The sequence below is a fragment of the Acinetobacter sp. AOR43_HL genome (assembly GCF_027854635.1).
GTDB classification, from domain to species: domain Bacteria; phylum Pseudomonadota; class Gammaproteobacteria; order Pseudomonadales; family Moraxellaceae; genus Acinetobacter; species Acinetobacter pittii.
Map to the genome: position 1 here is coordinate 57,672 of NZ_JAKTHX010000027.1, position 115,343 is coordinate 173,014.

Sequence of the window (115,343 nt, forward strand, 5' to 3'; positions counted from 1 at the left end):
ATATTGTTTTGTCGACCAACACGAGAAAACATCACTGGTACAATATTAGAACAACCTAATCCTAATAGTGCATAACCTAATACAACCACTTGCCACACTGGTGCCGTTACAATAACAGCCATACCAATAGCAGCTCCAATTGCACTATAAGTCACAATATTTTTTTCACCCCATTGCTTAAGCAAGATATGACCTGCAAAACGACCAGTCGTCATGCTAAGCGCAAAGAAAGTGTAAGCTAAACCAGCAAAAGCAGGATTAAGTTGATATTTACTTGTTAAATAAATACCACCCCAATCCATCGCAGCACCTTCTGATAAAAAGGCGATAAAACACATCATACCAATAAGCAGAATAATGCCATCAGGACGATAAAGTTTTTTCGGTGCTTGAGTTGTATCTTCATGTGGCTTTTCATCCTGTTCAAAAGACGTTAAACAAGAAGGAATAGCAACACCCCCAATAACAAGCAAAATCATAACGACTGATAAAGTACTCATTAGAGGTGAAAGCCCCACTGCCAATAATGCAGTCACAAGCATAGCGCCTGTTAAGCCACCAAGACTGCACATTCCATGGAAGCTAGACATAAGAGCTCGCACACTATGTTTTTCAACAACTACTGCTTGTAAATTGATAGCTACTCCAAGACATCCTGCTGCCGATCCAAAAATAAACAATGCTACAGCCATCGTCACAATGCTGCTCCACATCGTAAGGCTAGGCAATAAAACCATTAACAACATCAATGCCAAAGCAATTAACGGACGACATCCCCAGCGCTTTACTAAAGCACCAGTCGCAGGCATAGCAATCATTGAACCAATACCCATACACAGCAAAAGTAAACCAAAATCGGCATGATTTAGGTTTAAACGCTGCTGTGCAAAAGGAATAAGAGGTGCCCAAGCTGCAGTCGCAAAACCTAAGCTAAAAAAGCTTAGTCGTGTTGCAAGACGCTGTGTGCTTAGGAGAGTAGCTGTATCTAAAACAGCAGGTTTGGTAAATAACATATTTCGCGAACTCACCATAAAATCATTGGCGATCCATACCAACCGATTTTCCATAGAAAAACCCTTGCCTCATTAAATTTCTAGGCAAGGGTTTTGTTGGCGAAATTATAAACAATTTCATAAAAAAAACAGGGGGTGTGATACAATTTTTCTGACTTTTTTGTAACTGCCAAAGCCTTGTATAGTAAGGCTTTGAATATGTTCAATTTGACAAAATCAACATCTAAGTTAAGACTTCATCTTATTAAAATGAGCCAATAAAAAAACCCAGCCTTAGCTGGGTTTTTTATTAAATTTGAGATTGAATATAGTTTTGTAAGCCAATCAACTCAATTAAACGTAATTGCTTTTCTAACCAGTATGTATGGTCTTCTTCAGTATCTGATAATTGTTGACGCAACATATCACGGCTAATGTAATCGCCCTTCTCTTCGCAAAGTTTGATACCTGTCGCTAACTTTTCACGAACATGATATTCAAGCGCCAAATCAGCTTTTAAACAAGATACAACGTCTGTACCAACATTGATATCTTCACGGTGCATGTTTGGTTTAGCACCTAAAAACAATACACGGCGAATGATCGCATCAGCATGAGAAGCTTCTTCTTGCATCTCATGATCAATACGTTCATAAATTTTATTTAAACCCCAATCTTCATACATACGAGAATGGATTAGATATTGATCACGGGCAGCCAATTCTCCGCCAATGAGCATATTTAAATAGTCTATGACTTCTGGATTGCCACGCATAATAAATCTCCTATCGTATGAGAACTATTATGGGCAATCTTAAAAGTGATTGCAAAACAAAAAATGGTTAAGTTTATGATTTTTATCAAATTAAAATGAGAAACATACGCATTTGCAGTTTAAGTTATTTAAATTTCCTCTGCAAAAAGAAACGCTTGTCCAATTTATAAGTCCAGACAAGCGTTAAAATATGGCTCAAACCATCAATTTATAAATTTGTAACTAAAATCAATGGTTCTTATTTCGGTAGATCTATTCGCTTAAAGTCTGCCCGTAGCTTGCCATAAGTGATAAGAAATCAGTCTCATTCATAACAGCAATACCTAGTTTTGCTGCTTTTTCTAATTTCGAACCAGCCTTCTCACCCGCAACAACACATTTGGTTTTACTCGATACACTACCGCTTACACGCGCACCTAATGCTTGTAGCATTTGAGTCGCCTGATCACGGGTCATTTGCTCTAAAGTGCCTGTTAACACCCAGCTTTCGCCATTTAATGGCTGGCGTGTTGGTGCAGTCGGTGCATCCCAATGAATTCCTGCTGCAATTAAGCGATCAAGCACTTCAATGTTGTGCGGTGCCAAGAAAAAGTCAGCAATCCACTCGGCAGTAATATCACCAACATCTGGTGTTTTCTTTAAAGCTTCAACATCAGCAGCTTTAAGCGCTTCCAAAGTTTGGAAAGTATTGGCTAACATTCTAGCTGTTGTTTCACCTACCCCCCGAATTCCTAAAGCATAAATAAAACGCGCAAGCGTTGTCTTCTTACTGGCTTCAATGGCATCAATCAGATTTTGTACCGATTTCTCGCCCATTTTTTCAATCCCGAGTAAAGTTTCTCGGTGTTCGTGCAAATGATAAATATCGGCAACATCTTTGAGCAAATCGAGGTGTAATAATGACTCTACCCAACGATCGCCTAGACCTTCAATATCTAGAGCTTTACGTGATACGAAGTGACGAATCGCTTCAATACGCTGTGCAGCACAATACAGTCCACCAGAACAACGTGCTAAAGCTTCCCCTTCTGGCATTACCACTGGTGAGGCACAAACAGGACAGTTTTCAGGTAAATGTACAACTTCAGCATCAACAGGACGGAACTCTGGCCAAACTTTTTCTACTTTAGGAATAACATCGCCTGTACGATAAACACTCACCGTGTCACCAACACGTACATCTAGGCGATGGATCTCACCAATGTTGTGTAAAGTTACATTGGAAACTGTAACTCCTCCCACAAATACAGGGTTTAAACGCGCTACAGGAGTCAAAGTACCTGTACGCCCTACTTGCCAGTCAATCTGATCAACTGTAGTTAATGCAGCTTGTGCAGGGAATTTATAAGCAGTTGCCCAACGTGGTTCACGACTTAAAAAACCAAGTTGTTGTTGTTGCTTTAAGTCATCAACCTTTACAACCATCCCATCAATTTCAACTTGTAGATCTGAACGTTCTTGCTGAATTTGCTCATAACGTTGCTGTACTTCTTGAATTGAATTACACAGATATTGACGTTCAGCAATTTCAAATCCAAGTTTTGTGAGCCATTGCAGACTGTCATGCATGGTAGTTAAGCCATGATTAGGTTCACATTGAGCGATGCCGTAAGCATAAAATGCTAAAGGTCGAGCCGCAGCAATATTAGGATCGAGCTGTCTTAAACTACCAGCTGCGGCATTACGCGGGTTGGCAAATGTTTTATCGCCTTTGGCTTCCTGTTCAGCATTGAGTTTTTCAAAACCAGACTTTGGCATAAGTACTTCACCACGAACTTCCAGCAAACGTGGAATTTCAAAGTGATCTGAATGTAACACTTTAGGCAAATTACGAATCGTTTTAACGTTCTGCGTAATGTCCTCCCCGGTTTCTCCGTCACCACGTGTAACGCCACGTATTAACACACCATTTTCATACCAAAGAGAAATCGCAAGACCATCAAGTTTTAGTTCGACTTCGTATTGTACTTTTTGATTAGGCAAACGCTCTTCAACACGGCGTGCAAATGCGAATAAGTCTTCCTGATTAAAAACATTCCCCAAAGAAAGCATCGGAACTACATGAGTCACACTTTGAAATTTAGAGAGTGCTTGTCCACCTACTTTTGTAGTCGGTGAATCTGATTGAACAAGATCAGGATATTGCTCTTCTAAAGCTTTTAACTGGTGAAATAAATGATCATATTCACTGTCCGAGATTGTCGGCTGATCCATGACATAGTAGGCATGGTTATGCTTTGCAATCAGTTGAATAAGCTGACGCATCTGTTCGATCACGGAAGTTGTTGCCATTATGTTATTCACCATAAAAAAGGGTGGAAATTTCTCCACCCTGAGCTGCGACTAGATATGTTGCAATTATCGCAACGAACGTAAAAAATTAAAACTAGGCGGTCGCCTGTGCCGGACGATAATCAATCACATGATGACGCCAGTGCTCTTTTAACTGTGGCGTAAATTCAAGATTATTCTCATCGTAAACTTTGCCATCAATTTCACGAGCGATTAAACCTGCAATACTCGCCATCATGTCAAAACCAGTCACGGCTTTACTGTTTGGAAGCGCAAGGAAAAATGCTAACCCTTGAACTTGTTCAGTAGATAGAGTTTCAAGATCAAAACCAGCTGGTCCATTGTCTGTCATACGCAATACAGAGAACATGAGTACACTCGGCTCATCGGTATTTTCATAACGATGGAAGCAAGACATTTCACCGTAGCGTAAACCATATTTCAACAGCACTTTAAGCGCTTTATCGCCAGACAATGCACGACGAGGGTTTGGATACACATTTAGCGCAATAATCTGTTCAGCCATCGCTAATGCACTTTCGTCATCATAACGTTGCTGTTCATGTAAATGCACATCCAGAATATTACTCTCGCCTTCAAACTCAGCAATTTCGGCAGTTTCAATATTCGGGTTTAAACTCAACTCAGGCTCAGTTTTTTCGCTTTCAGCTTCCAGATTTTCTTTTGCTAAAGCTTCAGCTTCCGGTTTAACAGAAACTGTATCAACCAACTCAACTGAACCATCTTTATGAATGGTAGAGCTTGGTACTGTTTCTTCAGATTTAATTTCTTTTACAGAAGCGTTTTCAACAACTGCTTGAGTTTGTTCAGTTTGAATTGCTTTAACGGGTTCTACGGTCTCAATTTCTGACTGTTTTGTTTCAGGTACTTGTGACGGCGCAGCTTCGCTTAAAGTCGGTTCTACTCGCTCTGCACTAGTCACCGCTACAGATTCAGCTTCAGTTTTCTCAAGCTGATCTCTCACGTGCCTAGGTATAACCGGTTGATTACTATCAGGATTAATATGCAAATCACTGTCTAATGAGGGTTCAGCATGGTTTGGCTTTTTTAAAATCATTTTTAAGCCAATTAGCATAATTATAATGGCAACAACGATGCCAATAATCGTATTGATTTCCATTCTATGACTCCGAAACTAACCCGTATTCTTTTGCCTGTTCTAAATCGACAGTGACTAATTTTGATGTACCCGGTTCAGGCATGGTCACACCCAACAAATCAGTTGCCATGGTCATCGCCAGCTTATTATGTGTAATGTAAATGAATTGTACATGTTCAGAAAGTTCTTTTACCAAATTACAATATCTCTGAACATTCGCATCATCAAGTGGTGCGTCCACTTCATCTAGTACACAAAACGGTGCCGGATTTAATCTAAAAATCGCAAATACTAATGCTAACGCTGTTAAAGCCTTTTCTCCACCGGAAAGTAATGCTAGAGAACTATTTTTCTTACCCGGTGGCCTTGCCATCAGTTTAACACCAGATTGCCAGTCATCTTCAAGACTTAAACTCGCCTCACCACCATTAAAAACCTTTGGAAACAGGTTTTGCAACTCCTGATTGATCTGATCAAAAGTTGTCATAAACAGCTTACGGGTTTCTTGGTCAATGCTTTTCATCGCATCTTTTAATTGAGTTACCGTATTTTCCAAATCTTGAATCTGGTGACTCAGCTCATCAAAACGCTGAGAAACTTCTTCAAACTCTTGTGAAGCGGCAAGGTTAACCGCTCCAATTTTTTCAAACTGTTTCTGTACTTTTTCCAGTTTTTGCTGGTGCTCGGCTAAATCTATTTGTAAGCCTTTTTGAAACTCGGCATTTAGCTCTTTAAGCTGCTCTTGATAATGCTCACGATCTGACTTGGCTGCTTGCCATGCCAACCGTTTCGCTTCAAGTTGTTCTCTGAGCTGCTCATCTTTTTGTTGATATTGATGACGCTGATCGGTCAAAGTCTGCTGTTTTTCCTGCACACTATTGAGTTCAAGCTGCCATTCATTCCAGTTCTTTTGCAACTTTTCAGTTTGAGCAAATTGTTGCTGAAACTCTGACTCAAGATTTGGTAGCTCTAATTGAATAGGGTCAACAAATTTTTTCGCTTGCTCCATTTGAGCTGCAATTTGCTGATATTGGCTTTGCAAGAATGAGATATCTTTTTCAAGCAACTCAATCTGTTGAGTTGTCTGCGTGCTATTACGGCGTAAAATTTCACGTTCTTGTTGCTGATGTTGCAGGGCTTGTTGCTGCTCGTCTAGCTGTTCTGTTAATTCTTCTACCCTAAATTGCAAAGTTTTATAGTCAGGTAAAATGGTTTCAAGCTTGATTGCTAATGCATGCAAATCGATCTCAAGATCATCTTTTTGCATTGCATCTTCTTCAAGCTGCATGTCTAACTGACCAAGTTGATCTTTTAATTGCTGTTTTTGCAGTAAGAATGCTTGTGTTGCGGTTTGTTGCTTGGCAATTTGCACATCAAGCTGTTGCAAGTCTTTTTGTTTTTGTTTAATGACTTGTTGTTTTTGCTGCACACCTGACTGTAATTGCACTAACTCATCTTTTTGCTGAACTACAATTTGATCTAGTGTTTGTAATTGAGGTTGTTGCTTTTCAAGAGCTTGTTCAATTTCATCTAGACGAATACGGTGGCTCAGTATACCTTGTGCACTTTGACTTTCGTCATCATACATAAGGGCAATCACCCAATCCTGCCCGACATGATAGCCATCTAAAGTCAAAACAGACTGGCCATGTTGCAACTGCTTTTGCTCATTTAAAGCTTGAGTCAAATCTTGTGCAATCGCTACATTTGAAAAGATTGATAGCTGTGGCGATGCAATCCACTCATTCAAACAAACCAAGTTTCCTTTAAATTTACTTGTTTGCTCTGAAGGTTTTAACTGGCGGGCAACTCCTTCTTGAAAGACTTGTTCGGTCTCAAGAATATGAGCTTGTAACCATTTTGCTAAAAACTTCTCAACAATCTGCGCATGTGGTTTACCTTGCTCTGTTAACTCTAGAGCCTGCATTAAACGTAGCGTATCTTGGTTTTGCTTTGGACTTTGTTTAGCAACAAGCTGGCTTAAGTTTTTCTGCTCTGATAATAAAACTTGGATTTCTGTTTTCAGAGTTTGCTGCTGATTTTTACTTGACTGATGTTGCTGTTGAGATTGCTCTAAATGCAGTAATTGCTGCTCAATTTCAGTTTCAAGCATCGAAATTTCACTACGCAGCTGTTGTTGCAGTTGGTCAAGCTCGCCCTGCTCATCTTCATGAACATGCGATTGAATTTGGTTTGCTTGATGTTGCAGCGTTTCTTTTTGCTGCTCAATGCGCTGAACATTTTTACCCAACTGTTCAATTTGAGCTGACATCTGCATTTTTTGCTGCTGTTGTTTTTCAACCTGAGCTTTTATTTGTTCAAACTGTTGTTGTGCTTGTTTTTGCTGAGATTGTAAATCAGCAAAGTTTTGTTCAGCCTCCGTCGCTGTATGCTCAACTCCAGTTAAAGCTTCTGTTTGTTCTTCTAGCTGATTATTCAGTGTTTCAAGTTGCAATTCAGAAAGCTGTAAACGTTCTTTAGTTTGGAATTTTTGCTGCTCTAACTGAACGAGAGTCGTACTATTTTGCTGATATAGACTCTGTTTTTGTTCAAGAGTCATTTTAAGTTCAGATAGTTTCTTTTCAGCTTGTTGCCATTCTTGTTGTAGCGGTGAAGATTGCTGAATAAGTCGCTGAAACAAAGCACTGGTTGCTTCTAAATCATGTTCAATCGTGCTTAACTCTGAGCGAACCAATTTAAAGGTTTCACCCAATTCATTCATTTGAACGGTATATTCTTCTTGTAGACGTACACTTTTCTCTGCCTGAAAAGACAAAATTTCAATTTTGAGCGTACGGATCTGGCTTTCTAAAGTTTTATATTGAACCGCTGCTTCCGACTGACGCTTAAGCGTTTTAAGCTGCGATTTTAACTCTAGTGCAATATCGTCTAAGCGTGAAAGGTTTTGCTCTGTATGTTCAAGATGCTGCAAAGTTTCACGACGACGAGCCTGATAACGAGAAACACCCGCGGCTTCCTCAATGAACACACGCATTTCTTCAGGCTTGGCATCAACCAAGCGGTTAATCATGCCTTGCTCAATGACCGCATAAGAGCGTGGTCCTAAGCCTGTTCCCAAGAAAATATCGGTAATATCACGGCGGCGACAACGTGTACCATTTAAGAAATATTCTGACTTACCCTCACGCGTGACCTTACGGCGAACAGCTAACTCATTATAAGCATTATACGATCCGCCCAACTTTCCATAAGTATTATCAAAACGTAGCTCAACACTGGCCACACCAACGGGCTTACGTTTGGAAGTCCCCGTAAAAATAACATCTTGCATGCTACCACCACGGAGCTGACGAGCGTTTGACTCACCCATCACCCAGCGGATCGCATCAATTACATTGGATTTGCCACAACCATTTGGACCAACCACTGCTGTGCGGTTAGCCTTAAAATTTAAGGTTGTACTATCTGCAAAAGATTTAAAGCCGGAAAGTTTTAAACTGCTTAAACGCATAATGCCCTAACTAGCGGCGTGAGCGTCTTGCCCAAGCCAATTCAATCTGTTTCATTCGTGTCAGCGATTCCAACACAAGGTTACGTAAGTGTCGACAAAAATCTTCCATAAATAAAGCGGCTTGTTGTGATTTTCGGATTAAAATTGCATCAGTCACGAGTTTAAATAATGCAAATGCTTCTTGTAGTTCCCGCTTAGAGGTATTTAAGGTCAAAAAATAACTACGACGTAATGAAGGTAATAACTCTTTATAAAATTTCATTAGATAAGGATTCCCCACCATATCTTGCTGTTCAGCTAAATATTGGAAGACTCCATCATAAAATTTTTCGATATCACCTGCTTTGACATGCTCAAGAAGTTGCTCTAATAGCAACTGTAATTGATCTGCTTCATGCGCACGCCATGTTTCACTCATGCGTTGTACAATATGCCCCAATAACATCATATTTGTATCAAACAACGCTTTAACTTGTTGTGCAGACATTTCTGAAACAATTGCCCCACGGCGTGGAAAAATCTCAATTAAATGAGTACGCTCTAATAATAACAATGCTTCACGAACTGATCCTCGGCTAACGTCAAGTTCTTTGGCAATACGTAGTTCTTGAATACGTTCGCCTTCTACTAGCTCGCCACTAATGATCTGTTCGCTAATATATTTGACAATTTGCTCAGAAAGACTTTCTGTGTCTTCGAGATTCATAAATCACCCGCTACTTTTTATATGCATTAATCCATGCTTTTCTTTCGCATCCTTGTTTTTAACTGATCCCATCGATTAAAAACTATGTCATTGTCTGACAATTTTATTGCATTTTAAGCCAACTCATTTAAAAACAACACCAAAATCAGATGAATAAAAGCTTGGAGCGCTCTTATATTCTATGAATAAAAAAAGCTCGAATTCCTAAAAATTCAAGCTTTTACACCACTGTCTTATAAATTTAAGATTTTAGTCTCTAGTGCATAATGCCTTTATAAATAAAATAACTGCCTACCACCACTAACAAACAGGCAAAGCATTTTTTCAACATTTGTGGTGACAATGCATGAGCAACTTTTGCGCCAAACTTCGCCGTGACAAAACTCATGACACTAATGCCAATAAACGCATAGATATGTACGTAACCAATCGTGTTAGGCACTGAGATTTGTTCTTTTGCACCAAACCATATAAAGCCAATCGCTCCAGCAACCGCAATTGGCAAACCGCAAGCGGCAGAAGTCGCGACTGCTTTTTGCATGACCACGCCATGACGGTTTAAATATGGAACGGTTAAACTTCCTCCCCCAATTCCAAAAATTGCAGAGGCAATACCAATGCCTCCACCCGCCATGAATTGCATAGGGGTTGAAGGGAGCTGACGCGTTGGATCAACAACTACATGTGCTCCTTTAAACATCCTATAGGCCATCACAACCGCAAAAATACCAATAAGAAGTTGCAAATGCTGGCCAGACATCAGGTCGGCAATACCCGCCCCTAAAAATGAGCCCAACACCAGTCCAGGCGCTAAATTACGAAAAACAGGCCAAAGTACTGCACCCTTTTTATGATGAGCTGAAACAGAACTAAAAGACGTTACGATAATAGTTGCAAGCGATGTTCCGACTGCAATATGCATGATTACCGCTGGGTCATAGTGCAATTGGGTAAAAACGACATAGAGGATTGGTACAATAATTAGTCCACCGCCTACCCCAAACAATCCGGCAGTAAAACCAGCAATTGCGCCAATGAGTAAATATATGATTAACTCCATAAATGTTTTACCACTCTGCTCATATTCAACATGGATTTAGAGACTCGCCAACTACAACAACTTTTAAGCGCAAAAAACCAGCTTCCAGAAGTGGTTTTATTAAAAGCAACCACAACTTCGACCAATGATGATATTCGTGAAATTGCCCAAAAAGGCATTACAACGGGCTTGGTTTGCAGTGCTCAACAAACTCAAGGGCGAGGTCAACATCAACGGCAATGGATTTCACCTGAAGGAAACATTTATTTAAGCACATTGGTGCAAACTCGAACACCCTTAGATGGTCGCTTAGCACTTGAAGTTGCTCTGAATATTTTGCAAATCCCCCAGTTACAAGCTCTTAATCTGCAAGTGAAATGGCCAAATGATTTGTATAGTACGCATGGAAAATGGGGTGGAATTTTGGTCGAACCGCTTTCCCAGCATCAAGCTATCGTGGGCGTAGGCATTAATTTAAAAACACCACCAGTGACTGATAGTGACCAACCGATTACGTCTCTAGAGGATTTAGGTCTAGAGCAAATGGGTCGTCTTGAGTTAATTTCAGAACTTTATATTGCGATTCAAAATGCTGCTCGCTGGTTTGATCATGGCTGCTACAATTTAGCAGGACGTTTTAACCACCACGCTGCATGGCTTAATCAGTTGGTGCAGTTCGAACATAGTCAGGGGCTGGTTCATGGTCGTTTTGTTGGAATATCCAACGAAGGCGCAGTAATTCTTGAAACTCCTGAACCTCAGCAGTTTTATCAAGGTCGCTTAAGACCGCAAGTGAATCAATAAACAGGTGTTCTTCCATGAAAAGTTTATGGCTTGATATCGGGAACACCCGTTTAAAGTATTGGATTACTGAAAATCAGCAAATTATTGAACATGCAGCTGAGCTACATTTACAGTCCCCTGCCGATTTATTATTGGGTTTAATTCAACACTTTAAACATCAAGGTCTGCATCGCATTGGGATTTCCTCAGTACTCGATACTGAAAACAACCAACGTATTCAGCAGATTTTAAAATGGCTTGAAATTCCTGTTATTTTTGCCAAAGTGCATGCTGAATATGCTGAGTTAAAGTGCGGCTATGAAGTTCCGAGTCAGCTCGGGATCGACCGTTGGCTACAAGTACTCGCTGTAGCTCAAGCAGATGAAAACTATTGCATTATTGGTTGCGGAACAGCGCTCACAATTGACCTAACTCAAGGTAAACAGCATTTAGGAGGTTACATCCTGCCTAATTTGTATTTGCAGCGAGATGCTCTTATTCAAAATACCAAGGGTATTAAAATTCCAGACTCAGCTTTTGATAACCTAAATCCGGGCAATAACACTGTAGATGCAGTACATCACGGTATTTTATTAGGCCTCATTAGTACCATTGAAAATATTATGCAGCAATCTCCTAAAAAGCTACTGCTGACTGGTGGTGATGCAACACTATTTGCCAAGTTCTTACAAAAATATGAGCCTGTGGTAGAAACCGATCTTTTACTCAAAGGATTACAGCAATATATTGCCCATTATCCTAAAGACTAAAATACACAACAAAATAAAAGGCGCTATATGCGCCTTTTATTTTATGGATTTATTTCTTTTGGTCATTATTACCAAAGAGTGGGCCCATTCCGCCACCGCCGCCGCCAAATTGCTTTTGCATATTGCCTAATGAACGCATCATTTTGCTCATACCAGATGGATTCGCAAATTTCTTCATCATTTTAGCCATTTGCGCTTGTTGCTTAATGAGTTTGTTCACTTCAGCAACATCCATACCACAACCTGCCGCAATACGTTTTTTACGACTTGGGTTCATTAAGTCCGGATTACGGCGCTCTTTAACAGTCATTGACTGGATAATCGCTTCCATCTTCTTGACTTGTTTTTCAGGGTTCGCTTGCTCAATCGCTTGCTGAATTCCTGCACCGCTCATGCCGGGCAACTTGTCTAAGAAGCCCATCATGCCGCCCATTTTTTTCATTTGCTCAAATTGCATCAGCATATCTTCAAAATTGAAGCTACCGCCTTTTTGCAATTTTTTCGCCATTTTTTCGGCTTTTTCTTTGTCGATTTTACGTTCAACTTCTTCGACTAAAGAAAGTACGTCACCCATGCCTAAAATACGTTGAGCAACACGATCCGGATGGAATGGTTCTAAGGCATCAAGCTTCTCGCCCATACCCAAGAACTTGATTGGCTTACCAGTAATGGCACGCACAGAAAGCGCTGCACCACCACGTGCATCACCATCAGTTTTAGTAAGAATCACACCAGTAAGTGCTAAAGCATCATTAAATGCTTTTGCTGTATTTGCAGCATCCTGACCTGTCATGGCATCAACCACAAACAAAGTTTCAGTCGGCTTAACTGCTGCATGTAATTCTTTAATTTCGTCCATCATGTCTGCATCGACATGTAGACGGCCTGCCGTATCGACAATCAATACATCAGCAAACTGGATTTTTGCCTGTTCAATTGCACGATTAACAATATCAATTGGCTTTTCAGAAGGATCTGAAGGAATAAAGCCTGCACCAACTTCATTTGAAACAGTTTCTAACTGTTTAATTGCTGCCGGACGGTAAACGTCGGCAGAAACAGTCATTACTTTTTTCTTTTGACGTTCTTTTAAGAAACGTGCCAGCTTGGCAGCAGTTGTGGTTTTACCTGCACCTTGTAAACCAGCAAGTAATACTACAACAGGAGGTTTCGCACTTAAATCAAGTGTTTCATTCGCCTCACCCATCATCTTGGTGAGTTCGTCATAGACAATTTTTACAAATGCCTGGCCTGGTGATAACTGAGTCATCACTTCTTGGCCCAATGCCTCTTCCTTAACTTTCGCGATAAATTCACGAGTTACAGGTAACGCGACATCGGCTTCAAGAAGTGCCATACGTACTTCACGTAAGGTATCTTTAATATTGTCTTCGGTCAGCTGCCCTGAGCCAGTAACATTTCTTAAACTCTGTGTGAGTCGTTCTGTTAAGGTATCAAACATTGCAAAATCCGCTTAAAATGGCTAGTTGCAAAAAAATCTTTCTCGAAATAGAAAATTTATGCATAGAATGCTATAGGATACTTTAGTTCGCAGCGAATTTATATCTTATATAGATGAATTAATCCTGAAAAAGGTTTGACATGATTAGCCTCCCCTTGGTTTATACAATTTTGGCACTCATCGCATATACCACTTCTTTCTGGTATCTGTTTATTCGTTTAATGTCAAAACGTGAACCAAACTCATGGTTATTTGCTTTTGTTACTATCTTGGCATTAGTACTGCACGGCACAGTTTTATGCGATGCCATGCTTACACCAGCAGGAATTAACTACGATGTATTTAACCTGATGTCTTTTACATCAGGGCTTATGTTATTGTTAAGCTTAATTTTTAGTACTTTTCGCCCTATTCTGCCATTAAATTTGTTAGGCATTCCTGTCGCAGCTATTGGTCTTATTTTAGGGTTTGCCTTTAGTCGACCAGATCAATTTATTGAACAGCATTCGTTAGGACTTGATACTCATATCATTCTTTCGCTTTCTGCCTATGCAGTTTTACTGATGGCAACCATACATGCGATCTTGATGTGGTTCCAAAATCGTGAACTCAAAAAGAAACAAAAAAAACGTTTCTGGGTCAACTTACTCCCGCCAATTCAAGCGATGGAATCTTTATTATTTGACCTAATCATTACAGGTTTCATTTTATTAACGATTGCGCTTACATTTGGTTTTTTAACAATTGATAGCTTCTTTGCTCAGCATCTCGCTCATAAAACCGTATTTAGTATTATTTCTTGGTTTATCTATGGCTCATTACTGATCGGCCATTACAAACTTGGCTGGAGAGGCCAAAAAGCAATTCGTTTTACCTTAATGGGTTTTGTACTTTTAGCGATTGGATTTATCGGCAGTAAATTTGTACTTGAGATGATTTTAGGGCGCTAGAGAAATTATAATTTAATCGATACTAGACAGCGTTATGCATATCCCGTATAACGCTGTTTTCGTTTTACTCAGGTGACACAGACTGTGAAACTCATACTCGCTCCAATGGAAGGTTTAACTGACCCGATCATGCGGGATACACTCACATCTGTTGGTGATTTCGACTGGTGTGTGACCGAATTTATTCGCGTTACAGACAGTATTTTGCCAGACCACATCTATTATAGTTTTTGTCCTGAACTAAAAAATGATGGTAAAACAGCAGCCGGTACCCCTATTCATGTTCAGTTCCTAGGTAATAATCCAGATATGCTGGCAGCAAATGCAGCAAAAGTTGTTGAATTGGGTGCACCTGCAATCGACCTTAATTTCGGTTGTCCTGCAAAAACCGTTAATCGACATCGTGGTGGTTCAGTCCTTCTTGATGAACCAGACATGGTACATCTGCTGATTAAAGCAGTGAGAGATGCTGTACCTGCTCATATTCCTGTTTCAGCAAAAATGCGTTTAGGTTACCTCGATGAAAACCATACAATGGAAAATGCCCACGCTGTCGAAGATGCAGGTGCAAGCTGGTTAACTGTACACGCTCGAACTAAAGCAGATGGCTATACACCACCAGCTTATTGGGAAAAAATTCTACCTATTAAAGAAGCTTTAAAAATTAATGTCATTGCTAACGGTGAAATCTGGACCAATGCTGATGCTAGAGCCTGTCAACAACAATCTGGCTGTGAAGACTTAATGATTGGCCGTGGTGCGGTAACGACTCCAGATTTAACCCAATGCATTCGCCAAAATATGGATGAAGCTTTATTTAGTTGGGAACAACTCGTTGACTTACAAATTCGCTTTTTAAACGGTCAAGCAAAAACAGAAATTGGGATGGTTGGTCGTTATAAACAGTGGTTAGGCATGATGACCAAAGCCTATCCTCAAGCGAAAGAATTATGGGACCAAGTGAAACGTATTAAAGCTTTAGATGAAATTGTTCAACAATTAGAACACACCAGATCAGATACTATTTAACTCGGCATAACCTTTTAAAAAAGAGGACAATTGTTTTCACAACTGCCCTCTTTCGTATTTCAGGTTAAGCTATTATTCTTTTTTAAAAGCCGCTTACTTTCATTTTAAAGTCAGTTACAGAAACGCCAGTGACACCAAAACTCCCCATAGAACCATTAGGTAAATTATTAAACGTTGTTGTATTTTGAGTACCCATATTCCCTAAAGTGACATTATTAAGTGAAGCATCAAATTTACTAGATGCGCCTGTATTCCCAAAAGTTAATCCAGTTGGATCAACACCTGCATAAAAACCATCTAACACAAAACCAGTTGAGGTATTTGTTCCTGCAAACTTAAACCCAAATGTAGCACCCGTATTATCGGACACTAAAGTAATTGGACAACCCGTAGCAGCAGAACAAATAGATTGAATTGCCCCACCAAATTTAACCATAACGGACTGGGCAGCATGACCCAGTTGAATGTTTAAACGGGGTTTATTGGTTTGTACAAAGTTAATATCTAGATTTCCAGTAGAACGAATGATTTCTTTTACACCTGTATTTACTGTCGTTCCCGAACTAAAAATTGATTTTGGTGCATAACTTGTTAATGCATAATCGGATGGGCTAGATAAAGATGTACTTGGGGCTAAATAAACTGAAAAAGGTAGAAGTCGAATTCCGTTTACATCATTCCCCATAGATATAGCTAAATTTAAAAAAGGATTTCCACCCCCAGCATCGGTATCCATTGCAATATTAAAAGAAGGATTACCCGATACAGCGGCTTTAATAAACTCTATACCAGGAACTGGATTAGTAGAGTTTCCAGCAATGACAAAACCAGCCTTACTGTTATAAGAAGTTGAAGCAATACCGTTAGTATCAATGAGTGCGACTTGGTTAAATTTAACTTTATCGGCCTGAATTCCTAAAGTTAAGCCATTTTGGCCCGTCGCTGCTGCAAGGCTTTGATCATCCAAAGGTTGCATTGCAAATACACTTGAACTACTGGCAAGTAGCAGCCAGAACCCTATATTTTTATTCTTCATGTCGCTCTAATCCTTAAGAGACAAACGCTTATTATTTGTTCAGACTATCAGAATAATATTCAAGTACAAAGCAATTATCTCTATAACCCGACGAATGCAAATCCAATCACACTAAAATAAAATTTATATAAAAAAGTGACGATAATCGTCACTTTTATTTATTAGTTAAAGGCCCCATTTCTAGGCACAATACTAAAGCTACTATTTAAACGTCCACCCGTAATTGCAAGCTCACCTAAACGTGCTCCCGCTCCTGTTGAAGGCGGATAGAAATTAATATCTTTAACACGTAACGCGCCGTCAATACTCTTATCAGGGTTGAAATAAACCGCTGTATTTACCCCAACTTTACCTAAACCACTTGTTGTATCTTTACCCACAACCAAAGCGGTATTAAACGCTAGCTTTCCTGTAATATTGTCAAAACCAATTGCAGAACCATCAATCGGATCACTAATTTGAACCGTATTTCCAGTTGCTGTCGCAGGCACTGTGAAATCGCCGAGTACAGTTAAGGCACTACCATCTGCAATTGAACTATTTGGCACAATTGATAAGTTAAGATCGCCACCTAAACGGAGTTTTAGACCAAATAAGACATCATTATTTTTGGCAAAATTATCTATAGGTGAAGTACATGAACCCGTCGCTGGACAAGTTTTATATTTAGCCCCTGGTAAATAACCAGCTGCAATTTCTGTTGATAAAGCAAGTAGCATCTCTTTTAAACTAATATTAAGACTGCCATTTTCTAAACCAATACTTCCATTGCCTTTGAGGAACATATCGATATTACGTAAGCCCATGTAATAATCAGTAGGACTACCTCCATTATTAGCATTTGGAGAACCATCAATTAATAAAATTGAGGTTGTTTTAGTTCCAGTCGCATCACGTCCCGTAGTTCCAGCAGCAATACCAAAACCTAAACGCGAAGTCGTTCCAGATGCAGCTACAGCATTTCGAATAGGCTTACCATTTGCATCTTTTGTATAGTAATAAGCGCTATTTGCCGGTGCATCTAAACCATATACAGCAGCGTTAGCATTTAAATTATAAAAAGGTAAGGCTAAGCCCCACTGGTTATTTGCACCATTGTCTGCAAACTGATTGGCAGCAGCAACATTTGCACTTGTCGTAAAACGACCGCGTCTTGAAAATGCTTGAAACTCTGCTCCACGCATCGCAAGAATTAAGCTAAACGGATTAGTGACCGTATCACGGTGAATGTTATGTTGATAATCAGCAGTTGTTGTTAAAGTACCTGCCCCTAAACGAATTGCATTTAAAGTTGCGTTGTTTGGCATTAATAACGTTTTTGTATCAGCAAGATTTAAATAAATATTTCCGCTGTCAAAATAACCACGCGTAGCGGAGTTAAGGCCAGTTAAATTACCAAATTCGAAACCATAAGCATTCAGACCTGCTCCACCAATTTCCAAAGTGGTTGCTTTGCCATCTGAGCCCAACATTGAGTCATTGTCTTTAGTGAATTCACCTTTCATACGAAAGGCAATCCCAGAATTACCTAAAATACTATTACTTGAGCCCGTACCCGCTGCGGTATTTGCTGTACCTAATATTGTTGTATCTGACGTACCATCCATACCACGGACTTGTAAATAACTATTTACCATACGTCCACTAGCACCTAAACGAATCAAACCTTTCGCATTTTGGGGACTATTGGTTGCATCTAAAGCATAAGGGTTAGTTTTATCGACATTCGAACTGAGCATCACCTCAATATTTAGGCCTGAATTAGTTACTTTTCCACTACTATCTACATATGTTCCTGCTGTTAGACCAGAAGCTGAATCTGCTACACGGTTAAAATCAACATAGCCATAAGTACTATTTGGAGTTTGTCCTACACTAGCAACGTTAGTTCCAGTATTCGTCTGTAAAACTACGCCACGAGTTGGGTCAATCAACATGGCCCCTTTACCAACAAAATTAAAGTTAAAATTTCTTAAAATTAATTGATTTAGCTGACTACGAGCATCTAATTGCCCTAGATAAATATTGGCATTATTAATACCAAGCGTCATGCTTGACTGACTATTTGCATTAAATAGACCATCTTGGGTTGTAAGTGCCAAATTTAGAGGGGAAGTCGTTTGAATAGCCAGCTGGCCCATTGTTGGTGAACAAGTAGCAGAGGTATTACATACTTTAACGCTATTTACGGTAATAAGTGATGGACTGCTTTGCATAGAAAAGTCGAGTCCAGTTTTACCCGTAGTTGGGTTACTCCCTACATCTAAACGGTAATTTGTACTTAAAGGCTGACTAGATGCATTACTTTTTTGAACTTTTATCCCGCTCGCTTGAGCTCTTAAGACCTGATCTGCACTACTAGGTGTACCTGCATGGTCATCCCAGTAAGCATTATCAATATTGATTTCATTAAACGTCGTTTGAATCGAAATCCCATCTTGCCCATTAACAGCACTCAAGTCAGCATCAGTTAAAGCTTCTAACGCAAAAACATGTCCGCTCACTAACAACATGCTGGTTGTTAATGCGTTTAAAATAAACTTTGAGCTGTGATTTTCTTTATTTTTTTTCATCACTTCAGTTCCTTTGAAATCTACATTAACCCTTAACAACGAGGATGGCTGCCATCACAGCTAAAGACCATGACTTTTCCTTGGATAGCCAAATTCCCATTCATCATCAAGCCCATAAAACCAGTTTCACGTCCATGGTCATACGCCGATGGTGTTGCAGTAGCAACTTGCTGGTTTGCACTATTAGCAGTAGCCGCATAAGTTGGCTTTTTGAAATATGCATAATCATACATATTTGCACTCGACCCTTGCGCTGTTGTTGAGCTGGTAAAGTTATCTTGCTCAATTGATAAAGCATTAAAACCAAAGTTACGAATTAAAATTGGCTGTGCCGCACTAAAACTAAGCTGAATAGCAGGCTTAATCATTTCAGTATTATTTTTATCCAAATACTTTAAATCAGCGCCATCCAAACCCATCTTTTGAATATTTAAAGTACCTTGTACGCCTTTAAATACGAGCCAAAGTTTATTACCACTATCACTATTTTCGGCCCAACCACTTGGTTTACTCGCATCTGCTTGTACAAAACGCTTATTAATTGCCAAGCCAAGATGGCAAAACTCTACGTTCTCACAGACACCACCACTACCATTGTCAAATACACCGTTAGCTGTTTGGTTTAAATTGAGCATTAAAGATAAATCAGCACCAGCTTGACCATTAATCGCCTGTAATGCTTCATTATCTAAAGTTTGTAGCTCTGCATGAGTCACTGTTGCACAAAGAGCAAGGAGTAAAGCAGTTATTTTTTTCATCGCGTTACCCACCTCTTATAGACCTTTAGTTGTCAGTTTCAAGTGTTGGATTAAAACACCATCAATGACAGCAGACCCCAGGTTATTTATTGGGCTAGAATTTATAACAGGTGTGGGCGCCTGATTTAATGTTGGAAAAGTTGTACCTGTCATTCCATTATTAGCGCCAATTAAATTATTTACTTCATTATTTGCTGCAGTTAACCAAACAGCTGATGAGTTTGCCCAAACACGGTTTGCAATTGAACCATACATAGGTGTAGTTCCAGAAGTGCTACTACAACCAATAGTTGGAGAACATGTAGCATCAGCAGGCTTTGTTGTTGGAGCTAAAATTGCCCAAGGTGTTGAGCCATTATTATATTCCCACTGATATAAATATCCTGTTGTACCAGCACCACAAATAAATAGAGTACAACTATAAGACTGAACCCACGTCTGAGTATTTACTCCACGTTGTTTATAATGTACTTCAGTCATCTGATTTGAATAAGTTGTTCGTGAAACCGTACCTGAATTTAACTTACCAAACGAAATACCTACTGCTCCTTCATCGGTTGAAGCTCTTAGAGTTTTTCCGCCATCCTCACTAAAGGCAGTACCAATGGTAATACTACTGTGTGTTGCATTATAGCCTTGATAATTTTTACCACCTAAAGTTAGTTGGTTACCACATTGATAAACGTTACAAGTTGAGCCTTTATAAGAGGTATCCACACCGCTATAGTCAGTATAAATTTGTTTATAAATTTCTGGTTTATTCGCAATACGGGCAATTTCTAAACTAAAGTTTTTACCATCAGAACCTAAAATCAAAGGCTGGTACAAAGTACCTAATACAAGATTTATATTTGGGTTATAAAGGTAAACTCCCTCGTTAGCATCAAAAGTGGGTGCTACGCCACCATTAATTGCAGGTGTGATAAGGTTTCCACTATCGCTCGTTTCACGTGTACTCAAACGTAAAACTCCAGCATTCGATAAACCTGAAGCATCCCACGTTTTTGTGGCAGTTTTACTATCTGTACGTGTACGTTTTTCTACATAATAGCGGCATCCCGCTGAGGTACCAAAACTTCCTGTTCCTCCATTATTACAATCACCTGTTGTGCTTGTACTTAATGTTGAATTAGCACCTGCATGAATAAGAGTCCACGGAGTAGTAGTAGATCCCTCAGTTAGAGAACTTGTAGTAATAGCCTTAACATCCTTGCTGTCTCCGCTATTCAAACGTATAACTCCGGCAACCCCCAAAGTATTATTATAAAAAGGGCTCATTCCACCAGCAGATGTTGCTCCGCCTAATGTTTGGAAAAGCTGTAAACGGCTGCCATTTAAGCTAAAGTTATTCCACACTCCTTGTAAACGAAGACGGTTTGCACGAGTTGCATCAGTACTTGTACCAATTAAACCATTTGAGTCGCCATAATTAAATTGATCTGCTGCTCCATTTATTTTATTCGGATTTCGAACAAAGATATCGGACCATAGACCTAGTTTCAACTTATAAGCATCTATACCAGCCGTATCTTTTGTTCCAATCTCATATAAAGGTGCTTCCAAAGCTAGATAGGTTAATTGACAATTAGGATCAGTCGCACCTGTACAATTATTTGCACTAAAATTCGGTACTGAATTTTCAGTTGCAACTTTAAATATCCAAGGGTTAACAGCTGTACCCCAGCTTGATATTGCTGCTGCCTCAGTAGAAGCTATACGTGTATTAGTATTATTATCAGATTTGGATAAAGCAAGGCCATAAAGATAAATATCAGCTTTACCCACTGCACGGTCACCTGAATCAACCGAACCGTTTTTATTGGTGTCTGCCGAAGTCATACTTAATGGACCTACGGGTACATAATTGATATAACCCGTATCTTTAGTGCGGTCATTTAAAATTTGGTTTGTAGTTTCATTCGCTCCAGCTCCACGAAATACCATATAAGTATTCTGTGGCAAGATAGCAATACCTTCACCAGTGGTTTCACTTAAACCTGCATCAGAAAGTTCTTCAAGAGCAAAACTTGGCTGACTTATACAAAAGCCAATTAAACTTGCCAGAACGGTTTTTTGAAACCTTACCGTATAATTAAGTGTAGTCATCTTGACCTTCCTGTTTATACGATGCCGCGCACCATATTTATTTTTCTTTAACAATCCTTGATGCTAGGTGAATTTTTCCTTTTCTCCCTAGACTAGAAGGCAAATCCAAATAGATATTGCCAACCCTTCCACATTTCCATTATGCGCAATATTTGCACGAATGCAAAAAAAAGAGCTTAAAAACTTACTTTTCCGATGAATGTAAAATTTAAAACTATGCATTCATACTTAGCAGAATTTTAAACTTCCGTAGCAGTTTGGAGCAAAAGACTGATTAGCTAATTGTAAATTCTGTAATTCTAGTACTGCTGGTCTCGCGTTTGATAAATCCCTTGTCCCAACATTAAAATCACCACCAATACAATTTACAGCCAAGAAACCACAGTTTAATGGATTCTGGGTTAATTCTTTACTCACTTCAGTAAGTGCATCTCTAATAGTATCTGTTTTAATAACGACGCTATTAGTCGGGTCAATTCGACCAATATCTATTGGATTTGATAACTCTAGCCACCAACCACGCATTGCTGTTGATACTGTTCCAGGCCAACGTATATCTTGTCCCTGCATCGATAATGATAATGGACTACCACTCAAATCAATTTTATGGATATAACCTAAATTTTCTAACAACGGTACTGTTACAGGTAAATTATTAATGGTCCCACGAAGATTACCATTTAACGTAATTCCCCCAAGGATATCAACATCAGCTGCCAGTGTACCCGACAAATCAATACCATTGACTATAGCAGAGGCTAATAAATTTACACTGCTCATCCGGTGTCCGGATACAATTGATTGTGGTAATGATAACTGTGCTTTTTGGGTAGGGGACAGTGTTATATCATAAGACTTAGTCTGGAAATCAAGATTAAATCCTGCTCCTAATGCAATTTCACCTCTAGCTTTACCTGTAATTGCTTGGTTAACACCACAACCCGAAGGAGATGGATATACGCCACAAGCAGGACTACCTGTTTGCGTGATGCGTGCAGCCTCAACAGTCGCCGCACCTACTTGGGGTGCTACTACCATATAACCACTTAAACTATTAATACCATTTGGTGTAGCTGAGTTTTCTGTGCCAATAGTTAAAAGCCCTTCAACTGCTTCAGCACTCAAGCGAATACCAGCTACTTCACGAGTTGATGCACTATTTGGGTTCTTTATTGCCAATTCGAAAAAAGGATTTGTCAGTTTAGCATCGCTTGCTACCCGGCCCTCGCGTGTATCTGCTACACCACTTAAACTAACATTATCAAAATCAATATCACAGCCGCCTGCACCATTTATCCCACCACAACCTAACTGAAGTTTACGAATATTGGCATTAATTTCTAACTCGGCCTCTAAACCTAATTTATAAAATCCTACATTACTACTGCTATCACGCAATTTTTCCAGATTTGCCGAATCATTAGGTGCAATATAAGACATACTCATCAGGGCTTGGCCCCGAGTTGCTGATAGTTCCGAATCAGACATAGGCACCAGTGTAGAAGCAGCGTAAGCTGAAGAAAAACATAAGCTTCCGAGTGTCAAAAGTGCTACTCGAAGAGACGTAAACTGTCGCATGGCCGACCTCCGTATCCGTGGGGGCATAATCCTGTTTAATTTCTTTTTATTTGGCTTATCTACATTTGATCATGTATTTAACTAAACATTATCAAAGAGAGCCTATATCTACTCTATTTGCTTTTAAATTCTGTGATACAGAGCAAAAAACAAATCAATCATTGATCATTTTATATCATTTTTTACAAAAGAAAACTGTCGTTTATCATAATTCCGATAAACGCTTCTCATAAAAATTTTATGTATAAAATTGGGCCACCTCAGTGACCCATCATTATTAAAACTATTATTCAGCTAAGAAAATTATGTTTTAGGAAGTGTAACACCTGTTTGACCTTGGTATTTACCACCACGGTCTTTATAAGAGGTTTCACATACTTCATCACTTTCAAAGAATAGCATTTGTGCTACGCCTTCCCCTGCATAAATACGTGCAGGTAAATTTGTTGTATTTGAAAATTCTAAAGTAACGTGACCTTCCCATTCAGGTTCTAATGGAGTCACATTTACAATAATACCGCAACGAGCGTAGGTCGATTTACCTAAGCACACTGTTAACACATTGCGAGGAATACGGAAATATTCAATTGTACGCGCTAGGGCAAATGAGTTTGGCGGAATAATACAAACATCAGACTCAATATCGATAAAACTTTTGTCATCAAAATTCTTTGGATCGACAATTGCAGAATGTACGTTTGTAAAAACCTTGAATTCACGGGCACAGCGTACATCATAACCATAGCTAGAGACCCCGTAAGAAATCAACTTTTCACCATTTTCATCAAAACGGACTTGATTCTCTGCATAAGGTTCAATCATGCCGTGTTTTTCGCTCATCTCGCGAATCCAACGATCAGACTTAATGGCCATGTATTTTCTATCCAAAAGGTAAATTCATTGATTTCGACGTACTTTAACTTAAAAAACCAATTATGAAAACAACACAGAGCTACTCAAATAAATAAGAATAGCTCAGCAGTACGTTTAAAGGTTCAGTAAAGCAGAATAACTAATTGGAATTGAAAAGCTGACCAATACAAGTGAAGCGGTTTTTTGCAAGTTAGTTTGATTTAACCAACCCACTTTCTTAGAAGCTAAAACCGATCCCAAGAAAATCCAGAACAATGCAATTGGGGTAATAAGCGCTAAATAAGCCATCATATGAATTAAATAAATATGAAAATTACTCCATGCAGCTACCGGGAAAATTGCTGAGGCAAAGAGTAAGGCTTTTGGGTTTAATAAAGTGGCGCAGAATAACTCACGAGCACGAATCGTTGGCTGATTTAATTCAACTTCTTGATTTGCCGTATGCCATAACTTGATGGCTAAGAAAATAATATAGCAAGCGCTCAATAGCTTTAGAATAGGCGGCAGCATTGGTAGTGTGCTAGACACTTTTCCAATCAGCATTCCCCATGCAGAAATAGAGATTACATAACCCAAAACTTCTGCTGGAATAAGTTTTACTGACTTCCTTAAACCCACTTGTACTCCTGAAGAAGCGAGCAGAGTATTGGTTGGGCCTGGAGTAAGTAAAATTGTGGCTACTAAGCCAATAAAAAGCCATGAAATCATTGAATGACCTCACAATATAGTCATCTCAGATTAATAGATATCCTGTCACAAGGCAAAAGGTAATTGTAAGACAAAGTATTTCAAGTTATTTTCAAAATAAAAATAAAGTATATAAAAACAAATATTTATAAAATTACCACATAAATTCGAGAAGAAAACTTTACGGTCAGTTGTTATACTTTTCAAATAGATTCTGAGTTAAGTAACATAACTATTTTTATTTTAAGTCTATTTTTCCATCAAAAGTCTTTATAATAAAAAATATATATCACTGGTAAGTTTAAATTTTAAGCTTTTAATAAGTTTCAATTCATATATTGTTTCTGATTTTTTATATAGAGCATCGCGCTTTACTACCCTTAATGATTATGGCAAAGCATTTTTTTCAATCTTGGCTTCCCTCCCCCGAGAAAGTTTCAAATATGAAATTTCTAAGGATTTTTGGTAAAAAAACCCTTAATCCTGTGCTTTGGTATGTCAATCGAAAATCAATTACCCGAGCTGTTTTTGTCGGAACTTTTTTTGGTTTACTGCCTATTCCTTTTCACAGCGTATTTATTGTGATGGCTGTATTACTATTCGAAGTAAATTTACCAATTAGCTTGATGCTCGCTTGGTTAAGTAACCCGCTTACATTAGTTCCTATTCTATATATTGGTTTTTGGTTCGGTGCCCACATTTTTCATGTGCATATGATTAACAAAGAAATGTTGCTGGGTGTATTGCATCAGATTTCTCGTTGGATTACTCATTTCGGCCATGGCCACATTGATTTTAGCCTCGCGAAAATCTTGATGACTGGACTTGTTGTAGAAGCTTTTGTATTTGCTGTTATTTTATATATATGCACAGAAATTTTCTGGCGCTGGATGGTTGTTAAAAACTGGAAAAGTAGACATCGTCAAAAGAAGCAAGAAGAGGTTTTATAAAATTTTCACTCTTCTTGCATAAGTTTAAATCATTATTTCGGCAATTTTGATTTCATATATTCTTCAGCCACATTAAGTACATACTCTTGGCAAGCCTCTCCTGTACCAGGGTCATAAGCTCCATTATTGGTAATATTATTAGATAAGATTCGAATGCCTAGGAAAGGAACGTTAAATTGACTTGCGATTTGCGCAACAGATGCTGCTTCCATTTCTTCAACAGAAGTACCATAACGTTGATGGAAAAATTGAATACGATCTAGCTCATTATTCCAGACATCTGCTGAACCAATTGTTCCTTCAACCACATCACCTTTATCATAACGGACTTTGTGGGCCGCCATTAATAATTCTCTGTCACCTTCAAATTTGCGTATCGCAATCGGCTCTGGGTCAGATTCATCTGTTGGCAAAACGTCAAAAGCCTCAACCCATGTGAGTGAGTTTGAACCACCACCCACTGGCTGTTTAGGAGTTCTAAATGCACCAATATTGGTTGTATATTTTCCTAAAACAATATCGTAAACATGCAAATCAGGATCATGTCCACCTGAAGTTCCCTGATTAATGATCGCAATCGGTTTATAACGCTCAATCGCTAGAGCAGTTGCTGCAGCAGAGTTACTCATACCCATGCGAGTTTTAGAAATAATCATTGGATAACCGTTATAGGTTCCTTTCCAGAAAGTCCATCCGCCTAATGTTTCAACAGTCACATTCTGTAATTTTGAAGCCATTTTTTCCGATTCTACTGGCAAAGCCCCTTGAATAATGATCGGCTGTAACTTCTGTTTTTGTTCCTGAACTGTTGGGGTTTGTGAAGCAGATGAGTTGTCATCGTTACATCCAACAAAAAATAAAGCGCTACATAAACTGATTACGCCCAAACTATACTTAAATTGCATTTTTTAACCTTTCTTTTTAAAAAGTGTAAGGTAGCAATCTACATGCCAATTTCAAGTTCAGCTTTGTTATTAGGATTCAGTAATTTAATTTTTTATTTTAATCAGATGATAAAAAACCCGACTTAAAGCCGGGTTTTAATAAATTAGAAAATACGCTTATCATCACGTGTGCGTTGAGGGATTTTTTCAATCTGCTGCCAGACTGCTTTAGCAATCTCAATATAACTATCAGCCGCATCATCCATTGCCACAACGCTCGGTTTACCCTGATCAGCATGTTCACGTATTTGAGCATTTAGAGGCAAACGGCCTAGCAATGGAATATGGTATTGCTCGGAAAGCTTATCACCACCACCGATACCAAAAATTTGCTCTTCGTGACCACAGTTTGAGCAAATATGAGTCGACATGTTTTCGACAACACCTAATACGGGAATACCCACTTTATTAAATAACTCAATTCCTTTGGTCGCATCAAGCAAGGCAACATTTTGTGGAGTAGTCACAATGATTGAGCCTGTAACCGGAATACGCTGTGCAAGCGTAAGCTGAATGTCACCAGTACCTGGTGGCATATCAATCATGAGTACATCTAAATCAGGCCAAAGCGTTTGATTAAACAATTGCATTAGAGCGCCTGTTGCCTTTGGTCCACGCCATGCAACAGGTGTATTGTTATCACCAGTTAAATGTCCAATAGAAAGCACAGCCATACCATAAGCATCTAAAGGTACAAAATTTTCACTTTCAATAAGTGGAGTTTTGCCAGCGTTTCCTAGCATTGTGGGAATACTTGGGCCATAGATGTCAGCATCTAATACCCCAACCTTAAGACCCATTTTTTGCAAGGCAAGCGCCAAATTGACCGTAGTTGTCGATTTACCAACGCCGCCCTTTCCAGATGAAACTAAAATAACATTCTTAATGCGAGGGTGAAGTGGAACATCTCTTTGTTGCGGAGCGGCTTTTTGAATCGGTGGATTATTTGGATCTGTTTCTGATTTAGGTGAGGCATCAAGCACAGGAGGTAAATTTGAACTTTCTTGTGTAGGGCGCTTTTGTTGAACCACGTGTAAATTAAGTTCTTCAATACCGCACTTTTCTAATGCACCAGCTAAATCATCATGGATTTGCTGCAAATGCTCTTTTTCATCAGGAAATGTATTAATCGTAAGTTGTAATACACGACCCTGAACTTGAAGCTGACTAATGCGCTCCTTTAAAGCATCTTTTGAATGCGGTAATAAATAATTTTGGAGTACGGTTTGGATTTCATCTTCTTTCACCTCTTGTGCGGGTGAAAAAACGGACTTTAATGAAGAAAGCCAAGACATATTGTTTACTCCAAAAACAGATCATTACAGCTTAATGGAGATAGTGTAACAGTATTGCTCCACACTCGCTCACCTTGGGATGAATAATTACTCACTTCAGATCTCATCTTTTAGGTAAGGAGTGCAGATTTTAGTTTAAATCAGCTTATTCAGCAGAATCATGATTCTTTTATTTATTGAGTTTATCGGTTGCAGTTTTCTTCAACTCATCAAGTTTTGCTGTTGCTTGCGTTTTCAACTCATCAAATTTTGTAGCAGCCTCTTCCTTTAATTCCGCAGCTTTGGCTTTAGCATCGTCAAGTTTATGAGCTGCTTCTGTACGCAAGTGATCAAACTTGTCTTGTAGACTATGCTGAGCATCCTCAAATTTACCTTTTAAATCAGTTGCTTTTTCTTCAAGAGCCTCTTTACCAGAAGCTTGTTTCTCTTTTACATTTTCCTTTAAATCGTCCAAAGCTTTTTCGCCTTGTACTTTCGCATCAGCTGCTTTTGCCTTTAATTGGTCTACCTTATCTTCAACTGCTTCTTTACCAGCAGCTTGCTTCTCTTTTACATTTTCCTTTAAATCGTCCAAAGCTTTTTCACCTTGTACTTTTGCATCAGCCGCTTTTGCCTTTAATTCATCTAATTTATTTTCTGTAGTCATCGTTGTTATCCTCATAGTTAATTAAAAAATTACCTGAATAAGTTATTAGTTATACATCGTTATGGCTTATTTTCTGACCGTAACTGCAATTTGAAACAAAGACAATACAGGAAGATTCAAATATTTTTTGATTTGTTTATCTGTTCTAAAGAGAAACCATGCCTGACCAAAATCCATTTTAATAGAAATCGCTTATGCCAAGCTGGAGATTATTAATCTTTGCTTATCTCCCTGCATCAGTTAAAATCTTCCACCTTATAAATACGAATGAGAGAATGAAATCCGTGCGTAAAATTTTAGTCACTAATGCCCTCCCTTATGCTAATGGTCCAATTCATATGGGTCATTTACTCGGTTACATCCAGGCAGATATCTGGGTTCGTGCCATGCGAGCAATGGGTCATGATGTGACTTATGTATGTGCGGATGATGCTCACGGTACAGCAATTATGCTACGTGCCGAAGCAAATGGTATTAGCCCAGAAGAGCAAATTGCGAATGTTCAAAAAGAACACATCCGTGATTTTGACGGTTTTGGGGTACATTTCGATCATTACGATTCAACGCATAGCGATGCAAACAAAGCACGTTCAACAGATATCTATATTAAAAACCGTGAAGCTGGAAATATTGCAGTTCGTCCTGTAACTCAGTTATTTGACCCAGAAAAAGGGATGTTCTTGTCTGACCGTTTCATTAAAGGTACATGCCCCAAATGTAAATCAGAAGATCAATACGGCGACTCATGTGAAGTGTGCGGTACAACTTACAATGCAACTGAGCTACTTGACCCGCGTTCGACTTTAAGTGGTGCAACACCAGTTGAAAAATCATCAGATCACTATTTTTTCAAGCTTCCAAACTTCTCTGAATATTTACAAAAATGGACGCGTGATGAAGGTCGTTTACCTCTTTCAATTGCGAACAAGTTAGATGAATGGTTTGAAGCTGGTTTAGCAGACTGGGATATTTCTCGTGATGCACCATATTTTGGCTTTGAAATTCCAGACGCACCAAATAAATATTTCTACGTATGGGTAGATGCCCCAATTGGTTATATGTCTAGTTTTGAAAACTACATCAAAATTAAACGCCCAGATTTAAACTTTGATGATTTCTGGAAAAAAGACAGCCAAAACGATGTTTATCATTTTATTGGAAAAGACATTGTTTATTTCCATGCTTTATTCTGGCCTGCAATGCTTGAAGGTGCAAACTATCGCACTCCAACTGGTCTTTTTGTAAATGGTTTCTTGACTGTAAATGGACAAAAAATGTCTAAGTCACGTGGTACTTTCATTAAGGCCGAGACGTATTTACAGCATTTAAACCCAGAATATTTACGTTATTACTTTGCATCTAAGCTTTCAGATAAAGTTGAAGACTCTGACTTAAATCTTGATGACTTTGTTCAAAAAGTAAATTCAGACTTAGTCGGTAAAGTCGTTAATATTGCTAGCCGTTGTGCGAAATTCATCAACAGCAACTTTAACAATACGTTATCTGCTCAATGTGCAGAAACTGATTTAGTACAAAGTTTTATTCATGCTGGCGATTCAATCGCTGCTGCATATGAAGCACGTGAATTCTCTACGGCGATCCGTGAAATTATGGCGCTAGCTGACCGTGCAAACCAATATATTGATGAGAAAAAGCCTTGGGCACTTGCTAAACAAGAAGGTCAAGAGCAACAAGTTCTTGACGTCTGCTCTGTGGGTATCAACTTATTCCGTCAACTTGCAGTGTACTTGGCTCCAGTTCTTCCAACTTTGGCCAAGCAAGTTCAAGATTTCTTAAAACTTGAAAGTTTCGATTTCGAGTCACGTAAACAAGTTCTTGTAAGTCATGAGATTGCGCAGTTCCAACCGCTTATGCAGCGTGTTGATCCAAAAGCTGTTGCAGCTATGGTTGATGCTTCTAAAGAGTCTTTAGGTGCTCCTGCTCCAGAAGCAACTAAAGCAACGGCGAAAAAGGACAAAGCTGCCGAGAAAAAAGCAATGCCTGCTCCAGCAGTGGGTGAAGCTGAAATTATCGGTATCGAAGACTTCTTAAAAGTTGACTTGCGTATTGCTCAGGTCATTGAAGCAGGTACAGTTGAAGGCTCAGATAAATTACTTCAACTGACGTTAGACGTTGGTGAGGCTGAACCACGTAACGTATTTAGTGGTATTCGTAGCCAATACGCACCAGAAGACCTAAAAGGTAAATTGGTTGTTATGGTTGCTAACCTTGCACCACGAAAAATGCGTTTTGGTATTTCAAACGGCATGGTACTTGCTGCCGGAAATGGTGAAGGTATTTTCATTATTTCTCCAGACAGCGGTGCGAAACCTGGCGATAAAGTTTCTTAATCTGCTTTTAAAAAAGCTCCCTAAATTGGGAGCTTTTTTATTTTTAAGGGGTTTGAATAGGTTTAAACGGGGCTTACTAAATTAGGACCACGGCCACCCTTCGCAAGGGTTATTAAATAAAACGTGTATATTTCCCAACTCTTCATTTGTTAAATAGCCATTCTTATTTTCATCTAAATAATGAAATAGCTCTGTCTGTTTGTTTTCACCTTGAAAACGCTTATCACTCGGCCAGTTATAAGGATAAAAGTCTTCAACCCGTTGAAATTCTTTTTGGCTATACATGCCATCATGATTTAAATCATATTTTTCCTGAAAAAGCTCCCAATCTAAAGAAGTAGGCTCACATGCACTTACCATATTCAAAACACAGTAAGTTGCACATCCAGCAAGTAACCTAATAGTTAGATTGCTCATGATTATTCACTTGTATATCGGAAATTTTATAATCCTTTTCATGAACCGGAGTACCCACAATACTCATGGTCCGCTCATTTGCTGGCTGTTGCTTGCTCATTGTTCTCATCTCACATCCTGTAGTTAAGATGAGAAAAACTACAGAAATGCTCACCATTAGTTTTTTCATAACGTGATCCTCATTTCTTTTTGTTTTATTTATTAAGTTACCACTTTTAAAGTGTTTAAGTGCTAAAAAAGATATTTCAATTTGTATATATTTTACGCAAAAATTAAGCCAGACTATAAATAGCTGGCTTTGGATTTTGTAGATATTTTAATTAAAGAATAATCATTTGAAGAAAATTAATTTTAAACCCAATAAAGTCACAATACTTCCAGCAACTCGATCCACCCCTGTTTTTGCTTTCAGATACATTTTTCGAGGCTTCTCTGAAGATAACAGCATCGCAACACATGAATACCAACCCGCATCAATCATAAAACAAATCACTGGTAATGCGACGTAGTAATAATTTGGAATTTCTTTTGGCAGTAAAGCCGTAAATACGCTGGCCAATACAACTGCGATTTTTGGATTACTTAACTGGGTAATTAAGCCATATCGATATGCCTGCTTATAGGTCATTTTCGATTTGCCATCGTTTTCCATCGCAATTGGTTCTTTAGCATGTTTAATAATTTTAAAAGCCAGCCAAAGCAAATATAGCCCACCACCAATTTTTAAAATTAGATAAGCAGAAGGCACCGCCAATAAAACTGCTTGCAATCCCATAACTGCTAATAGACCAAAAAGCGCTGCGCCTGTCCCCGTCCCTAAAGCGGTAAACAACCCATGTTTACGTGATTTAGAAATTGAATTTTGTGCAACATAAATAAAGCTTGGCCCAGGACTTATTGCTCCAAGCATCAATGCCATCGCAATTGAAAAAAGAGGAATAAGGGACTCAAACATTGTATTGACCTAGCATCATGCAATTGCGCGGTATTCTAACAGCTTTTTGTGACACATATAAAAATGGCCAAGATATAAATGATGAAAATTGAATTTTCATGTTTTTACAATTTAAATCTTCACAACGGACAAAAATGTCCGTTAAATATATAACCTTTAGAACTCCCCAAACCGATGACATGAGTAAACGTCAAAAAATTGCTGCCCATAATCGGGATGAATTACTCAATGCAGCCGAAGAATGTTTTCGTATTCATGGTATTAATGTTCCCTTACAAGTTGTGATTGACCACGCTGGGGTCGGCAGAGCGACGTTCTACCGTAACTTTTGTGATCGAAAAGCTTTAATTAGTGCACTTTTAGAACGTGCGATTACACAGCTAGAGCAAAAAGCAGCTCATTTTCAACAATTCGAAGATGGTTTATTTCGTTTAATTGAAGGACATATTGGGCAACTTCCCAAACTCGCAATTTTGCAAGATTTTTGGAGAGTGATTGATCGACAAGATCCAATTATGTTAAAAATTTATGAACGGCGAAATAATGCACTTAACCCACTGATTGAAAATGCGATAGAACAAAAATTGTGCCGAGCTGATCTGACCGCCGATGACTATGCAATGGTCACAGCAATGTTGGGTTCTTCATTTCAAGGACATGAGCCAGAAGAACAGACTCGCTTAGCAAAACGAGCAATTGAATTACTATTTCATGGTATTCAAATACAAAAAATTCGAGGGATAGAATGAGTAAAACGCCTCGTTACTTAGAAACACCACCCGACTGGACACCAGAAGAGCAACCGACTTTACCTGGTTCACCAGCAGCTATTGCACACTCTGTACCTAAGCGGTTTATTTACTTTTTTATTGGTTTATTTATCGCCCTTTCGGCAAGCTTAAGTAATGGTTTTATTACGGCAAATTTACCTTTAATCCAAGGTGAGTATGGACTAACTCCTTCCGAAGCGGCTTGGTTGCCTGCTGCTTATGTCATGGCAAATGTCAGTTCAAACCTGATTTTATTTAAAGCCCGGCAACAGTATGGCCTGAGAATATTTTCTGAAATAGGACTCGTGATTTTTATTGCAGTTCTGGTATTACATATTTTTGTGCATACTTATGAAATGGCCCTATTTGCGCGGGTTGTAGCTGGTTTAGCTGGTGCGCCATTAAGCTCACTAGGTATGTATTACACCATGCAAGCTTTTAAAAAAGCAGACATGGCAAAAGGTATATATATTGCCTTTGGTTTTCAGCAACTTGGCGTACCATTAGCTTGGATTATTTCTCCATTTCTTGTAAATACAGACAGTTGGTCTGTTCTATATACGTTTGAGCTCGGCTTAGCACTTTGTTGTTTAGCCATGGTCGTTTCATTGAAGCTACCACGTAGCTTAAGAATTTATGTTTTTGAGAAGCAGGATTTCTTTACATTTGCTTTATTGGCTCCAGGTTTTGCCTGCTTGTGTATTGTGCTCACGCAAGGTCCAATTTTATGGTGGTTTAACAGTGAATGGCTTGCTTACGTCTTAATTGCAGGTTTTAGCTTAGTTATTCTTGGTTTGCTCTATGAGCACTATCGTGCCAATCCATTAATTATGACACGCTGGTTAGGTGCCGCTTCGACCCTACGCTTCATTTTTGGTGCCTTTGCCATTCGACTTTTAATGTCAGAACAAAGCTACGCAGCTGTTAATTTCTTAAAAACTATGGGAATGGGTCCTGACCAATTTGTTCCACTCTATGTGGTCATATTGGTAGGGATTTTAAGCGGAACACTTTTTAGTGCACTGACTTTTTCACGCGAACGGATTATCTTCCACTTACTTTTTGCAGAATTTTTAATTTTAGTTGCGTGTGGATTAGATTATCACTTAACCAGTGATGTCCGACCTGTGAACTTCTTTGCAAGTCAGTTTTTAGTAGGCTTTGCAGGTGGTTTATTTATTGGGCCATTGCTCCTGATCGGCTTTGCGCAAACATTGGCTAAAGGCCCTTCGTATGTGGTGACTTTTATTGTGCTGTTCTCTGCTACCCAAACCTTCGGTGGTCTTGTTGGGTCTTCTTTCTTCTCGACCTATCAACAACATCGTACGCAAAACTATCAGGCAGAGATTATTAAAGATTTAGAACAAGCAGATCCTCTAGTTGCTCAAAGGCTCTCGACCTATCAACGCAGTGCATCAGTTACGACTACTGACCCAGCATTACAAACAGCCCAATCCATGCGCTCACTTAATCAAGTGGTCACTCGTGAAGCGCAAGTGCGTGCCTACAATGATGTAATTGCATTAAACGGTATTTTTGCGATCGCCCTACTCTTGTGGGGTGGATTTAATATTGCACGTAGTAAATATCTACAACGTAGAGGAATTAGCCGTCCTTAATGGCTTCTTTATTGATGAAATAGAAATTGAGATTGATATATGTCAGATGATCAAAACAAACCGGAACAAGCTCCACCTCAAGCAGCTCCCGCTCCATCTAACGAACCGGCACCTGCGAGCAAACTAATTCCAACAAAACGCTCAACTTTATTATGGATGCTAGTTGTGCTCATTGTTGGTATTTTAGTGATTTTGTGGGCATGGAGAATCGGACCCTTCGCAACGAGCGTTCAGCAAACTGACAATAGTTATGTTAAAGGTAAAACAACGATTTTATCGTCGCAAATTAATGGCTATGTTAAAGATGTATTAGTTAAGGACTTTGACCACGTTAAAAAGGGTCAAGTATTAATGCATATTGATGCAACTACTTATGATCAAAAAGTAACGCAAGCGGCTTCTGGAGTTGAACAAGCTAAAAATACTTTAGCCAATCAGACACAGTCTATTGCTCAAAAACAAGCTGATATTGTGGCTGCACAGGCTAAAGTTGAACAAGTTAAAGCTCAATATGAACTTTCTTTAGCACAGCTTAGACGATATCAACAGTTAGGAAATAGTGGAGCAGCTTCTAAATCTGAGCAAGATAAAGCCGCAGCAGATGCTGAAAATAACCTTGCAGCACTGAAGCAGGCAGAGGCCAATGTTTTAGTTGCCAAAGAAGCGCTTAAAACAGCGCAAGTGGCAGAAGCTGGATTAGAAGCACAAGTTTCCAGTGCTAAAGCACAACTAGACCAAGCACAAACTACTAAAGACTATAGCGTTATTGTTGCTCCAATGGATGGTCAACTTGGTGAGGTGAACCCTCGTGTTGGGCAATATGTAGCAGCAGGGTCACAATTACTCTACCTCATCCCACAACAAACTTGGGTGATTGCCAACTTTAAAGAAACCCAAATTGCCAATATGCGAATTGGGCAAAAAGCATGGTTCACAGTCGATGCCATGAAACATAAAAAATTTACAGGACATGTTGAACAGATTTCACCTGCTGCGGGTTCCGAGTTCAGTGTATTAAAGCCTGACAATGCAACAGGAAACTTTACCAAAGTGGTTCAAAGAATTGCCGTACGCATTACCATTGATCCAAATCAAGAAGGAATGGAGCATTTACGCCCTGGCATGTCAGTGATTACTTCTGTCGATACAAGTTCGTAAACAGCTTTTTAAAGCTCTATTTAAAAAGCTACAATGTGATCAATCATTATTTTTCTCAATTTCTAATGTTTGATCACATTGCCCAACCTATTTCCTATCAGCATATTGAACTCCCCTCTTTAGTTCATCTCTACATTAAGCGATTAGATTTAGTTCATCCTCAAATTTCGGGCAATAAATTTTTCAAACTAAAATACAATTTGCTTGCTGCAAAACAACAAGGTTTATCGAGCATTTTGACTTTTGGTGGCGCTTATTCCAACCATATTGCCGCGACTGCCTATGCCGCTCATCTTTTTGGCTTAAGAAGTATTGGAATTATTCGTGGTGAAGAGTTAGCTGACAAACCTCTGAATCCAACCTTAACAAAAGCTCAAAATTTAGGAATGCATCTACATTTTGTCTCACGCAATGAATATCGCTTACGAGAAGATGCAAACTATCTTCAACAATTACGTCATCAATTTCCTGAAACTTTCATTATTCCTGAAGGCGGCACCAATGAATTGGCAGTTCAAGGTTGTCAGGAAATTATCAGTCAAAGCGATTTGCAAAACTATGATGTGATTTGCTGTGCAGTAGGAACTGGCGGAACGATTTCGGGTCTTATTGAAAGGAGTTCAGCCGATCAAAAAGTCTTAGGATTTTCGGCTTTAAAAGGTGACTTTTTACAACAAGAAATTCGGCAGTGGACCAAAAAACAGAACTGGTCTGTGACAGATGCATACTGCTGTGGCGGGTATGCAAAAACTTCACCCGAATTATTGGTATTTATAGAAAGTTTTGAAGAGCAGCATGCGGTACCACTTGAACCCATCTATACAGGAAAGATGATGTTTGGTCTGTTTGATCTTATAAAGAATAATTACTTTGCTGAGGGAACTCGCATTCTGGCAATTCATTCTGGTGGTTTACAGGCAGATATAAGAAATAAATCACATCAATAACTTATTAGCTTTTAGTGCACATTACTCTGCATAGCAGTAAATGTCTTTAGCATGACTAAGGCTCGGCATGATAATATATGCCCCTTTTAAATTTTCACGATTAATCGAGAATCTCTTATGTCTAACAGTCATGTTGATGTCATTGTCTTAGGTGCAGGTGCTTCTGGACTCATGTTGGCTGCACATGCTGCTAAACGAGGGCGCTCGGTTTTAATTTTAGAAAAAGCCAATAAAATTGGTAAAAAGATTTTAATGTCGGGCGGTGGTAAGTGTAACTTTACCAACCTGTATGTAGAGCCTGACAACTATATTTCTTATAATTCGCACTTCGTTATTTCTGCCCTATCACGCTATAGCAACTGGGACTTTATCGGTTTGGTATGTGATTATAAAATTGCTTATGAAGAACGAAAACACGGGCAATTATTCACGCTAAACGGCGCTAAAGAAATTTTAGAGATGCTAGTGAGTGAATGTGATAAAACCAATAACGTTGATATCCAAACTCAATGTGAAGCTGTACAGATTGATCCATTAGAAAAAGGCGGTTTTACTGTACACACAAACCAAGGCCGATTTAGCTGTGAGTCATTAGTGGTTGCTACAGGTGGTTTATCCATTCCAACTTTGGGTGGTTCTGGGTTTGGCTATGAACTGGCACAAAAATTTGGACATACGGTTTTCCCAACTCGCGCAGGTTTAGTCCCATTTACTTTTTCAGATCATATTAAAGAAGTCACTACACGCCTAAGTGGTAATGCTTTAGATGTGACTCTAAGTAACTCGAAGAATAGCTTTACTGAAGCATTATTGTTTACGCATCGTGGTTTGAGTGGTCCAAGTTCTTTACAGCTTTCAAACTATTGGAATACTGGTGAAAGTTTTAAAATTGACTTTTTCCCAAGCCAAGATTTAGCAAATTATTTAAAAGACAAAAAGAAAGCCCAACCTAAAGTTTTATTGCGTACTCTTCTGAATGAATTTACGGCAAAAAGTATTGTACAAGAGTTACAACAACTTATATGGGCAGAGCAGAGCGAGACAGCAATTGGTAATATCAGTGATGCACAGCTAGATCATATTGCCGAGCAACTACATGGTTTTGCTGTGAAACCATCAGGCACAGAAGGCTATCGTACTGCCGAAGTTACTTTAGGTGGAGTTGATACAAGTGAAGTATCTTCCAAAACAATGGAAAGTAAAAAGCAGAAAGGACTGTTTTTTATTGGGGAAGTCCTTGATGTGACTGGCCATTTAGGAGGTTATAACTTCCAATGGGCTTGGTCTTCCGCTTATGCAGCAGCACAATACGTTTAACTGATGAATAAGCTAATTTGAGACTTTTGAATCATTTGATGATTTTTCAGAATTACGTGTATGAGTTGTTGCCTGTTTTGATGAATTAGATTTATTAAACACAAATTTATAAGCACTTGCTAAAAAACCTACCGTAATTCCCGCAATGACAATCGGTGCTAAAAAACGACCTGGTTTCTTCATCGTATTTTCCTCACTTATTTGTTTTTATAACGTCTAAAAAGAACGACCACTCAATATAGAGTGGTCGAACTTATCACAAAAATCAAAGATTTTTTGTACGGTTTATCTGAAAATTAGTTTTACTTACTAAATTTCGTCATTTTCTCCAGTAGATCCAAACGGTTTATTTACTGGTGGTTCTGCTGGATTTACTTGTGCAGAATCAGCAGGTTTTGCATCAGATGAAACCGTTGATGGTGAAGTTGTAGTTGTTGGTGCAACTGTAGATGTTGACGAACTCGTAGTTGCAGATGAGCTACCAGCAGATGGGCTGCTCGTTGTGGTATTAGACGGTGGTTGATAAAGCGGATTCGGTTCATTCGCTTCTTTTTTAGCTTTATCTAGCAAATCGCTCAACAGTCTTTCTGCTGGTTGGCGACCACCTAAACCAAATGCAAGAGCGAAAGCAACTGCAACTGCGCCTAGAGTCAAACCAAATGCAAGATTAACGATTGAATCTGCAATACCCATCGCTCTTAAACCAAGCGCAAGTACAAGACCAATAATTAATACACGAACTAAACTACCTAACCAACGCGAGCTATTATATTCGCCGCGTTGAACCACGTTCGCCACAACATTGGCAAGCCAGAAACCAATAACCAAGATTACAGCGCCCAATAGAATGTTTGCACCGAAATGGATAAACATTGCAATTAGACCACTAATTTGATCGAAACCAAGACGATCCGCAGCTTCAGAAACCGCAAATAGCATAGTAAAGAATACAATTAACCAGCCAACTGCATTAGAAACTTTAGTTTGACCTAAAAAGCGTTGTACATCTAACTTTGCAGGAATCTCATCAACACCTGTACCTGCAATTAATTCAGCGACTAAGCGACCAACAAAACGAGAAACAATATAAGCAACCAGTAGAATTAAACCAGCAGCAATAATGTTTGGAATCGCCTGCAAGATTTCATTAAGCATTGCTGTTGCTGGCTGAGAAATTGTCTCAATCCCTAAAGCTTCAAACGCTACAATCAATGTTGTAATAATGATGATTGCGAAAACAAATGACCCTAAGAATTTGCCTACGTTAGAGCTTTTGAAAAGACCAATTTTTTCAGCTTGAGCCTGAACACCTAAGCTATTCACTAAACCTTCAACAATACCGCGTACAATTTTTGCCAAGATATAACCAACAAAAACGATAACACCAGCAATAAAGATATTTGGTAAGAATGCTACAGCATCATTTACCATATTTTGAACTGGAATCAGTAAGCCTGTTAATCCTAATATTGAAAGAACAATCGGAAGGAAAAGTAACAATACAAGCCAGTAAAGAATTTCACCAATATTCTGGCTAATTCCACCTACACCCACTTCACTGCTTAACTTATCGTCAAGTTGAGTTCGGGATAAAACATTGGTCACCCCCGCTCGCACCAGTCGAGCAACGATCCAACCAATAAAACCCACCACAACAGCAGCAATAATATTTGGAATATAGACGAGTACCTGATTAACCATATTGCTGAACGGGCCACTTACTCCACTAATGTTAAGTACATTGAGAGCTGCGACAACAGCTAAGATTAAAATAAACCAGAATACGACTTTTGAAATAAGACCTTCTATGTTTGGAGCACGCCCAGTTGCTGAAGATAATTTTGCATTGGTATTTACTTTTTGCAGAAGTTTTTTTACACCTGCCGCAACTAATAAGGCGATTATCCAGCCGACCAGTAAGATGACGATTGCAGCTAAAATAGGATGAAACTGATCCCAGTAATACATCGCATCAAACTGAGCGCCGCGAGGCCCATCAAAAAATTCATTCATATTGTTATGTCCTCAATTGTTATGTTCTTTTCAGTGCCATCAATTATGAAAAACACTTTTCGTTGTTAAAAATGACGATAAATGCGGTCTATCTCACCTTATGTTTTGAATATTTTCTAATCAACACACTTCTACATAAATACAACAAATTGATGCAAAAGGTTGCAAAAAAAGCCTTCAGGTCACATCCCAAAGGCTTTCTATAAAGATATACTGGTTAGCTTATTAACCTTTATAAATATTCAAATCTGAAGTGCTCTTAATGACATGTGGTGTGACCTCATGTTGAAAAGCGGCTTCTTCTTTAGGTGTTTTGCTGTGATCAGCAACCATGTAGACGATGAGTGCAATAAGAAAAAGCCCAACAATAATTAAAATGTAAACTGGCAATCTTCTTTTTTTCGCAGTTTCTTCAGGACTCGTCACATGAGGTGGTTTTGAAAAATCATGCATCTTCTTTCCCCTCTTCTTTTATCATTAACTTTATAATCATCATAGCAATTTGGTTTGTTGCATTGTGTGAAAAAGCATTATGCTAAGGTGTCTGTGTTTGCAAAACTCTACTATTAAAATAATAAAAACAGTATAAAATTTAGGCAAAAATATTTAGCCATTAAAAAATAATGACAAGTTATGCTCGAGCTTCTTTGAGGTTCTATTTGTAATACAATATGTTTTAGCGCTTACTTTTTATAAAATAGGCTATAATAAGCCCCCTTGTTTTAAAGCTGCTCTATTTTATGATGTATCGTCAGCAAAACGTAACACTTGATCTCGACACTGACGTCACACATCAATGTTATATACATCAGACGAGAGACGAACATCTCATTGGTATTATTGAATTTAATAAACCAAGTTATGAACTCAAATGGGGTGATTTAGAGTATTTTCGTCGCCGTACTGAAGAATTTTCGGTCATGCCATTTCCTGACTGCATTAATGCCATGATTGTTGATATTCGTAATATCAATATTTTTCTAGACAATGATGTTCCAATCTTGCCTTGGCGCTTACTAGAAGAAGACTGTCCTGTTCGCTTAGTCGTTCCACAAGATCGTTTGGAACATTATGCAGGTCTTTTTGAGCCAACTTGGCTTTCAACCGATGTAGATAGCGCAATTTCAGAAATTCGCGAATTTATGGATATGTTTGTCCACTAATAAACATATCCATAAAATTAATTATAAAGTTGTTTTCACCGCAATTTATTACCAGTAATTTTCTACCGCAATATTTCCCTCACCTCGACGGTTCATCGTCAAACCACGGCGTTTTAAAGCCTCTTTCGTGTCATCTACCATTTGCGGATTTCCGCAAAGCATGACGTGGCTTGTGGCAGGATTCAGCTCTATACCAGCAGATTTTTCTAATTCACCATTTTCAATCAGAATCGGCAAACGATCATGCAATAGCGCAGATGGATCTCGAGTAATAATCGAAATAAATTTAAATCCGTTATGTCCTTCCCCAAAAGTTTGAGCAATCTCTTTAATACGATCAACGTAAGCTAACTCAGCTCCGGTACGGACACTGTAGACCAAATTAATTTTTTGATATTTAGACCATGTATCGAAGTCTTGTAGCATAGATAAAAATGGAGCTAAACCCGTACCTGTTGCTAATAACCATAAATCATGCGGTAAAGGTTGTTGATAGCGAGCTAAAGTCAAATAACCATAAGGTATTTTTTCTAAATAAAGCTCATCTCCTACCTTTAAATGTTGAAGATTTGACGTAAATGCACCGTCTGGTACCACAATCGAAAAAAACTCAAGCGTTTCATCAAATGGTGATGAGACTACCGAATAAGCACGAACAACGAGTTCCTCTCCAACTTTTAGCCCAATACGTGCGAATTGCCCAGCTGTAAATTTAAAATGTGCAGGGCGAGTCATGGTGAAACTAAAAAGAGTTGGAGTCCAGCGGTGTACAGATAAAACTTTTTCTACGCTAAATTTTTCAATTGACATGATTTCAACGTGGCATGAAATAGTGCGCTCATGTTAGCATGACAGCCGAAATAATGAATACTTTTAAACGTTAAGGCTTTTTAAACATGCGCATGACATTACGCCAGTTGGCTGTTTTTGTAGCAGTCGCTCAAGAAGGAACTGTCACCAAAGCGAGTGATGCGGTCAGACTGACGCAAAGTGCAGCAAGTATGGCTTTAGCCGATTTAGAGGATGGCCTTGGTGCTCCTCTATTTGATCGTTTAGGTAAACGATTACAGCTTAATGATTTAGGTCGTTTTTTATTGCCTCAAGCATTAGAAATATTAGGTCGCTGTGAAGCTTTTGAGCAAGCTGCAAAAGGTGAATTGCAAAGCATTGATTTACGTATTGGGGCCACTTTAACGATTAGTGATTACCTCATGCCAGATTTAATGGCAAACTTTTTACAGCATCATCCTAAAGCACATTTGCAATTACAAGTGGGCAATACACGCCAAATGATTGAAGCAGTCAATCAATTCCAACTTGATTTAGCTTTAATTGAAGGCTCATGTCACTTACCTCAACTCCAATGTATTCATTGGCGTGATGATGAGCTTGCAGTTTGCTGTGCCCCAAATCACCCGTTAGCACGTTTAAATAGACCTCTAACAGCGCATGATTTTCTTCAAGTCGAATGGATTTTACGTGAAGAAGGTTCAGGAACGCGTGAAGTATTTGATAATGCGATATTGCAAGATCTGCCAGACGCGAATATTCGCTTAACTCTAGGTCACAATGAAGCAATTTTAAAAATCGTTGCTGGTGGTTTAGGTATGTCATGTATTTCTAAACTTGCCATTGAACCTTTAATTGAAAAGGGACAATTAGTAATTTTAGATACACCATTCTGGCAGCTTACCCGTCCGCTTTATATGCTGGTACATCGTCAAAAATATCAGGGTCCAGGTCTCAAAGCATTCTTACAATTCTGTGAAGATCAGGTTTAAAACCTGATCTTTTCGTTGATTAGCGTCGAAAATTTGATAGCAATTCGCTTGTGATCGCTTTATTGTGATCTGCAATTTTATTTTTCTTGGTTTTCGCAGGATTCGGGTCAACACGCTCAATTTTGATCGCTTTAAATTTGCCCTGATTATCTGCGGCAAGAAATCTCACTTTTTCATTTCTTTTCGGTTCGCCCTCCGATGCAGGGAAATCAGAAATATGAAAGAAAATATCTCCTTCAGTAGTTTCAATAAAACCAAACCCTTTATCAGGGTTATATTGTTTTACCCATCCAGTATAAAACTCTTGCTTCATGATCTTTCCCCTACTTTTCTAATCCAGTCGTTGCAGTAAATAAAAAAGAGACTCACGATTCCGTTTTTAAAATTATACGGTTGAATGAAGTCTCTTTTTAATGCTATTTCAAAAAATTAATCTTTTTGTACACTACCAAAAATTTTATCGCCAGCATCACCCAAGCCAGGAACAATATAACCTTGTTCATTTAAGCCATTATCAATAGATGCCGTATAAATTTGCACATCCGGATGAGCTGCTTCAACTTTAGCAACGCCTTCAGGTGCAGCAACCAACACCATAACACGGATATCTTTACAACCACTTGCCTTTAACACATCAATAGCAGCAACTAACGAATTACCCGTTGCTAGCATTGGGTCAATAATCATCGCAAGACGATTAGCCACATCCGGAACTAATTTTTTGTAATACGTGCGAACTTCTAATGTTTCTTCATTACGCTCAAGACCTAAAACACTCACTTTTGCGCTTGGAATTAGATTAAGTACGCCATCCAACATACCAATTCCGGCACGTAAAATCGGTACAATCGTTATTTTTTTACCAGCAATACGCTGAGTAGTAACAGTTCCAGCCCATCCATCAATTTCACAATCCACAACTGGTAAATCTTTTGTTGCTTCATAAGTCAATAACATAGTCACTTCCTGAGCAAGCTCACGGAAATTTTTAGTACTGATGTCAGCACGGCGTAACAAGCCTAATTTATGACGAATAAGTGGGTGACGAATTTCTTGAATGGCCACAGATGTTACCTAAAAATATAAAAACGTATTTATTATAATCTTTTTTTAACGCTCAATAAAAAAAAGCCTCCAGATTTGGAGGCTTTTTTGTACACCAGAATTACTGTTGTGAAAGCATGAAATGTAATGGAGATAAAATTTCTGCTTTTAGTGCCAAATTAATCATTGGATCTGGGTAGACACCCAAAATAATAACTAATGCAGCAGCAGCCAATACCATTAAACCACCCACTTTTTGTCCCCAATGAGCATCTGCATCAATACGAGGAGTTTCTGGTGGTGTCATATACATTACAACCATCACACGTAAGTAATAGTACAAACCGATACCACTACCCACAATAATCATTGCAGCTAAGAACCAGTGTTGAGTTGTTACAGCAGCCATTACCACCAAGAACTTACCAATGAAGCCTGCTGTTAATGGAATACCAGCCAAAGACAACATCATGACTGTTAAAGTTGCTGTAAGTACTGGACGACGCCAGAATAAACCACGGTAGTCTGCAAGGCTTTGTGCTTCATCTACGTTGTTATATGGGCTAGACATTAACGCTACTGCACCAAAGGCACCAATAGTTGTTAATACATAAGACACCACATATACAGTTACGCTACCCAAGCTCGCATAAGTCATGCTAATTAAAGCAATTAACAAATAACCAAAGTGAGCAATAGATGAATAACCAAGAATACGTTTTAAGTTAACTTGACGAACAGCGAGTAAGTTACCAACTAAAATCGACAATACAGCAATGATCGTCAAAATAGTTACTAACGAGTTCACCATCATTGCGCCTGAAGCAAGCATATAGCGCACGAACAAACCAATTGTTGCAACTTTAGCAGCAGTCGCTAAGAAAGTTGCCATTGGCGCTGGTGCACCTGCATATACATCCGGTGTCCATTTATGGAACGGCGCAAGCGATAATTTAAATGCAACAGCAAAGATAATAAGTGCTAAACCTAATAACACCATTGGCTGTTTGATTGCTTCAAATAATGCTTGTACAGAATCATAGAATGAAAGCGAACCTGTATATGCATAGATATATGCCATACCCATCAACAACATTGCCGAAGCTGTCGCTGAAAGTACAAGGTATTTAATACCCGCTTCAAGTGAGTTACTACGTTGATAAGTATAAGCAAGTAAGCCATATACAGGAATCGACATTAACTCAAGGCTAATGAAGAACGATGCATAGTGAGAGCTTGCAACCATCAACATTGCACCTGCTACTGAAGCAAGTAACAAAAGATATAACTCTTCGCGGTTGTCTTTATACGTTTCAATGTAAGCATGAGACAAAGTACAACATGCCAATGCCGCAATCAAAATCATAAATTGATAGAACATGGTAAATGGATCAACCATAAACATGCCCATCACATTTGCCGGTACAAACTTACCGCCAAATACTGCAAATAAAATATAAAGTGCAGCAAGGTTTAAACCAACAACAGAAGCTGTTGCGATTAAATTATGATTACGCTTAATTGAAATTAACAGCATGACGACGATTGTTGTCAAAGCAACAATCATCACCGGAGCTAAAGGCATAAGCGTAGAGAATGATACTGTGAAGTTCATGATTATTGGATCTCCACATGGTCAAGTTGAGTAGCTGTTTGCTGAACAGTTTCAACGACTTCTTGTACTGGCACATAACTATTGACCAACCACTGCATGCTTGAATGAGATACATCCAAGAATGTTTGTGGGTAGATACCAAGCCAAACGAGACCAATCGCACAAATCATCAAAATACCAACTTCACGAGCAGATAAGTCTTTCAATGGACTAGTGTAATGTTGCTTTTGTTCAGGATTTGGTTCACCAAATAAAGCACGGTGAATCAAGATCAAGCCATATAAACCTGCAAATACAAGGCTGATAGAAGCAAGAATCGTAAAGACAGGATATTTATTAAATGAACCCATCAAAATCAGGAATTCACCAATAAAGTTACCTAAACCTGGTACACCTACAAGAGCAGCAACGAAGAACATCAAGAAAAATGGCAAGTACTGAAGCTGGCCACGAAGACCACCCATTAAACGTAAATCACGTGTATGTAAACGTTCATAGATTTGACCAGACATAATGAACAATGCAGCTGATGACAAACCATGTGCCAACATCATGATCATTAGACCTTGGAAGGTCAAAATATTACCTGCATAGATTGCAAGTAAGATAAAGCCCATGTGTGAAATCGACGTATACGCAAGTAAACGTTTCATGTCAGTTTGCTGGTAAGCACACCATGCGCCGTAGAAAATACCAATCAAACCGAAAATAATCGCAATGTCTGCAAACTGTGCAGAAGCTGTCGGGAAGAATGGAATAACAAAACGAAGCAAGCCATACGCAGCTGTTTTAATCAAGATACCCGCTAAGTCTACAGAACCTGCTGTAGGAGCTTGAGCATGCGCATCTGGCAACCAACCGTGTAATGGGAATACTGGTAACTTCACCGCAAAACCAATGAAGAAACAGATCATGAAACCGTACGCTAAGCCTGCAGGTAAATGGTTAGCTACAGCTAATAAATAGTTGTAATCAAAACCGATCATGCCCGTCATCATGTAGCCATAAACTACAAGACCTAAGATACCGATTAACATCACCAGACCAGCAATCTGCGTGTAAAGGAAGAACTTAGTAGCAGCGTAAACACGTGAACGACCGTTTGAACCTTTATGACCCCATAACGCAATCAAGAAGTAGATTGGTACAAGCATCATCTCCCAGAAGAAGAAGAACAAGAACAAGTCAATCGCTAAGAATACACCGATAACGCCACCTAAACTCCATAATAGGTTTAAGTGGAAGAAACCAACGTTCTTTTGAATCTCGCCCCATGAACAACCAACAGCAAGTACACCAAGTAACGCTGTTAATAACACCATGAGTAAAGATAAGCCATCCACAGCTAAGTGAATGCCAATACCGAGTGATTGAATCCACGGTAAATAGAACTCAGCAGACCAAGTTGGGATTTTAGAACCCAACTCGTAGCTATAAGTTCCACTTTGCCAAAGCGCAAGACCTAAGCCCAAAGTAATGAGCATACCAATTAAGGCAATCCAGCGTGGCAAAGTTTTGTCGAGCTTATCGACTAACCAACAAATAAAACCGGCAATGAACGGAACAAGGATCAGCGCGGGTAAAATTAAATTGTTTTCCATTTTATTTCCCCACTACCTGAATAACGATCAAGATCATCAATAACACCACTACACCGAGTGACATACTTGATGCGTATTCACGCAATGAACCTGTTTGACGTGAGCTTGTAAAACTGTTTCCGCCTTTCACGAGCGCAGGAAGAACTAACCACAAACCGTCAATCGGATCACGGCCAAAGATTTTGGCGAAGAATAAATAAGGTTTAACAAAAACGATGTCATACAATGCATCAAAACCAAAAGCGGTACGGCAAATATGTGCCAAACCTGAACCCAAACTTGTTTGAGCAAATGATTTCACTGCACCATAAGCAAATGTAAATAATGCTATACCAACAACTAGACCAACTAGTGCAATACCTACTGCTAAGTGCTCTGCCCCATGCATGCCTTCCACAAATTGTTCAGCGACATGGAATTCAGGGATTTTTGCAGTATTCAGAATACCTGCTACTGGTGCTTTTAATACCGCACCAACAAAAGTAGACAATACAGCTAAAATACCCAATGGAGCCCAGTAAGTTGCACCTTTAATTTCATGGTAAGGCGTGTTTTCTTGACCAAAGAATACAACCCAGATTAAACGGAATGTATAGATTGAAGTCAGGAATGCACCCGCTACACCCACCCAATATAAGGTGTGATATAAAGCAACTGATTGACCTTGTACCCAAACTTCACCAAGAATCGCATCTTTAGAGAAGAAGCCAATAGTTAAGAATGGAATAGCTGCTAATGCACCGCCACCAATCGCGAAACAAGCAAACAGGAATTTGTTACGTCTGAACAAACCACCCATTTTGAAAATGTTTTGCTCGTGATGGTAAGCCAGAATAACCGCACCAGAAGACAAGAATAATAATGCCTTAAAGAATGCGTGAGCCAACATGTGGAACAAACCAGCTTGATAAGCTTCAGCACCTACAGCCATAAACATATAGCCAAGCTGACTCATTGTTGAGTAAGCCAAGATACGTTTGATGTCCGTTTGTACAAGTGCAGCAAAACCTGCAACTAACAACGTTACCGCGCCAGTTACTGAAATGAATTGCATCACTTCAGGAGCAAGTTCAAATACGCTGAATAGACGACAGCATAAGTACACACCAGCCGTTACCATTGTTGCAGCGTGGATTAATGCAGAAACAGGTGTTGGACCTGCCATCGCATCTGCCAACCATGTTTGCAATGGAATTTGAGCAGACTTACCAGCAGCACCCAAGAACAACATTAATGCAGTCCAGATGGTAAGTGACGAACTCTTCGTCATTACTTCTGCTGCGTGTTCAACGATGTACTGAGTATTCAGCGTACCAAATTGTTGGTAAAGCAAGAATAAAGCAATAAGCAAGAATACGTCACCAACGCGGGTCACTGTAAACGCTTTGATCGCAGCCCAACCATTTGCAGGGTTTGCATAATAGAAACCGATCAGCAAGTAAGAGCAAAGACCTACACCTTCCCAACCCAAGAATAACAACGCCAAGTTGTCACCCAATACAAGCACAAACATGCTTGCAACAAACAGGTTGAAATAAGAGAAGAAACGCGCATAACCCTCTTCACCACGCATGTACCATGATGCAAAGATGTGGATTAAGAAACCAACACCCGTGATCATACCCATCATGAGTAAAGATAAGCCATCTAAATGTAAGCTAATGCCCGGCGCAAAACCGCCAACATTGAACCATGCCCACAAGTTTTGAACAAAAACTTGCTGACCACTCGTGGTAAATGCCACTCCAGCAATGAGTGCAAATAATGCAGATAAACCTACAGAACCTACACCAATAACTGCTGCAACATTTTCAGAGAGTTTGTCTCGTCCTGCCGCCAATAAAATAAAACCGATTAGCGGAAATAATACTGTTAGATATAAATAACTCATCCGCGCATCTCACTAGCAGCATCCACATCCAAATGATGGAAGCGATGATAGAACTGAAGGACAATCGCAAGACCGATACATGCCTCTGCTGCTGCAAGGGTCAAAATCAAGATGAACATCACTTGCCCATCTGGTTGTGCCCATACGCTACCCGCAAGAACAAATGCCAATGCTGCAGCATTCATCATGATTTCAAGGCTCATTAACATAAATAATAGGTTGCGTCGCACCATTACACCGTAAAAACCGAGTGCAAAAAGGATGGTTGCAACAATCAAACCATGTTCTAAAGGAATCTGGCCCATTATTCTTTTTCCTCTTCTGCACCTGGTTCACGTTTACCTAAGTGGTATGCTGCAACAAGGGCTGCTAGCAATAACATCGCGGCAACTTCAACCAATAATAAATAGTGAGTAAAGAGTGCTTGACCAACTACTTTTGGTCCAATCACTTGTGCCCCAAGCGGTGCTGAAATAGTGGTGTATTCACCACCAAGCATCCAAACTAAAAGCAAGCCGAGTAAGAAACTCATGAGTGCTGGATATGCCCAAGCATCTGAAGAAAGCCATTTGCGTTCTTGTTCAACGGTGTGTTGACCTAAGTTAAGCATCATCACCACGAAGACAAACAGAACCATAATTGCTCCGGCATAAACGATGATTTCAAGAGCACCTGCAAAAGGCGCCCCCACGATCATGAAAATACCAGCAACAGCAAGCAATGAAACAATTAGACTAAGTAGAGCGTGTACAGGGTTCGTGTTAGTCACTACACGAACCGTAGAAACGATGGCCACGAGTGCCATCAAATAAAACGGCCACATCATGGTAATAGACTCCGTACATCGATTGGTGCACTTTCTTTTTGTGCTTGACCTTTCTCTTTACCGTTAATTGCCATACCCGTTACACGGTAGAAGTTGTAATCTGGGTATTTGCCCGGACCTGAAATGAGTAAGTTTTCTTTCTCATAAACAAGGTCTTGACGTACATATTCGCCTAACTCGAAGTCTGGTGTGAGCTGAATCGCAGTTGTTGGACAAGCTTCTTCACACATACCGCAGAAAATACAACGTGAGAAGTTAATACGGAAAAACTCCGGGTACCAACGACCATCTTCTGTTTCTGCTTTTTGTAGTGAGATACAGCCAACCGGACATGCAACCGCACATAGGTTACATGCTACGCAACGCTCTTCCCCATCAGGGTCACGCGTTAATACGATACGACCACGAAAGCGTGGCGGCACAATCTGTTCAGCCGGAACTTCTGGATATAAAATCGTGTCACGTTTACGCGTTGCATGGCTAAACACCATGAGTAACGTACGTACAATTGATCCGAATCCAGCTAGAAATTTATACATTTTGTACTCCCTGCTGTCCTAGGCCTGATTCATCAGAATCACAGCACCAGTCACTAACAAGTTGACCAACGCCAATGGCAAACAAATTTTCCAACCAAAGTTCATGACTTGGTCATAACGTGGACGCATTAAAGAACCACGTGCCAATACAAACATCATTACAAAGAATGCTGTTTTAATCACAAACCAGAATACTGGTGGAACAAATGGAATTTCTAAATTGAATGGCGCTAACCAGCCACCAAAGAATAAAGTCACGATCAATGCAGAGATCAGTACTACGTTGACATATTCAGCAACGAAGAACATACCCCATTTCATACCGCCATATTCAACATGGTAACCTTCTGCCAATTCTTGTTCTGCTTCTGGTTGGTCAAATGGATGACGGTGAGTTACCGCAACACCAGCAACTACGAAAATCAAGAAACCTAAGAATTGCGGAATGACAAACCAAACATCACGTTGTGCTTCAACAATTTCACGAAGGTTAAATGAGCCTGCAATTGCAACCACACCCATCAATGAAATACCCAAGAACACTTCATAAGAAATAGTTTGAGCGGCTGAACGTAAACCACCAAGCAACGAGTATTTGTTATTTGAAGCCCAACCACCAAACAATACTGCATAGACTGCAATACCAGCCATCGCCATGAAGAACAACAAACCGATACTCATGTCGGCAACACCCAGTGAAGGACTCACTGGGATTACCATGAACGAAAGAACCGCTGTTGCCATTGCAACAGCTGGTGCTAAACGGAATGTAAGTTTGTCAGCAAATTTTGGTGTCCAGTCTTCTTTGAACATGATCTTGAGCATGTCGGCAACGATCTGGAACATACCACCAGGACCAACACGGTTTGGGCCATAACGGTCTTGCCACCAAGCAAGTAAACGACGCTCAATAAAAGACATCAACGCCGCAACTAAAACCACAACAAGCAAAATCACAACTGCTTGAACGACAGCGTAAGCAATCGGCCAGTTCTCAGCCCAAAGTGGCGTTTGACGTATAATTTCTTGATTCATGAATTACACTCCTAAAGCCACTGAAACAGGCTCAGCTAGTGACACCATTGGTGCTAAGCCAACTGGGTAACCAATATAACCTGTAGGTAAATATTCAATTACTTGTACAGGCAAGCTTACAGTCGTTTCGCCTGCTTTTACTGTAATGCGTTGACCTTCTTGAAGGTTTAAACGAGTTGCATCTTGTTCGCCCACTGCAAACACAGCTTCAGGAATACGAGTTTCCATTGCAGGTGTTTTAATCGTGAATTCACCAGAACCAAAAATATGATGCATTGGTACTAAGCGGAAACTTTCAGGGTTTGCAACTACTGGCACTGGAGCAACGTAGCTGCGTGCAGGACGTTTTGCCAAGCGATCGAATAAACGAACCCCAGAATCACCACCTTTTAAGTGACCACCGACTTCATCCTGGTATTTGTTCCAAGATTGTGGAGAGTTCCAACCCGGAGCCCATGCAAATGGTACTAATGATGATGCTTTTTGCGGACCAACATAACCTTCCATTGAGAATGTTAATGCTGAATCTGGATCGGTAGGCTGTTTAGGCTCATGAACCGATAAAGGCGCACGCATTGCTGTACGACCTGAATAACGACGTGGTTCACGCGCGATTTTCAAGCCATGTACACGATAACCTGCATCAGGCGCAACATCTTGGATAGCTTCAAGTACTGGTACATTTTTCACGATGCTTTCAATTACATCGTCAAGCAATGTCCAATCTACAGCCTTACCTTTAATGCCAGTTTCAATGGCATGTAACCAACGCCATGATTCTTTAATTGCATATTCAGGTTTGTAGTAGCTTGGATCGTAAACTTGATAGAAACGCTGTGCACGACCTTCTTGGCTTACAACAGTACCATCACCCTCTGCAAAGCTTGCTGCCGAAAGAACGATATCAGCCTGTTTCACAGTTTCAGTTTCACTGTGATCAAGCACGATTACTGTTTCAGCTTTATCTAATGCAGCTTGTACTTGTGCAGCTGGTAAGCGACGGAACAAGTCATTTTCAACAATAACAAGTGTGTCGTAGTCTTGAGCAAATGCTTGTTCAAGGCTTAAACCACCAAACAATGCCAAGCCCATAGAGTTCACTTCAGGAACTACAAGACTTAAACCAGCTTTAGAACCTAGGTTCTGAGTCAACTGTGCTGCAGCTTCCATAATAGAAGCATCTTGCAAGCTTGTACCCGCAATAATTAATGGTTTGTTTGCTGCTTTTAGAGTGTCAGCAATGGTTTGAGCAAATGCTTTTGCATCTTCATCTAAACCACTGACAACTTCACCATTCACTGCCGCAGCAACTGCAAAGCCTAAACGTGCGATGTCATTTGGAGAAGCAACCACTTCACCAGTTGCAACGTCAGCAAGACGAGTTTGAGTTGCAGCTAAAATGTAAACCGGAGATTTTGCTTCTTGGCCAATACGTTGTACAGGCTCAGCTAACCAATCTGGTGTACGTGTTTTTGCAGCCATTTCACGCGCTTTGTTTTTCGCAGCTTGGCGAACAGACAATGCCATGCGAGGTGCAGTTTGAGTTAGGTCTTCACCTAAGATCAGAACAGCATCATAGCTTTCAATTTCACGCATATTCGGGTTGTAGATACCCTCGGTTTGCATGATAGATGCAGCAAGTTCAACAAGCTTTTGCTCTTTTTGTGCAATACCAGTTGAGTAATTTGCCTGACCTACAAGCTCACGTAATGCGTAGTTCGATTCCAAGCTTGCGCGAGGAGAACCAATACCCAAAACTTTTTTGCCTTGAAGCTTAGCAATCGCTTGATCGAGAGCTTGATCGACAGAAACAGTTGCAACAGTTTCACCATTACGGAACTGAGGCTGACGTGGACGGTCTGCACGGTTCACATAACCTGTGCCAAAACGACCTTTGTCACAAAGGAAGTACTGGTTAACCGAACCATTAAAACGGTTTTCTACGCGACGGATTTCACCATAACGTTCACCCGGAGAAATGTTACAGCCAGAAGAACAGCCTTGACACACGCTTGGTGCATACTGCATGTCCCACTTACGGTTATAACGCTCTGAATGAGTCTTATCAGTAAATACACCTGTTGGACATACTTCAGTCAAGTTACCAGAGAATTCAGACTCTAAAGTACCTGATTCTGGACGACCAAAGTAAACACGAGATGCATTGGCATATACGCCAAAATCTGTACCGCCCGCATAGTCTTTGTAGTAACGAACACAACGGTAACAAGCAATACAGCGGTTCATTTCATGCGCAATGAATGAGCCGAGTTCTTGGTTGTAATGCGTACGTTTTGTAAAACGGTAGCGTCGACGATCATGACCCGTCATTACAGTCATATCTTGTAAATGACAGTGACCACCCTCTTCACAAACTGGACAGTCGTGCGGGTGATTCGTCATCAAAAATTCAACAATAGACGCACGGAAATCCGTTGCTTCTTTGTCTTCAATTGAGATATAGGTATTGTCAGATGCTGGTGTCATGCAAGACATGACCAAACGACCACGCGTATCTTCTGGATTCGCATATTGCGTAACAGCACATTGACGGCAAGAACCAACCGAACCTAAGGATGGATGCCAACAAAAATATGGGATGTCGATGCCCAGACTCAAACATGCTTGTAGCAAGTTTTCCGAGCCGTTGACTTCATACGATTTTCCATCGACATGAATTGTAGCCATAGTCGAATTCCTTAAGCTTGTTCTACGTTGCTGGTTTGCACGACAGGACGATTCGTCACTTTCGCTTCAAACTCACCACGGAAATGTTTGAGTGCGCCCATAAGCGGCTCCATCGCACCTGGTGCGTGGGCACAGAAAGTTTTACCAATCCATAATTTACGAGTTAGTTCTTGTAAATGGTCGATATCTTCTTTCTTACCTTCGCCTGCTTCAAGTGCTTTAAGCGCTTTAACAGCCCATGGCAAACCATCACGACATGGTGTACAGAAACCACATGATTCACGCGCAAAGAACTCTTCTAAGTTACGAGTGAGCGATACCATGCATTGGGTTTCATCTACCACCATTAACAAACATGTTCCCAAACGAGAACCTGCTTTCATAATCGTGTCTGCATCCATTGGTAAATCAATGGTATCTGCTGGTAAAAAGTCAGTTGAAGCACCACCTGGTAACCATGCTTTGAGCTTTAAGCCCTCACGCATACCACCTGCATGATCTTCAATTACTTCACGTGCAGTTGTACCAAACGGTAATTCCCAAAGACCGGGGAATTTAACTTTACCCGATGCACCATAAATTTTAGTGCCTGGATCTTTTGATTTACCAGCTGATAAACCGATATACCACTCTGGTCCACGAAGCATGATTGCTGGCAAGTTGTTATAAGTTTCAACGTTGTTCACAATCGTCGGACGGCCCCATGCTCCTGCAACTTGCGGGAACGGTGGCTTAGTACGTGGGTTAGCACGACGGCCTTCAAGCGAGTTAATTAATGCAGTTTCTTCACCACAGATATAACGCCCTGCACCCGTATGTACATGCAGATCAAAATTCCAGCCAGAACCTAAGATGTTTTCGCCTAAATAACCTTTAGCACGAATCTGTTCTAATGCTTCATTTAGATATTGAGCTGCCTCGATGTATTCACCGCGGATAAAGATATAACCTTGAGTTGCTTCTAAGGTATAACCCGCAATTAACATCCCTTCGATCAATTGATGTGGAAGTTTTTCCATCAACAAACGGTCTTTAAAAGTACCCGGTTCCATTTCGTCGGCATTACAGATCAAGTAACGTGGACCACCATCATTTGGTGCCATCAATGACCATTTAATACCCGCTGGGAAACCCGCACCACCACGACCTTTTACAGTTGCAGCTTTAATGACGTCTAACACTTCAGCAGGTTTCATGCCTAATGCTTTTTTAAAGCCAGCATAACCTTCAAGTGCTTCGTAATCATCAGCACTACGTACCGCTTCTTGTTTGCTTAAACGCCAAGTGAGCGGATGAGTTTCTGGATTACCGTCGCCATAAATTGGTTTTGGTTCAGTATTCATACATACTTCTCCAATAACTGTTTAATTGATGTCACTTCTACTAAACCATGAGTATCTTCATCAATCATTAAAGTTGGGCCTTTGTCGCAGTTACCTAGGCAGCAAATTGGAAGCAATGTAAAACGACCATCTGGTGTCGTTTGACCATACTGAATTCCTAATTCACGCTGGAATGCTTCAGCAAGAGTTTCTGCACCCATTAAGAAGCAAGCAATTGAGTCGCAAAGTAAAATTACGTGACGACCTACCGGATGGCGATAGATACGGTTGTAAAATGTTGCAACGCCTTCCAAATCAGCAACACTCATCGACAACAACTGTGCGATGGCATTCATTTGAGCGTCATCTACCCAACCATTACGGCGCTGTACACACTTCAATGCATCTAAAGAGGCTGCACGAGGGTATGGATAGTGACCAATGTGATGTTCGATTTCGTGAATTTCTTCCGCAGTCAAAATCCCTTCGACATTCACACGTGGTTTTTTATCAGTCAAAATCATCATTATGTGTTACCTCTTAGCGATCCACGTCAGCCATAACCACGTCAATGGTCGCCAGATAAATGATTAAGTCAGACACTAAACTTCCGTTAATCACTGAAGGCATTTGCTGTAAGTGAGTAAACGTCGGTGTACGAATACGAGTACGATAACTCATGGTCGCTTTATCTGAAGTCAAGTAGTAAGTACTTGCACCTTTAACCACTTCAGTCATAAATGATGACTCGCCCGCTGGCATGACAGGACCCCATGAAACGCTCAAGAAGTGCGTAATCAAGGTTTCAATATCTTGTAATGTCTTATCTTTCGGTGGTGGAACAGCCAATGGATGATCCGCTTTGTATGGACCAGAAGGCATGTTATCCAAGCACTGTTGAATAATTTTTAGCGACTCGGTAATTTCACGGAAGTGAACAAGCACACGTGCATAAGCATCGCCTTCATACTCAACCGGCACATCAAAATCGAAGTTTTCATAGCCGCTGTATGGACGATATTTACGAACGTCAAAATCGATACCTGTTGCACGTAAACCAGTACCAGTTACACCCCATGCGAGTGCAGATTTGGCATCGTATTGTGCAACATTACGCGTACGACCAATAAACACAGAGTTTTTCAATGCAGCTGTGTAGTATTCGTTTAAGCGTTTAGGCATCCACTCTAGCAATTCTTTAACAAGCTTTTGCCAGTTGTTTGGAAGATCGTGTGCTGTACCACCAATACGGAACCATGCTGGATGCATACGGTAACCCGTGATTGCTTCGACAATGTCGTAAACTTTTTGACGGTCTGCGAACATATAGAATACTGGTGTCATACCACCGGCATCCTGAATTGCCGTACCACAGAATAATAAGTGGTTATTAATACGGAACAATTCGTTCAACATGACACGAATCACTTGCGCACGTTCAGGAACTTTAATACCTGCCATTTGCTCAACAGCCATCACATACGGCATGTTTTGAGCACAACCACCTAAGTAGTCAACACGGTCAGTATAGGGAATGAAAGAATGCCATGTTTGACGTTCAGCCATCTTTTCCACACCACGGTGGTGATAACCGATATCAGGTACACAGTCCTTCACTTCTTCGCCATCTAACTGCAATACAACACGGAACGCACCATGTGCAGATGGATGGTTAGGACCCAAGTTCAAGAACATGAAGTCTTCATCAGCGTTACCACGCTTAAGGCCCCAGTCTTCTGGTACAAAACGTAAGTGCTCTTGTTCAAAGTCTTGTTTCGCTTTGTCTTGCATGTACGGCGTATATTCTGTCGCACGTGCTGAATATTCTTTACGAAGCGGATGACCTTCCCAATAGGTTGGCAACAAAATACGACGGAGCATTGGATGCCCTTCAAAATTGATACCGAACATATCGTAAGCTTCACGTTCATACCAGTTGGCATTTGGCCAGATATTTGTCGCTGTCGGAATGTTTAGATCATTTTCGTTCAAGGCAACCTTGATACGAATGTCACTATTACGCTCAAGCGATAATAAATGATAGAACACAGTGAAGTCAGATGCTGGTAAACCATCACGATGAACACGTAAACGTTCATCCATCGCAGATAAGTCAAACAGCATTACATACGGACGTTCCACTTTACGCAGGAACATAAGGACTTCTTGCACGCGTGCGCGCTCGACCCAGACTGTTGGAAACTCTTCAAAAGTCGCCTGCACGTAAAAGTTCTCACCAAATTTGGTTTTGAGCTCTTCTACGATTGCAAATGCTGGGCGTGAATCAACTGCTGTTGACTCTGGCATAGCAATGTCAGTTTCAGCCATTGGCTTGGCTTCCTATTTAATACAAATTCTGTCAATTTTCTCGATGAACATATCAGTTAGATATGTCAAAACACCGTCAAAAAATTATTTAATCTCATCCATAGAGCGTAAGTTTTTAACGGCAATACGCTCAGCATTCTTACGGTCACGTTCTGGCATCATCTTTGGCTTATATACTGGCTGAAGATCATCACCGATCACGGCAGAAAGCGGGCGTCGCTCTAATTGAATCTGGTCTTGTAAAAGCATTAAAGCTTGAATTAATGCTTCAGGACGAGGCGGACAACCTGGGACGTACACGTCAACAGGAATAATTTTGTCTACACCTTGTACTACTGAATAGATGTCGTACATACCTCCAGAGTTTGCACAAGCACCCATCGAAATGACCCATTTAGGCTCTAACATCTGTTCATACAGACGCTGAATAACTGGTGCCATTTTTACGAAACAGGTACCTGCAACAATCATCAAGTCAGCCTGACGAGGTGAAGCACGGATAACCTCTGCACCGAAACGTGACAAGTCATGCACACCTGTTAAGGTCGTTGCATATTCGACGTAACAACATGAGGTACCAAAGTTAAATGGCCACAAAGAGTTTTTACGTCCCCAGTTTACTGCTGTATGCAAGACATCCTCTAAACGAGTCATGAATACGTTTTTATTCACTTCCTCTTCAAGCGGATCCGTCACAATTTGACGTTCTTGCAATGGGTATTGATCAGCATCCGGATTCGCGCGGGTCAGAGTATATTTCATCCCGACTTACTCCTTTTCAGATGACAATGCAGGTGTAGTTTTTGACTTAACACGACCTGATGATTGAGCTGGGATCTGGCCTGTAGGGTCAGTTACGAGCTCTTCAATAGAATTAAAGCGTGTAATTTCAGCAATGTTCATTGTTGGTGAACCGATTTTAACCGCCTCACCTGCTGATTTACGGCGATCTGCTGGTGACCAACTTAAAGCACCTACAGAGAAGGCATAAACAAGCGCAATCAATAAATCAACGACAAAGATCACTACAGTGGTATATCCCAACCACCCAACTTCACGCACAGAAGTAGACCATGCATAGAGGTAAAGTGCCTCTAAGTCGAAGACAACAAAGAAAATTGCAACTAAATAGAACTTTGCAGACAGGCGAATGCGAGCGCCACCAGCACTCACGACACCTGATTCAAACTGCTCTTGCTTAGCACGTCCCCACGATTTTCCCCCGAGGAGTAAGGGAACTGTGAGCATAAAGACGCAAAGAAATGTAACGCCGATCACGAAGGCGATAATCGCCCAGTCGTATGGAGTAATGGCACTCATGCGGGGATAACTCCTGGCAGGCCTATTATTTAACAAAGAATGTATGTATTGGCCTTCAAATACACCAAACACAAAATTAATCCCGCCAATTGTACCTGATTTCTAATTTCCCATGCTAGTTGAAGCGTCTTAGTCTTTCGGATGATTTTCTAGACAAAACTATTCATCTATGTGTTGTAAGGGGGGTTTCACCGCACATAATCGGTTTATTTAATTGTTTCTTTATTTATGATGATTTTTTTCATTTTTTAATTTTAGAATATTTACACAGTTGAAGCGCTTATTAACTTTTTATAACTTACTTTTTTATAATATTAGTTTGTTTTTTATTGTATTCAGCTTCTCCTCTGAATTATGATGAATGTTTAATCATGCATAATATTTTATTACTCTTGGATAAGAGTATTTATCATTAAGGGCAGCTGATGCCATACTCACTTCGTGAATTTTCATTTCTCTCCTTTTTAAAATTTTTTCTCCTATTTAGCTTCATTATTGCGACATGTTGTTTCATTGGCATCGCATCTCGCCCTTTAAGTTTTCTTGCATTCTTTTGGCCTGCCAATTCGGTTTTGCTCGGGTTGCTTATTCGTTTCCCAATCACACGCCGACCAAGCACATTTTTAGGTGCCTATATAGGATATGTGATTGCTGACTTATTTCAGGGCACTCCATTTGCTCTCACACTTGTTTTAACAACATCAAACTTTCTTTATGTTGTTACTACGTTTGCGCTCTATATGTTTTTTAATCAACATATTAAGGCGGCCTATCGCGGTTATTCCTACCTTTTTTTATTTGGATTATGCGCTATAGGTAGCGTAGTAGGTGCATTGTTTGCAGCAACTTTCGTGCCTATGTTTAATACCAAATTTATGATTGGTGGCTTGTTGGATGAGTTTGGTTACTGGTTTACTTCAGAACTGCAAAATGCCTTGCTTCTTTTACCTATCATATTGAACATCCCTCAATATAGTCAGGTTAAGCATTACTTTTCAAGAAATCGTGGCCTACAACCAACCGACCTTTTACCTTTTGGCGCTGTGCTTATTTCGATTGCTGCTAGCTATTATGACTCTGGCCCAGGTTCACTCCTCTACCCGATTGCTGCACTGATCTGGTGTGCTATTCGCTACAAACCTATTGTTGTTGCACTCATTACCAGCTTTACCAGTGCTTATATTATTTATCATGTCTCTGGACATTACCTTTTGCTCTATCCAAACGAATATTTCAGCAATACGATCTCAATCCGAATTGGGTTAATTATGATGACGATTGCCCCACTTACGGTTTCTAGTATTAGTGTTTTGCATTCAGAGTTAATTCAAAAGCTTCAACATGCCATTGCACATGATGAGCTAACTTCAAGTCTGACTCGACGCCAGTTTTTACAGTCGGTCAGATTACTTCAAGAAAAAGTACAAAAAGAAAATAAGACCTCAGCTTTTTTCATGCTTGATGTCGACCACTTTAAGCAAGTTAACGACAACTATGGTCATCAAATCGGTGATCGGGCGCTACAAACTTGTGTCACCACGATTCAAAATATTTTACATCCTCATGATTTATTAGGTCGCTTTGGAGGTGAAGAGTTTGCCATTTTTATTGCAGATACCACCAAGGAAAGTGCATTTGAACTGGCTGAACAAATTCGAATTAAAATTAGTCAGCAACCGATTTATATTTATGGAAAATTACCAATTTTTATACAGGTGAGTATTGGGATAAGCTTATATTCCCCATCGTCCCATCGAGCTATTGAAAGTTTATTTAAAGAAGCAGATGACGCTTTATATCAAGCAAAACGCCAAGGACGTAATCGAGTGTTTATATCTTTATAACTTTTTCATTTCATCATCTAGTGTAATGAATTTTATACAATAACCTGTGTTTTGCCATGTATGCTAATAACAGATAATAAGGAGAAAAATGCATGACTCTAGAATATACGCATAAACCAAACTACTACTTGTTTGCACAATTACTGGTGCGACATATAGAAAGCTATATTCACAAACATCCAGATGCCAACAATGCAATTTTTGACTTGCGGGATGTCTATGAAATATTTAGACAGGATTTTGCGTCAACGACAACAAACCTAGAAGGTATTTTGCATATTGCAGATGAATATAAAATAGAAACACTTAATGGAGATCAACCTCTTATTCAAAAATACCAGATTGATGCAAAAAACAATTCGTTACTGATCGATTTTAATTCCGATGCGTTAACCAGCTTAAGAAGCGGAAAACCTATTTTGGAACCAGATGCAACCCAACTATAAGTAGATTAATAAAAAAGCACCTTATGAAGGTGCTTTTTTATTGGCTTTTAAAGGAGGCTGTTTAAAGCGTTTTGCTGGCCATGTCATAATAAAACGAGCGCCACCCAAGGTTGGGCTTTCATCCACTTTAATTTCACCACCAAACCAATAGGCAATACGACTTACGATAGACAACCCTAAACCATAACCACCCGACGCACGCGTACGGCTATCGTCTAGACGGGCAAAAGCTTCAAATACTCTTTTACGGTCTTGTTCAGGAATACCTGCGCCATCATCTTCAACACAAACAAAGGCCATGCCATCACTGTGGATACCACCGGTAATCCGAACTTTATTATCACAATAACGAACTGCATTACCCACCAAGTTTTGAACAACACGATGTAAATAACGGCGCTCAGCATCTACTTTTACATAAAGTGGAGGAGCAACAAGTTCAATTTCTTTTTGCGTTTTTAAAGCTTCGGTTTCAACTGCAACCTGATCTAACACATCAAATAAAGTAATTTCATCAAAATCTAGTGAAGGTGTACCCTGCTCTAGTTTTGCATAAGTCATGATTTCATCAATTAAAGTATTGAGTGCTTCAATATCTTTATCAATCATGTCGACCTGATGCATACGATGGTTGTAGTCATCTTCTTCCGCCAACATCTCTGTACCAAAGCGAATACGGGCAACAGGCGTTCTAAGCTCATGAGATACCGCTCTCATTAACTCACGCTGAGCCTCGATTAAGCGCTGAATATGATCAGACATGTTGTTATAACTTGATGCCAAGTTTGCCATTTCGTCACTTCCTTCAATAGGAACACGCAATGACAAATCACCAGACTTCATACGGTTTAATGCATAACGTACTTGGCGAATTTTACGCTCTAGCGGCAAGATCAACCCATAAACACCTAGACTCAGCAAAAATAAGCTAAATAAAGTAATCCCTGCTGAAAGCTGCAAAGGCATCCAGTTAAACATCGGAACCGGTCCAAGCACGAGAACCCGTGTAGGCTGATTCGGAATTGGAGAGACGATTGAAATGGTTGTACCGCGGACTGTCGCACTGTCTTTGTACAACATAACGCTTTGGTCTTGGCGTAAACGACCAATTTGTTCGGAGTCCAGATTGATATCTTGAATATTGTAGATATTAATTGGGTAAGAGAAATGCTTTTGAATCTTGGCAAGATATTCTTGTTCTTGCCCCGGATAAAACATTAGATAATCAAGTACAAAAATAGGGAGAGCCTTCATTTGGCGCTCAGTAATTTTGTCGACTTTTATAGATAAAAAATGCTGAGGGTCGTCACGCAAGCCAATAATGATATACGCAATACTATTACTGGCATCGTAACGGACAACAGACTTTTGAGCTTCGATTCGTTTTTTCTCGGTACGAGATAACTCAACCTTGCTTGCATCAGTATAGTAAATTGGAAGTTCCAATAAATCTGACGCATCTGAAACCCAGTCTATTTTCTGTTGTTTCCCCGGTTGTCGAGCGACTCCCTCACTAATGACATAAGAAATACCATCAGTTAAAGATTCTCGGTATTCTTGTGCCCGTTGATAATTGATAATTTGTACAAGCAAATAACCAAAGACAGCCACCAAAACAACAAGAATTACCAGTCCCGCATATATTCGCAGGAATATACTGTGTTTAAACACTCGACCAACCTTATAGGAAGTTTATTCAGATCTTATAACCCATTGGTTTCTTTAACGAACAAGTAACCTTTACTACGTACTGTTTTAATACGTTTTGGATTTTCAGGATCATCACCAATTTTTGGACGAATACGTGAAATACGGACGTCGATTGAACGGTCCTGACCATCGTATTCGATACCACGTAAACGTTCGAAGATATCTTCACGCGATAAGATACGACCAGCATTTGATGCAAGCAACCATAATAGGTCATATTCTGCGCTAGTGAAGTCAACAAGTTCACCATTTAGCGTTACAGAACGACCGCCATTATCAATTACAAGGTCATCGAACTCGATACGTTGAGCAACTTCATCTTCTACAGTTTTATCTGTGCGACGTAATAGTGCACGGATACGCGCTAAAAGAACACGTGGTTGAACTGGTTTAGCAACATAATCATCTGCGCCCATTTCCAAACCAAGCACTTGATCCATGTCTTCTGTACGTGCAGTCAACATCAGAATCGGTTGATGGTAATGTGGACGAACTTCACGGCAAACTGTTAAGCCATCGGCACCCGGCAACATGACATCCAAAACTACTAGATCTGGTTGTTCACTAATAATACGACGAATTGCACGGTTACCATCAGTTTCTACACCAACTTCCAAACCGTTGCGAATTAAATATTCTTGAGTTAATCGCGCTAAGCGCTCGTCATCTTCAACGATCAGAATCTTTGGTAACTTTTCTTCTTGGCTCATATCATTGCCCCTATAAATCTCGTTTCATGCATCTTAAAAATCTTGCAGATACATTCGTTTATCATTTGCAATATACACACGTTTACATTGTAAACAAGTAGGCGTTCACCAAACTGATACATGACCATCGTATTTTGTTGCATTTTATTAGCCTTTGAATTTTCACGTGTTTTTAAGATTTATTTATTGTTATTAAATTTCATATTCTATTCATATTTCCAATGTATGAATATTAAACAAATTATTTCTCTGTTTAGTTTAAATTTATTTAAGTGTTTGTTTTTTGAGTTATCCACAAAGTTATCTATAAGCGTTTCTTAACAGCTTTGCTATGCTATCTCCCATCAAATCATACAGATAAAAAATTACTAAAAAGTCAAGATTGATCTGCTATGAAAAATCCCGTATCTTGTGTTGAAAATAAACTTTAACTACTAAGTCTTGTGTTTATCCCTCAAATATCGTGGCATTTTTTTTGCTCGGTTCAAACGGTCTATGAACATAACAAAAGTGACAATGGAGCTATGCTGGCATGAGCGTAATTACTTCGACTCCCGGTCAAATTCAGGTGATTAAGCGCACTGGAGATGTTGCTGCATTTGATGCAGAGAAAATTTCAGTTGCGATTGGTAAAGCTTTTCTTGCTGTGGAAGGTCAACAGAGTTCGGATTCTAGCCGTATTCATGACCGTATTACCCAGTTGACGGAAATGGTCTTAAATACTTTTACTCGCCGTTTACCATCGGGCGGTACGATCCATATTGAAGAAATTCAAGATCAAGTAGAACTTGCTTTAATGCGTACTGGGGAACAAAAGGTTGCCCGCGCTTATGTGATTTACCGTGAACAACGTGCTAGCGCTCGTCAGCAAACGAACTCAAACCACCACCCTACTTTACAAGTTACCGACAAAAACGGTCAGCTTCAGCCACTTGATTTAAGTGCATTGCAAGCAACTGTTTCTAAGGCAGCTGAAGGTTTGGAAGGTATTGACGTTCAAGCCATTGTCGATGAAACCGTTAAAAACTTATATAACGGCGTAAAAGAAAGTGATATTGCCACAACAATGATGATGGCAACACGTACCCGTATTGAACAAGAACCTAACTACACTTACGTGACTGCACGTTTGCTTTGTAACGAATTAGTGAGCACTGGTTTAACGTTCTTAGGCTTATCAACAGATACACCAGAAAACAATGCACTTGAAGCATTCTTGAAAAAAGGTGTTGAGCTTGATTTGCTTTCACCTGACTTGCTTGACTTCGACTTAGAAAAATTATCAGCAGCAATTCAGCCAGAACGTTCTAATCAGTTCACCTACTTAGGTTTACAGACTTTATTTGACCGTTACTTCATTCACTCAAACGGCATTCGCTTCGAATTACCACAATTATTCTTCATGCGTGTGTCGATGGGTCTTGCACTCAATGAGCAAGATAAAGAAGAGCGTGCAATTGAGTTCTATAACTTATTGTCTAGCTTCGACTACATGGCTTCTACGCCTACCCTGTTTAACTCAGGTACATTACGTCCACAGCTTTCAAGTTGTTATTTAACAACAATTGGCGATGACCTTTATGACATTTATGGCGCGATGCGTGACAACGCAATGCTTTCTAAATGGGCTGGTGGTTTAGGTAATGACTGGACACCTGTACGTGCCTTGAACTCTTATATTAAAGGTACTAACGGTAAGTCTCAGGGTGTTGTTCCATTCTTGAAAGTTGCGAACGATACAGCTGTTGCAGTAAACCAAGGTGGTAAGCGTAAAGGTGCTGTGTGTGCATACCTAGAAACTTGGCACTTAGATATCGAAGAGTTCTTAGAGCTTCGTAAAAACACAGGTGATGACCGTCGCCGTACTCACGACATGAACACTGCGAACTGGGTTCCAGACTTGTTTATGCAACGTGTATTTGAAGATGGTGAATGGACATTATTTACCCCTTCTGAAACTCCAGACTTGCACGACTTAACTGGTGCTGAATTTGCTGAGCGTTATGCTTACTATGAGTCTGTAGCGAAAGAAACTAACATGCTACACAAGAAAGTACGTGCTAAAGACTTATGGCGCAAAATGCTTTCTATGTTGTTTGAAACTGGTCATCCGTGGATCACATTCAAAGATGTATGTAACTTACGTTCACCACAACAACATGTTGGCGTAGTTCACTCATCTAACCTATGTACTGAAATTACCTTGAACACAAATCAAGACGAAATTGCAGTATGTAACTTAGGTTCGATCAACCTTGTACAACACGTTCAAGGTGGTGTATTAGACCGTGAAAAGTTAGCTCGCACTATTAAAACAGCAGTACGTATGCTCGATAACGTTATCGACATTAACTACTACGCTGTACCACAAGCGAAAAACTCTAACTTGAAACACCGCCCTGTGGGTATGGGTATCATGGGCTTCCAAGATGCGCTATACGAAATGGGTATTGCTTACGGTTCAGACGCTGCTGTTGATTTTGCCGATGAATCAATGGAAGTAATTAGCTACTACGCGATTGAAACTTCAAGCAACTTGGCTGTTGAACGTGGTGCTTACTCAACATTCAAAGGTTCATTGTGGGATCAAGGCATCCTTCCAATCGACTCTTTAGAAATTGTTGCGAAGTCTCGTCCAGAGCGCATGTTCGAAGTTGACCGTACTCAACGTTTAGACTGGGACACTTTACGTGCCAAAGTTCAAAAAGACGGTATGCGTAACTCAAACGTGATGGCGATTGCTCCAACTGCTACCATCTCTAACATTTGTGGTGTTTCTCAATCTATTGAGCCAACATTCCAAAACTTATATGTGAAATCTAACTTGTCTGGTGAGTTCACTGTTATTAACCCATACCTTGTTCGTGCATTAAAAGAACGCGGTCTTTGGGACACAGTAATGGTTAACGACCTTAAACACTTTGAAGGTTCAGTACAAAAAATTGCTCGTATTCCTGAAGAATTAAAAGCAATCTTTGCTACTGCGTTTGAAGTGGATACACGTTGGATCGTTGATGCTGCATCACGCCGTCAAAAATGGATTGATCAAGCTCAGTCGCTTAACCTTTACATCTCTGGTGCAAATGGTAAGAAACTTGACATCACTTACAAGATGGCATGGTTACGTGGTCTTAAGACGACTTATTACCTCCGAGCTTTAGGTGCAACTTCTGCTGAAAAATCTACAATCAACACAGGTGCTTTAAACGCAGTTAAACCTGCGACTGTTGAAGCCGCGGCGGTTGCTGCCCCTGTTGTAGAAGCGAAGAAACCAGAAGCAGCAGTTGAAGAAGAAGGCTTTACTCAAGCAGCTCCTGTACCAATGGCTTGTTCAATCGACAACCCTGATTGTGAAGCTTGTCAGTAATTAGCTTATAAAGGTCTCTATATCAGATAACGGCTACATTTGTAGCCCACTGATAATTCTTTAAACATGGGCTACATGTAGCATAAATATCTAACAAGGTAATTATGTTTAAGAAAAAAGATTCCTTTAGCAAAAAGCTAAAGCTGACACCTAAAGAAAAAAACACACTAAACCGTCGTATGAGTCAAATAGAGGTAATTCTGCTTTATTGGGTTCAAATTGAAAGGAAATGTGTAATTCTTTATAGATATTTTATTTATTTGGGAGCGCTAATACTCCCAAGTAAACAAACCAAGCAAAAATTTTATAAAATTGCTTTAGGATTGATTAAACAGTTTGTTTTTTACATTTTCCTACCTAGCATTTGTAAAATCGTTAGCGATATATTGGCAACGGCTTATTCAAATAACCTTATGTTTTAATAAAATTATTTGAGTAGATAAAGGAAAGACTATGTATCATTTGACCGAAAATTATAAATTAGGACTCATGGTTTTAGTCTTTTCATTTATCTTTTTTTATCTACCGATGATGTACGCTTTTTTAGCGATTCGTAAACAACAACGTAATCAAAATAAGTAAGTTTTCAAAAAGAATTACTTATTTTGATGATGTAGAAATACATAATCAAATCTAAATTTGAAGATTGTAGATATTTAGAGCAATTTAAAATTTAGAAGGTTTTAAGAAAAATGTTGGGGATACTGCAATATCCCCCACATGATTCTCAGATAACCAAGAACTTGGTTGACTGATAGCTTTCTTGGTAGAAAGTAAAACGAATATTCGTTCACTTTGGGCTATGAGTCAACTGTTAATTTTCATCTATTAACTAACACTTTGTTTTAAGGAGCATTAAAAATGCGATTAGAAAAAAGTAACGTCTTGACCCAATTTGAAGGAATATTTTATGCCGTTATGGTGTTTAAGCTACGATTTAAAAAATAAGACTCGCTCACATTATTCCAAGATATATCAATCACTTAGGAATTATGATTGCGAGAGATTACAACAATCGATTTGGTTACTTCGCACTACGAAATCGATTGATGAAATTACAAATGATTTTAGGCATTGTGTTGATCAGAGTGACCGTCTTGCGGTTTTTCCAATCGACCAAAATTTGTTAAACATTTTAAAGGAGTAAATACCCCTACCATTCATTAGTGATAATAAATGGTTTTGAAATAAAGAGGAGACTATAATCTTCTCTTTATTTCAGGGGTTCATTACTTACTAAGTAGGAGAATCCCATGTCCATTTTAAGTTGGGACGATTTTGAAGATGATTCGCAAAAACCGACTACACCTGAACACAAGTCTGCGCCCGTCCAATCGGAAAAAGCGTCAGATTCGCAGAATGTATCTACTGCGCAGCCATCATCGCCGAGCGTGGCAGCTCCACAATCCGCTGGAACCCATTCCGTGCGACCAACAGTTGCCTCCGATACAGTGGCTAGAGCCGCTCAAGCCTTAGAACATTTAGACGTTGCCCCTGGCCTTGAAGAGCTAGAAATGGGTGCCCAACGTGTTCAAGTTGACGACAAAGCCATGATTAACTGTCGTGCAGACTTGAACCAACTTGTACCATTTAAATATGAATGGGCTTGGCAAAAATATCTTGACGGGTGTGCAAACCACTGGATGCCTCAAGAAGTTAACATGAACCATGACATCGCGCTTTGGAAGTCTGAAAATGGCTTGACCGAAGATGAGCGTACTATTGTTATGCGTTCTTTAGGTTTCTTCTCGACTGCGGACTCTTTGGTTGCAAACAACTTGGTATTGGCGATTTACCGTCACATTACTAACCCTGAATGCCGTCAGTACATCTTGCGTCAAGCGTTTGAAGAAGCAATTCACACTCACGCTTACCAATACTGTATCGAATCTTTGGGTATGGACGAAGGCGAAGTCTTCAACATGTACCGTGAAGTTCCATCTGTTGCACGTAAAGCAGCTTGGGGCTTGAAATATACTCAATCTTTAACTGATCCTAATTTCCACACAGGCACACCTGAAAACGACCAACGCTTACTTCGTAACTTGATCGCATTCTACTGTGTACTTGAAGGGATCTTCTTCTACTGTGGCTTTACTCAAATTTTGAGTATGGGTCGTCGTAACAAGATGAACGGTGTTGCTGAGCAGTTCCAATACATCTTGCGTGATGAATCTATGCACTTGAACTTTGGTATCGACATGATTAACCAAATCAAGATTGAGAACCCTCACCTTTGGACTGCTGAGTTCCAACAAGAAGTGGTTCAAATGATTGTTGAAGGTACGATGCTTGAAATCGAATATGCACGTGACACAATGCCACGCGGTGTATTGGGTATGAACGCAAGCATGATGGAAGAATACTTGAAATTCATCTGTAACCGCCGTTTATCGCAGTTAGGTTTACCAGAGCAATTTGCTGGTGTAACTAACCCATTTGCGTGGATGTCTGAGATGATGGACTTACGTAAAGAGAAGAACTTCTTCGAAACTCGCGTAACTGACTACCAAACTGGTGGTGCGTTAAGCTGGTAAGTTTAAGTATCTACTAAATAAAAAACCGCTATCTATAGCGGTTTTTTATTACTCAAAATGTCATAATTTCTTAAATATAATCAATCTTTACCCGAGTACAAAACTGAGCCAACTAAAACCGCTTGTCCTGCAATGCTAACGTGTAATATTGAATCTGTTTTCTCAACTGTCACTAAAACCCGCCCCGGTTTTTCTATTGCGAGACCTTGATATCCCCAATAAGTTACTTTCTGGTCACAGTCGATTAAATCGTGTTGAACAAGGTACGCTCCTGCTGGACCATTTGCATTACCCGTTACAGGATCTTCATTAATACCGATTGCAGGTGCGAACATTCGACCATACGTAATAGGTTCTTGTTTACTACCTTCCAAGACAAATGGAAAAAAACCATTGCAACCTATTTCAGCACTAATAGCTTTCAATTTTTCATTGTTCGAAGTCAATCCATCAAGCTTACTTCTGCTCCGCATTGGCACCATCACCTTGGAATGGCCCGTCGTGACAACTTGTATGGGTAAGTTAGCAAAGTCACTCTCGCTCACACCCAGTGCGCTTGCAAGTTCACTCCGTTGATTCGCATTAAAAGGTGATAAAAACTCTACGCGACCTTGGGTCATCTTCACCAATAACGCTTCTGGATTTCCAAATATTGAAACGGGTAAATGACCAGCTCCTGTTTTTGCGATTAAGGGATAGTCTGATTGGTGGCCTGTAGTTGCACGTAAAAAATGAGTGGCGATTGTGGCATGTCCACAGATCGGGACTTCATTTGTAGGGGTAAAATATCGAACATGTATGTCATGGCTTTGATCTTTAGGTAACAAAACAAAGGCAGTTTCTGAATACCCTGCAAATGCAGCAATATCTTGCATCTCTTGAGTTGAAAGATGGTCAGCATCTAGCACAACCCCTGCTCGATTTCCTGTATTTGGTCTGGTGGTAAATGCATCAACCACATAAATGGTCGTCATGGCAGAACTCCTCTGTTGTTAATATTGTGATCTCAGAAATAGCTCCCGCCATAACCAGAAAATCTTATTTAATTGCAGCAAAACATGTCATAGCTCTAAAAGGTTTATAGTCGTCTCATATCATTAGTTTTTGAGTCTTTGTAGTAGTTGTTTAAATTGTATAAATCTAAACATCGGGGATACTATAGTTTTTATTGCAAACGCATTTTCTAAATATGGAAAAGTATGAACTGGGACGATACTAAAATTTTGTTAGCTATTGGGCGAACTGGCGGGTTGAGCCGCAGTGCAAAATTACTTGGTATTAGTGTTTCTACCGTACATCGCAGAGCTGCTGAACTGGAGAAAAGTCTCAATGCGACTCTTTTTTCCCGAGACAGTGATGGCTATACACTTACCCACGTTGGAAAACACTTTTTTGCTTTGGCTGAAAAAGCTGAAGAGCATTTAATAGCAATGGAACGGTACAACGATCAAGGGCAGCAATCATTGTTCCGCATTGCTTTACCTGAGTTAATTGGGCAGCAGTTACTTCAATCAAAGCTAACGACATTACAACTGAAGCATCCAGATTTACAATTAGAGATCTCAACGAGTGTCGTTCCTGTTGATTTTTCCCGACGGGAAGCTGACATTATTCTTCGACTTGTTCGACCAGAAAGCGGGCGTTACATTATTCGACGCCTTGGCCAACTGGAGTATGGGCTTTATGGTAGTAAGGATTATCTTGCCAGTTTGACAGAGCATGCTGAAACGGCTGATGATTTACTGAATCATCGTATAATTGGTTGGGACCGAAGCCTTCAATATACTTTCTTAGCACAATGGATGTGTGAACTCACCCAAGATGCAACCCCTGCTTTATCTTTTGATAACATGCACTCGCAACTACGAGCAGTCATTGAAGGACAAGGAATTACAGCCCTGCCTTGTTTTGTTGCACAGGCTTCTGGTTTAGTACCCATACTACCTGAGCAAACTTTAAAACAAGATGTGTGGTTAATGCGTCATTTAGATACTAAGGATAGTGACTATTCAACGTTGATTAGCGAAACAATTGAAAAAGAACTACAAGAATATCTGTTGTGATAAGAATTAGCTTTTATTCTAATTTTGAATTTAAAAAAGAAATTTTAAGTTAAACCGAGTTATGTCTCACTCAAGTTGTACAGAGTGATTTTTAGTTAAAATGATTGGCGAGAACTATCAAATCTGCTCATAAAAAAGCCGATTTGTGTCAAAATCGGAATTTTGCTTTTTTTGTAGTAGATAAAAATTCTTAACACTCTGATTTTAAAAATCTTTTTAAATATGGTTTCAGATAACGCCCATTATTTTAAATAGATAGATGCTTTGATATCTTTAAATCATAGGATAATCTATTGATGCCCTAATAAAAAAGCTTAATAAATGACCGCATATAATGACTTTAGTGTTGATTATTTCAGTGATACTAGATATGAAAAGATTACAATAGAGATCTCATATAAAAACCAAATACTTTGTCAATTGAATAAAGATAAGGGGAATGACAATATCGAAATTCAGTTTTTTCATGAGTGGAGAATATTACCAGATCAGGTAATATTCAAATTTCCATTAGAAGAATTCATCAGTCTACTAAATGAATTGAAGCAAGACCTAATTTCTGCTTAATTTACCCATACTTTTAAAAATTAAATATATTTTTGAAACACACTTCAGATTGAACGGTAGTTAAGTTTTCCTAAAATTAACATAGTACAGCTTATGCGAAATGTAATTTTTTATCTAATATAAATCATAATCTTACTGTTTAACAAAAAGTCCAATTCATAATATTTGGGCTTTTTTACCTCGTGAAAAGCGGGCTGAGTTTAGTACACAAAAGCTTGAACCGATTTTTGAAAAGTACTCTACTGTAAAAATTCGCTGGTATGACGTTGAAGCGTTTAGTACTAAAGCCAGTGATATTGCTGTGTTTGAGACTACATCTCTGCAAGATTATTATTTTGTGATTGATGCGATTCGAGACTCTGAATTTTGTACTGTGCCCTACTTTGAGTTTGTAGAGATTATTCCTGCAATTGAAGATGGGTATGTGGAGTATGAAGAAAGTTTCCTGTAAACGGGTATAACTTTTTATCAAACCAGTGATGCTTTAAGCCAGTAATTTTATGGCTATGCCTAAGGTAATAGCCATCGTAAAATTTAGTAGCTTTATTTAAAATTTTTTATATCTATTTAATATAGCTGTTATTTTTAAAAACTTGTTGAAAGCTTAAAGGAATATTTTGTGTATTAGGAATATGCCCAAAGAAATGCTCATCTTTCGTTTGAAAAAAGATATCAAAGCTTTGACTCATATATGGATCGACCTTACTTTGTTTTTGATAAATTGGTGTAAGCCTATTGATATAATAATTGATCCAATCAACTTGATTTGAAAAATAAGAATAATCTTTAAGGTCAAAATATAGGTTATTCAAATTATCTGCAATCAAGTCTACATTAGGATGAAACAACCAAATAATAATCTCCATGGGAGAAACTTTTTGCAGCGTATGCTGAGAATTTTTATCAAATCTTTCAATTTTATATAATTGCGCACCTTCTTGACTATAACTAGAGCAAAGTAGTTTTCCATTATGAACCTGATCAAGGTTTTGACCTAACTCTAAGGTTCGTATTCTCTTAGAAATATCTAAACATTCAGGTAAAGTTCTTAATTTAGATTTTGCTATATTTTTAAATATATCAACAGATTGCTGAACTACTCTTGATTCGCCCGTACCAGTAATAATACCTTGCTCCCAAGCATATAACTTCGAGTAATGTGTAGTAGAAAGTTCAACATCTAAGGTTTCATTTACAGTTACTCTTTTATTATCAGCTGCAACGATAATGCTATCGTTTAATTGAATAGCTAAGATGAAAGTCATATTTTACGTAAAATAACGAGACATTTGATATACATTTATTTTAGGCTATATCTATACAAAGTTCTGAATATTTTTTTTATAAAAATTGAGGTTATTGATGGCTGGTGGTTCTCAAATTATTATTAATAAAGATGGTATTACCCTGATTACACCAGGAAAATTTGAGCCGAAAGCTGGGCAACACCTTTTTAAAAGCGGGGAAAAAGCTAATTATTCTTTACCCGAAATCCCTAACGTTCAATCTCCTTTTAGTAATAAATTAGATGTTTATAATCTATTTCCAGATACATCAAATATTAAATATTCTGTTTTACATTCAAATGGACAAGTAAAAACTGGCTTCCTTGACCAGTATGGTAGGACTGGACGCATCAGATCTCAGGAACAGGAAAAAGTTAAAGTTCTGATTGGTGGCGATGAATGGCACTATTATATTAGCCGTTTTGGTGGAACTATTGAGGATAATACTTATATTAAATTCCTAGATTTTGTAGGAGATCCTATACCAAATTTAGAGTTTAATTTAAGTAATGATAATAATAAAATTCTTATGGAGTGTAGAACAAATAATGATGGTGAGGCCGTATTTGTATGTCCTAAAGATGATTTTCCAATCCTATCCGTTAAAAGTTTAATTACTAATGAATTTAAACCAATACTAAGAATAGAAAATAACTTAGTAAGAGAGATAATTTTAGTAAGCCCTAAAATCTTAAAAGAAATCGATTTATTACAAGAAACAGATGAGAAAGGCGATTATTTAAGAAGTAACTATCATAAATAATTGAATATTCAAAAGTATTGTGAGTGATAAAGATGGCAAATGAACAGAAAGATTTACAACAGAAAGTAAACCAGAATGGTAGGCCTGTTTCAGTTTTTACTAGAGAACATCTCGAAACTGCTGGTAATGTAGCTGCTAAAACTTCAGATGTATTAGGGTATTTAAAAGATGGAACCTCCGTTGTAGATAATTACAATTTTAGATGGGGTCTTATCCACTCAAAAAATACGCCTTTGTTTAGTAAAGAAAGATTGGAAAAAGCTAAGGAATTTCGATTTTATAAAGAAAATCCCCAGACAGGACGAATTTTTAAGGGTAATCAGCATACAAAAGTATTCGATACTAAAAAATTCGGTACCAAGATTGATAAATTAGGATCAAAAGCAGGTAACTTTGGAGACGGAGTAGAGTTAACTTTAGCTATTGTCGATAGAAACCCTGAAGCCCTTGCAACAAAATCTTCTACATTAGTGTTATCTAAAGCTGGAGAAAAGACAGGTGAAGTAGCTGGGCTTGCTGCTGCTGGAAAATGCGCAAAAGTAGCAATAAAACGATTAGATCCTAGAAAAGCTACAGTTGTTGGTCTCACCTGTGCTGGTGCAGCAATAGGTTTAAAATATGGACTAAAAGAATCTGGAGATTATTTAGGAGAAAAGGTTGGAAAAACAAATACTGCCATCCAGACAGCTCAAGGTGTTCTTGATGCAATAGATATGGTAGATGAACTTGAAACAAAAGCAGCAGAAAAAGAAAAGCAAGAGGCGATCAAAAGAGATCCAATGCTAGAATGGCATATAGTTGGAGCAGATTAATTTAAAAGAGTTATATTATGAATTTAAAGTATTTAATGATTTCTAGCCTCATAAGTGTATTTTTATTAGGTAGTGCAGGCTGCTCAGAACCTATTCCCCAACAAAATAAAACTCAAAGTGAAGCAAGCCAATTATATGAACAAGGCGGTAAATATTTCTTAGGTAAAGATGCTCCTAAAGACTATCAAAAAGCTTTTTCTTATTTCCAAATGGCAGCTGAAAAAGGCTTACCTATTGCACAAAATGATTTAGCAGGAATGTATTCCAAAGGAATAGGCACTCCGAAAAATGAAGAAAAAGCTTACTATTGGTATGAGAAAGCTGCTAAAAACAACTTTCCAGAAGCTCAATATAATTTGGGTTTGATGTACGATAATGGCTATTATGTAAATAAAGATAGATCAAAAGCTTTAGAATTTTATAAATTATCTTCTGATCAAGGATATGCTAAAGCTCAATATAATTTAGCAAATGCTTATCTTTCAGGGAATGGAATAAAAAAAGATATTAATTTAGCACTAGAATTATATAAGAAAGCTGCAGATCAAAATCTTTCTGAAGCTCAATATAATTTAGCAAATATTTATTCTGATGGTACTCTTGTTAAACAAGATAATGAAAAAGCTTTAGAGCTATATACAAAAGTAGCAGAAAAAGGCGTACCTGAAGCTCAAAATAATCTAGCCTATATGTATGCTAATGTTTTCTCGGATTATGAAAAAGCTAAATTTTGGTTCCAAAAAGCTGCCGACAATGGATATGAGCCAGCAAAAGAAGCATTAGAACACTTCCAATAGTTCTAAGTAATTTACTTCTTAGAAGTCACAATCAGATATATAATTAAACCAATTAAAACTAAAATTATTAACTGGATTTCTAACATAAGGTTTATCATCCAAGAATTTCTAAATGATAAACCTTTTTTGGTTATTAATATTTTCGATTTCTTTGCGTCTAGTGAAATAAAAACTTTTATTTCATTATTTTTCTTTATCTCATTAAATATAGATATGTTTTGCTCTTTCATCTCATCACAATTTTCAGAGATAAACAGTCTATATACAACCAAAAAATCTTCTTTTTCTGATGTATAAGTAGTATTTCGATATGTATATTGATACTTTATATTTCCACGAGCATTCCTATCCATTCCTCGTCGCCATGGTTTACTTGAACAGTAAACTTTATAATCTAAAATTTTATAATCTTTTACTTCAATCCAATCAGGATAAAATAATTTAAAAACTTTTGATTGCAGGTTAAAAGATGAAGTTAAAATTAATAGAATAAGAAAAACAGCTACTAAGGATAAAATAATTTTTATAAATAATTTCATTATTAATATATCCTAAACTAAATAACCACTCTCAAATTAATATATAAAATAATATATAAATATATTTCATACACCCTTAGCGGTTAAATATTAGCATGAAAATAAAATTTTATTGAATAACCTTAAGTATAGTCACCGTATACTATTTTATTATTACCCCTCCCCCAAAACCTTTCCAACACCACATCCCGTTCATCCAAACGATTAGAGCTTAAAACCTGTAGCATCAAGCCATCAATTAAGTTTAAAACCATGTTGGCATCGGGTTTGAGTTTGTTAGTTTCCAGACTAAAGACTAGATCAAAAATTTCTTTCAGTAGCCATTTACGGTATTCAACTGCCATGCGATAAGCCCGTGGATAAAGCAGTTTTAATTCAAAAATGGCTTTAAACAAAAGATGGTAAAGGCTATTCACATCGACATGTAAACGGACAATTTCTTTAAGTTTATCGGCTGCGGTTGGGTAGCGGTGTGAATAGACAATTGCCAGAACTTCTTCTTTGAGTCGGCTTTTTTGAAAGATTAGACACATCTCAACAAGGCGTTCTTTTGAGTGAAAGTAGTTATAAAACGTGGCTTTTTGAATTTTGGATTTTTTGATAATCAGGTCTACGCCTGCACTATGAAATCCATGCGTGGTAAAGAGTTGGATGGCGGTTTGAATAACCTGTAATTTTTTGGAAGATCTTTCTAAAGTTGGCATAGTTTTACCGTTATAAATTCTTGTTGTTTCTAAATGAGATAAAAAGCCTGTGCCCTTTCTGGGAGAAAAAAAGGCACAGCAAAGCCGTAAGACGGTGCTTGGCACATCTCAAGTTTTGTATTTGCTAAGTTTTAAGTAAAAATGACTTAAAGCCTGAAAACCTAATGGCGTTCAAGCTGCTGTAATTTTTTAAGCTGTGTTGTTATAGCTTTTGACAATGAATGCCAAGAAATGATGGATGTACATAGCCAACTCCTGATTTTGGGAGTTCTGCCAAAGCATTCATTTGGAATTATGGTGGCAGAACGAAAGAGGGTTGACAGACTGGTTTTGAGAACCCAGCACGCACAAAGGCGTCCCCCTTCCGTCCTACCGCAACAAAAGAGGGACGAGCGGGTTTACATCAAAAAAACGAGTTTTTTCAATGTTCTCAAAAAGCAGCCTGTCAAAGCCGGCTGGCAATGTGGCCAGCACGCAAAGCATAATCTGAGAGTTTAGAGGTGTCAATGTAGCTTTTATGACAAGTATTTAAATTTCTTATTGTTTTTCATTAGATTAACTTAATTATTATTTTAGATATTATATTTAATTGAATTTTATAAATTTCAAATAATGGTGGTGGGATGAAAGAAAGTTGACAGACTGGCCTCAAGTACCCCAGCACGCACAAAGCGTCATTCTTCCATTCCACCATAATAAAGGAGTTCTATCTAATCACTCTCAAATAATGGTAGTAGGACGAAAGAGAGTTGACAGACTGGACAAGACGAAACCAGTACACACAAGGTGTCTCCCTCTCGTTCTACCATAACAGTAAGCAAGCGAGAATAATTCGGGAGACTAGTTGTGTCAATATCAAAAACCACATAAGTTATTAAATTTATTATAATTTTTAGATTTATTAAATTATTATTTTAAATTTTATAAAAAGTAGGTTTAAACAATCTCTGTCTGCCCCACTTGGTGATAAGCACGGTTAAAATAAACCAGACTTTGGTCATGTTGGCTTTGTTTAATCGCCACAATCGGACATATAAAAATCGTGTGTGTGCCGACTTGTTGAATTTGCTCAATCTCACAATCGAAACTCACCAAAGCATCATCTAACACAGGCGAACCTGTTTCTAACTCAATCCATGCGCCATGTTTAAAGCGCTCTTCTGGTGTGAGTTTAGATGAAAATGCTTTTGAAATATGTTCGTGATGCGCGCCTAACACATTCACAGTTAAGATTTTGTTATCTAGGAAATGTGCATGTGAACTCGCAGATTGGTTCATACACACCAATAATGTCGGAGGTGTGTCAGTCACACTACAAACAGCAGAGGCAGTAAATCCAAAACGGCCAGACATGCCTGCCGTAGTCACAACACTAACTGCACTTGTGAGTAAAGACATTGCATTTCTAAAGTCTGTTGCTTGAACCATGACATTATTCCTAAATTGAACCGTACCTTGTCCTGTGTGTTTGCTATACCGCCCAACTCCATCAGGAAGGTACTTTATCGACATGCGATCTAATTAGAGCGACATGTAGTAAGTAAAATGAGGGTTACTTGTTTGATTATCAACTGCCATCAAAAAAGTAACCCTTTATACCACTTATTGGTAAATATTAAGCAGTAAGATCATAACCCGTCAGTTCTCGGCGAACGATTTCTGCACCTGCACTTAAAGCATTTAACTTGCCACGTGCCACTTCACGAGAAAGAGGCGCCATGCCGCAGTTTGTGCAAGGGTAAAGCTTGTCAGAGTCTACAAACTGAAGCGCTTTACGTAGTGTGTTAGCCACTTCTTCTGGTGTTTCAATCTGGTTAGATGCAACATCAATTGCACCAACCATGACTTTTTTACCACGAATGAGTTCGAGTAAATCGATAGGCACATGTGAGTTGTGACATTCTAACGAGATGATATCAATGTTAGACGTTTGAAGTTTCGGGAAAGCTTCTTCGTACTGGCGCCATTCAGAACCGAGTGTCTTTTTCCAGTCAGTGTTGGCTTTAATGCCGTAACCGTAGCAAATGTGCACCGCAGTTTCACATTTTAGACCTTCAATTGCACGCTCTAAAGTCGCGATGCCCCAGTCATTTACTTCGTCAAAGAATACGTTAAATGCAGGTTCGTCAAACTGAATAATATCTACACCAGCAGCTTCTAGCTCACGCGCTTCTTGGTTCAAGATTTTGGCAAATTCCCAAGCCAGTTTTTCACGGCTCTTGTAGTGACCATCGTAAAGCGTATCAATCATGGTCATTGGGCCAGGTAATGCCCATTTAATTGGTTGATTGGTTTGCTGACGTAAAAACTTCGCATCTTCAACAAACACAGGCTTTTGACGAGACACCGCACCTACCACAGATGGCACGCTTGCATCGTAACGGTCACGAATACGAACTGTTTCGCGCTTCTCAAAATCTACGCCATTTAAGTGTTCAATAAACGTAGTCACAAAGTGTTGGCGGGTTTGTTCGCCATCGCTCACAATGTCGATGCCAGCAAGTTGTTGTTCGTGCAACGCCAAACGTAACGCGTCTTTTTTACCTTCAACTAAGCCTTCGTTTTCAAGTTTCCAAGGTGACCAAAGCTTTTCAGGTTCTGCAAGCCAAGACGGTTTTGGTAAGCTGCCAGCAGTTGAAGTTGGTAATAATTTTTTCATGATCAATGACCCGTATGTTGATTAATTAGGAGCGTAATTAGCAGACCACTGCTCAAGAATCGCTTGGTATGGTTTGATAAATTGCTCTTCAACAAACTTCCCCTGCTCAATAGCCAAACGGCTACGTTCTTCACGGTCATACACAATTCGAGTAACTGAATAATCTTCGTGTTTCAAGCTTGGTTGATAAGATTTTCCAGCCACTGAATTTGCGTTGTAAATTTCAGGACGGTAAATCTTTTGGAATGTTTCCATCGTGCTGATGGTACTAATCAACTCAAGGTTGGTGTAATCACTCAACAAATCGCCTGTAAAATAGAACGCTAACGGCGCAACGCTATTTGGCGGCATGAAGTAGCGAACTTTTAAGCCCATTTTTTGGAAATATTCATCAGTTAATGAATAGTCTTCTTGCTTGTATTCAACACCTAAAACAGGATGTTCGTTTTCAGTACGGTGGTATTCTTTAGTCGTCGAAACGCTTAAGCAAATCACAGGCGCCTTTTTAAAGTTGGCTTTATAAGTCTCAGAGTTAATAAAGCTCTTAAACAAGTTACCGTGCAATTCACCAAACTTTTCTGGCGTGCTAAAAGTCGACTTGTTTTTGTTGTGGTCTAACAACAGCACACTAAAGTCATAGTCACGTACATAAGACGAGAAGTTGTTGCCTACAATACCTTCGATGCGCTCACTGGTTTTCTTATCAACAATATTGGTTTTCAATATTTCGATGAGAGGAAGTCCGCTGGTACGGTTTTCGGCATCAATGTTCATTTCAACTGAAATGATTTCGAGTTCAACGCCATAGCGGTCACCTTTAGGGTTGTCCCAATGAGCTAAGGCATTGAAACGATTGTCGATCATCTGCAATGTATTGCGCAAATTCTCTTCGCGGCTCATCCCTCTTGCCAAGTTAGCAAAGTTGGTTGTAATACGTGTATTGTCTGCTGGACGATAGTTCTCATCGAAACAAATACTCTTAATCGTAAATGTAAATTCTTTACTCATTGTGATCAGTACCCTAATTTCTGAGATAAAACCTAAATAAAAACTTTTTGCTCTTTTTAAACTTTCCAGACTTGTCAGATTTGTGCCTTATGGTCTTATCAAAGTGAATTACTGGAGCGCTTCAGAGCATGAATAGATTTATACCGTAATCACAACATGAATAAAAATGATTTAGTCTCATTACAAACTGAGTGATATTCATGTTTAGAGTTTAATAAATAAGTATGAAGTTAAATTTTTTTCATCTTTGGGACTTTTAGACAACAGAAATTCAATATACGGCGCTCACGTTGCACCGCCTGAAATTTTAAAATTTAAGATTATTTTCAAATACTTAATAGTAAAAATTCAAGTTAAAAAGAATCAACCTAAAGTAATGTGTGCTGACTCTCATTCATCTCTGCTTTTAGCCATTCTAAAAATATGGTTTTACGTGAATCTTCCTCAAAAGCACTATGAGAAAGTAAAAAATAGGCTGAATTATCTTGCACAACAGGTGAAATTTTTTTCAGTAAGTTCCACTCAAGCTCTTTTTCAATCATATAAATTGAGATGACCGTTGCGCCGAGTCCAGCCAAACAACCTTCTAAACATAGATAAAAATGTTCGAGTTCAACTTTAGCGTAGTCTTTTAAACTCTGCTTTAACTCAGCAATGCGAGTGATATTTTTGAAAAAATTCGGTCTAGAGGTCGAAATGAGTACGTCGGTTGTTTCCGATGGCTTGGTTGCTTGAACTAAAGCGATATATTCATCGGCAATCTTTTCGCTATAGATATGCTCTCCCCAATCAAAGTCATTTCTGCGAATCGCGATATCAATATTATCTTTTTCAAAATCGACCACGCCGCCTGCTGTGAGTAGCACAACTTCAAAATCATGCCCGAGCTTTTTAAATTTTGAGAGCCGCGGAATGAGCCATTTCATGGAAAGAGTCGGTTCACACGACAAAACCAGTTGCTTGTTATGAGTTTTAGGCTGGCTGAGTTTTATTAAACATTCATCGAGTTGACCAAAAACCTGATGGCAACAACTCAGTAAGATTTCACCCTGCTCAGTCATCACAAGTGTTTTATTTTTTCGGTCGAATAAAGTCGTATTTAAAGCTTCTTCTAAATTATAAATCTGTTTACTAACCGCACTTTGCGTCACAAATAATTTCTTTGCAGCTAAAGTCACACTGCCATACTTCGCCACAAAATAGAAAAATTTTAATGAATTCAGCGATATTCTTTCGATCATTCCAAAAACTCATAAATGTGTAGTCGTTTTTATCGATTTTTATTTTTAGGTTTCTGTTCAAAATAAAAATCATCTTTATTAAATCCTATTTTAGATGATGAAAAATATATTAGATATCGATATCTATCTTCATAAATGTAAAACCCCTATCTTTCTCACCAAAAGAATAGCAGCTCTCAATAAAACAGTTCTCCTCTCAAATGCATTCCAAAAAGTACAGATTAATCCTCTCGTTTTCAGCGAGAGTGCAAGATAATGGCAGAGTTCATTGCGGTTATTCTAATCACGATTTTGGCGGTGGTTAGCCCCGGCGCTGACTTCGCGATTGTGACTAAAAATAGTTATCTGTACGGCAGAAAAATAGGTGTGTTCACTTCACTCGGAATATCGCTTGGCGTGTTGGTGCATGTGACCTATACGCTAGTCGCCGTTGCCTTTGTGATGACTTATACGCCACAAATTTTGAATATTGTTAAGTATATTGGCGCGCTTTATCTGATCTATATTGGCTATAAAACTTTTACTCAAAAACCAGTTTTAGACACTGCTGCTTTAAACTCGATAGGTACTTTGCAAGCCATAAAGTACGGCTTTTTTACCAATGCCCTCAACCCTAAAACTACGTTATTTGTAATTAGCACCTATACGCAAATTGTGAGCTTAACCACACCTAAAACCATTCTTTTGACTTATGGCTTTTTTATGTCATTTGCCCATTTCGTATGGTTTTCACTGGTTGCTGTGCTGTTTTCATCCATGCTACTGAGACAAAAAATGTTAGCCAAGCAAGTCCAGATTAATAAGGTGATTGGTTCAATCTTATGTGTCTTAGGTGTGATTCTGCTTTTTACTAAGTTTCAGTAGAGCCGTTTAATTTTTAATAATCTTTAAGGTGAATTTATAATTAATGGACTGAGTGCTTTGTACAGAACTCAGTCCATTTGAGCGAGATAAAAAGCTATGTTTTAACTTTTTGACTCTGATAAATCATTTAGGTTCCAACGATTTGCTCTTTTAAAGGTTCCGACATCGTTAAACCGCACCCCCATATCACGCATGACTTTATGGGCAACTGGTGCCGTCATTTGGCGAATGTAGAATGGTTCTTTCACCACAAAATGATGGATGGCATGCGTTGAACCGAAGTTAAAGCAAAACAATTGGAACGGCATCATCCACCACGGCGTTAATACTTGAGTTTGTTGAATGACATTACCCAGTTCGACATCGCCGTAGTAATGCATATTGCTTGTCACAAAATGCAAGCAAAAGGTACGCAGCACATTCGGTGCAATCCAAACAACGGTCAAAATATTAACTACATGCATGATATTTAAAGTGGTAGCTGACCAAGCAATCGGTGCATCTGCCAAGCTTGCAGCTAAATCAACTGCGTGAAAACCTAAGAAGATATACCACAGCGACCAGTGAATAATCCCTAGCGGAAAATAAGCCATAAATGCACGTTTAAAAATTACTTTTCTAACCGTCCAATTATTTGCTGAAATAATACGGAATAAGACCGCCAAGCCGTTATCACCAATCGCGATGAGTCGACGTATGCTCCACTGCTCTCCGTTGGTTAAAGCTCTTTCTTCTAAATCAACTTCGGTGCCTGAGTTTTTATGATGGTTAAAATGCAGCTCACGACGTTTCCACGGGTTAATTGTACTTGGTCGAGCTAACCAGACTAAGCCCATCATTAAATGATGTGCCCATGGTTTCTTTCTAAAATACATCCAGTGAATCAGGTCATGCTCTAACTCATGAGTGAGCGATGCAAAAAAAGCAATAATCGGAATTGCAAACCAAGCTGAAAGTTGATGATTTATATAGAGCACGGCAGTCGCTATCATGCCGACCAAAGATATAAATAGAATCATCGCCCCAATAGCATTTTGATGGTTCAAAATAGGATGGCGTTTGCGTAAAGCCACGCCTTCTGCTGTTACTACTTTTTTAATATGTTCCGTTTTTTCGCTATCGGTCATTCCGGCAGGATTTTTATAAATATAGGTCATCCGTTATTCCTCAGTTTTTCATGCCCCTACTTTATTTAGATCGCCCTAAGTGTGCTTAGCTCGAAACGCCAATCTATTGGCTATGGATGCCAAAATAAAAAGATTCAAAATAAACAAAAGATTTTTTAGTTTTGAATCTTTTATACTGTTCAGAGGAATATGAATCACAAGTTATAGGACATAACATGCCACAGACAGCAACGGCACTGGCTAGCTGGGTAAAAGCGATTCAAAAGGCGCTTGAAAAAGCCGGTGTTGATAGTCAACCTTTATTAGAACAAGCAGGTTTAGATATTCAGGCTCTGAGTAATCCTGATGCACGATATTCATTAAAACAAACAGCAAATTTATGGAAATTAGCAGTTCAGAAAACTCAAGATTCATGTTTTGGCCTTAAAGTTGCCAGCCAAGTCAATCAAAATACTTTTCATGTGTTAGGACATTCACTGATTACCAGCACCACCCTAAAAGAGATGTTTCTAAGAATTATTCGTTATTTTCGTGTGGTTACAGATATTCCAGAGCTAGAGTTTTATGGGCAAGGAAATAATCATTATTTCGTTATTCATGTTCCCGACGAAGTTCAGCCCGAATCAATAGATGCATTTATTTCCGTTTTTATTCGCTCGAGTCGTGCTTTACAAGGATCTGTTTTTTCGCCCTTACGGATTGAACTAAGACGTTCAGAGCCAGAAGATCTAGAAACATTCCAGAGTATTTTAAAAGCTCCGATCGTTTTTAATGCACCCAAAGATATGATTGTGTTTGATACGGCAACCATAGAACAACCACTAGAAGGTGCAAATCCAACCCTCACCCAAGAATATGATGAAATTATTAATCGTTATCTGGCACGGCTCGATAAAGAAAATATATTGGCACGAGTGAAAGTAAAATTAATTGAAAAATTATCTACAGGTGATTTTCAACAACAAGACGTTGCAAAAAGTCTGGGCTTAAGCATACGGAGTCTGCAACGCAAACTTTCTGCCGAAAACACCTCTTATAGTGAGTTACTTGATCAGACTCGGCATGAACTCGCCTTATCGTATATTAAAAACTCAAACCATAATATTACTGAGATTGCTTATATTCTTGGCTTTACCGATGTAAGTAGTTTTACCCGTGCGTTTCGCCGCTGGACCGATTTATCACCTATCCATTATCGAGAAAAATATCTGGCTTGCTCTTAACTTTTGAAAACTTAGATAAAAAAGATGCATGTAAGTGCATCTTTTTTTTATGAGTAATTTATTTTTTAGTAAGTAGTTCTAGCATCGAAACTGTAGTGACTTTAGCACCCACTGGCAAAGCTTTTAAGTCAACAATGTAGTTTGGACTATGTGGAATATAAGGCACAGGTTTGCCTTGTTTGACTGCATTTGCAAACACAACAGGGTCTGCCACACCAATAAACATAAAGTTAAAAGGAATGTCTTTTTGGTCGCCTAACAAATGATGAACATCTTCTGACCCCATAACCGCAGGATACTCAGTTAGAACATGTTTATCTCCCAATAGTGCTTTTAAAGGCCCATTTAAACGTGCTGAAAATTCTTTATTGTTAATTACAGGTGTGCTTGAACCTTTAAAAGTAAAGGTCGGCATTTGGTCTTTACCCATCCCCTGCATTTGAGACGCGCCTTCACTCATAGACTTAATGTTATTTAACATGGTTTCACGCACTTTTGGATCAAACCAGCGCAAGTTCATTTTGACCAAAGCAGTAGAAGGAATCACGTTATTCGAGTTTCCAGCCTGAATTGAACCTATCGATAATACTGCCGCTTGCTGCGGATCAACTGCGTTACCCATAATGGTTTGATATTGATTTACTGCATTGGCCGCCATGCTAATTGGGTTTTTGGTGAGCATTGGTAGTGAACCATGCCCACCCACACCTTTAAATAAAACATCAAGCTGATCGGTTCCCGCCATACGTGGCCCCGGTGCATTGATGACCACGCCCACAGGTGCAGGTGTGGTATGCACTGCAAAGAAATAATCAGGTTTTGGCAAGTTATATTTTGTCCATAAGCCATCGGTCACCATAGCTTTTGCACCTGTGATCGGTTCTTCGGCAGGTTGCGCGACTAAAATAATCGTTCCGCTCCATTCCTTTTTTAAAGCGACTAAGGTTTTTGCCATGCTGAGCATCCATGTCACATGTGCATCATGACCGCACATGTGTGCTACAGGTGTTTCAGTTCCATCATCAAGTTTTACACGCACTTTACTCGCGTATGGTAAACCAGTCGCTTCTTCAACAGTGTTGGCATCCATATCGGCACGGTACATGACTGTTGGCCCTTCACCATTTTTTAAAATGCCGACCACGCCTGTTTTGGCTATTCCCGTTTTAACATCAAAACCTAGTGACTTAAGCTCTTTGGCAACAATGGCAGAGGTACGCGTTTCCATAAACCCAAGTTCAGGATGTTCATGAATGTCTTTATAGACCTTATTTAACCACTCTGTTTGCCTATCAATAATGGTTAACGCTTTTTGCGAAACCGCCGGCAAAGTTGTTGGACTTGCTTCCGCATAAAGGAGAGTTCCATAACCTGCAATGAAAGTCGATAATCCTAAAAATAGGCAGTTTTTAAAAAATTTGTTCATTATGTATGAAGCTCCGTTTTAATAATCTTTGCAGTTAATTAATAATTATTTTGTTTTTAGCTACATCTTTCTTTTCTAATTGATTTAATAAGGTACCAAATAAAGTGGCCATTATGTACATCAATATTGAATACACAGCTGCTGGCATTGCTGCATCCGAACTTGACATCACAGTTAAAGCAATCGTTAAAGCCAAGGTACTGTTATGAATGCCAATTTCAAATGCACATGCTTTGGCTTGAAAGCTGTTAATGCCAAATAAACGTGGCAACCAATATCCAATTGCAAGACTACAAACACAGAAAAGTAAGGTTGCTCCGCCAACGAGTCCAATGTAATCGAGAAGTTTTTGATAATCTTTAGCAATCGCGAGTGCAATAATAAAAAGTAAAAATACAATGGCAAACACACGAACGGGTTTATTTAACTTTTCTGCAAATTTTGGTGAGAAATGTCTAATCAACATTCCAATGATGACTGGAAATAAAATAATAACAAATACTTGAATTATTTTAGAAAACTGCAATCCAACGTGTTGTTCACTTGCCACAAAATGTAGTAATGCGAAGTTCACAATCAAGGGTAGTGTAAAAGCAGCGAGCACTGAATTTATCGCCGTTAAAGTAATATTAAGGGCAATATCGCCCTTATATAAATAGCTAAATAAATTTGCAGTGGCCCCGCCTGGTGAAGCTGCAAGTAACATTAGCCCAACAGCAATCATTGGTGGTAAAGCAAAGACCTTACAAATCATGAAAGCAATAGCTACTAAAATAATGAGCTGACAAAACAAAGCAATAAATACGGCTTTGGGATGCTGGCGAACACGTTTAAAATCCTTGAGGGTCAATTCCAACCCCATACCTGCCATAATAATCGCCAAGGCTATGGGTAAGAATACGGTAATTACCAATGAATCCATTCTCTATTTCCTCTTTTAATTTTTGTATTGTTTAGAATTTATATCCAATTTTTAAGCCATAGCTGACTGAGTGGTTATCCTTAAACTCACCTACATAATAGTCACTACCCGCCTGTGCGCCAAGCTGAGCTTTTGCATCGCCTAACCAGTAATACTTCACGCCACCAGAAATAAAGTATTGCGATGTCGGGCTATATTGAGCACCCACGCCCAAGTTGTAATATCCCTTGCTTGGGCCACCCGTTGACACTTTATCACCTGCTCCCGAGTCCCATCCAACCGACACAGAGCCTAACCATTTAGGTGAAAAGCGTTGTCCAACCCCTAAATTTAAAGACCATTGGTCATCATAATAACGAACCAAATTAAAACCTTCCGCACGGCTTGGCGTTGATAGTACGCCAACAACTTTTGAGATCTCACCAAAGCGATAAGGTTGCAAAGCAAGATCACTCCAATTTACCCAGCGTAAACTAACAAACAGTAACGTTCCCTGACGAAGTCCGGTCTGGAACTCTAAATTCACTGAATCAGGAGATTTAAATTTTGTTGTACCTGTATCTTCTTGTTCTGGCAAATTGGCAATAATCTGATTTAAGTAAGCTTTCTTTTGTGGAGTCATCTGACCAATAGAAATCATGTAGTCTAGATGCTGATTAACTAAATCACGACCTTGTTGAGTGCTTAACATATCAATGAGTGGGGCATTTTCAGTCGCGTTTAGTTTGTGAGTAATGGCTGAACGGTAGGTTAATGAGACTTTCACAGCTTTTTCCGGAATCTGGTAGGCAAGCCCTGCTAACCATCCCAAGTCACCTACAGTTTTGGTGTGAAAGTCATAGCCGTTGTAAAGACTAAATACATTACCCCTTAATTCAACCTGACTTTTAAAGGTTTGATAGACTGGCCCCGCATAAAGATTCCAGTTTTTTGTGGGTTGATACCCCAAAATAAAGCTTAAATTTTGTATATCAAATTCTGATTTTGCATTTCCTGTAGGAGCCTGACCAGAAGTAGCATTGGCAAGTCCTGCTGTTGTAATACTGGGTAACATAACCGTGTCTTTTGGCGTTGCGACAAAGCCATTTAGGCCTGAATATTCTGTGTCGGCACCAAATGGTTGATCATACAGCAAGCCAAATGAATACTGCGGTGCCAACTGTAATTTTAAAGCCGCAGTCGGCCGATAATCTGTATTGGCAATATCGAAAATTGACTGATGTGAAGGGTTTGTGCCCGACTCTACACCACTTAAATCGGTATCTGTGATTCCTAAACTTGCTTCAAAATAGTTACCCGGTTGTAAAAATGCCGCTACAGACTGCCCTGTTTTATCAAATGCAGCCGCATGTAAGGTGCTTGTGCAAATTGAAGTTATTCCTAAGATCAATATTTTTTTATTCACAACAAAACTCATGGATCCATCCTGGATATTTTTTATTTTGATTCCTCACTTTATGTAGATTTGAATGCTTCTGCTTAGCTCCAAACGCCAATGATTTGACCGTAGATGCCATATTGGAAAGTTATGGTTTGTATAACGGTAAGCACAACAAAGTTTTTATATTAAAAAAGCTCTTACTTTTTAGATTTAAAAAACCATTGCAAACTGTATTGATAAAAAAAGCGTGTAGTGAGAATTACGAAAATTAATCTTGAGAGTTGAAAGGAAACGACGATCGGTACTGCGAGTCCGAGAGCTTTAGCCATCAGTGACATTTCTGCAATACCTCCGGGTGAAAGGCCTAAAATCAAGATTTGTTTTTCTGTATGACTTAAATTAACCAGTAATAAAGCAACGCTTATTGATAGCACTAAAGCTAGTAAATTGAATATCAGTGTGATTCCAATAAATTTTTTATTTTTCCTTAAAAAGCTAAATGGAAACTTGCTACCTAATGACCAACCAATACAGACTTGACCAAAGGCAGTAAACCATTCAGGCAATTTCATCTGAAGTATTCCACAAAATGACAATAACCCAATAATGGCAAGTGGCCCCAAAATCCAAGCATTCAAAAGATTAAAGAATTGAAAAACCTTACCCACAAACAGAGCTAGACAAAACAGTAAGATGACCTGAAAAAAGTTAAATTGATCCGACACTGGTATCTTTAAACCAGTCCATTCGACATGAAAATAAAGCTCCATAAAAATTGGAACCAGCACAACCAAAATCACAATTCTTAGGCTATGAGCGGCAACGACTTTATCGACTTGAGCTTGGTAGCGCTCTGCAATATTCACCATTTCACTGGCACTACCAATGGCCGAAGAAAACCATGCAGTAGCCCAATCCAAAGTATTAACTCGATATTGCAATCCAGCCAGCAATGTACCCAACACAAGTGACCATGCCAAACCTATGAGGATAAAGCCCCAATATGCTGCCACTGCCTGTACCAAAGCTGGTGAAAAGTATAGGCCTAAAGCCATACCAATAATGACCTGCCCTATGCGTCGCCACTGGGGATCACAGGCAAGTGAATGACCAACACTACCGAACAATAAGGCCGTCAATAAAGGTCCAAGCAACCAAGGCAAGGGAATATGCAAATATTTGGCAATTAAAGCTCCGACCAGAGCAATTGCTAATCCTTTGAGATTTGAGCTTATTTTTTCCATAATTCAGAGCAATAATAGCCAACCAATGCTGACTACTATTGCTGTCCTATTAAGCTTGCTGTTTTTTGATAAACAAGTATTTACGAACGATTGGCAAGATCAATAATAATCCTGACATGATCCAAAGTCCTATACTAATGTTACTGCTCCATAAGACATCAAGTTCCCCTTGAGAAATTGAAAGTGCACGGCGCAGATTCGATTCCATTAATTCGCCAAGTACAAAACCAAGAATCAGTGGAGCTAAGGGAAAATCAAATTTTCTGAGAATATATCCACATACACCTAAGCCCATACATAACAGCAAGTCAAAGATATTGCTATGAATAGCATACACACCAACAAAACTCACACTTGCGATGATCGGAATCAGAATGTAATTAGGAATACTCAGCATGCGGGCAAAGAAGCCTACCAATGGCAAGTTTAATACCAACAGAATGATATTACCTACCATAAGCGATGCAATCAGCGACCACACCAATACAGGTTGTTGAACAAATAACTGCGGACCTGGTGCAATATTGTACATAAGCAACGCGCCCATCATGACCGCAGTCGTCCCCGAGCCCGGCACACCGAGTGTCAACATAGGTACAAATGAACCACAAGCGGCTGCGTTATTCGCACTTTCTGGTGCAGCAAGCCCACGTAAGTCACCTTTACCAAACTTGCTACTATCTTTTGCCATTTTTCGTTCAGTGGTATAGGCCATCGCACTTGCAACGGTTGCACCTGCTCCTGGAAGAATACCCAAGAAGAAACCAATCACTGAACTGCGGATAATAGCAACCAACGAGAAAAAGAACTCTTTAAGATTAAAAAGAGAACGCTTTCCTTGTTTTAAGGCAACTTGACCAATTGTCGTACGTTCGAGCATTAATAGGATTTCGCTTACACTAAATAGGCCAATAACCAAAGTAGTAAAAGCAATACCGTCACTTAAACCCACACTGTTAAAGGTAAAGCGATATACACCTGTAATTGCATCCATTCCCACAGTTGAAAGTGCTAGGCCCATGAGTGCCATAATTAAGGTTTTAAAAGGCTGCGTACTGACCAGACCAGTTAAACAAACAATTGCAAAGACCATCAAAGCAAAATATTCAGCAGGACCAAATGCAATTGCCCATTTCGCCAATATAGGTGCAAACAATACAATCCCAATAAAGGCAACAGTACTTCCAACAAAGGAACTGACCGATGACAAAGACAATGCAATTCCTGCCTTACCTTGCTGTGCCAATGGATAACCATCTAACGTGGTCATAATGGCTCCAGCATCTCCGGGTACGTTTAACAGAATCGCTGAAATACGTCCGCCATATTCACACCCCAAATACACTGCTGCCAATAAAATCAAGGCGCTATCTACAGGTAAACCTAAAGCGTAAGCAAACGGCAATAAAATTGCCACACCATTAATTGGACCTAAACCCGGTAATAAGCCAACAATCGTTCCAATAAATGCGCCAATCAAAGCAATTAAAAGATTCTGTGGTTGTAAAGCAACCTCAAACCCCATCATTAAAAAACTTAATACATCCATATCGGGTCATCCTTAACCAAAAAATCCAAGTGGTAATGGCACATCCAAGAAACGGTCAAACATATAGTAGGTACTCATGCTAAGTACCAAACCTGTCACCAAAACCGGTATGGTTTTGCCATGGAAAAGTTTGCCCACTGCAATGGTCATTAATAGGGTTGCAACAATAAAGCCGAGCCATTCAAAAACTAATGCATATAGCGTTAAAGCCACCGCACATAACGCTAACTTAACGACTAGATGTTTTGTCCATCCCAATTCCACGGGTTCAAACATAATGGCCGGTCGAATAGTGAGATACGCTGCACTCGCTGTAATTAAGCCCATTAATAAAATAGGAAAAGCTTTAGGACCCACTGGATCGTAGGAAATTGGGGCTTCAAAATTGCTCGCATAAATCAACAAAAATAACCCACAAACCGTAATAATGGCGGTAAGAATCCGTTCAGATTTCATCATCTATCCTCAGAAAAAAACTGAGCTGAAAAATAGCTTCTCAACCCAGTCGATTTGTTATTGTGATAATTTATATTCTTGCGATAACTGCCGCATTTCCGCGGTCTGTTTATAAACATAAGCTTTGAGTTCTTCACCTGTCAGCTGAAATGGGAGTAGATCCTGATTTTCACGGACTGCGTCAAATTTCTGGTTAGCCATCATTTTATCGAAGGCATTTTTCCACCAACCATAAGCTTCATCACTGACCTTTGGCCCCATATAGAAACCACGGATCACCGGCCACTCAATGTCATAGCCTTGCTCTTTTGCAGTAGGTAATTTTGAGAACTTCCCATCTAAACGCTTGTTAGCAAAAACTGCCAATACCCGAATATCACCAGACTCTAGGTATGAACTCACTTCACTAATATTGCCGACCCCAACTTGAATATGCTGCCCAAGTAATGAAGTCAGCACTTCCCCACCGCCTTCAAGTGCAACAAATCTTAAATCGGCAGGACTAATACCTGCTTTTTTTGCCAACATTGCTGTTTGCATCCAGTCTTGACCACCCACACTTCCGGCACCACCAAAGCTAAGTGCTTTTGGGTTTTCTCGGAGTGCTTTCATCAAGTCATCAAGGTTTTTCAATGGTGAGTCTTTATGTACCGAAACCAAACCATAATCGACGGCGACCCCAGACAACCATTTCACATCTTTTTCAGTGAAGTGTCCGAATTTTCCTTGTGCTAAGTTCAAGAGTGAACCAGTGGAAAATGCAACCACGGCATTATTATTCGCAGGATCACTGTTTACAATTTTGTTATAGGCTACGGCACCTACCCCACCCGGCATATAGGTTACACGTATTGGATCTTTGAGCTGGTCTGTTTGTTTAAAGCCAGATTGGATTAATTTACAGGTCATATCAAACCCACCACCCGGCTTGGCTGGTGCTATACATTCTGGGCGTTTTGGCTGCCCCGCCTCTTTAGAAGCATTTCCTGAACCACACCCAGCTATTGTCACACTGACGCATGTTAATGCGAGTAAAGTTAAATTTTTCATGTTACATACATCCTTATAACGTTTTGCTCTATTCATATTTTGATTTTTACCAATCTCCATAATCGACCTCCTTGGCACGATCATGCTTATTGGTTTTTAGTTTTGGTCTTATGTTTTGAAATGCGCTTTTTCACAGCGAATTTCAGTAATGCAGCGTTACTATAAAAATTACGAATCAATCGACTGAAAGAAATAGCTAAGTAGAGGGAAAGTTAGGACAATCACCAGATCTATAATGAGAATTAAAACCTTTGCAGAAATATCTAAAAATGCTTCGGTTAAAGAATACTGATGAATAACAATAAGATAGTAAAAACGTAATCTATTGAGTTGTCTTTTGCATATCCATGCTATGGGTAACGTTAATATTCAAATAAATAAAACTGTTTACCCAATCTTCCCTTCTGATCAAATGAGCTAAATACTCATATATTTTTCCAATAGTTATTTAATCAGTTACTCTTCTTCATAATTTGAAAATCCATCATATTTTTTAATGCATCATGCATTTAATGTGCTCCTTTTTTCATTTGAAAAGATTAAAGCACAGATCAAGAAAACATCGTGATACCAATAAATTAAAGGGGGCATTAGTAAAATTAAATAGGTTAAAACTCTAAGAAAAGAGCATGGGAGAGACTGAAAATTTAAGGGTAAATTTATCGTAATAATAAATAAAAGTTAGAGGAGAAATTTTAATATTAAAGTTGAAAAAGATCGTTTTTATTGTTTTTAGAATATCAAATTAAAGATCTTTTTTATGGATTGCTGTTAATATTAAAGCACATGATAGATTTCCCAATCCTTCATATCTGTACAAATTAAATCAAGGATGATGAGCGAACACATTTATTATGGAAATCAAACAAATAAAGTATTTTTTGACTGTGGTTGAAGCAGGTAGTATTGGTAAAGCCGCCCAAAAACTTGATGTGGGTGCTTCTGCTATTAGCCAGCAAATTAGTAAATTAGAACAAGAGCTAAGCATTCGCCTATTACAGCGTAATGCCTTTGGTGTAACCCCTACTCCAGCAGGTCTCGCCTTTTTAAAACATTCTCAACTTATTTTACGTCAAGTGAACTTCGCGGTAGATGCTGCTCATTCTGCACGACTGTCTGGACATGTCAGCCTTGGCTTTCCACCGACCATTACTGCTTTGATTGGCATCCCTTTAATGAAACTAATGTCTGAACGTTACCCAGATATTCGTTTAGAAATTGTGGAAACGCTATCGGGTAATCTAATTCAGTCTATTAACTCGCGTCAGCTCGATATCGCCATTATTTTTACCAATGAAATTGATAAACAGTGGTCGATTCAACCCTTGGTACGCGAGCAAATGTATTTAATGGCACGAAAGGAAGTTCTAGAAGAATATGGTCTTGCCGATTGCATCAAAAGTGGTGTGATTCAGTCTCAACAAATTGGAGACCTTCCTTTAGTATTACCACGCCAGCGCCATAGTTTAAGAAAGTTGCTTGAGCACAAGATTGGTCAGCTTAATGTCGTCTATGAAATTGATGGCCTACACTTACTTATGGACAGTCTAATTCACCTCGACCTTGCCAGTGTCCGCCCAGGTAGCGCTTGTCTACAAGAGTACAAACATAAGCTTCAATTACTCAAGTTAGTAGACCCTGAAGTTGAACGAATCAATTACTTGGTAAGCCTTGCCGAAGAAGAATTATCACCTGCTGCACTTGCCGCAAAGTCAGCCATTAAGGCTTGCGTGAAAGATTTGATTCAAAACCAGATTTGGCCATGTTCTGAAATTATTTTATAAAGAGTCATTAATTTTATTAAATACCTAATTAATTTTGCCCTCTCACTCCCTCCTGCTTTTTGAGATTACATTTTCGTCCGAATGATAAGTGGTTTTCCGCTTGTCGAAATATAGATGTGTAGTTTGAACTGGAAACAAGGCATCACATTTTCTGCAAAGGACCTCGCTAAATCTCATTTCTAACCCATTTGCTCTTTAGATTTATTGATTGAATCAATTTAGGTCCAGCCTCGAAAATCGTGAATGTTTCCATTTTGTCAGGCCAAGGAGGTCTCCAATGGATGTCGTGAATAACCGTAGGGCTACTTTAAAAAAAATATTAAATGTAACGAGTGGCAACTTTTTAGAGCAGTACGACTTTTTTCTTTTTGGTTTCTATGCCACTTATATCGCGGCAAAATTTTTCCACTCTGAAAATGAATATGTCTCTTTAATGATGACATTTACCGTATTTGCTGCGGGCTTTCTTATGCGTCCTCTCGGCGCTATTTTCTTGGGCGCTTATGTGGACAGAGTTGGTCGACGTAAGGGTCTTATTGTTACTTTAAGTCTTATGGCCATCGGAACCATCTTAATTACCTTTGTACCAGGTTATGAAACCATAGGTATTATTGCGCCGATTTTGGTGGTGATTGGACGTCTATTACAAGGCTTCTCGGCAGGTGTTGAATCTGGCGGTGTTTCTATTTATCTAGCAGAGATTGCAACGGATAAAAATCGAGGATTTATCACAAGCTGGCAGTCTGGCAGCCAACAAGTTGCTGTTGTGTTTGCCGCATTACTTGGCTACTGGCTCAACACCATCTTAACTACGGCTCAAGTAGGTGAATGGGGCTGGCGTATTCCGTTCTTAATCGGTTGTTTGATTATTCCTTTAATCTTCTTGTTCCGTCGTACTTTAGAGGAAACTGAAGACTTTAAATCGCAAAAGACCCATCCTTCAACAAAAGAAATTTTTAGCACACTGGCGAGCAACTGGCGCATCGTACTTGCAGGCATGATGATGAGTGCAATGACGACCACCACTTTCTACTTTATTACGGTTTACACCACAGTGTATGCAAAACGTACTTTAGAAATGTCAGTAACAGACAGCCTTTTAGCAACAGTGTTTGTTGGTTTGTCTAATTTCTTCTGGTTACCAATGGGTGGTTTGCTTTCAGACAAAATTGGTCGCCGTCCAGTACTAGTCGGTATTACCACACTTGCTCTCTTTACAAGTTATCCGGTTTTAAGTTGGTTAGTGAGCAACATTAGTTTCTCAAACCTTCTAATTACGCTTGCTTACTTCTCGTTCTTCTTTGGTATGTACAACGGAACCATGGTCGCAACGCTTGCAGAAGTGATGCCGAAACGTGTACGTACAGTTGGTTTCTCTTTAGCGTTCAGCCTTGCAGCCGCTATTTTTGGTGGTATGACACCAATGGCTTGTACCTTCCTTGTCGAAAACACAGGCAACCCAAGTACCCCTGCTTTCTGGCTCATGCTTGCTGCGGTCTGTAGCCTCATCTCAAGCTTGTATCTATGCCGCGGTTCTAAACAGAAAAATACTGACGCGATTGCTGAACCTGCAAAAATTAGCGCTTAAAACAACAACGACTTAACCTGAAATTTTAATGAACAGTACGGCAGATCTTAAATCTCCGTACTGTGTTCTCCTGTCATTAAAGCGAGATATTATGAAAAAGTCCCCTATCTTCATGACCATTTGCCTAGCTGGTGCTAGCTTAGGCTCAACTCTTGCTAACGCAGATACAATCGAAGTGATTAGCTCAGGCGGTTTTTATTCATCTATGGAAAAACTCATTCCATTATTTGAAAAACAAACAGGCCATACCGTGCATCTCTCGTCTGGTTCATCAATGGGTGCATCACCAACTGCAATTCCAAATCGACTCGATCGTGGTGAACGTTTTGACGTGGTGGTCTTGGCTGCTCCTGAACTCAACAAGCTCGCAGAAAAGGGTTATGTAGAACCCAATTCACAAAGTCCTTTAGTCAATTCAAGCATCGGCATGGCTGTGCCTAAAGGTGCACCAAAGCCAGATATTAGTTCTGCAGAAAAATTTGAAAAAGTTTTATTAAATGCCAAGCACATCGGCTATTCAGCAAGTGCGAGCGGTACGCATCTTGAAAAAGATGTTTTCCCAAGCTTCCCGCCTGTCGAGTACAAAGTAATTTCGAGTAAGGCAGAAAAAGTGGTAGGCGACCGCGTTGCAAAACGTATCGCCGAAGGCCAGTTTGATATTGGTTTCCAGCAAATTAGTGAAATCAAACCTTTTACTGGCAAATATGGTCAAGTTGAATTAGTCGGCCCAATCCCTGCACCTTATCAAAAAGTGACGGTATTTGCGGCAGGCATTGGTAAAAACTCGGAACATGCAAAAGTCGCAAAAGAGTTAATTAAATTTGTGAAATCGCCACAAGCAACACAAATTATTGAAGAACAGGGTCTTGAGCAGGTTAAAGAATAAAAGCTCTAAAAGGCAACATCTTGAGGTGGTGTTGCCTTTTCTCTTTTAGTGGTTTACTCAAAGCAATAGAACAAAAACTATAGCAATAAACCAGTGTAGAATTAATCCATAAAGGTTAATGTAGTATTTGCCGTGGAACTCAAACAATTAAAGTATTTTATTGCAGTGATCGAGTCAGGAAGCTTGGGTAAAGCTGCAAAAAATCTCGATATTGGAACTTCTGCATTAAGCCAGCAAATCTCAAAATTAGAAAGCGAGCTTTCTATTCGCCTTTTACAACGTACCGCTTTGGGTACGGTTCCCACCCCTGCGGGCTTAGCTTTTTTTCAACAAGTGCAACTGGCACTTAGACACCTAGACCATGCCGTAGACTCTGCGCACTCCTCACGTTTAAGTGGCCACGTCACCGTCGGTTTTTCGCCGAGTGTTGCAGCAGTTATTGGCACGCACTTTTTAAAACTCATGAGAAATCGTTACCCCGACATTAAAGTCCGTTTAATCGAAGGCTTATCGGGTGACCTCAAAGCCTTGGTTAATGCAAGGCAGCTCGATGTTGCCATCATCTTTAGTGATGATGTTGACCCACAGTGGGCCATACAACCTTTAGTCAAAGAACAGATGTTTTTAATCTCACCTAAAGAAGTGCTGAGTCAGTACGGGCTTGAAAACTGTATAGACACTCAGACCATTAATCATTCACAGCTTAAAGAACTTCCTCTGATTTTACCAAGTCAACGACATGGACTGCGTTTATTGCTCGAACAGAAAATTCACCAACTTAAAGTGGCATATGAAATTGATGGACTGCATTTGTTAATGGAAAGCATTAACCAACTTGAAATGGCAACCATCCAACCTGCGGGTGCATCGTTAAACTCGCGGCAAGACCTATGTTTACTGCGTGTTGTAGAACCTGCCATTGAACGCATTAACTATTTAATTAGTCTTTCTGAAGAAGAACTCTCGCCTGCCACCTTAGCCACGAAAGTGGTGATTCGCGCTTGTGTAACTAACTTGATTAATGAAAAACGCTGGCCCGGTGCGGAGCTCATAAACACTTAAGCCATTAGTGTTTATTTTTACTAAACACCCATTCAAGACTAGCCTCTCACTTCATCTTTCCTTTTAAAGCTACATTAGCCCTAGCTGAGAAAGGGAGAAATCCATGCATGATGTGATTGTAATTGGTGGTGGGAATGCCGCACTGTGTGCCGCGCTCACGGCAAAAGAAAGTGGCGCGTCTGTGCTTGTCATAGAAGCAGCACCTAAAGAATGGCGTGGTGGTAACTCACAACACACTCGTAACCTTCGCTGCATGCATGACGCTCCTCAAGACGTATTGGTCGATGCCTACCCCGAAGAAGAATATTGGCAAGACCTACTTAAAGTGACTGCAGGCAAAACCAATGAGCACTTAGCCCGTCTGGTCATTCGTAGCACTGCAACCTGCCGCGACTGGATGCGTAAACATGGGGTGAATTTTCAGCCGCCACTATCGGGTGCTTTACATGTTGCACGTACTAATGCTTTTTTTATGGGTGGTGGTAAAGCCCTCATTAATGCGTATTACCGTAGTGCCCAAGAGCTTGGTATCGAAATTTTATACAACACAAAAATTAAAGATCTAAAGTTAAATCAAGGACATTTTGAAGCTGCAATTGCTGAAGATGGCCGTGTGTTTAAAGCAAAAAGCTGTGTATTGGCCGCAGGTGGTTTTGAATCAAATTTGGAGTGGCTAAGAGAAGCATGGGGACAAAATGAAAACGGCGAATGGCCTGCCGATAATTTCATTATTCGTGGTACCCGCTTTAATCAAGGCAACTTGCTTAAATTTATGATAGATCAAGGTGCCGATATTATTGGTGACCCATCGCAATCGCACTGTGTCGCCGTAGATGCACGCGCACCGTTATATGACGGTGGTATTTGTACTCGTATTGACTGCGTTTCCTTGGGAATTGTGGTCAATAACAAAGCCGAACGTTTTTATGATGAAGGCGAAGATTTCTGGCCAAAACGTTATGCGATTTGGGGCCGTCTTGTTGCCAAACAGCCACAGCAAATTGCTTATTCGATTATTGATTCAAAAGCCATTGGTCGTTTTATGCCACCTGTATTTGCTGGTGTAAAAGCAAATAGCATTCAAGAATTAGCCGAAAAAATCGGGCTAGATGCCAAAACCTTATGCCATACCGTAGAAGAATTTAATCAAGCCTGTGTGCAAGGCACCTTTAACCATACTGTTTTAGATGACTGCACCACCGAAAATATTGTTCCCAACAAAACCCACTGGGCCGTTCCTCTCGATCAACCACCCTTCTATGCCTATGCCCTTAAACCCGGCATTACCTTTACCTATTTAGGCTTAAAAGTAGAAGACGATGCTGCTGTGCGTTTTAACAATAAGCCAAGCCGCAACCTATTTGTCGCAGGTGAAATGATGGCAGGTAATGTACTTGGTCAGGGCTATACCGCAGGTGTCGGCATGTCGATCGGAACGACATTTGGGCGAATTGCCGGAAAAAATGCCGCCCACTATGCACTTTCGCAAGGAGTTGAACATGAATGCTAATAGCAAAGCCCTAATTCCAGTTGTTCAGCTCTCTGACCATGAGCAAGAAGTTCAAAGAGCTCTACAGATTTGTAATGCTTGTCGCTACTGTGAGTCTTTTTGCGCTGTATTTGCGGCCATGACCAAACTTCTTGAGTTTAATCAAGCCGATATTCATTACCTCGCAAACCTTTGCCATAACTGTGGTGCGTGTTTACACGCTTGCCAATATGCCCCACCGCATGAGTTTGGGGTAAACATTCCAAAAGCGATGGCACAAGTACGTTTAGAAACTTACCAAGAGTTTGCTACGCCGCAGCCTTTAGGTCGACTTTATAAATCTGTGGGTATTCCTTTTGTCTCAGCTTTAACACTTATTTTCTTTTTTTGCATGTTAGCCGTAGTGTGGTACAAAGGCACCGACCTGTTTGCAGGCTATCAAGGTAATTTCTATGCGATTTTCCCGCATAACTTTTTAGCCCTACTTTTTGGAGCGACCTTTACAGTTGCAATTGTTTTACTCGGCATTGGAATTAGCAAATTCTGGCGACAAACTTCTAAAGTCATTCATGGCAAAGTTGAGAAACCCGATCTGGTTCAAGCTACCCAAAACGTATTAACACTTAAATATTTAGATGGTGGACATGGCAAAGGCTGTAATGAGCAAGATGACCGTTACACACAAATCCGCCGTGTGTTCCATCACCTAACTTTTTATGGCTTTATGCTCTGCTTTGCAGCTACAGGTGTAGCGACTTTATATCACTATTTTCTTGACCTACATGCACCTTATCCTTACCTAAGCTTGCCTGTGATTTTAGGCACTTTAGGTGGAATTGGCTTAGTTGTCGGGCCTGCTGGCTTACTCTATTTAAATCTTAAACGTCATCCGTTGCATGGTGACCGTGAGCAAAAACCTGTAGATCGAGGCTTTATTTTCCTTCTACTTATCGTTAGTGCTTCAGGGCTAGCACTTATGGCATTTCGTAACACCCCTTACATGGCACTTTTACTGATTTTCCATTTAGCCACTGTCATGACCTTCTTTATTACCATGCCATTTGGAAAGTTCGCACATGGTTTTTACCGCAACGCTTCTTTACTCAAATTTGCCATCGAAGAACGTATTTCGAAGAAGTCATAAGTTCATTCAAAAGTATTCACTATCTTGGCATAGTGAATACTTTCATTATTTTTAAGCTCAAAACACTTCATACCTTTCCTACTTTTTACTATTTAAAATTCCCAAGCCATACATTGGCCACTTCGTACTCGCTTTAATATTATTAATGAGCATCGCCACTAAAACTAAAGACACTGCACCGACCAAAACAGGGAAAATTAAGAAACTCCACTCGTAATGTATGCTGCTTGCGGTGAGCAAAATAACCAAAGGATTAGCTCCAGCAGGTGGATGAACACATTTAAAAACCTGCATGAGCGCAATGGCACAGCCCACGGAAAAAGCAATTGTAAAAATGGAAACGCCGACAAATTTTAGAAAAAACAAACCTACAAAAGCTGAAATAAGATGTCCAAATATAATATTTCTCGGCTGTGCCAAAGGTGACTGCGACACGGTATAGAGCAATACACAGGTCGCACCAAACGGCGCCATGATAAAGATATTATGTGTGAGCTTACTCAGCCACAGAAGTATAAAAATACTGACCGTCCCCCCAACAAGACTTCTTAAAATATCAATTTTATTGGGCGATGGTGCCAGTTTTTCTTTGCCATAAAAGATCGAGAACATGATTTTTATTCCTGAGACAGAAGTTGCTTTTTAAAAAGCATATAGATAAAATTTCAAATAGTACAGATCTGTACTATTTTATTTTTTGGAAAAGACACATGTCAAAATCTGCCTTAAAAATATTAGATACAGCCGAGAAGTTATTTAATGAAAATAGTTTTGTCGGGGTTGGTGTTGACCTGATTCGGGATGAATCTGGCTGCTCTAAAACCACCATGTACACGTACTATAAAAATAAAAATCAACTGGTTAAGTCTGTGCTCGTTGCACGTGATGAACGGTTTAAGCAAAGCCTTCTAGGTTATGTTGGAGATGCAACAGGGTTAGAAGCCATCAATAAGATTCTGGATTGGCACACTAACTGGTTTAGACAAGATTTTTTTAAAGGCTGTTTATTTGTAAGAGCTGTCGCAGAATCTAACCAAGATGATCAAGACATTATTTCTATTTCTAAAGCCCATAAACAATGGATTAAAGAGCTCATAGCCGCAAACTGTAATATGCCAAATGGTGAAGCTTTATCTGAGCTGATCTATACGGTGATTGAAGGACTCATTAGCCGCTTTTTAGTCGATGGTTTCGATGAAACACTTGCGATAAACATGAAAAATTCGATTAATCAAATATTTAATATTCATAAACATTAGCATGAGAACTTAAAATGGAAGTGGACCATATTTTTATTTGTGTACAATCAGGCGCTCCCGAAGCTGAAACTTTAAAAAAATTCGGTCTAACAGAAGGTTCATCCAACAAGCACCCGGGTCAAGGTACCGAAAACAGACGCTTTTTCTTTAAAAACAGTTTTATCGAGTTAATCTTTTTAAATAATCCAGAAGAAGCCTCAAGCGATCTCACCAAACCAACTCTGCTTTTTGAACGACTCAGTGCTCAAGATAATATCGCATCCCCTTTTGGAATTTGCTTTAGACCTAAAAATAAAGATGATAACGGCGCAAAATTTCCTAATTGGGTTTACAAGCCAAGCTATTTACCAGCCAGCTTAGAAGTAAATGTTGCCAAAGACTCTGTTGTATCTGAACCGATGTGGTTCTTCCTTTCATTTGCTTCACGACCAGACCTTGCTGTAAAAGACAAACAACAACCACTTGTGCATAGCAAAGATTTATCAGAGATCACCGCGATTAAGGTTTCTATTCCAAACCTTGAGCAGCATCCTACTTCGTTACTGTTCAATACACTTGATGATTTTGAAGTGACTGATGGATCGGAACACTTAATGGAAATTAGTTTTGATCATGAACCTCAAGGAATGATTCATGATTTCAGACCAGAACTGCCGCTTATTTTTAAATATTAAGAGTCTTATTTTTTAATAATAAAACTGTGATTTATGGCAAATCACAGTTTTATTTAAATTGAATCACATTAAAAACGGCAATAGCTTAAGCGATCTTCCCATCAATAATGCCTTTCTCTTTTAACGTAGCCAGTTCTTCTGCTGTTTTAAATCTGGATAAGATTTGAGCCGTATGCTCACCAAGCTCTGGTGGTGCATGATGATATTCAACTGGAGTATCAGACATTTTGATTGGTGAACCAATCGTTTGAAAGTTTTCATTTAAACGATGAGGAATATTGACCACCAAATTGCGATGGACGATTTGTGGTTCAGCCAAAGCATCTTCAATAGAGTTGATAACACCTACGGGTACTTTAAGCGCGTGAATCATGTCGACCCATTCTTTAGCAGTTTTCTGTAAAAAGTGCTCCGACAATAAAGGAATCAGTTCATTTCGATATTTGACACGGTCTTGGTTGCGCACAAACTTTTCATTTTCGAGTAGCTCTGAATAACCAATCGCAATACACAAATCTTTAAACTGTTTGTCGTTACCGCAAGCAATAATAAATTCTTTATCTTTAGCCTTAAAAGTTTGATATGGCACAATACTTGGGTGTTGATTACCCATGCGCTGTGGGGCTTTACCCGAAGCTAAATAGTTCATTCCCTGATTTGCCAGTGCCGCGACCTGTACATCTAACAAAGACATATCAATATACTGACCACGCCCTGTGTGCGAACGTGCAATCAAGGCAGCTTGAATGGCAATGGTGGAATACAATCCAGTTTGAATATCTACAACAGCCACGCCAACCTTTTGCGCACCACCACCTGCCACATCATCAGGCTCGCCGGTAATACTCATTAAGCCGGACATACCCTGAATAATAAAATCATAACCGGGTTCTTCTGCACGTAGGCCATCTTGTCCAAAACCAGTAATCGAGCAATAAACAATATTTGGGTTTAGCTCACTTAATGACGCGTAGTCCAAACCATATTTAGCCAAAGACCCTGTCTTATAATTTTCAATGACGACATCCGCAGTCTTGGCGATTTCATAAATTAAGGCCTGACCTTCGGATGTAGTTATGTCTACCGCAACTGAATATTTATTGCGATTCGTACACTGAAAATAACCAGATTCACGGGTCATGTTTCCGTCTTGATCGGGCATCCATGGTGGACCCCACATACGGGTGTCATCACCTACTCGAGGACGTTCAATTTTAATGACTTCCGCGCCAAGGTCTGCCAAGATTTGCCCACACCAAGGCCCCGCAAGCACACGACTTAAATCTAAAACCCGAATTCCTTGTAATGCACCCATAACGATACCCTTATCTTTTAGAAGGCACTCAACGCACCTTCTTTTCATTGTTTATGATTGTCTTTGTGGATCGTACTGACGATCTTTAATAAATAAGCCCGGCAATACACCCGCAACAAAATACGCAGCGCCCATCACAATAAAGGCCATGGTAAAAGTTCCACCCGATGCTAAGAAACCAATGGTAGCTGGTGCAATAGCAGCCCCGACACGACCAATGTTATAAGCACCGCCAATGGCTGTTCCGCGCACATCGGTTGAAAAACTTTCAGCCATATAGGTCGCGTTCACACCGTATGGTATGCCGTATAAGAAGCCAAAAGTGATCAATAAATACAAAATATTGTCAGGGGTATTGAAGAAAATAATGATTGGCAAGAACACGGCGCTGGCTATTGTTCCAAACACAAAAACAGCACGGCGGTTAAATTTATCTGCAAGATAACCCGCTAAAATTTTGCCTAAAATCATTGCTGTATATGAACCCACCATATAACTGGTTAAGTTTTTAAAGTTCATATGCACTTCTGTTTCTAAATAACTTGGCATCCAGTTGTTAATGCCGTAATAACCAAACTGTAAGAAGAATGCTGTGGTCATCCACAACAAAAACATCTTACGGTGCTTAAAATTATTAAAAATTTGCTTATAGATACTGCCACTTTTCGGCTTTTCAGCCACCACTCTTTCTTTAGGTTGTCTATTGCCTTGCAAGCTTTCAATTTTGGTGAGCTGCCAAGATTTTGGCTCTGGTACAAATCGTTGCAGGAAAATATTAACAAAAGCAGGCACCACGGTCAGGAAGAATAAAACACGCCAGCCATGATCTGGAATAATTGCGCCAGCTAAGAGTGTCGCTGCAATATAACCTACGGTCTGACCCGTCTGTAGCGTGCCCAAGACCGTTGTCCGGTACGTGGTTGGCACATATTCAGCCATTAAGGTATTACAAGCCATATAGAGTGCTCCGATTCCTAAAGCACCAATAAAACGTAGAGCCATAAATTGCTCGAAGCTTTGCGTAAAGCCTAACAAACAAGTCGCTACCGAAAAGAAGGTTACCGAGTTGGCAATGGTCCGTACGCGACCAAACTTATCACATGCCCAACCACCCAAAATACCGCCAATACCCATACCCGCCAAAGAAGCACTGCCTAAGGCACCCGCTTGAAAGGTACTTAAACCAAACTCTGCCTTTAAACTGGTCAAGCTATAAGACAGCAGCATAATATCTATGCCATCGACCACCATTGCAAAATAGGCAAATAACAACGCCCATTTCCATGTATGAGGGCCAATCTTTTCATATGTTCCAAGGTTATTTGGAAATGTGGTTCTTAACTCTTTCGATATTACTTGAACGTCATTGTTCATCTTTAGTTCCTCATTTTCCCAAATGAGTCATCGGTAGCTTACTTATGTTTTCTGTATGACTTAATCTTCTATACTTTTCATCATCTTACATTTAGTTTTAAGTACACAGAGGTACATCTTCACATGAGTATCCTTACGATGAATCTTGTCATTTTCCATAAATTTTTGCGTAAAAATCCCTAAAGGTGCTCTCGAAAGAACACCTCGATCTGTTAAAAATGAATGAGTTAGTTACTAAATGCGGCTATGCCTGTTTGTGCACGACCTAAAATCAAGGCATGAACATCATGTGTGCCTTCATAGGTATTTACGACTTCAAGGTTAACCAAATGACGTGCTACGCCAAACTCGTCGCTAATCCCATTTCCACCCATCATGTCACGCGCCATACGAGCGATATCAAGCGCCTTTCCACAGTTATTACGCTTAATTAGAGATGTGCCTTCAACTGACGCAATGCCTTCATCTTTCATACGGCCAAAACGTAAAGCTACTTGCAAGCCTAATGCAATTTCAGTTTGCATATCTGCGAGTTTCTTTTGAATCAACTGATTTGCAGCCAACGGACGACCAAATTGTTTACGGTCCATGGTGTATTGATGTGCGGTATGCCAGCAGAACTCGGCAGCCCCCATCGCGCCCCATGCAATACCATAACGCGCACTGTTTAAACAGGTAAATGGACCTTTTAAACCTCGAATTTCAGGGAATGCATTTTCTTCAGGTACAAAAACGTTATCCATTACAATTTCACCTGTAATTGAGGCACGTAAACCGACCTTGCCATGAATGGCAGGTGCAGATAGACCTTCCCAGCCCTTTTCTAAAATAAAGCCGCGAATATCGCCAACATTACCTTCAGCAGAAACTTCTTTTGCCCAAACGACAAATACATCGGCAATTGGACTATTGGTAATCCACATTTTTGCGCCACTTAAACGGTAACCACCGTCAACTTTTTTAGCACGTGTAATCATACTGCCCGGATCTGAACCATGGTCAGGTTCGGTCAAACCGAAACAACCAATGTATTCACCCGTAGCTAGTTTAGGTAAGTACTTCTGCTTTTGCTCTTCGGTACCAAATTCATGGATCGGAACCATGACCAATGAGCTTTGCACACTCGCCATAGAGCGGTAACCCGAATCGACATATTCAATTTCACGCGCAACCAAACCATAACTCACATAGTTCAAACCTGCGCCGCCATATTGCTCAGGAATGGTTGGACCCAGTAAGCCGAGCTCTCCCATTTCACGGAAAATAGATGGATCTGTTGTTTCATGACGAAATTGTTCAAGTACACGGGGTTGCAAACGTTCTTGGCAATAGGCATGAGCAGCATCACGAATCATGCGCTCATCTTCGGTAAGCTGTTGCTCAATTAAAAATGGGTCTTGCCAGTTAAATTGAACTTTTGCTTTTTTTGTTGTCACCATGTGATTCATCGCATCCTCTGCTTGATTTGATCTTCTTTATTTAACTCGATGTTATGCGTGAAAAATGCAGTAATCAAACGATAAATGTTCATGCAGATATGCGACTTACGCATATTTAAAATAAGATGCATTAAATTTAGATATTTAATTCGTTGTATTTCATTAAAAATGGCTTATTTTTATACTAAACTCTGCTCTCTGCATTTAGGTCATATGCTGTTTTGAAATATGACGACAAATAAAAGGATTTATTTATGCGAAGAAGTATCCCATCCATTCAGGGCCTGATTTGCTTTGAAAGTGCAGCAAAACATCTAAGTTATACCTATGCTGCGCAAGAGTTATGTATTACCCAAAGTGCAGTCTCGCGCCAAATTCAGCAGTTAGAAGATTTCTTGGGCGTTGAACTCTTTATACGTACTCGGCATGGTGTTGAACTCACCATTGCAGGTCAGCAGTATTTTAAAAGCATTAAACCTTACTTGTTAGGACTAGAGAAATGTACAGCCGATGTGATTTCTCATAAAGGTTTAGGTGGCACACTAAAGTTAGGTGTAGTACCTACCTTTGCAACGCGCTGGTTGTTACCCAAGCTTCATCTTTTAAATCAAAAACACCCTGAAATTACGGTTCACTTAGAAACCAGTACCAAGCCCTTTTTATTTAATGACAATATTTTTGACGCTGCTATTTTTGCAGGTACGCAGCAGCAAATTGATCACTGGCCCGGCATACAAGCACATTATTTAATGGATGAAGAAATTGTACCCGTGTGCTCGCCGAGACTCATCGAAAAGTATTTTCCAGATGCTGTAATGATTAATGAAAATACCTATGATTTAAGCTCTGAAGATTTACTGAAAACCCCCCTACTTCAACAAACCACTCGGCCTAGCATTTGGCAAGAATGGTTTCTAACCCATCAGATGCAACACCCGAAGCCTTTTGATGGACAGCGCCATGAGTTATTTTCAATGCTTGCGGTTGCTGCCAGTCATGACATGGGAATGGCTCTAATTCCGCAAATGTTGATTGAGTCTGAACTACAAAAAAAGGAACTGGTGATTGTTTCCAATAAAAAATTAAAAGGTAGCCGAAAGTATTACCTTATTCATTCGAGCCAAGACATCTCACCGACTATTCAAAAATTTGTTGAGTGGATTTACCAAGAACTAGAACAACTAAAGACCAATACGCATTAGCTCAGCAACTTTGATTTGTGCCACATATTGCGATCTATAAAAATAAAAAAAGATTGTGATTAGTGAGATCACAACCTTTTTAGTTGAGCATAAATGACTTTGAAATTAATGACTCATTAATTGAATATCTGAACCGCTACGTTTTGGGTCAATCAAGATTTTGGCATGCTGTTCAGGATCACGTAACGCTTCAAATGCATTAGTTACACCTTCTAGGCCAACAACACCCGTAATCAGTGGTGAACAGTTCACTTTCCCTTCTGCAATCATGTGTAGCGCATCTCTAAACTCAAGCGGTGTATAGCCCAACACAAACTGAATTTCTAACTCTTTATTAATTGCAAGTGCGGGTTCTATTTTGTCACTTTGCATGCACACGCCCACCCCAACAATTCGGGAAAATAAAGGTGCACCTTCAATAATTTGCTGCAAAACACCCGGTACGCCTACACACTCAAAAATAACAGGACGTTTTGGTAGAGCGCCTAATTTGTCAATCATGCGCCATCCATGCCACCACGGTAAGCGAGTTGCTTGCAACTTATCAAACAGCCCCATACCCATATTAATCGCATCTGATACATTGCCCAGTAAACCAAACTCTTTCCAGTTAGCAAATGGCGATGTCTCTTTCGGGTCTACCACAATATCTGCACCGCATTGTTCGGCAAGCTTACGACGGTTTGGAGAAAAGTCACTGGCAACTACGGTTTTAACCCCAGCTGCTTTAAGCATTAATATGACACCTAGCCCGACGGGACCACAGCCAATCACAATAGCAGGTTCACCAGTTTTCACACGACTACGGCGCACAGCATGCAATGCAACCGCCATCGGTTCAGTCATAGCAGCACTATCGGCATCTAGACCATTGGGTACTTCAAACATCAAGCTCGATTGAACCAATACTTGCTCGGCATAGCCACCCGAAGCATTTGGAGAAAGCCCTGTAGACAAATAACCGTGCTGATCTACATTTAAAAGAGGCATTGCACAAACAAGTGTATCGGCTTTAAATTTGTGACGTGTTTTTGGGCCGTAGTCTAAAACCTTGCCGCAGAAGTCATGTCCTAGTACAAACGGGTCTGTGGACTTCGCTAAACCATTAAACCCGACACGTGCAGCCAAATCATGCATGTGGTCGCAGTGATGCTGCATATGTAAATCTGAACCGCAGATTCCACATCGCACCACTTCCAATAAAACCTGCCCTTTTGCAGGCATTAAGTTCGGTTGGTCCACGACTTGCAATGTTGCTTGATGACAAAGTACCGACTTCATTTGAGCGCTTCCTATTTCTTCTTTTTCATTTACTTGCCAGAAATAGATTTCTACAGATAAATTAATCGCTTTATCAGTTTGGTCTTTAGCAAGCCTTTATTCATCTTTACAAGTAAAAGGCAAAATACCAATGACCATTCTTCAGCCAATCCACTCCTGAAGAGTCAACTAAACAGGCTCAGCGAAATTAAAAACAATAAAAATCTTGGTGCTTGTATCTTACACAGACTGCGTTGTCTTCTTAGACCAGAACAATGTCATCAAAATTAAAACTTATACAAATATAGTAAGTTCAAAAAACTCAACTCAACGCTTTTCACAAAAACATAGCAAATCCAAACTTTTATCAGCCGTCCTAAACAGGCATGATGAATTAATAGCAACAGATAAGAAGAAATTTATGATTACAAAAACGCTCCCGCTTACAGATATACACCGCCACCTTGATGGCAACATCCGCATTCAAACCATTTTAGACTTGGGGCAACAATACAATTTAGATTTACCTGCTTACGACATTGAATCTTTACGACCCCACGTACAAGTGATGGATAACCAACCAGACTTATTAAGTTTTTTATCGAAGCTCGATTGGGGTGTAAAAGTATTAGCGAGCCTAGATGCCTGTAAACGTATTGCTTTTGAAAACATGCAAGATGCAGCACAGCAAGGCATAGATTATGTAGAGCTGCGTTTTTCACCAGGTTATATGGGAATGACACATCAACTCCCCCTTGAGGGCGTTGTGGAAGCTGTGATTGCTGGAGTAAAAGAAGGTAGTCAGGCGTACGGCGTAAAAGCGAACCTAATTGGCATTATGAGCCGTACTTTTGGTCAAGAAGCCTGCGAAAAAGAATTAAATGCCCTACTTGCCCATAAAAATGATATTAATGCGTTGGATCTCGCTGGAGATGAGCTTGGTTTTCCGGGCAATTTATTTATTGATCACTTTAAAAAAGCACGTGATGCGGGTTGGCACATTACGGTACATGCAGGCGAAGCTGCTGGTCCAGAAAGTATTTGGCAAGCCATTGAAGAATTAGGTGCTGAACGAATTGGACATGGTGTTAAAGCAGTTCAAGATTTAAAACTTTTAGATTATTTGGCAAAACACCAGATTGGTATTGAATCTTGTCTCACCTCAAACATTCAAACTAATACAGTACCTTCTTTAGCAGAGCACCCATTAAAGACTTTTTTAGAACATGACGTACTTGCTACCATTAATACAGATGACCCTGCGGTAGAAGGCATTGAAATACAGCATGAATATTTAACTGCTGCCCCACTAGCAGGTTTAAGCCCTGAGCAAATTTATACAGCTCAAGAAAATGGTCTTAAAATCGCATTTTTATCAGAACAAGAAAAAGATGAGTTAAGGCAGAAATATCAATAACAGAGAACAGAGAACAGAGAACAGAGAACAGAGAACAGAGAACAGAGAACAGAGAACAGAGAACAGAGAACAGAGAACAGAGCTTATATAAAGAAGTTCAAAGATTGGAGTGTGTATGAATTAAAATTTAAATATATAAAAACAAAAAAATTCCTTCTACCTGTAAGACTAGAAGAAATTCTTTTCAATATTCGGGATATTTTCAAAGCTTGAACGCTTTTAAATATGGTCGGAGCAGTAGGATTCGAACCTACGACCCCCTGGTCCCAAACCAGGTGCACTACCAGGCTGTGCTATGCTCCGAAATTGGGGTGAATGACGGGATTCGAACCCGCGACAACTGGAATCACAATCCAGGGCTCTACCAACTGAGCTACATCCACCATCAAATAAGTTCTATGTACCAAGCTACCAAATGGCGCGCCTGACAGGATTCGAACCTGTGACCATCCGCTTAGAAGGCGGATGCTCTATCCAACTGAGCTACAGGCGCTTAACCGATGATGCTTATCATGCGATACTTCGCCGATCTTAAAATATTATTTTAAGTGGTCGGAGCAGTAGGATTCGAACCTACGACCCCCTGGTCCCAAACCAGGTGCACTACCAGGCTGTGCTATGCTCCGATCTATCTCAGCTTTTGCTGTATCGCACATCGTGCGGTACGGTGTGCATTCTAGGCGCGACGCCCTCAGACGTCAACACCTATTCTCAAAAAAAGTTAAAAATCCTTATCAAATGTATATTTAACAAGCATTTTGAGGTTTTTTAACGTTTTAACGATGCACTAAAGGCTAACATTCGATCTAAAGGCATTTTGGCACGTTCAGCAAGCGCTGGATCAACGTATATTTCCTGATCACCTTTTTGTAAAACTTCTAAAATTCCGTCAAGTTCATTCATTGCCATCCACGGACAGTGCGCACATGAACGACAAGTTGCCCCCTCACCCGCTGTTGGCGCTTCAACTAAAATCTTATTGGGTACTGCTTGCTGCATTTTGTAGAAAATACCGCGGTCAGTTGCCACAATAAGTCTTTCGTTTGGCAAAGTCTGCGCAGCTTTAATGAGTTGAGAAGTACTACCTACCGCATCTGCAATTTCTACAACCGACTCTGGCGATTCTGGGTGTACCAATACAGCAGCGTCTGGATACAGTGCTTTCATGTTGGCAATACCACGTGCACGGAATTCTTCATGCACAATACATGCGCCATCCCAAAGTAACATATCTGCACCAGTTTTCTTTTGAATATAGCGACCTAAGTGCTGATCTGGCGCCCAAATAATTTTTTCGCCTAAGCTGTCTAGATGTTCAACAATTTCAACAGCACAGCTCGAAGTCACGACCCAATCGGCACGTGCTTTAACAGCAGCCGATGTGTTGGCATAAACAACTACGGTATGGTCAGGGTGCTGATCACAAAATGCCGTGAACTCATCGACAGGACAGCCCAAATCGAGTGAACAGGTTGCTTCGAGTGTCGGCATTAAAATTGTTTTTTCAGGAGACAGAATTTTTGCTGTTTCTCCCATAAATTTGACCCCAGCAACAACCAGTGTTGAGGCTGCATGATCTCTTCCAAAACGGGCCATTTCTAAAGAGTCAGAAACGCATCCACCTGTTTTTTCGGCAAGTTCTTGTACTTCAGGGTCGCAATAGTAATGAGCAACAAGGACAGCATCACGTTTTTTGAGCTCTGCTTCGATCTGCGCAAACTTTTGTTGTTTTGCTTCTTCACTTAAGCGATTGTCTTTTGGCTCACCTAAACGGTCTAAATGCGCTTGTACAATGTTTTTTGCATCGTTGGCAATTAAAGTCGCATCACTCATAAAACGTCTTCTCTATCCTTCATGCTGGCATACTTGCTCGCATATAACGTTACTGCTTAAATGATTTACGGATTGAATCATTTAATATCAAAAGATGGGGCTAATAAAAAAGCCTCTTTGTCGAGGCTTGATTATAACTGATATTTAAGAACGGTAATCAGCATTAATTTTGACATAGTCGTAAGATAAGTCACACGTATATACCGTGTCTTTGGCCTGACCACGTCCTAAATCAACACGAATGGTAATTTCGGTTTGTGCCATAACGCGCGCACCCGCTTCTTCGGTATAGTCCTCAGCTGCGCCACCGTCTTTACAGATTTGTACATCGTCTAACCACACTTGAATTTTAGACACGTCTAAGTCTTTAACGCCTGCATATCCAATCGCAGCTAAAATACGTCCCCAGTTCGGGTCCGATGCAAAAAGTGCAGTTTTGACAAGTGGTGAATGCGCAATGCTATATGCAATGTCACAACATTCTTGAGTATTTGCGCCGCCTTCTACAGCAACAGTAATAAATTTCGTCGCACCTTCACCATCACGGACAATTAACTGTGCTAAACGATTCATTACACGAGCAAGTACTTCTAAAACTTTAGTGTAGCGTGCATCGCTGTCCGATGTGATTTCAGCGCCACCCGCCTGACCTGTTGCTACAAAAATACAAGAGTCATTGGTCGAAGTATCGCCATCAATCGTAATACGGTTAAATGAATGCTCAACTGTTGTCTTTAATAGCTTTTGTACTAAATCACGGCTAATAGGTGCATCTGTTGCCACGAAACTTAACATGGTTGCCATGTTCGGGCGGATCATTCCAGCGCCTTTACTAATACCTGTCATGGTATAAGTAATTCCATCAAGTTCAAATTGTTCAGATGCGCCTTTAGGCACAGTATCTGTTGTCATAATGCCAGTTGCAGCATCATTCCAAGCAGCATCTTGTACGCTATTTAATGCAGGCTGAAGACCAGCAAGTAAACGCTCCATTGGAAGCTGCTCACCAATCACACCTGTAGAAAATGGAAGTACTTCAGAGCTATTAACTCCTGCAAGCTCCGCTAACTTCGCGCAAGTATCTTGAGCGTTTTTCAAGCCTGTAGGTCCAGTACCCGCATTGGCATTACCTGTGTTAATCACTAAATAGCGCGGATTACCTTCGGCAAGATGAGCTTTAGAGACATGAACAGGTGCTGCACAAAATGCATTTTGAGTAAATACACCAGCAACATTTGAGCCTTCTGCAAACTCAAAAATGACTAAATCTCGTCGGTTTTGGTAACGTACATATGCTTCTGTTGAGCCAATTTTTACACCTTTTACCACATACATTTGTGGCATTGTTACGTCACCGACAGCCATTTTTAGAACATCCAAAGTTTGTTATAAATAAGATCAATATTTCAAAAAAGCAATGCAGTGAAGCACCGACCTTATGAAATATCATAGTGGACAGCTTAGTAGAAAAGACTAAAAAAATCGAGCGCAAAAACGGCTCATTGTTGCTCTAGTTTTAATAAAATATCTTTCTTATCAAGCCCACCAGCAAAACCAACTAAAGCTCCACCAGCACCAATGACTCGGTGACAAGGTGCAATAATCGAAATTGGGTTTTTACCGTTTGCCGCGCCCACTGCTCTCACCGCTTTTTCATTGCCAATTTGGAGTGCAATATCTTTATAACTTCTTGTTTCCCCATAAGGGATAGTCAGTAAGGCAGACCATACTTGTTTTTGAAATACAGTCCCTTCGAAATCTAGTGGCAATGTAAATTCACGGCGTT

103 protein-coding genes and 4 tRNA genes (2 of these 107 cut by a window edge) are annotated in these 115,343 nt (G+C 39.5%); 36 read left to right on the top strand and 71 right to left on the bottom strand.

Annotated elements, in window-relative coordinates:
* From MKL33_RS10530 to MKL33_RS10560, 7 genes are all read right to left on the bottom strand, one after another.
* A protein-coding gene (locus MKL33_RS10530) for an MFS transporter (protein ID WP_078210414.1) crosses the window boundary here: on the bottom strand, positions 1-1,013 show its 5' portion. The gene continues 181 nt to the left of window position 1, outside the view; 1,013 of the gene's 1,194 nt are visible here — the first part of the coding sequence; it begins with the start codon at positions 1,011-1,013; its stop codon lies off the left edge, out of view.
* Positions 1,014-1,302: 289 nt separating this feature from the next.
* On the bottom strand, positions 1,303-1,767 hold the full coding sequence (gene ftn, locus MKL33_RS10535) for a heteropolymeric bacterioferritin subunit Ftn (protein WP_001214863.1): 465 nt from the start codon (positions 1,765-1,767) through the stop codon (positions 1,303-1,305).
* 252 nt (positions 1,768-2,019) lie between these two features.
* On the bottom strand, positions 2,020-4,059 hold the full coding sequence (gene ligA / locus MKL33_RS10540; protein WP_005071003.1) for an NAD-dependent DNA ligase LigA: 2,040 nt from the start codon (positions 4,057-4,059) through the stop codon (positions 2,020-2,022).
* Positions 4,060-4,153: 94 nt separating this feature from the next.
* Positions 4,154-5,200 (bottom strand): cell division protein ZipA C-terminal FtsZ-binding domain-containing protein, encoded by a 1,047-nt coding sequence (locus MKL33_RS10545; protein ID WP_270906924.1) that lies wholly within the window; start codon positions 5,198-5,200, stop codon positions 4,154-4,156.
* Position 5,201: 1 nt separating this feature from the next.
* Positions 5,202-8,651, bottom strand: coding sequence for a chromosome segregation protein SMC (gene smc, locus MKL33_RS10550; protein ID WP_270906925.1), 3,450 nt, complete (start codon positions 8,649-8,651; stop codon positions 5,202-5,204).
* A gap of 10 nt (positions 8,652-8,661) precedes the next feature.
* Positions 8,662-9,357, bottom strand: coding sequence for a GntR family transcriptional regulator (locus MKL33_RS10555; protein WP_002120391.1), 696 nt, complete (start codon positions 9,355-9,357; stop codon positions 8,662-8,664).
* A 256-nt stretch (positions 9,358-9,613) separates the two neighbouring features.
* Positions 9,614-10,417, bottom strand: a complete 804-nt coding sequence (locus MKL33_RS10560; RefSeq protein ID WP_270906926.1) for a sulfite exporter TauE/SafE family protein — start codon at positions 10,415-10,417, stop codon at positions 9,614-9,616.
* Positions 10,418-10,447: 30 nt separating this feature from the next.
* Here MKL33_RS10560 and MKL33_RS10565 point away from each other — a divergent pair, with 30 nt between their 5' ends.
* On the top strand, positions 10,448-11,200 hold the full coding sequence (locus MKL33_RS10565; RefSeq protein WP_002120285.1) for a biotin--[acetyl-CoA-carboxylase] ligase: 753 nt from the start codon (positions 10,448-10,450) through the stop codon (positions 11,198-11,200).
* Between the two features lie 14 nt (positions 11,201-11,214).
* Positions 11,215-11,949 (top strand): pantothenate kinase, encoded by a 735-nt coding sequence (locus tag MKL33_RS10570; RefSeq protein WP_002120277.1) that lies wholly within the window; start codon positions 11,215-11,217, stop codon positions 11,947-11,949.
* Positions 11,950-11,998: 49 nt separating this feature from the next.
* Here the strand turns inward: MKL33_RS10570 and ffh are convergent, their stop codons facing one another.
* Positions 11,999-13,411 (bottom strand): signal recognition particle protein, encoded by a 1,413-nt coding sequence (gene ffh, locus MKL33_RS10575; protein WP_002120334.1) that lies wholly within the window; start codon positions 13,409-13,411, stop codon positions 11,999-12,001.
* A 140-nt stretch (positions 13,412-13,551) separates the two neighbouring features.
* Here ffh and MKL33_RS10580 point away from each other — a divergent pair, with 140 nt between their 5' ends.
* Together MKL33_RS10580 and MKL33_RS10585 are read left to right on the top strand one after the other, a co-directional pair.
* A complete protein-coding gene (locus tag MKL33_RS10580; protein ID WP_002120294.1) occupies positions 13,552-14,361 on the top strand; it encodes a cytochrome C assembly family protein in 810 nt (269 codons plus the stop codon).
* Positions 14,362-14,445: 84 nt separating this feature from the next.
* Positions 14,446-15,390 carry a tRNA dihydrouridine synthase gene (locus MKL33_RS10585; protein WP_270906927.1) on the top strand — a complete coding sequence of 315 codons (945 nt, stop codon included), beginning with the start codon at positions 14,446-14,448 and terminating at the stop codon, positions 15,388-15,390.
* An 82-nt stretch (positions 15,391-15,472) separates the two neighbouring features.
* Here the strand turns inward: MKL33_RS10585 and MKL33_RS10590 are convergent, their stop codons facing one another.
* From MKL33_RS10590 to MKL33_RS10620, 7 genes are all read right to left on the bottom strand, one after another.
* On the bottom strand, positions 15,473-16,426 hold the full coding sequence (locus MKL33_RS10590; RefSeq protein WP_119685036.1) for a DUF6160 family protein: 954 nt from the start codon (positions 16,424-16,426) through the stop codon (positions 15,473-15,475).
* Positions 16,427-16,587: 161 nt separating this feature from the next.
* On the bottom strand, positions 16,588-18,999 hold the full coding sequence (locus MKL33_RS10595) for a DUF6160 family protein (protein WP_270906928.1): 2,412 nt from the start codon (positions 18,997-18,999) through the stop codon (positions 16,588-16,590).
* 32 nt (positions 19,000-19,031) lie between these two features.
* Positions 19,032-19,757, bottom strand: a complete 726-nt coding sequence (locus MKL33_RS10600) for a DUF6160 family protein (protein ID WP_032036779.1) — start codon at positions 19,755-19,757, stop codon at positions 19,032-19,034.
* Between the two features lie 15 nt (positions 19,758-19,772).
* Complete coding sequence (locus MKL33_RS10605) at positions 19,773-21,863, bottom strand: hypothetical protein (protein ID WP_270906929.1); 2,091 nt, start codon at positions 21,861-21,863, stop codon at positions 19,773-19,775.
* Between the two features lie 228 nt (positions 21,864-22,091).
* Positions 22,092-23,441 carry a hypothetical protein gene (locus MKL33_RS10610; protein ID WP_039756282.1) on the bottom strand — a complete coding sequence of 450 codons (1,350 nt, stop codon included), beginning with the start codon at positions 23,439-23,441 and terminating at the stop codon, positions 22,092-22,094.
* Between the two features lie 303 nt (positions 23,442-23,744).
* Entirely contained in the window at positions 23,745-24,314 is a 570-nt protein-coding gene (gene dcd / locus MKL33_RS10615) for a dCTP deaminase (RefSeq protein WP_003653416.1), read from the bottom strand.
* Positions 24,315-24,428: 114 nt separating this feature from the next.
* Positions 24,429-25,022 carry a LysE family translocator gene (locus tag MKL33_RS10620; RefSeq protein WP_005071033.1) on the bottom strand — a complete coding sequence of 198 codons (594 nt, stop codon included), beginning with the start codon at positions 25,020-25,022 and terminating at the stop codon, positions 24,429-24,431.
* A 362-nt stretch (positions 25,023-25,384) separates the two neighbouring features.
* Between MKL33_RS10620 and MKL33_RS10625 the strand changes: the two genes are divergently transcribed.
* On the top strand, positions 25,385-25,951 hold the full coding sequence (locus MKL33_RS10625) for a DUF2062 domain-containing protein (RefSeq protein WP_017401861.1): 567 nt from the start codon (positions 25,385-25,387) through the stop codon (positions 25,949-25,951).
* Between the two features lie 32 nt (positions 25,952-25,983).
* Here the strand turns inward: MKL33_RS10625 and MKL33_RS10630 are convergent, their stop codons facing one another.
* From MKL33_RS10630 to MKL33_RS10640, 3 genes are all read right to left on the bottom strand, one after another.
* A complete protein-coding gene (locus tag MKL33_RS10630) occupies positions 25,984-26,856 on the bottom strand; it encodes a 5'-methylthioadenosine/S-adenosylhomocysteine nucleosidase (RefSeq protein ID WP_069035954.1) in 873 nt (290 codons plus the stop codon).
* 143 nt (positions 26,857-26,999) lie between these two features.
* A complete protein-coding gene (gene apbC, locus MKL33_RS10635; RefSeq protein WP_270906930.1) occupies positions 27,000-28,190 on the bottom strand; it encodes an iron-sulfur cluster carrier protein ApbC in 1,191 nt (396 codons plus the stop codon).
* Between the two features lie 169 nt (positions 28,191-28,359).
* Positions 28,360-28,836, bottom strand: coding sequence for a hypothetical protein (locus MKL33_RS10640; protein ID WP_270906931.1), 477 nt, complete (start codon positions 28,834-28,836; stop codon positions 28,360-28,362).
* Between the two features lie 284 nt (positions 28,837-29,120).
* Here MKL33_RS10640 and metG point away from each other — a divergent pair, with 284 nt between their 5' ends.
* On the top strand, positions 29,121-31,187 hold the full coding sequence (metG, locus tag MKL33_RS10645; protein WP_270906965.1) for a methionine--tRNA ligase: 2,067 nt from the start codon (positions 29,121-29,123) through the stop codon (positions 31,185-31,187).
* Positions 31,188-31,268: 81 nt separating this feature from the next.
* Here the strand turns inward: metG and MKL33_RS10650 are convergent, their stop codons facing one another.
* The 3 genes from MKL33_RS10650 to MKL33_RS10660 all read right to left on the bottom strand — a co-directional run bounded on the left by MKL33_RS10650 (position 31,269) and on the right by MKL33_RS10660 (position 32,559).
* Positions 31,269-31,604, bottom strand: coding sequence for a calcium-binding protein (locus tag MKL33_RS10650; protein ID WP_270906932.1), 336 nt, complete (start codon positions 31,602-31,604; stop codon positions 31,269-31,271).
* On the bottom strand, positions 31,585-31,773 hold the full coding sequence (locus tag MKL33_RS10655) for an NF038215 family lipoprotein (RefSeq protein WP_005071047.1): 189 nt from the start codon (positions 31,771-31,773) through the stop codon (positions 31,585-31,587). Before MKL33_RS10655 ends, MKL33_RS10650 begins: the two co-directional genes overlap by 20 nt.
* 162 nt (positions 31,774-31,935) lie before the next feature.
* Positions 31,936-32,559, bottom strand: coding sequence for a LysE family translocator (locus tag MKL33_RS10660; RefSeq protein WP_002120398.1), 624 nt, complete (start codon positions 32,557-32,559; stop codon positions 31,936-31,938).
* Positions 32,560-32,738: 179 nt separating this feature from the next.
* On the opposite strand from MKL33_RS10660, the gene MKL33_RS10665 reads away from it, so the two are divergent.
* The 5 genes from MKL33_RS10665 (at position 32,739) to MKL33_RS10685 (ending at position 38,370) form a co-directional block, all read left to right on the top strand.
* Positions 32,739-33,308, top strand: a complete 570-nt coding sequence (locus MKL33_RS10665) for a TetR/AcrR family transcriptional regulator (RefSeq protein ID WP_002120318.1) — start codon at positions 32,739-32,741, stop codon at positions 33,306-33,308.
* Positions 33,305-34,948: an MFS transporter gene (locus MKL33_RS10670; protein ID WP_270906933.1), complete on the top strand. Its 1,644-nt coding sequence runs from the start codon at positions 33,305-33,307 to the stop codon at positions 34,946-34,948. The genes MKL33_RS10665 and MKL33_RS10670 overlap by 4 nt, the downstream gene beginning before the upstream one ends.
* 39 nt (positions 34,949-34,987) lie before the next feature.
* Entirely contained in the window at positions 34,988-36,106 is a 1,119-nt protein-coding gene (locus MKL33_RS10675) for an HlyD family secretion protein (RefSeq protein ID WP_068613122.1), read from the top strand.
* Between the two features lie 65 nt (positions 36,107-36,171).
* On the top strand, positions 36,172-37,053 hold the full coding sequence (locus tag MKL33_RS10680; protein WP_270906966.1) for a 1-aminocyclopropane-1-carboxylate deaminase/D-cysteine desulfhydrase: 882 nt from the start codon (positions 36,172-36,174) through the stop codon (positions 37,051-37,053).
* 117 nt (positions 37,054-37,170) lie between these two features.
* On the top strand, positions 37,171-38,370 hold the full coding sequence (locus MKL33_RS10685; RefSeq protein WP_270906934.1) for an NAD(P)/FAD-dependent oxidoreductase: 1,200 nt from the start codon (positions 37,171-37,173) through the stop codon (positions 38,368-38,370).
* 12 nt (positions 38,371-38,382) lie between these two features.
* Here MKL33_RS10685 and MKL33_RS10690 read toward each other — a convergent pair whose 3' ends face one another.
* The 3 genes from MKL33_RS10690 to MKL33_RS10700 form a co-directional block, all read right to left on the bottom strand.
* Positions 38,383-38,553 carry a hypothetical protein gene (locus tag MKL33_RS10690; protein ID WP_202733365.1) on the bottom strand — a complete coding sequence of 57 codons (171 nt, stop codon included), beginning with the start codon at positions 38,551-38,553 and terminating at the stop codon, positions 38,383-38,385.
* A gap of 126 nt (positions 38,554-38,679) precedes the next feature.
* On the bottom strand, positions 38,680-40,383 hold the full coding sequence (locus MKL33_RS10695) for a mechanosensitive ion channel (protein ID WP_270906935.1): 1,704 nt from the start codon (positions 40,381-40,383) through the stop codon (positions 38,680-38,682).
* Between the two features lie 225 nt (positions 40,384-40,608).
* A complete protein-coding gene (locus MKL33_RS10700; protein ID WP_002120072.1) occupies positions 40,609-40,836 on the bottom strand; it encodes a hypothetical protein in 228 nt (75 codons plus the stop codon).
* Between the two features lie 290 nt (positions 40,837-41,126).
* Between MKL33_RS10700 and MKL33_RS10705 the strand changes: the two genes are divergently transcribed.
* Positions 41,127-41,546, top strand: a complete 420-nt coding sequence (locus tag MKL33_RS10705) for a hypothetical protein (RefSeq protein WP_014205905.1) — start codon at positions 41,127-41,129, stop codon at positions 41,544-41,546.
* A gap of 48 nt (positions 41,547-41,594) precedes the next feature.
* Here the strand turns inward: MKL33_RS10705 and MKL33_RS10710 are convergent, their stop codons facing one another.
* Complete coding sequence (locus tag MKL33_RS10710) at positions 41,595-42,356, bottom strand: ferredoxin--NADP reductase (RefSeq protein ID WP_270906936.1); 762 nt, start codon at positions 42,354-42,356, stop codon at positions 41,595-41,597.
* Between the two features lie 86 nt (positions 42,357-42,442).
* Here MKL33_RS10710 and gigC point away from each other — a divergent pair, with 86 nt between their 5' ends.
* Positions 42,443-43,327, top strand: a complete 885-nt coding sequence (gene gigC / locus MKL33_RS10715) for a LysR family transcriptional regulator GigC (protein ID WP_002120024.1) — start codon at positions 42,443-42,445, stop codon at positions 43,325-43,327.
* 19 nt (positions 43,328-43,346) lie between these two features.
* Here the strand turns inward: gigC and MKL33_RS10720 are convergent, their stop codons facing one another.
* The 15 genes from MKL33_RS10720 to ndhC form a co-directional block, all read right to left on the bottom strand.
* Positions 43,347-43,640 carry a cold shock domain-containing protein gene (locus MKL33_RS10720; protein WP_005803269.1) on the bottom strand — a complete coding sequence of 98 codons (294 nt, stop codon included), beginning with the start codon at positions 43,638-43,640 and terminating at the stop codon, positions 43,347-43,349.
* A gap of 116 nt (positions 43,641-43,756) precedes the next feature.
* Positions 43,757-44,392, bottom strand: a complete 636-nt coding sequence (gene upp, locus MKL33_RS10725) for a uracil phosphoribosyltransferase (protein WP_002120045.1) — start codon at positions 44,390-44,392, stop codon at positions 43,757-43,759.
* A 100-nt stretch (positions 44,393-44,492) separates the two neighbouring features.
* Positions 44,493-45,986: an NADH-quinone oxidoreductase subunit NuoN gene (nuoN, locus tag MKL33_RS10730; RefSeq protein WP_002120035.1), complete on the bottom strand. Its 1,494-nt coding sequence runs from the start codon at positions 45,984-45,986 to the stop codon at positions 44,493-44,495.
* Positions 45,987-45,988: 2 nt separating this feature from the next.
* Positions 45,989-47,587: an NADH-quinone oxidoreductase subunit M gene (gene nuoM, locus MKL33_RS10735; RefSeq protein WP_002120006.1), complete on the bottom strand. Its 1,599-nt coding sequence runs from the start codon at positions 47,585-47,587 to the stop codon at positions 45,989-45,991.
* Between the two features lies 1 nt (position 47,588).
* Complete coding sequence (gene nuoL / locus MKL33_RS10740) at positions 47,589-49,478, bottom strand: NADH-quinone oxidoreductase subunit L (RefSeq protein ID WP_270906937.1); 1,890 nt, start codon at positions 49,476-49,478, stop codon at positions 47,589-47,591.
* A complete protein-coding gene (gene nuoK / locus MKL33_RS10745; protein WP_000529822.1) occupies positions 49,475-49,783 on the bottom strand; it encodes an NADH-quinone oxidoreductase subunit NuoK in 309 nt (102 codons plus the stop codon). Before nuoK ends, nuoL begins: the two co-directional genes overlap by 4 nt.
* Positions 49,783-50,301, bottom strand: a complete 519-nt coding sequence (gene nuoJ, locus MKL33_RS10750) for an NADH-quinone oxidoreductase subunit J (protein ID WP_014205902.1) — start codon at positions 50,299-50,301, stop codon at positions 49,783-49,785. Before nuoJ ends, nuoK begins: the two co-directional genes overlap by 1 nt.
* Positions 50,301-50,843 (bottom strand): NADH-quinone oxidoreductase subunit NuoI, encoded by a 543-nt coding sequence (gene nuoI, locus MKL33_RS10755; protein ID WP_002120012.1) that lies wholly within the window; start codon positions 50,841-50,843, stop codon positions 50,301-50,303. The genes nuoJ and nuoI overlap by 1 nt, the downstream gene beginning before the upstream one ends.
* A gap of 18 nt (positions 50,844-50,861) precedes the next feature.
* Complete coding sequence (nuoH, locus tag MKL33_RS10760) at positions 50,862-51,878, bottom strand: NADH-quinone oxidoreductase subunit NuoH (RefSeq protein WP_004703499.1); 1,017 nt, start codon at positions 51,876-51,878, stop codon at positions 50,862-50,864.
* A gap of 3 nt (positions 51,879-51,881) precedes the next feature.
* Complete coding sequence (gene nuoG / locus MKL33_RS10765; RefSeq protein WP_014205900.1) at positions 51,882-54,566, bottom strand: NADH-quinone oxidoreductase subunit NuoG; 2,685 nt, start codon at positions 54,564-54,566, stop codon at positions 51,882-51,884.
* 11 nt (positions 54,567-54,577) lie between these two features.
* Positions 54,578-55,909, bottom strand: coding sequence for an NADH-quinone oxidoreductase subunit NuoF (nuoF, locus tag MKL33_RS10770; RefSeq protein WP_002120030.1), 1,332 nt, complete (start codon positions 55,907-55,909; stop codon positions 54,578-54,580).
* Complete coding sequence (gene nuoE / locus MKL33_RS10775) at positions 55,906-56,415, bottom strand: NADH-quinone oxidoreductase subunit NuoE (protein WP_002120040.1); 510 nt, start codon at positions 56,413-56,415, stop codon at positions 55,906-55,908. The genes nuoF and nuoE overlap by 4 nt, the downstream gene beginning before the upstream one ends.
* Before the next feature lie 13 nt (positions 56,416-56,428).
* Complete coding sequence (gene nuoC, locus MKL33_RS10780; RefSeq protein WP_002120052.1) at positions 56,429-58,216, bottom strand: NADH-quinone oxidoreductase subunit C/D; 1,788 nt, start codon at positions 58,214-58,216, stop codon at positions 56,429-56,431.
* Between the two features lie 84 nt (positions 58,217-58,300).
* Positions 58,301-58,978: a NuoB/complex I 20 kDa subunit family protein gene (locus tag MKL33_RS10785; protein ID WP_002120034.1), complete on the bottom strand. Its 678-nt coding sequence runs from the start codon at positions 58,976-58,978 to the stop codon at positions 58,301-58,303.
* 6 nt (positions 58,979-58,984) lie between these two features.
* Complete coding sequence (gene ndhC, locus MKL33_RS10790; protein WP_002120061.1) at positions 58,985-59,536, bottom strand: NADH-quinone oxidoreductase subunit A; 552 nt, start codon at positions 59,534-59,536, stop codon at positions 58,985-58,987.
* A 425-nt stretch (positions 59,537-59,961) separates the two neighbouring features.
* On the opposite strand from ndhC, the gene MKL33_RS10795 reads away from it, so the two are divergent.
* Both MKL33_RS10795 and MKL33_RS10800 read left to right on the top strand, forming a co-directional pair.
* A complete protein-coding gene (locus tag MKL33_RS10795; RefSeq protein WP_005071095.1) occupies positions 59,962-61,380 on the top strand; it encodes a sensor domain-containing diguanylate cyclase in 1,419 nt (472 codons plus the stop codon).
* A gap of 92 nt (positions 61,381-61,472) precedes the next feature.
* A complete protein-coding gene (locus MKL33_RS10800) occupies positions 61,473-61,826 on the top strand; it encodes a hypothetical protein (protein WP_002120022.1) in 354 nt (117 codons plus the stop codon).
* A 21-nt stretch (positions 61,827-61,847) separates the two neighbouring features.
* Here MKL33_RS10800 and bfmS read toward each other — a convergent pair whose 3' ends face one another.
* From bfmS to MKL33_RS10815, 3 genes are read right to left on the bottom strand one after another with little or no spacing between them, the layout of a single operon-like run.
* Positions 61,848-63,497: a sensor histidine kinase BfmS gene (bfmS, locus tag MKL33_RS10805; RefSeq protein ID WP_002120020.1), complete on the bottom strand. Its 1,650-nt coding sequence runs from the start codon at positions 63,495-63,497 to the stop codon at positions 61,848-61,850.
* A 32-nt stretch (positions 63,498-63,529) separates the two neighbouring features.
* A complete protein-coding gene (gene bfmR / locus MKL33_RS10810) occupies positions 63,530-64,246 on the bottom strand; it encodes a response regulator transcription factor BfmR (protein ID WP_000076440.1) in 717 nt (238 codons plus the stop codon).
* On the bottom strand, positions 64,243-64,425 hold the full coding sequence (locus tag MKL33_RS10815; protein WP_031944149.1) for a hypothetical protein: 183 nt from the start codon (positions 64,423-64,425) through the stop codon (positions 64,243-64,245). The genes bfmR and MKL33_RS10815 overlap by 4 nt, the downstream gene beginning before the upstream one ends.
* A 353-nt stretch (positions 64,426-64,778) precedes the next feature.
* Between MKL33_RS10815 and MKL33_RS10820 the strand changes: the two genes are divergently transcribed.
* From MKL33_RS10820 to MKL33_RS10830, 4 genes are all read left to right on the top strand, one after another.
* The gene (locus MKL33_RS10820; protein WP_270906938.1) at positions 64,779-67,613 is read left to right on the top strand and encodes a ribonucleoside-diphosphate reductase subunit alpha; all 2,835 of its coding nucleotides are present in this window, start codon (positions 64,779-64,781) and stop codon (positions 67,611-67,613) included.
* A gap of 453 nt (positions 67,614-68,066) precedes the next feature.
* Entirely contained in the window at positions 68,067-68,195 is a 129-nt protein-coding gene (locus tag MKL33_RS10825) for a preprotein translocase subunit YajC (RefSeq protein ID WP_270906939.1), read from the top strand.
* Between the two features lie 328 nt (positions 68,196-68,523).
* Positions 68,524-68,760: a CRISPR-associated protein Cas2 gene (locus MKL33_RS20680; protein ID WP_174725513.1), complete on the top strand. Its 237-nt coding sequence runs from the start codon at positions 68,524-68,526 to the stop codon at positions 68,758-68,760.
* A gap of 106 nt (positions 68,761-68,866) precedes the next feature.
* Positions 68,867-70,150, top strand: coding sequence for a ribonucleotide-diphosphate reductase subunit beta (locus MKL33_RS10830; RefSeq protein ID WP_005803276.1), 1,284 nt, complete (start codon positions 68,867-68,869; stop codon positions 70,148-70,150).
* An 80-nt stretch (positions 70,151-70,230) separates the two neighbouring features.
* Here the strand turns inward: MKL33_RS10830 and MKL33_RS10835 are convergent, their stop codons facing one another.
* Entirely contained in the window at positions 70,231-71,124 is an 894-nt protein-coding gene (locus MKL33_RS10835) for a PhzF family isomerase (RefSeq protein WP_270906940.1), read from the bottom strand.
* A gap of 225 nt (positions 71,125-71,349) precedes the next feature.
* Between MKL33_RS10835 and MKL33_RS10840 the strand changes: the two genes are divergently transcribed.
* Both MKL33_RS10840 and MKL33_RS10845 read left to right on the top strand, forming a co-directional pair.
* A complete protein-coding gene (locus MKL33_RS10840; RefSeq protein ID WP_270906941.1) occupies positions 71,350-72,213 on the top strand; it encodes a LysR family transcriptional regulator in 864 nt (287 codons plus the stop codon).
* Positions 72,214-72,934: 721 nt separating this feature from the next.
* Positions 72,935-73,231 (top strand): darcynin family protein, encoded by a 297-nt coding sequence (locus MKL33_RS10845; protein WP_081313733.1) that lies wholly within the window; start codon positions 72,935-72,937, stop codon positions 73,229-73,231.
* 112 nt (positions 73,232-73,343) lie between these two features.
* Here MKL33_RS10845 and MKL33_RS10850 read toward each other — a convergent pair whose 3' ends face one another.
* Positions 73,344-74,045, bottom strand: coding sequence for a hypothetical protein (locus tag MKL33_RS10850; protein WP_069035972.1), 702 nt, complete (start codon positions 74,043-74,045; stop codon positions 73,344-73,346).
* Positions 74,046-74,142: 97 nt separating this feature from the next.
* On the opposite strand from MKL33_RS10850, the gene MKL33_RS10855 reads away from it, so the two are divergent.
* From MKL33_RS10855 to MKL33_RS10865, 3 genes are read left to right on the top strand one after another with little or no spacing between them, the layout of a single operon-like run.
* Positions 74,143-74,829, top strand: coding sequence for a type IV secretion protein Rhs (locus tag MKL33_RS10855; protein ID WP_161283002.1), 687 nt, complete (start codon positions 74,143-74,145; stop codon positions 74,827-74,829).
* Positions 74,830-74,861: 32 nt separating this feature from the next.
* Complete coding sequence (locus MKL33_RS10860) at positions 74,862-75,641, top strand: hypothetical protein (RefSeq protein ID WP_069035974.1); 780 nt, start codon at positions 74,862-74,864, stop codon at positions 75,639-75,641.
* 17 nt (positions 75,642-75,658) lie between these two features.
* A complete protein-coding gene (locus MKL33_RS10865; protein ID WP_069035975.1) occupies positions 75,659-76,438 on the top strand; it encodes a tetratricopeptide repeat protein in 780 nt (259 codons plus the stop codon).
* Positions 76,439-76,449: 11 nt separating this feature from the next.
* Here the strand turns inward: MKL33_RS10865 and MKL33_RS10870 are convergent, their stop codons facing one another.
* From MKL33_RS10870 to MKL33_RS10895, 6 genes are all read right to left on the bottom strand, one after another.
* On the bottom strand, positions 76,450-76,977 hold the full coding sequence (locus MKL33_RS10870) for a hypothetical protein (RefSeq protein ID WP_046813247.1): 528 nt from the start codon (positions 76,975-76,977) through the stop codon (positions 76,450-76,452).
* Between the two features lie 122 nt (positions 76,978-77,099).
* Entirely contained in the window at positions 77,100-77,681 is a 582-nt protein-coding gene (locus MKL33_RS10875) for a TetR/AcrR family transcriptional regulator (protein WP_270906942.1), read from the bottom strand.
* A 936-nt stretch (positions 77,682-78,617) separates the two neighbouring features.
* Positions 78,618-79,109, bottom strand: a complete 492-nt coding sequence (locus MKL33_RS10880; RefSeq protein ID WP_000249487.1) for a flavin reductase — start codon at positions 79,107-79,109, stop codon at positions 78,618-78,620.
* Between the two features lie 187 nt (positions 79,110-79,296).
* A complete protein-coding gene (locus tag MKL33_RS10885; protein ID WP_000735359.1) occupies positions 79,297-80,340 on the bottom strand; it encodes a methionine synthase in 1,044 nt (347 codons plus the stop codon).
* Positions 80,341-80,361: 21 nt separating this feature from the next.
* The gene (locus MKL33_RS10890) at positions 80,362-81,348 is read right to left on the bottom strand and encodes a DUF1852 domain-containing protein (RefSeq protein ID WP_270906943.1); all 987 of its coding nucleotides are present in this window, start codon (positions 81,346-81,348) and stop codon (positions 80,362-80,364) included.
* Positions 81,349-81,716: 368 nt separating this feature from the next.
* Positions 81,717-82,589, bottom strand: coding sequence for a LysR family transcriptional regulator (locus tag MKL33_RS10895; protein WP_206258818.1), 873 nt, complete (start codon positions 82,587-82,589; stop codon positions 81,717-81,719).
* Between the two features lie 255 nt (positions 82,590-82,844).
* On the opposite strand from MKL33_RS10895, the gene MKL33_RS10900 reads away from it, so the two are divergent.
* The gene (locus tag MKL33_RS10900; protein WP_069035978.1) at positions 82,845-83,453 is read left to right on the top strand and encodes a LysE family translocator; all 609 of its coding nucleotides are present in this window, start codon (positions 82,845-82,847) and stop codon (positions 83,451-83,453) included.
* A gap of 101 nt (positions 83,454-83,554) precedes the next feature.
* On the opposite strand, the gene MKL33_RS10905 is transcribed toward MKL33_RS10900, so the two are convergent.
* Positions 83,555-84,580 carry a fatty acid desaturase gene (locus MKL33_RS10905; protein WP_081313744.1) on the bottom strand — a complete coding sequence of 342 codons (1,026 nt, stop codon included), beginning with the start codon at positions 84,578-84,580 and terminating at the stop codon, positions 83,555-83,557.
* Positions 84,581-84,795: 215 nt separating this feature from the next.
* Here MKL33_RS10905 and MKL33_RS10910 point away from each other — a divergent pair, with 215 nt between their 5' ends.
* Positions 84,796-85,803 (top strand): AraC family transcriptional regulator, encoded by a 1,008-nt coding sequence (locus MKL33_RS10910; RefSeq protein WP_017387508.1) that lies wholly within the window; start codon positions 84,796-84,798, stop codon positions 85,801-85,803.
* Positions 85,804-85,861: 58 nt separating this feature from the next.
* On the opposite strand, the gene MKL33_RS10915 is transcribed toward MKL33_RS10910, so the two are convergent.
* The 7 genes from MKL33_RS10915 to MKL33_RS10945 form a co-directional block, all read right to left on the bottom strand.
* The gene (locus MKL33_RS10915) at positions 85,862-87,229 is read right to left on the bottom strand and encodes a M20 family metallopeptidase (RefSeq protein WP_069035980.1); all 1,368 of its coding nucleotides are present in this window, start codon (positions 87,227-87,229) and stop codon (positions 85,862-85,864) included.
* A gap of 34 nt (positions 87,230-87,263) precedes the next feature.
* The gene (locus MKL33_RS10920) at positions 87,264-88,151 is read right to left on the bottom strand and encodes a bile acid:sodium symporter family protein (protein ID WP_069035981.1); all 888 of its coding nucleotides are present in this window, start codon (positions 88,149-88,151) and stop codon (positions 87,264-87,266) included.
* A gap of 31 nt (positions 88,152-88,182) precedes the next feature.
* Positions 88,183-89,568 carry an outer membrane protein transport protein gene (locus MKL33_RS10925; protein ID WP_270906944.1) on the bottom strand — a complete coding sequence of 462 codons (1,386 nt, stop codon included), beginning with the start codon at positions 89,566-89,568 and terminating at the stop codon, positions 88,183-88,185.
* 161 nt (positions 89,569-89,729) lie between these two features.
* Positions 89,730-90,776 carry an AbrB family transcriptional regulator gene (locus tag MKL33_RS10930; RefSeq protein WP_161283008.1) on the bottom strand — a complete coding sequence of 349 codons (1,047 nt, stop codon included), beginning with the start codon at positions 90,774-90,776 and terminating at the stop codon, positions 89,730-89,732.
* A 49-nt stretch (positions 90,777-90,825) separates the two neighbouring features.
* Positions 90,826-92,325 carry a tripartite tricarboxylate transporter permease gene (locus MKL33_RS10935; RefSeq protein ID WP_000382837.1) on the bottom strand — a complete coding sequence of 500 codons (1,500 nt, stop codon included), beginning with the start codon at positions 92,323-92,325 and terminating at the stop codon, positions 90,826-90,828.
* Between the two features lie 12 nt (positions 92,326-92,337).
* Positions 92,338-92,784: a tripartite tricarboxylate transporter TctB family protein gene (locus MKL33_RS10940; RefSeq protein WP_005803309.1), complete on the bottom strand. Its 447-nt coding sequence runs from the start codon at positions 92,782-92,784 to the stop codon at positions 92,338-92,340.
* A 54-nt stretch (positions 92,785-92,838) separates the two neighbouring features.
* Positions 92,839-93,891, bottom strand: coding sequence for a Bug family tripartite tricarboxylate transporter substrate binding protein (locus tag MKL33_RS10945; protein ID WP_017387502.1), 1,053 nt, complete (start codon positions 93,889-93,891; stop codon positions 92,839-92,841).
* A 794-nt stretch (positions 93,892-94,685) separates the two neighbouring features.
* Here MKL33_RS10945 and MKL33_RS10950 point away from each other — a divergent pair.
* The 6 genes from MKL33_RS10950 (at position 94,686) to tcuB (ending at position 101,784) form a co-directional block, all read left to right on the top strand.
* Positions 94,686-95,615, top strand: coding sequence for a LysR family transcriptional regulator (locus MKL33_RS10950; RefSeq protein ID WP_005071169.1), 930 nt, complete (start codon positions 94,686-94,688; stop codon positions 95,613-95,615).
* Between the two features lie 277 nt (positions 95,616-95,892).
* Positions 95,893-97,203: an MFS transporter gene (locus MKL33_RS10955; RefSeq protein WP_270906945.1), complete on the top strand. Its 1,311-nt coding sequence runs from the start codon at positions 95,893-95,895 to the stop codon at positions 97,201-97,203.
* Positions 97,204-97,294: 91 nt separating this feature from the next.
* Complete coding sequence (locus tag MKL33_RS10960; protein ID WP_270906946.1) at positions 97,295-98,089, top strand: substrate-binding domain-containing protein; 795 nt, start codon at positions 97,295-97,297, stop codon at positions 98,087-98,089.
* A 132-nt stretch (positions 98,090-98,221) separates the two neighbouring features.
* Positions 98,222-99,151: a LysR family transcriptional regulator gene (locus MKL33_RS10965; protein ID WP_126645699.1), complete on the top strand. Its 930-nt coding sequence runs from the start codon at positions 98,222-98,224 to the stop codon at positions 99,149-99,151.
* Positions 99,152-99,254: 103 nt separating this feature from the next.
* Entirely contained in the window at positions 99,255-100,661 is a 1,407-nt protein-coding gene (gene tcuA / locus MKL33_RS10970) for an FAD-dependent tricarballylate dehydrogenase TcuA (RefSeq protein ID WP_000543960.1), read from the top strand.
* On the top strand, positions 100,651-101,784 hold the full coding sequence (tcuB, locus tag MKL33_RS10975) for a tricarballylate utilization 4Fe-4S protein TcuB (protein WP_270906947.1): 1,134 nt from the start codon (positions 100,651-100,653) through the stop codon (positions 101,782-101,784). The genes tcuA and tcuB overlap by 11 nt, the downstream gene beginning before the upstream one ends.
* Before the next feature lie 78 nt (positions 101,785-101,862).
* Here the strand turns inward: tcuB and MKL33_RS10980 are convergent, their stop codons facing one another.
* Positions 101,863-102,396 carry an HPP family protein gene (locus tag MKL33_RS10980; RefSeq protein WP_068557111.1) on the bottom strand — a complete coding sequence of 178 codons (534 nt, stop codon included), beginning with the start codon at positions 102,394-102,396 and terminating at the stop codon, positions 101,863-101,865.
* A gap of 98 nt (positions 102,397-102,494) precedes the next feature.
* Here MKL33_RS10980 and MKL33_RS10985 point away from each other — a divergent pair, with 98 nt between their 5' ends.
* Positions 102,495-103,043: a TetR/AcrR family transcriptional regulator gene (locus MKL33_RS10985; protein WP_270906948.1), complete on the top strand. Its 549-nt coding sequence runs from the start codon at positions 102,495-102,497 to the stop codon at positions 103,041-103,043.
* A gap of 14 nt (positions 103,044-103,057) precedes the next feature.
* Positions 103,058-103,717, top strand: a complete 660-nt coding sequence (locus MKL33_RS10990; RefSeq protein WP_270906949.1) for a VOC family protein — start codon at positions 103,058-103,060, stop codon at positions 103,715-103,717.
* 85 nt (positions 103,718-103,802) lie between these two features.
* Here the strand turns inward: MKL33_RS10990 and MKL33_RS10995 are convergent, their stop codons facing one another.
* The 3 genes from MKL33_RS10995 to MKL33_RS11005 form a co-directional block, all read right to left on the bottom strand.
* Positions 103,803-105,032, bottom strand: coding sequence for a CaiB/BaiF CoA transferase family protein (locus tag MKL33_RS10995; RefSeq protein WP_270906950.1), 1,230 nt, complete (start codon positions 105,030-105,032; stop codon positions 103,803-103,805).
* 51 nt (positions 105,033-105,083) lie between these two features.
* Positions 105,084-106,406 (bottom strand): MFS transporter, encoded by a 1,323-nt coding sequence (locus MKL33_RS11000; RefSeq protein WP_270906951.1) that lies wholly within the window; start codon positions 106,404-106,406, stop codon positions 105,084-105,086.
* A gap of 227 nt (positions 106,407-106,633) precedes the next feature.
* Positions 106,634-107,854 carry an acyl-CoA dehydrogenase gene (locus MKL33_RS11005; protein ID WP_005071193.1) on the bottom strand — a complete coding sequence of 407 codons (1,221 nt, stop codon included), beginning with the start codon at positions 107,852-107,854 and terminating at the stop codon, positions 106,634-106,636.
* A gap of 245 nt (positions 107,855-108,099) precedes the next feature.
* Here MKL33_RS11005 and MKL33_RS11010 point away from each other — a divergent pair, with 245 nt between their 5' ends.
* Positions 108,100-109,047, top strand: a complete 948-nt coding sequence (locus MKL33_RS11010) for a LysR substrate-binding domain-containing protein (RefSeq protein WP_270906952.1) — start codon at positions 108,100-108,102, stop codon at positions 109,045-109,047.
* A gap of 105 nt (positions 109,048-109,152) precedes the next feature.
* On the opposite strand, the gene MKL33_RS11015 is transcribed toward MKL33_RS11010, so the two are convergent.
* Entirely contained in the window at positions 109,153-110,328 is a 1,176-nt protein-coding gene (locus tag MKL33_RS11015) for a zinc-binding dehydrogenase (RefSeq protein WP_270906953.1), read from the bottom strand.
* Between the two features lie 400 nt (positions 110,329-110,728).
* On the opposite strand from MKL33_RS11015, the gene add reads away from it, so the two are divergent.
* Complete coding sequence (gene add, locus MKL33_RS11020; protein WP_270906954.1) at positions 110,729-111,724, top strand: adenosine deaminase; 996 nt, start codon at positions 110,729-110,731, stop codon at positions 111,722-111,724.
* Positions 111,725-111,950: 226 nt separating this feature from the next.
* Here add and MKL33_RS11025 read toward each other — a convergent pair.
* The 7 genes from MKL33_RS11025 to MKL33_RS11055 all read right to left on the bottom strand — a co-directional run.
* Positions 111,951-112,027 (bottom strand) — tRNA-Pro (locus MKL33_RS11025).
* A gap of 4 nt (positions 112,028-112,031) precedes the next feature.
* Positions 112,032-112,107: transfer RNA gene (locus MKL33_RS11030), tRNA-His, on the bottom strand.
* A gap of 33 nt (positions 112,108-112,140) precedes the next feature.
* Positions 112,141-112,217 (bottom strand) — tRNA-Arg (locus MKL33_RS11035).
* A gap of 56 nt (positions 112,218-112,273) precedes the next feature.
* Positions 112,274-112,350: transfer RNA gene (locus MKL33_RS11040), tRNA-Pro, on the bottom strand.
* A 142-nt stretch (positions 112,351-112,492) separates the two neighbouring features.
* Positions 112,493-113,557: a quinolinate synthase NadA gene (gene nadA, locus MKL33_RS11045; RefSeq protein WP_032004336.1), complete on the bottom strand. Its 1,065-nt coding sequence runs from the start codon at positions 113,555-113,557 to the stop codon at positions 112,493-112,495.
* Positions 113,558-113,701: 144 nt separating this feature from the next.
* Complete coding sequence (gene argJ / locus MKL33_RS11050; RefSeq protein WP_068930814.1) at positions 113,702-114,922, bottom strand: bifunctional glutamate N-acetyltransferase/amino-acid acetyltransferase ArgJ; 1,221 nt, start codon at positions 114,920-114,922, stop codon at positions 113,702-113,704.
* Between the two features lie 134 nt (positions 114,923-115,056).
* Positions 115,057-115,343 carry the 3' portion of a methylated-DNA--[protein]-cysteine S-methyltransferase gene (locus MKL33_RS11055; RefSeq protein WP_270906955.1) on the bottom strand. 193 nt of this gene lie beyond the right edge of the window, so only the last 287 of its 480 coding nucleotides appear in the window; the start codon falls outside the window, past its right edge — the gene reads right to left on this strand; the stop codon is at positions 115,057-115,059.

What these genes read in the sequence shown, in the direction of transcription:
- MKL33_RS10825 (WP_270906939.1), top strand. Translation starts at nt 68,067, where the DNA reads ATGTATCATTTGACCGAAAATTATAAATTAGGACTCATGGTTTTAGTC.
- apbC (WP_270906930.1), bottom strand. Translation starts at nt 28,190, where the DNA reads ATGTCTTGGCTTTCTTCATTAAAGTCCGTTTTTTCACCCGCACAAGAG.
- MKL33_RS10700 (WP_002120072.1), bottom strand. Translation starts at nt 40,836, where the DNA reads ATGCATGATTTTTCAAAACCACCTCATGTGACGAGTCCTGAAGAAACT.
- MKL33_RS11010 (WP_270906952.1), top strand. Translation starts at nt 108,100, where the DNA reads ATGCGAAGAAGTATCCCATCCATTCAGGGCCTGATTTGCTTTGAAAGT.
- ftn (WP_001214863.1), bottom strand. Translation starts at nt 1,767, where the DNA reads ATGCGTGGCAATCCAGAAGTCATAGACTATTTAAATATGCTCATTGGC.
- nuoK (WP_000529822.1), bottom strand. Translation starts at nt 49,783, where the DNA reads ATGGGCCAGATTCCTTTAGAACATGGTTTGATTGTTGCAACCATCCTT.
- MKL33_RS10620 (WP_005071033.1), bottom strand. Translation starts at nt 25,022, where the DNA reads ATGATTTCATGGCTTTTTATTGGCTTAGTAGCCACAATTTTACTTACT.
- MKL33_RS10890 (WP_270906943.1), bottom strand. Translation starts at nt 81,348, where the DNA reads ATGAGTAAAGAATTTACATTTACGATTAAGAGTATTTGTTTCGATGAG.
- MKL33_RS10565 (WP_002120285.1), top strand. Translation starts at nt 10,448, where the DNA reads ATGGATTTAGAGACTCGCCAACTACAACAACTTTTAAGCGCAAAAAAC.
- MKL33_RS10905 (WP_081313744.1), bottom strand. Translation starts at nt 84,580, where the DNA reads ATGACCGATAGCGAAAAAACGGAACATATTAAAAAAGTAGTAACAGCA.
- ndhC (WP_002120061.1), bottom strand. Translation starts at nt 59,536, where the DNA reads ATGAGTGCCATTACTCCATACGACTGGGCGATTATCGCCTTCGTGATC.
- MKL33_RS10840 (WP_270906941.1), top strand. Translation starts at nt 71,350, where the DNA reads ATGAACTGGGACGATACTAAAATTTTGTTAGCTATTGGGCGAACTGGC.
- MKL33_RS10850 (WP_069035972.1), bottom strand. Translation starts at nt 74,045, where the DNA reads ATGACTTTCATCTTAGCTATTCAATTAAACGATAGCATTATCGTTGCA.
- MKL33_RS10880 (WP_000249487.1), bottom strand. Translation starts at nt 79,109, where the DNA reads ATGGTTCAAGCAACAGACTTTAGAAATGCAATGTCTTTACTCACAAGT.
- argJ (WP_068930814.1), bottom strand. Translation starts at nt 114,922, where the DNA reads ATGGCTGTCGGTGACGTAACAATGCCACAAATGTATGTGGTAAAAGGT.
- ligA (WP_005071003.1), bottom strand. Translation starts at nt 4,059, where the DNA reads ATGGCAACAACTTCCGTGATCGAACAGATGCGTCAGCTTATTCAACTG.
- MKL33_RS10710 (WP_270906936.1), bottom strand. Translation starts at nt 42,356, where the DNA reads ATGTCAATTGAAAAATTTAGCGTAGAAAAAGTTTTATCTGTACACCGC.
- MKL33_RS10630 (WP_069035954.1), bottom strand. Translation starts at nt 26,856, where the DNA reads ATGCAATTTAAGTATAGTTTGGGCGTAATCAGTTTATGTAGCGCTTTA.
- nuoL (WP_270906937.1), bottom strand. Translation starts at nt 49,478, where the DNA reads ATGAGTTATTTATATCTAACAGTATTATTTCCGCTAATCGGTTTTATT.
- tcuA (WP_000543960.1), top strand. Translation starts at nt 99,255, where the DNA reads ATGCATGATGTGATTGTAATTGGTGGTGGGAATGCCGCACTGTGTGCC.
- MKL33_RS11015 (WP_270906953.1), bottom strand. Translation starts at nt 110,328, where the DNA reads ATGAAGTCGGTACTTTGTCATCAAGCAACATTGCAAGTCGTGGACCAA.
- MKL33_RS10625 (WP_017401861.1), top strand. Translation starts at nt 25,385, where the DNA reads ATGATTATGGCAAAGCATTTTTTTCAATCTTGGCTTCCCTCCCCCGAG.
- nuoG (WP_014205900.1), bottom strand. Translation starts at nt 54,566, where the DNA reads ATGGCTACAATTCATGTCGATGGAAAATCGTATGAAGTCAACGGCTCG.
- MKL33_RS10995 (WP_270906950.1), bottom strand. Translation starts at nt 105,032, where the DNA reads ATGGGTGCATTACAAGGAATTCGGGTTTTAGATTTAAGTCGTGTGCTT.
- MKL33_RS10610 (WP_039756282.1), bottom strand. Translation starts at nt 23,441, where the DNA reads ATGCGACAGTTTACGTCTCTTCGAGTAGCACTTTTGACACTCGGAAGC.
- MKL33_RS10860 (WP_069035974.1), top strand. Translation starts at nt 74,862, where the DNA reads ATGGCAAATGAACAGAAAGATTTACAACAGAAAGTAAACCAGAATGGT.
- MKL33_RS10600 (WP_032036779.1), bottom strand. Translation starts at nt 19,757, where the DNA reads ATGAAAAAAATAACTGCTTTACTCCTTGCTCTTTGTGCAACAGTGACT.
- MKL33_RS10925 (WP_270906944.1), bottom strand. Translation starts at nt 89,568, where the DNA reads ATGAGTTTTGTTGTGAATAAAAAAATATTGATCTTAGGAATAACTTCA.
- MKL33_RS10935 (WP_000382837.1), bottom strand. Translation starts at nt 92,325, where the DNA reads ATGGATGTATTAAGTTTTTTAATGATGGGGTTTGAGGTTGCTTTACAA.
- tcuB (WP_270906947.1), top strand. Translation starts at nt 100,651, where the DNA reads ATGAATGCTAATAGCAAAGCCCTAATTCCAGTTGTTCAGCTCTCTGAC.
- MKL33_RS10705 (WP_014205905.1), top strand. Translation starts at nt 41,127, where the DNA reads ATGTATCGTCAGCAAAACGTAACACTTGATCTCGACACTGACGTCACA.
- MKL33_RS10560 (WP_270906926.1), bottom strand. Translation starts at nt 10,417, where the DNA reads ATGGAGTTAATCATATATTTACTCATTGGCGCAATTGCTGGTTTTACT.
- nuoJ (WP_014205902.1), bottom strand. Translation starts at nt 50,301, where the DNA reads ATGTGGCCGTTTTATTTGATGGCACTCGTGGCCATCGTTTCTACGGTT.
- MKL33_RS10580 (WP_002120294.1), top strand. Translation starts at nt 13,552, where the DNA reads ATGATTAGCCTCCCCTTGGTTTATACAATTTTGGCACTCATCGCATAT.
- MKL33_RS10900 (WP_069035978.1), top strand. Translation starts at nt 82,845, where the DNA reads ATGGCAGAGTTCATTGCGGTTATTCTAATCACGATTTTGGCGGTGGTT.
- MKL33_RS10930 (WP_161283008.1), bottom strand. Translation starts at nt 90,776, where the DNA reads ATGGAAAAAATAAGCTCAAATCTCAAAGGATTAGCAATTGCTCTGGTC.
- ffh (WP_002120334.1), bottom strand. Translation starts at nt 13,411, where the DNA reads ATGTTTGATACCTTAACAGAACGACTCACACAGAGTTTAAGAAATGTT.
- dcd (WP_003653416.1), bottom strand. Translation starts at nt 24,314, where the DNA reads ATGGCCATTAAGTCTGATCGTTGGATTCGCGAGATGAGCGAAAAACAC.
- MKL33_RS10545 (WP_270906924.1), bottom strand. Translation starts at nt 5,200, where the DNA reads ATGGAAATCAATACGATTATTGGCATCGTTGTTGCCATTATAATTATG.
- MKL33_RS10570 (WP_002120277.1), top strand. Translation starts at nt 11,215, where the DNA reads ATGAAAAGTTTATGGCTTGATATCGGGAACACCCGTTTAAAGTATTGG.
- MKL33_RS10595 (WP_270906928.1), bottom strand. Translation starts at nt 18,999, where the DNA reads ATGAAAAAAAATAAAGAAAATCACAGCTCAAAGTTTATTTTAAACGCA.
- nuoE (WP_002120040.1), bottom strand. Translation starts at nt 56,415, where the DNA reads ATGATGATTTTGACTGATAAAAAACCACGTGTGAATGTCGAAGGGATT.
- MKL33_RS10795 (WP_005071095.1), top strand. Translation starts at nt 59,962, where the DNA reads ATGCCATACTCACTTCGTGAATTTTCATTTCTCTCCTTTTTAAAATTT.
- MKL33_RS10980 (WP_068557111.1), bottom strand. Translation starts at nt 102,396, where the DNA reads ATGTTCTCGATCTTTTATGGCAAAGAAAAACTGGCACCATCGCCCAAT.
- nadA (WP_032004336.1), bottom strand. Translation starts at nt 113,557, where the DNA reads ATGAGTGATGCGACTTTAATTGCCAACGATGCAAAAAACATTGTACAA.
- MKL33_RS10670 (WP_270906933.1), top strand. Translation starts at nt 33,305, where the DNA reads ATGAGTAAAACGCCTCGTTACTTAGAAACACCACCCGACTGGACACCA.
- MKL33_RS10605 (WP_270906929.1), bottom strand. Translation starts at nt 21,863, where the DNA reads ATGACTACACTTAATTATACGGTAAGGTTTCAAAAAACCGTTCTGGCA.
- MKL33_RS10555 (WP_002120391.1), bottom strand. Translation starts at nt 9,357, where the DNA reads ATGAATCTCGAAGACACAGAAAGTCTTTCTGAGCAAATTGTCAAATAT.
- gigC (WP_002120024.1), top strand. Translation starts at nt 42,443, where the DNA reads ATGCGCATGACATTACGCCAGTTGGCTGTTTTTGTAGCAGTCGCTCAA.
- MKL33_RS10960 (WP_270906946.1), top strand. Translation starts at nt 97,295, where the DNA reads ATGAAAAAGTCCCCTATCTTCATGACCATTTGCCTAGCTGGTGCTAGC.
- MKL33_RS10865 (WP_069035975.1), top strand. Translation starts at nt 75,659, where the DNA reads ATGAATTTAAAGTATTTAATGATTTCTAGCCTCATAAGTGTATTTTTA.
- MKL33_RS10870 (WP_046813247.1), bottom strand. Translation starts at nt 76,977, where the DNA reads ATGAAATTATTTATAAAAATTATTTTATCCTTAGTAGCTGTTTTTCTT.
- MKL33_RS10885 (WP_000735359.1), bottom strand. Translation starts at nt 80,340, where the DNA reads ATGAAAAAATTATTACCAACTTCAACTGCTGGCAGCTTACCAAAACCG.
- MKL33_RS10875 (WP_270906942.1), bottom strand. Translation starts at nt 77,681, where the DNA reads ATGCCAACTTTAGAAAGATCTTCCAAAAAATTACAGGTTATTCAAACC.
- MKL33_RS10590 (WP_119685036.1), bottom strand. Translation starts at nt 16,426, where the DNA reads ATGAAGAATAAAAATATAGGGTTCTGGCTGCTACTTGCCAGTAGTTCA.
- MKL33_RS10655 (WP_005071047.1), bottom strand. Translation starts at nt 31,773, where the DNA reads ATGAAAAAACTAATGGTGAGCATTTCTGTAGTTTTTCTCATCTTAACT.
- MKL33_RS10800 (WP_002120022.1), top strand. Translation starts at nt 61,473, where the DNA reads ATGACTCTAGAATATACGCATAAACCAAACTACTACTTGTTTGCACAA.
- MKL33_RS10985 (WP_270906948.1), top strand. Translation starts at nt 102,495, where the DNA reads ATGTCAAAATCTGCCTTAAAAATATTAGATACAGCCGAGAAGTTATTT.
- MKL33_RS10910 (WP_017387508.1), top strand. Translation starts at nt 84,796, where the DNA reads ATGCCACAGACAGCAACGGCACTGGCTAGCTGGGTAAAAGCGATTCAA.
- nuoN (WP_002120035.1), bottom strand. Translation starts at nt 45,986, where the DNA reads ATGAACTTCACAGTATCATTCTCTACGCTTATGCCTTTAGCTCCGGTG.
- MKL33_RS10830 (WP_005803276.1), top strand. Translation starts at nt 68,867, where the DNA reads ATGTCCATTTTAAGTTGGGACGATTTTGAAGATGATTCGCAAAAACCG.
- MKL33_RS10650 (WP_270906932.1), bottom strand. Translation starts at nt 31,604, where the DNA reads ATGAGCAATCTAACTATTAGGTTACTTGCTGGATGTGCAACTTACTGT.
- MKL33_RS10680 (WP_270906966.1), top strand. Translation starts at nt 36,172, where the DNA reads ATGTTTGATCACATTGCCCAACCTATTTCCTATCAGCATATTGAACTC.
- nuoC (WP_002120052.1), bottom strand. Translation starts at nt 58,216, where the DNA reads ATGGCTGAAACTGACATTGCTATGCCAGAGTCAACAGCAGTTGATTCA.
- MKL33_RS10685 (WP_270906934.1), top strand. Translation starts at nt 37,171, where the DNA reads ATGTCTAACAGTCATGTTGATGTCATTGTCTTAGGTGCAGGTGCTTCT.
- MKL33_RS10640 (WP_270906931.1), bottom strand. Translation starts at nt 28,836, where the DNA reads ATGACTACAGAAAATAAATTAGATGAATTAAAGGCAAAAGCGGCTGAT.
- MKL33_RS10835 (WP_270906940.1), bottom strand. Translation starts at nt 71,124, where the DNA reads ATGACGACCATTTATGTGGTTGATGCATTTACCACCAGACCAAATACA.
- MKL33_RS10950 (WP_005071169.1), top strand. Translation starts at nt 94,686, where the DNA reads ATGGAAATCAAACAAATAAAGTATTTTTTGACTGTGGTTGAAGCAGGT.
- add (WP_270906954.1), top strand. Translation starts at nt 110,729, where the DNA reads ATGATTACAAAAACGCTCCCGCTTACAGATATACACCGCCACCTTGAT.
- nuoF (WP_002120030.1), bottom strand. Translation starts at nt 55,909, where the DNA reads ATGAATACTGAACCAAAACCAATTTATGGCGACGGTAATCCAGAAACT.
- MKL33_RS10940 (WP_005803309.1), bottom strand. Translation starts at nt 92,784, where the DNA reads ATGATGAAATCTGAACGGATTCTTACCGCCATTATTACGGTTTGTGGG.
- MKL33_RS10665 (WP_002120318.1), top strand. Translation starts at nt 32,739, where the DNA reads ATGAGTAAACGTCAAAAAATTGCTGCCCATAATCGGGATGAATTACTC.
- nuoI (WP_002120012.1), bottom strand. Translation starts at nt 50,843, where the DNA reads ATGTATAAATTTCTAGCTGGATTCGGATCAATTGTACGTACGTTACTC.
- MKL33_RS10675 (WP_068613122.1), top strand. Translation starts at nt 34,988, where the DNA reads ATGTCAGATGATCAAAACAAACCGGAACAAGCTCCACCTCAAGCAGCT.
- MKL33_RS10945 (WP_017387502.1), bottom strand. Translation starts at nt 93,891, where the DNA reads ATGGAGATTGGTAAAAATCAAAATATGAATAGAGCAAAACGTTATAAG.
- MKL33_RS10895 (WP_206258818.1), bottom strand. Translation starts at nt 82,589, where the DNA reads ATGATCGAAAGAATATCGCTGAATTCATTAAAATTTTTCTATTTTGTG.
- MKL33_RS10855 (WP_161283002.1), top strand. Translation starts at nt 74,143, where the DNA reads ATGGCTGGTGGTTCTCAAATTATTATTAATAAAGATGGTATTACCCTG.
- MKL33_RS11000 (WP_270906951.1), bottom strand. Translation starts at nt 106,406, where the DNA reads ATGAACAATGACGTTCAAGTAATATCGAAAGAGTTAAGAACCACATTT.
- MKL33_RS10785 (WP_002120034.1), bottom strand. Translation starts at nt 58,978, where the DNA reads ATGAAATATACTCTGACCCGCGCGAATCCGGATGCTGATCAATACCCA.
- smc (WP_270906925.1), bottom strand. Translation starts at nt 8,651, where the DNA reads ATGCGTTTAAGCAGTTTAAAACTTTCCGGCTTTAAATCTTTTGCAGAT.
- MKL33_RS10955 (WP_270906945.1), top strand. Translation starts at nt 95,893, where the DNA reads ATGGATGTCGTGAATAACCGTAGGGCTACTTTAAAAAAAATATTAAAT.
- MKL33_RS20680 (WP_174725513.1), top strand. Translation starts at nt 68,524, where the DNA reads ATGCCGTTATGGTGTTTAAGCTACGATTTAAAAAATAAGACTCGCTCA.
- bfmR (WP_000076440.1), bottom strand. Translation starts at nt 64,246, where the DNA reads ATGAGCCAAGAAGAAAAGTTACCAAAGATTCTGATCGTTGAAGATGAC.
- nuoM (WP_002120006.1), bottom strand. Translation starts at nt 47,587, where the DNA reads ATGGAAAACAATTTAATTTTACCCGCGCTGATCCTTGTTCCGTTCATT.
- nuoH (WP_004703499.1), bottom strand. Translation starts at nt 51,878, where the DNA reads ATGAATCAAGAAATTATACGTCAAACGCCACTTTGGGCTGAGAACTGG.
- MKL33_RS10820 (WP_270906938.1), top strand. Translation starts at nt 64,779, where the DNA reads ATGAGCGTAATTACTTCGACTCCCGGTCAAATTCAGGTGATTAAGCGC.
- MKL33_RS10690 (WP_202733365.1), bottom strand. Translation starts at nt 38,553, where the DNA reads ATGAAGAAACCAGGTCGTTTTTTAGCACCGATTGTCATTGCGGGAATT.
- MKL33_RS11005 (WP_005071193.1), bottom strand. Translation starts at nt 107,854, where the DNA reads ATGAATCACATGGTGACAACAAAAAAAGCAAAAGTTCAATTTAACTGG.
- MKL33_RS10695 (WP_270906935.1), bottom strand. Translation starts at nt 40,383, where the DNA reads ATGAATGAATTTTTTGATGGGCCTCGCGGCGCTCAGTTTGATGCGATG.
- MKL33_RS10990 (WP_270906949.1), top strand. Translation starts at nt 103,058, where the DNA reads ATGGAAGTGGACCATATTTTTATTTGTGTACAATCAGGCGCTCCCGAA.
- MKL33_RS10660 (WP_002120398.1), bottom strand. Translation starts at nt 32,559, where the DNA reads ATGTTTGAGTCCCTTATTCCTCTTTTTTCAATTGCGATGGCATTGATG.
- MKL33_RS10915 (WP_069035980.1), bottom strand. Translation starts at nt 87,229, where the DNA reads ATGAACAAATTTTTTAAAAACTGCCTATTTTTAGGATTATCGACTTTC.
- MKL33_RS10720 (WP_005803269.1), bottom strand. Translation starts at nt 43,640, where the DNA reads ATGAAGCAAGAGTTTTATACTGGATGGGTAAAACAATATAACCCTGAT.
- MKL33_RS10920 (WP_069035981.1), bottom strand. Translation starts at nt 88,151, where the DNA reads ATGGATTCATTGGTAATTACCGTATTCTTACCCATAGCCTTGGCGATT.